The organism is Flavobacterium taihuense, assembly GCF_019351435.1.
Taxonomy (GTDB): domain Bacteria; phylum Bacteroidota; class Bacteroidia; order Flavobacteriales; family Flavobacteriaceae; genus Flavobacterium; species Flavobacterium taihuense.
In genome coordinates, this window is the sequence record NZ_JAHWYN010000002.1 from 1 (window position 1) to 115343 (window position 115343).

Genomic DNA, 115343 nt, shown 5'->3' on the forward strand with positions numbered 1-115343 from the left:
TAACGTATACTATAAATTCAGGAGTAAATCAAAGTATTGTTTTGGATGCTGCAGGAACAGCTTTATTGCCAACGGGCAATTTAACGTCTACTGCAAGTTATGATTTGGTAAGTGTGTTGAATTCGGTAACGAGTTGTTCACAAACCCAGGTGGGTAATGCTACAATAAGCATAAACCCATTGCCGATTGCTGATTTTACTGGGTCAACGGCAATTTGTTCTGGAAATAGTACTGCCATAGTATTGCTAAGTACAATTCCAGGGACTACATTTTCGTGGAATGCAGTTCAAAATAATGTAACAGGAGCAACATCCAGCAGTGGAAGTGTAATTAATCAAACGCTTATGACAACTGGGAGTAACATGGGACAAGTTGTATATAATGTAACGCCAATGGTTGGAAGTTGTATGGGATTACCAAAAATGATAACAATAAATGTAAGTCCTGTTCCCGATGTTATAGAAAACACTGCAAAGAAATCACTATGTTCTGGTGAAACAACAAGTATTGATTTAACTAGCGCAATAATGGGGACTACATTTTCTTGGACTGCTAATGCTACTGGAGTTACAGGAGCTACTGCTGGAAGTGGTAATGAAATAATACAACTGCTTTCCAATGCAGGTTTTGTGCCAGGAACGGTAGATTATGTTATAACACCTTCAGTTAATGGCTGTCTGGGTACGCCTATTACTGTTGTAATATCGGTTAATCCTCTGCCTGAAGTTTTGGGAACACCTCCAGGAACAATTTGTAGTGGGTATAGTACTAATATTACCTTGTCTCCAACTATTGCAGGAACTACTTTTGATTGGACTGTTGCTCAGGTTGGAGTTACTGGTGCAATCGATGGTACGGGTAATGTAATAAATCAAATTTTAGAAGCTACAGGGAATTCTCAAGGGAATGTAGTATATACAATAAAACCTAGTCTTAATGGATGTATTGGTAATCCTTTGGATATTATTGTAAATGTGAATCCCTCTCCAAGACCAATACTTGAAGATGGTGTGATTTGCGTTGAACAAGCGACTGGAATTGCCTATAAAACATATATATTGGATTCAGGATTAAATGCGTCTAAGTATAATTTTCAATGGTATTTCAATTCATTACCTATTAGTGGAGCATCTTCTAGCACTTTTGCAGCTGCTCAATCTGGGGATTATAAGGTGCAAGCGACTAATAATATCACTGGTTGTGATGCAACATCTGAAACAGCAAAAGTGATTGCTTCTTTTCCAGGATTGGCTATTACAACTAATCAAACAATGGCTTTTTCTGATAATGCAACAGTTGAGGTTATTGTTACCGGAGGGAATGCTGTTTTCGAATATCAATTAGATGGCGGTTCTTTTCAATCTTCGAATGTGTTTGATTATTTAAAAGCTGGTCCACATACAGTAACAGTTGGAGATGAAAATGGATGTACCAATTTAACTCAAAACTTTTTTGTAATAGGTTATCCTAAATTTTTCTCGCCAAACGGGGATGGACAGAATGATTCTTGGAATGTTGAAGGATTAGAAGGGCAGCCAAAATCAATTATTTATATTTTTGATCGATATGGTAAACTCATAAAACAAATTAGTCCAACTGGGGAAGGCTGGGATGGTACTTATATTGGACAGCCTTTGCCTGCTACCGATTATTGGTTTACAGTTGATTTTACTGAACAAACGGAAAACAAAACATTTAAGGCGCATTTTTCTTTGATACGGTAATATTGAAATTAAGGAATTTCTATAATAATTTAGATGTTCAGTTTTGATTTCAGATTGGAAATGCAATATGCAATTTGTTGTTCTGTGAAATTGTAAAAATTGGTGATTGTGTTGTATTTCGAGGTCATTTTTAAAGAAGTTTTGCAGTTATTAAAAAGAATGTTTTTTTAAAAATCTTTAATAGATCAAAGACAGTATTATAAGAAGTTTTTGAAAAATAGAGATTAGATTTATATCCATTAAGGATCAAAACTGTGATAAGTTTTGGTCCTTTTTTGTTTTAAATGAGTCTTACTATTTGTTTTTTTTAAGTAATTGATATTCATTCTATTGTTTGTTGATTTAACTATTTGTTAACAATAGTAGTTACTACAACGTTTGAGTGTTCATTAGTGTAAAAATAGCGATGAATTAAAATTAAATATTTAAAAAATTATGATTTTTATTATTAATTTCATACAATATTAACCCAAATTAAACTAAAATTAACTTTATGAAATTAAAACATTATTTTTCGATGTTATTCTTTTTTCTTTTCCATTTTATTGTTTTTTCACAAGCAAAAGCAACTGGGAAAGAGGTAATGATCCAGGGTTTTCACTGGACTACTGATGTGTCAACAACCAAATGGTATGATGTTGTCAAAAGTAACTCGTCTACTTTGCAAGCCGCTGGTTTTGATGCTATTTGGCTTCCACCACCCAGTAAATCTACTGGAGGTATGGGCTATATTCCTACTGTATGGTATGATTTGAATAATGCGCAAGGTACTCAAGCCCAATTAGTGTCTTTGATAGCTGATTTGCATTCAAAAAATATCAAAGTGATTGCGGATATTGTAATCAATCATCGTGGAGGTACACTTGGTTGGTATGATTTTTCTACACCATCCTGGAATACACCTACTGAAACTTGGTCTATCTGCAATACTTCTAATATTAGTTCATCTGGACAAAAGGGAACAGGTGCACCGGATTATGACCCTGTAGCAGCTGGTTTGAAATCTCCGGGAGAATCAGGTTCTTTTGCTGCGGCTAGAGATTTAGATCATTCCAACTCATTGGTACGAGATGGAATCAAAACATGGATGAATTGGTTGAAAAATGATATCGGTTTTGATGGTTGGCGTTATGATTTTGTGCATGGATATGATGGAAAATATATCAAAGAATACAATGATGCAACCAATCCGTATTTTTCTGTTGGAGAATTATTAGAGGGAGATAGAAGCCGAATTGTAAAATGGATGGATTATACTAAGGGCGGTACTGCAACAGCATCTTCTACTGCTTTTGATTTTGCTACCAAAAGCGCTTTGCAAAATGCATTTAAGGATAACAATTTGAGTTACCTAAAAGATGGTTCTGGTAAAGCTTCAGGACTAATAGGGGTATGGCCTTCAAATGCTGTGACTATGTTAGATAACCATGATACAGGTCCAAAACCTTATGGGCAAGATTTATGGATTTTTCCTGGAGATCAAGTATTAAAAGGATATGCTTATTTACTGACACATCCTGGTACGCCAATGGTTTGGTGGCCACATTATTTTAATTGGGGTATCAAAAACGAAATAGATGCAATGATTAAAATACGAAAAGATAATGGCTTAAGCAGTACTTCAAATTTGAATATAGTTGCTGCCACAAATAATTTGTATGCGGCCATTATTGATGATAAAGTAGCTATGAAATTGGGTTCTGATAATTGGTCACCGTCTGGAACGGGTTGGATTTTGAAATTATCAGGAACTGGTTTTGCAATCTGGGATAAAGGAACTGTGGTTGATGTTCCAAGTTTGACAATTTCTCAGCCCGGGGGCACATTTGCTACAGGAACAACCGTAAGTACAGTATTAACGGCTAATAATGCCGCATCTACAATATATTATACTTTGGATGGTACAACTCCGACTACTGCATCAGCTTCTGCTGTTGGAACAAAAACGTTTTCTATTACTACCAATACTACTTTGAAAGCATTTGTAAAAAATACTGCCAATGTAAGTTCTACAGTTTATACAGAGACTTATACATTTGCAACAATTCCAACATTTACAGTTTATTTTAAAAAACCAACAACATGGGGTTCAACAATTAATGTTTATTATTGGACTCCTACAGGAACAGCTCCAGTAGTGGCTTGGCCAGGAATTGCCATGACAAAAGATTGTGGCGATTGGTATAAATATACTTTTCCTTCTACAGTAAGTGCTAGTAATTTGTTGTTTAACGATGGAACATTAAAAACTGCTGATTTAACAGCAACTGCTGGAATTAAATATTATGATAGCGCATGGTTGAGTGGAGAACCAGCCAATAGATGTCCTGTTGTTGCGCCTGATTTAACAATTTCACCAGTAGGAGGAAACTTTACAACAGGAGCTACAGTAAGTGTGGTTTTGACTGCCAATGTAAATACTTCAACTATTTATTACACGTTGGATGGAACAACTCCTACTACATCTTCAGCATCTGCTGTTGGAACAAAGACACTTCCAATAACGACTAATACTACACTGAAAGCATTTGTAAAAAATACAGTTGGTACTTTATCTGCAGTAAAAACAGAGACCTATACTTTTACAACGCCAACAACATTTACGGTTTATTTTAAAAAGCCAACAACTTGGAATTCTGCTGTTAAAATTTATTATTGGGGAACCACAGGTACAACTCCTGTAGTGGCTTGGCCAGGAGTAGCCATGACACAAGATTGTGGAGATTGGTATAAATTTACTTTTCCATCTACAGTTAGTGCTTCTAACATAATTTTTAATGACGGTACTTTAAAAACTGCTGATTTAACTGCGACAGCCGGAACTAAATATTATGATGCCGCGTGGCTGAGTGCGGAGCCAGCGAATAGATGTCCTATAATTGCACCTAATTTGACAATATTGTCAGCAGGGGGAACATTTTCTACAGGAACAGCAGTAAATGTAGTTTTAACTGCTAATGTTAATACTTCGACGATTTATTATACTTTAAACGGTACAACTCCTACTGTTTCTTCGCCATCAGCTGTTGGAACAAAAACACTTTCAATTACTGCCAATACTACTGTAAAAGCATTTGTAAAAAACACCGCTGGAACATTATCTGCTATAAAAACAGAGGTTTATACTTTTGTTGCCATTCCTACTTTAACGGTTTATTTCAAACCACCAACTACATGGACAGTAGTGCCAAAAGTGCACTATTGGAATGCAGTTCCAGCCGGAAGTGTGGCGAATACAACTTGGCCAGGAGTGACTATGGTTGCAGATGTTAATGGTTTCTATAAGCATACTATTACAGGACCAACATCCCTTAATTTGATTTTCAATAATGGCTCTAGTGGCACAGCTAATCAAACAGCTGATTTATTGAACAAAACAAATGGATATTCTTATACTTGGGGAGCTAGTACTGCTAAATTGGGACTTAAAGAAGAGGTTACAGCTGAAATGACAACTGTTTCACTATATCCAAATCCAGTGAGTAGCTTATTGCAAATCAGTTCAAGTTCTACTGCTTTGGATTATCAAATTTTTGGAATGAACGGAAGTATTGTTCAAACTGGAAAAACAATAAACAACACTATTGATTTAAGTAATTTAAGCGATGGTATTTACTTTGTTAAGATTCATTTTGAAAATGGACTAGAACACCAACAAAAAATTATTAAGAGATAAACAATAATTTCTTATTAATGAAATGGCTCAAATCGTTTATACGGTTTGAGCTTTTTTTTAACAAATTGTGAAATCGGTAGTTTTCAATTTTAACTTAATAAAATATATTTTTCTAATGTTGATTATTAAAAAAAACCTCGGAAGCATATCCTCCCGAGGAACTTAAAACCAACATTTGTCAGCTTCTAAACTAGATATTCAACAAATAACCAAATTATATGATAGCTAGTATTTTAAATTACTTAACCGAAAATTTAAAAGTTGTTTTTGTTTTATAATTTTCTCCTGGACTTAAAACGGTCGTAGGGAAATCTTTTTGATTGGGTGAATCTGGGTAATGTTGTGTTTCCAGACAAAAACCAGTTCTATGGGCATAAGCTCCGCCGTTTCTCATTGGTAAAGTCCCGTCTAGGAAGTTACCGGAGTAGAACTGAATTCCCGGTTGATCGGTATATACTTCCAATAGTCTTCCGCTTCCTGCGTGGTAAGCTGAAGCTACTAAACGATCTCCTTTACCTTGGTTGTTCAGCACCCAGCAGTGGTCGTAACCTAGTCCTTTTTTGAGTTGATCTTCGTTAGTATTGATTTCTTTTCCAACCAATTTAGGTTTTCTAAAATCGAATGGAGTATTGGTTACATCCGTCAATTGACCTGTTGGGATAAGCGTTGCATCTACAGGAACCAATTTGTCTGCATCAATAGTGATTTCGTGATCCAAAATTGGTTTAGAGAAATCAGATGACAGATTGAAATACGAATGCTGTGTTAAGTTCACCACCGTTTTCTTATCGGTAGTAGCTTCATACAACACGTCCAATGCATTGTCTTTTTTCAAAGTGTAAGTAACATAAACCGTCAAGTTTCCAGGATAACCTTCTTCCATGTCTTTGGCTACATACTTCAATTTTAGAGAAGCTGAGTCTCCGCCTTTAGCTTCCTCGGCAGTCCAAACCACTCTGTGGAAACCTTCCGGTCCTCCGTGCAAAGCATTTGGCTCGTTGTTGATAGCCAATGAATATTGTTTTCCGTCTAAAGTAAATTTACCTTTCGCAATACGGTTTCCGTATCTTCCGATAAGGGCGCCAAAATAAGGATTGGCTTTTTGGTATTGTTCCAATGAATTAAAACCAATCACCACCTCTTCGGATTTACCCGCTTTGTTTGGCACTTTCAAAGAAGAAATAATACCGCCATAAGTAATGATATTTACTTCCATGCCTTTGTGGTTTTTCAGCGTGTATTGGTCTATTTGCACCCCTTTGTCGGTTTTTCCATATACCGATTTTGCTATAGATACTGAATCTGTAGCGTTAGCTTCTATGGCAGTTTCTTCTCCTGCCTCTGCTTTTTTCTCTCCTTTACACTGTACATTCATACTTGCTAAACTTAAAATGGAAATTCCATAAATACAACGTTTTACTAGATTCATATATTTTTATTTTTTTAATTCTATAAACAAAATTATTTTTTGGGCGTGTCCCTTCGTAAAAACTAAGGGTCGTGCTGTACGTCCCCGCTTTTTTTATTTATCAATTGCCTCGGGTTTAAACCCGAGGCAATTGATAAATAAAAAAGAACTCCACTGCCATCACTCAAGCGAAGCAATATCAACATATTTAGTTAAAGGATCTAGTGTCAAGGTTGTCTCTTTGAGTATCGGATTCTTATAAATCCTCACAGTTTGTCATTCCGAGGCACGAGGAATCACATTACGTGAGTCACAAGTGTGATTTCTCCTTCGTCGAAATGACATAGACTACTCGAAAAAACTACATCAGAGCTTTTACAAAACAAGCCAGCTTTTAGTTATTACAAACCATGCTGAAACAAATGAAAATAAGCTTCATTAGCATTGATAGTATCTTTGAAATTGCGGATGGTCGTATCTGCATCGATTACTAATAATTCTATACCAGCGATATCGGCAAAATCTTCCATAAATTCAGTAGTCACCGCTTGGCTGTAAACTGTATGGTGTGCACCGCCAGCAAGGATCCACGCAGTAGCGGCTACATCAAGATTTGGTTTGCAATCCCACAATACACGCGCCACCGGAAGTTTTGGCAATTCAGCCATTGGTTTTACCGCAGTAACTTCGTTTACGATTAATCTAAAACGAGTTCCCATATCCACAAGAGATACGTTAATGGCATCGCCAGCAGGGGAGTTAAACACCAAACGAGCAGGATCTTCTTTACCGCCAATTCCTAATGGATGTACTTCGCATGATGGTTTTCCATCAGCTATAGATGGACAAATTTCAAGCATGTGCGATCCCAAAACGTATGATTTTTGAGGTGTGAAGTGGTACGTATAATCTTCCATGAATGAAGTTCCTCCTTCAAGTCCCACATTCATTACTTTCAATGCTCTAACCATTGCGGCCGTTTTCCAATCCCCTTCACCACCAAAACCGTAACCATCGGCCATTAAGCGCTGTGTTGCAATTCCAGGCAGTTGTTTCCAAGCGCCTAAGTTTTCAAAAGTGTCTGTAAATGCTCCAAAACCTCCTTCTTCTAAGAAAGCTCTCAATCCCAATTCGATTTTTGCCGCATCCGCCAAAGATTGTCTTTGTGCTCCGCCTTCTAAAAGAGATGGAGTTAAGTTATAAGAAGCTTCGTAAATTGCCAATAAATCAGCCAGTTGTTTGTCGGTTACTTTCTCGATATGTTTAGTCACATCCGATGAATCATATCCGTTTACAGAAACTCCAAAACGAATTTGTGCTTCTACTTTGTCTCCTTCGGTAACGGCAACTTCTCGCATATTATCACCAATACGAGCTACTTTTAGATTTTGAAGTTCATTCCATCCTAGAGCCACTCTTGTCCAGTTTCCTATTTTGGTTTGAACGCGTTCGTCTTCCCAGTGTCCTACAATCACTTTGCGTTTTTTACGCATTCTGGACATGATAAAACCAAATTCTCTGTCGCCATGAGCTGATTGGTTCAAGTTCATGAAATCCATGTCGATTGAAGCCCAAGGAATTTCAGCATTGAATTGTGTGTGCAAATGGCACAATGGTTTGTTCAAAATACTTAAACCGCCAATCCACATTTTCGCTGGCGAGAACGTGTGCATCCAAGCCACGATTCCAATACAGTTTTTATTGGAATTTGCTTCCAAACATACATTCATTATTTGCGCTGGAGATTTTACCACATCTTTGTATACCAATTTCACTGGTAATTTCCAAGAGGCATCCAATCCTTTCGCTATTATTTGCGAATGTTCGGCTACTTTTCTTAGCGTTTCTTCACCGTATAATTCTTGGCTTCCTACTACAAACCAAATTTCTTTTTGAGATATATCTATCATTATAATATTTTTTTAAAATTGTTTAAAGTTTAAAATTGTTTAAAGTTTCGTTTTAGTTTAAACAACTTTAAACTAAAGAAACCTTAAACTAAAATTATTGCCCGTAATACGAATCTTTTCCATGTTTGCGTTCGTAATGCTTTTTGATTAAAGAATCTTTCAATCTAGGTGCATTAGGGTTAATTTGTAAAGTCAGATAGGCCATTTCGGCTACAACTTCAAGTACTTTACTGTTGTAAACTGCTTTGGCTGCGTTTTTGCCCCAGGTAAATGGCCCGTGATTGCCTATCAATACCATTTCGACTTCTTCGTAGGAAAGTTTTTTTTCTTTGAAACAATCCAAAATCTGAATTCCGGTGTTGTGTTCGTAGTTTCCTTCGATAAGTGAATCGGCCATTGGGGCTGCACAGGGGATGTCAGACGTTAAGTGATCGGCATGAGTGGTTCCAAAAATTGGAATGTCTTGTTGTGATTGTGCCCAAGCCACTGAATAGGTCGCGTGAGTATGTGCCACACCACCAATGTTTGGCCAGTTTTTATATAAATAAGCATGTGTTTTGGTATCCGAAGAAGGACGCATATCGCCTTCGATAATGTTGTTGTCAAAATCGACAATAACAATGTCTTCCGGTTTTAGATCTTCATAAGGAACTCCGCTCGGTTTAATGGCAAAAACTCCATTTTTGCGATCAACGGCACTGACGTTTCCAAAAGTGTAAACTACCAAATTCAATGCATTCAACTGCATATTCGCTTCGTAGCATTCTTGCTTTAAATCTTTATATATAGAGCTCATGTTGTTGTTTTTTGATGGATGGATCGGCGAAAGCACTTAATTGATCGTACGCCAAAAGCAATTTGTTGTAAGCGGCTACTTTGTCGAGTTGCGGAGCATATTCACTTTCAAAAGGGCTTCCCATTTTTTGAGCCGCTTCAATTACATTTGGATAAATTCCAGCAGCAACGGCAGCATAAATTGCGGCTCCCAATGCAGGTGCCTGATCTGACAAAGCTACTTTGATGGGTTTGTTCAATACATTAGCTAATGTTTGCATGATGAATGGCGATTTACGAGCCACACCACCAATACCGATTACGGTGTCAATGCGAACGCCTTCTTCTTCAAAGCGATCTACAATTTTTTTAGAACCAAAACAAATGGCATTTACCAATGATTTGAATACGTGCGGTGCTTTTGTTCCTAAAGATAGATTTGCAATGGCACTTTTAAGTTCTTGATTCGCATCTGGAGTTCGTCGCCCATTAATCCAGTCCAATGCTACTGGAACACTTTCTGATAAAGGAATTCTTTCTGCTTCTGAAGTTAATTGTATGATCAAATTGTCGCTGATTTCTGCTTTCAATTGTTCTTTTTGTTCGTCTGTCAAAAGGGTAGAGGTGGCCAATAAATTTTCGGTTGGCCATAATAATAATTCTTTGTACCAAGCTAACAAATCGCCAAAAGCAGATTGTCCCGCTTCTAATCCGATATAGCCTGGAATTACAGAGCCATCTACTTGACCGCAGATTCCGCGAACTGTTTTTGTTCCAATGGATTCTTTGGTATCCACAATAATATCACAAGTTGAGGTTCCCATAACGCGAACCAAAGTGTGTTCGTCTATTTTGGCTCCCACAGCTCCTGAATGTGCATCGAAAGTTCCTACTGCAATAACAGTGTTTGTTGAAAGCCCCAATCTGGTAGCCCATTCTTGGTTTAAATGACCTGCAACCAAATCAGAAGTATAAGTTTCATCGTATAATCTTCCGCGTAGCGAAGCCAAATACGGATCTAATTTTTCTAAAAATTCCTCTGGAGGCAACCCGTTCCAGTCTTCGTGCCACATCGCTTTGTGACCCGCGGCGCAACGGCTTCTTTTAAACGATTTTAAGTCTTTATTGTCAATTAACAAATAGGTCATCAAATCGCAATGTTCCATCCATGTATAGGCTGCTTTTTTTACAGCTTCGTCTTGTCTGGCAACGTGAAGAATTTTGGCCCAAAACCATTCAGATGAATAAATTCCCCCTTCATATTTAGTGAAATTTTCTCCTCCCCAGTTGGCCGCCAATTCATTGATTTCGTTGGCTTCATTTATAGCTGTGTGATCTTTCCATAAAACCATCATGGCATTGGGATTATGTTCAAAACCTTTGGTCAGTGCCAATGGAGTTCCATCTTCGGCAACCGGTACTGGTGACGATCCTGTAGTGTCGATGCAAATGCTTCGAATAAGCGAAGGGTCTACTTTACTATTTTCGACTACATATTTTATGGTAGTTTCCAACCCTTCGATATGATCCAAAGGATGTTGGCGAAACTGATTTATAGCCGCATTACAATATTCTTTATTTTTCCAGCGCTTGTAGTCACAAACGCTTGACGCTAACTCCTGTCCATTTTCAGTGTCTATCAATACTGCACGAACAGAATCTGAGCCATAATCTAATCCTATTACATAATTTTTCATCACAAATCTTTTTTAAGATGTACAAATATATAGATAATTATTTAATAAGTGTATAAAAAACACTTAATATATTTTGCATTGTAATCCTCTTCAAACCTCAGTTTTACAAGGGTTTGCGTAATAACGAATAAAATAAATGTTATTTAAACATTTATTTCGATATTTTTATTTCATTTTTAACTTCAAAACAGTCACAGAATAGGCAGGAAGGTTCAATGATGCTTTCTCGCTTTTCAAGATATATTCGCTTTCTGTTGGACTTATTTTTTTAGGCGAAGCAAATGAATTTTCGTCTTCCAGTTTTGGGCTCTTCAGTGTAATAGCTGTTCCTTTTGGTTGAAATTTGCTTCCTTTTAAATCAATTGTAATGTCTTGCGCTTTCGCAGAAGTGTTGACCACTTTCACAATAACTTCTTTGGTAGTAGCATCTTTCACCGCCGATGCGAACAAATCGTTTTGGCCAGTAACTGCTTTTCCATCTTTGGTTATCGATAATAAATCGGTTCCTTTATTGTTGGCAAATAATTTTTGCACATAATAATTTGGTGTACCAAAGGATTCTAAATTATTGAACCAAATCATATCCGGTGTCCATTGCCAACCTTCTTCGTGAGCAAATAAAGGAGCATACGAAGTAAGATGAACTACTTCAGCGTTACGTTCCATTCCAGTCATAAAAGCGGCTTCAGAAAAAGCACATTCCCAACTGTTTTTGTTGTCAGGACTTGCAATGGCTACTGTTTGTGCTGCATATTCTCCAGCGAAAATTTTTGGTCCTTTACGATCGTAATTATCGTAACGAGTTGCGTTTTCTCTAAACCATTTTGGATCTTTATAATAATGCTCATCTATGATTTCGGCATTCAATTTTTTAAGTTCCGATTGTGCATACTCAAAATAATCTCCTTCCGGAAATGGTCCGCTGCCTGAAACAATCGTGATTTCCGGGTGTTTCGATTTGATTGCTTTTTCGAATACTTTATAACGCTCGATATAATCTGTTCCCCATTGTTCGTTTCCTACTCCAATAAATTTCAGGTTAAATGGTTTTGGGTGACCCATATCGGCACGTACTTTTCCCCATGGAGTATCAATTCCACCATTGGCAAATTCAATTAAATCAATCGCGTCCTGCACATAAGGATCCAGTTGATCCATAGGTACTAATTCTCCAGTATTGAACTGACAGGCCATACCACAGCTTAAAATTGGCAGGGGAGAAGCTCCAATATCTTCGGATAATTGGAAATATTCAAAAAATCCCAGTCCGAAAGATTGAAAATAATCAGGTGCTGGTTTGTGTGCAAATTCAGTATTCCAACGGTTAACTAAGATTTCTCTATTGTCAACTTGTCCAACAGTTTTCTTCCATTGGTAACGTTCTACAAGAGTTCTTCCCTCAACTATACAACCGCCTGGGAAACGCAAGAAACCTGGTTTCATGTCATAAAGTAGTTGAACTAAATCTTTGCGAAGACCATTTTTTCTGTTATTCCAAGTGTCTTCTGGGAATAAAGAAATCATGTCCAAATCGATAGTTCCAGTTCCTTCAAAAGTAAAACGCAATTTTGCTTTCGCTTCAGTAGCTGTTGGAATAAGCTGTGCGGTATATTCTTTCCATTCCGAAGTTGTAGGAACAACACTCGTTTCGCCTAAAATTTTATCATCTTTTCCAATGAATTGAATAATGATCTTCGAAATGTTTCCAGCTTCTTTGGATGCTTTTAGAGTCAAATTGTATTTTGCTCCGCTTTTAATTCCCATTCCTCTGAAACCTTCATTGATGATTTCATAGCCTTTAGCATCTTTTACCGTAATTCGGCAATAATTATGATTGGTTCCTTTTTTCGAAAATTGAACAGGAACTGCGATTCCAGATTCGGTATTGTAATTATGTTTGTCACTTTTTGGCTGTTTCCAACCCATCAAAGGATCGTCAAATTCGAATGAACGGTTTTTTACCATTTCGGCATACAAACCACCATCGGCAGCAAAATTGATGTCTTCAAAAAAGATACCATACATTGTTGGCTGAATTTTGGTAATGGTTTTAGTGGTATTGACTTCAAGAGTTGTTTGCGCTTGGGAATATATTCCATTTAGCAAAAGGCCGCAAAGGGTTATTTTGGTGATTAAATTCGGTTTCATGTTTCCTTTTATTTTTTTATTTAGTTCAAAAACTAGACTCTCAGTAATTTAGAATCTTAGCATCTTAATTTATTTTTTTAAATCAATCCAAACTTTCATTTTTCCAATGCCTCTATTCGACCAGGAATAATATGGGATGGCTTTTAATTTATCAGTTTGGATAGTATTTACGCCTTCCAAAAGGTTATTTTCTTTGACAACTTTGAAAGTGTCATTAGCATCGATAGTGATTTTGTCAAAGTTGGTTGGATTGTCTATTTCCTCAATAGCATACACAATTGGGCCGTATTCTAATGCTACTTTCCCGATGTTGCCTTCTACTTTGGTGTTGGTTACGACTTCTTTTACTTCCATTGGGAAATTTAGGTTTAGGATATCACCTTTTTTCCATTTTCGAGTAATGCTAATGTATCCGTCATTGCTTTTGTAAATGAAAGGAATGCCGTTAACAGTTACTGAGGTCACAATTGCCGAAGCTGATTTATAACTGTATAAATCTCCCGGCAAAACTTGGTTTCTGGCCCAACTCGGAATTCTTAATTTGATAGTAAATTCATTTTCTTTTTTTGGAGAAACAGTTAATGTCACTGTACCATCCCATGGATAATTGGTTTGTTGTGTGATTTCTAATTCGGTTTTGTCCAATGTGATTTTTGCAGTATTCGAAGCGTATAAATTCACATAAAGAACGTTTTTGCTAGTAGAATAAATCAATCCCGGAATTGAAGGAATAAAACGAATCAAATTGGTTGGGCAACAGGAACAATCAAACCACGATTGACGGGTGCAAGAACCTCTGTTGTTTTTGTGTATTCCATCTGATTCAAGTGCATTTGGATAGAAAAATTGTTTTCCGTCTAATGAAATTCCGGAGATTAAACCGTTGTATAAAGAGCGTTCAATTACATCAAAATAATCTGAATTTCCGGTCATGTTGTGCAATCGATGGTTCCAATATACGTCGCCAATGGCGGCGCAAGTTTCGTTGTAAGCTGTTAGGTTGGGTAATTCATAGTTTTTTCCAAAGGCTTCTCCGTCATGTATGGCGCCAATACCGCCCGTGATGTACATTTTTTTGTTGACCATGTTTGTCCATAAATCATTCACCGCATTCAGATAGTTTTGATCGTTGTATATTGCGGCAATATCAGTCATTCCTGCATACATGTAAACGGCTCTCACGGCATGGCCAACCGCTTCTTTTTGTTGGATAACTGGAATGTCGTCTTGTGCATAAGCACCGTATAATTTATGGTTTTTTGGATTTCCTCTGTTGTCCAGAAAGTATTTGGCCAAATTCAAATAGGATTTGTTGTTGGTAATTCGATAGAGATTTACCAAACCAGTTTCTACAATTTGATGACCTGGAACGCCGTGAATCTGATCTGGATTATTTCCAAATGTACGCACTAACATATCGGCAGTTTTGATGGCGATGTCCAAGAAGTTCCTTTTTCCGGTTGCTTCATAATGTACTACTGCAGCTTCTATCATATGGCCAGGGTTGTACAGTTCATGGCTGATTTGGAGGGATTTCCAACGCTTTCCTTCAATAACAGGTACCCACGGTGCTGGTGGTTTGGCTGGATTTATGGTTCTCCAAGTGGTTAAATAACCGTCTTTTTCCTGACCAATTTTGATAATGCCAATGAGGGAGTCCAATAACTTTTCCAGTTCTGGGTTGGGTTCACTTATCAAGGTATTCGAAGCGCCTTCTATAATTTTGTATACATCAGTATCGTCAAAAGGCATTTGTCCTTTTACTTCGCCTTTCATTTTACCGCCTGCAATCAGGAAATTGTCCAGACGTCCTTCTTCTTCACATTTATGAATGGCGTATTCTATGGTTTTTTCCTGAACCTTTTTGATGATGGGTAACCAAAAGGCATCTGTTAGTTTTACATTTTTAATGTTAACGGGTGTAATGGGATATTCTGCATTTTTGGTTGCTGTATTCTGAGCATTCATTGTGCTTGAAAGTGAAAATGAAGCAATCAGAAGCAATGCGTTGGTTTTTAGATTAAAAATTTTCATAAACGGTTTTTATTAGCAATGTGCAAGATAAATAAAATAAGTGTATAAAATACATTTTAAAATAATTTTAAATGCACCAAGAATTTAAAACGCTAAATTTCTTAGACTATGTAGATAATTTTAACATGAGAATAATTTTTTTTGACTTAGTCCCGATAGCTATCGGGATAGCCACTTAGTATCTTCCTCAAAGTATTGGCCATAAATTAGCATCCCATTGTAATTGTTTTACTTGTAGTATTGGCCTTCCGTTTTGTTTGGCATCATAAGCGTGAAAAACAATATAATCTTTACCATCAAAAGTGTAGGTGCTGTTGTGTCCAGCTCCGAACCAGTTTTTGTCTCCTTGAATTAATAAGGTTCCGCCACCTTCGGTTAATAATTTTCCGTCTTTGTCAACGTAAGGGCCAGTAATTGTTTTGGATCTTCCAACGACTACTTTGTAGGTACTTTTTTCTCCTCGGCAACATAGATCCCATGACAGAAATAAGTAGTAATAGTCATTTTTCTTAAATACAAAAGGAGCTTCGAGTGCGCCATCTCCTGGATCGGCATCGGCTAGTTCGAATGTTCTTTTGCGTTTGGCAATCGTATGCCATTCCTGTGGTTGTGCGATAGATTTTAAATCAGGATTCAGTTTTACCATTTTCAAACCTTCCCAAAAAGAACCGAAAGCCAACCAAGGCGTATTGTTTTCGTCGAATGTCAAATTCGGATCGATGGCATTCCAAAGGTCTCGGTTGGGAATAGATTGGATAACAATTCCCTGATCGACCCATTTGTAAGCAGGGTCTTTTGGATCCAAAGTAGTATTGTTTGTCACCCCAATCGCCGAAGTATTTTTTGCGAAAGCGGAAACGGAATAATACAGATAGTAGGTGTTGTTGTGAAAAGAAATGTCCGGTGCCCAAATGTGATTGTCAAAATTGGGAACAACTACATCCACCCAAACTGGTTTTTCTTTGAATATTTGAGGTTCCGGATTCCAATTTTTTAAATCTTTCGAACTGAATGCACTGATGCCTTTTCCGGTACAGTATAAATAATAAGTGTCTTTTTGCTTGATCATTACGGGGTCATGAACGGTAATGTCTTGAGCAAATGAGGTTGTCCCCAATAGTACAAGTAAGAGGGAAAACAGCAGTTGTATTTGTTTGTGTAATTTCATGTTTATTTGTTTTAAACCATATAAGTCATTTAAGAAAATGTGAGTTTGGCTTTTTTTATTAATACAGTTAATGTAATTCCGATTCTGTGACGGCCTACTGAAATCTGCCTACTTAGTTATCCCCTCCGTTGTCATAATCACTCTTTTCATGCTGCCGTCCTTATTGTAATACAAGCGATCTACACAAACCGATCTTCTAAAACTGCCACCATTGGGTTGGGTTGCGCCATTGTGGTATATGAAATACGATTTTCCCTTGAAATCAATAATCGCCTGATGATTGGTGTTGGAATTTCCTGCGAGTTCGTTCAAAATGCCTTTGTATTCCCAAGGCCCGTTGATGGATTTACTCATGGCATAGGCAATTTTCTCAGGAAACTGATAGGCATACGATAAGTAATACCAATTATTGTGTTTGTGTATCCAAGGTGCTTCGGTGTAATTGGGTAAAGTGATAGTTTGAATTGGACCATCGAGTTCTGTCATGTTGGCTTTTAATTTGGCATAGTGGCAAACCGTATTACCCCAAAATAAATAAGCCTGTCCATCATCATTTATTAGTACCGTTGGATCAATATCGTCCCAGCTAATATTGGTTTGGGTTGTCATGTCATTTGTAACAAGTGCTTTTCCGAGTGCATCTTTGAAAGGTCCCGTTGGACTGTCTGAAACCGCAACACCAATGGCTTTTCCATTAATAGTTTCGTGTTCAACAGTAATATACCAGTAAAATTTTCCATTACGCTCAATAACTTGTGCTGCCCAAGCATCGGCTTTTGCCCAAGCAAAGTCAGTCACTTTCAACGGAACTGGATGCTCTTGCCAATGCACCATATCCGAGGTGGAATAGACCAACCATTCGTTCATTTTATAAAAATTAAAATCATTTGGCGCTTCATCATGCCCAGCATAGAGATAGACTTTGTCTTTGTAAACCAAAGCGGCTGGATCACCAGTGTATTTGTCTTTGATGATCGGGTTGTTGATTAGTGTTGTTGGATTCGGTTTTTTGCCTTTGGCTGAAGCCGAAACAGCATCCTGAGCCATTGTTTTGGAAGACGAAACAAGTGCCAAAAGCGATACCGTTATGATGGTGTTTTTCATTTTCTTTAAATTGAAATTTGCTTAAAATCAAAACCCTTTTTTAAACATTAAAAAAGGGTTTTGATTGTCTAAAAGATTAATTTATTTTTTTGCCCCACACTGGTACGCCGGCTCCTGTAAGTCCAGAATAGGTTAGTGTTACTTTGCGAGTGGCACTTTCCCAATCCCAAGCATCGCTTACTTTGCATTTTACTCCGTTTACGGTCAATGTTTTGTTGGTGCTGTCATACGACCAAGTCCCGGTTGCACCGCCACTTACTTTTTTGTCGGCGGTCAAATAGATAGTTGACGATTTTTGAATGACTTTGTATTGGTAATTTATGGTAATTTGTTCCCATGTTCCAATAAAAGAAGCCTCGGTAATGGTAGTAACGGGAACGCCAGCATAACGTTCGGGAGCAATTACTGGCCATCCATCTTCCGTCCATTGGATTTCGCGAACATGTCCCATCATTATAGCATTGGAAACATTGATTCCTGCAACACCTTCGGGTAAACGTGCTTGTGAAGCATAATACCATTGTTTTGTATCTGGGTTTTGGAAAACGGCACAATGCGAAATTCCAACCCAGCCCGTATGATTATTGAAACCGTAAGGATGTGTCAGCATCGGCCAGCAATCGGCTCCAGCCGTAACATTGGCTCCATTAATTCCAACGTAAGGTCCCATAATATCTTTGGAGCGACAAACTCTAGTGTTGTAGGGAACATCCAAACCATCATAGGCTAAAAATAAATAGTAATAACCAGTAACATCGTTGTAAATAATCTCTGGACCTTCTGACGCTTGCCAACGACCGGTCGCACTACGTGTAGCAATGCGGGTTCCATAATCGCTTAATGTTTTCAATTGATCTGGCTTTCCTGTAGTTGGATTTAGTTTAATAGCGGCAATTCCTGAATGCCAAGAACCATAAATTAAATACTGCTCTCCAGAAGGTGTTTCTATAAAACTCGGGTCAATAGCATTGAATTTGAAATAAGCATCTTCCCAATTTCGAGTACCTGTAAAGGAATACGGCTTTAGCCCATCAGGTTCTGAACAAACTACCATTCCTTTGTCTACCCAAACATTGGATGCTAAATCATCGGTTTCGGCCAAACCAATAAAGGCTCTTTCTGACCAAGAGTTATCAAAGCTAGTTCCAATTATCGGGTTGTCAACCACAATGCTATAATACATACGGTATTTGTTGCCTACTTTTCGAACACATGGTGCCCAATAGCCATAATTTGGACTTGTAATAGCAGGTAATATAGGGTTCATTCTGGCTCTTTTGTTGTTCAAAGAATCTTTTACCCATGCTGGTGCCGTTGTCATTGAAGAACCCATAAATTCCCAGTTAATAAGGTCTTTGGAACGTCTGTAGAAAAAATGTCCGTGTCCATCCGTCGCATTTCCGTACGAAGCATCGGTTTGATACATATAATAATAATCACCACATTTTGCTACTGACGGATCGTGTACGTTGGCCAAATTCCATTTTGAGTTACTGCCCCAAGACGAAATTGAGGAGTAGTTATCAGCATAAGTAGGCCCAGGAAAAGCAACTGGTGTAGGTGTTGGTGTAGGTGTTGGTGTCGGCGTTGGCTCCTGTGTAGGATCATCCCCTTTGGAGCAACTGCCCAACGAGACTGCCACAGTTAGTACAAGTACTAAATAGCATGCTACTCTTACAATGGAATTTGATTTTTTCATGGTGAATCGTTTATTTGCCTTCTAACATTATAACTGAGAAAGGAGGAATGTTAACTGTAAGTTTTCCTTTTTTAACATCAAAACCTTTGAAAGCAACAGGTTGAATTTTTGTTGGGTTATCAAATGAATTGAAATCTTGAAGCTTTGATGAAGTTATAGCCTGACCAGTAATGGATTTGATGCCAAGTTCATTAAGGTCAATCTCTACGGTATTTTCTTTTTTTGAATCCACATTTACTAATGAAATATGAATCAATCCTTTTTTATCTTTCGAAGCCGAAGCTGATAAGGCAGGAAGTGTTTCATCTTTATAAGCATATAGTGGTGATTTTATGGTGATAGGTAATTGTTGCGCATCTTGATGTACACTATACATTTGCATTACATAATAAGTTGGCGTCAAGATCATTTTGGCTTTATCGGTAAGGATAACCGCTTGCAAGACATTAACACATTGCGCTAAGTTAGCCATACGAACTCTGTCTGCATGATTATTGAAAATATTAAGAGTTGACCCAGCCAAAACTGCATCTCTCATTGTGTTTTGTTGATACAGGAATCCAGGATTTGTCCCTTTTTCCACTTCATACCAAGCTCCCCATTCGTCAACAATCATTGCCACTTTTTTCTCTGGATCATATTTATCCATAATTGCGGAGTGTTTGGTAACTAATTCTTCCATTTTCAATGCGGATTTCATCGTTTGAAAATATTCAAATTCTGTGTAATCCCTATCATCGCCTTTTTTTGCCCAATCGATTACTGCATAATGGTGTACTCCAACTCCTCCTAGCATATTTAGCGGAATGTCTTTCATTAAGGTTTCAGTCCAATTATAATCGGCACTATTTGATCCAGAAGCAATTCGGGTCAAACCTCCTGTGTTCTCCCAATCAGACATGAAAGTGGCAAATTTTCGATATTCTCCAACATAATAATCGGCGGTCATATTTCCTCCACATCCCCAAGCTTCATTTCCAATTCCCCAGAATTTAACTTTCCAAGGTTCAGTTCTTCCATTTTTTTTACGCAAATCACTCATCGGGCTTTTACCGCCAAAGTTGGTATATTGTACCCAGTCTGACAGTTCTTGTACAGTTCCGCTACCTACGTTTCCGGATAGATAAGGGTCAGCACCAAGTGTTTCGCACAAATTCAGAAAATCGTGTGTTCCAAAGCTATTGTCTTCGGTAGTTCCTCCCCACCATTGGTTTACAATTGTTGGTCTGTTTTCTTTTGGGCCAATACCGTCTTTCCAGTGATACGTATCTGCAAAACAACCACCAGGCCAACGAAGGTTTGGAATTTTTAATTTTTTTAAGGCATCAATAATATCGTTACGAACACCGGCTGTATTGGGTATTTTGGAAGTATCACCAACAAAAAAGCCACCATAGATGCACCTTCCTAAATGCTCTGCAAAATGGCCATAGATATTTTTGTTAATAGTTGGAGCATTTGCAGTATTTTTTATGGTAACTACTGTGGTTTCTTTTTGTGCAAAACTCGTTTGGCTGCAAAAAACAATAAGGGTTAAGTATAATAAGATTTTTTTCATAATGTTTCAATTTATAAAGGGAGGAGTTTTTTACCTCCCTCTAAATTTTATTTTTAGTATGTAATAGTTGGCCAGCCTCCTGACCATGTAAAATTAACGATTTCCAATTTAGGATTTCCGCTATCGGCACCGTCATAATAGTGAACAGAACCTTTTTGAGTGCCTACAATTCTGGAGATATGTCCAGGGCCAATATAATTTCCCATTGTTTTTAATACTGTTGTGCCTCCACCACTTTTTAGTGAAACTCCATTTTTATCCACAAATGGACCAAAAGGACTAGTAGAGCGTCCTATCACAATATAGTAAGTGCTGTTTGCCCCTTGGCAACACGCGCCACGATTGGCAAACATATAATAGTAACTACCTTCTTTAATCAAGCAAGGTGCTTCCCAACTAGCACTACTACCGCCAGCAACAATTGTTTTGTTCCCAGTTGTTTTACCAGTTAAAGGGTCAATTTTTATAACACCAATTCCTGCATGAAAAGAACCGTAGGCCATGTAAACATTGCTTCCATCTACCAAAATCGATGGGTCAATAGCGTTAACATCAGAGGATGAAGAGGAAGAGACAATAACGCCTCTATCGGTCCATTTTGTTCCTGCACTTTGCGAAATGGAAGGAGCAGTAACCAAGCCTATTGCTGAGGTAGCCGATCCAAAAGTAGAACAGGAATAATACATATTCCATCGATTATTAAACCAAGCTATATCAGGTGCCCAAAAGGTTTTGGTAAAGCCAGACACATAGCCTGTTATCCAACTTGGAGTGGAGTTAAAAACTGATGTTCCCCAAGACCAATTTATTAAATCTGTTGAATAGGTCATAGGAATATAGTCTCCAGTTGTAAAAACATAATAATTCACGCCACTTTTTACAATGGTGCTCGGATCATGGGATGGAACATTTCCTGCAACTGTTTTTGCTGTTAAATGGGATGTTTGAGTAATTTGTGTTGTAGCGACTGTTTCGGTGCCTATATCCTCTTTTTGGCAGCTTAGAAGCCATAAACTAAACAGAGCAATAATGGTTATTTTTTTAATCATAATTTTAAAAGTTAAGTGTTGTATTTTAAAAAATACTCAATGCTTTTACAATTTTATTCTAAGGTATAAAATCACGTGGTATCCTTAATCTAGGGCTACCACATGATTTTAAAAACTCAACTAACTCAAACTAAATATTATATTAATAACTTGGATTTTGTGTCATTCCAGGGTTATTGTCCATGTCTAATTGTGGTATTGGGAAATATTCTCTTCCAGGAGCAAACGAATTAAATTCTGCATCTCTAGCTTTTAACCATGCTAGTTTGGTTGGGTTTTCCAACCATCCCCAACGGCGGATATCGTTAAAGCGATGTCCTTCAAGAGCGAATTCCAAGAATCTTTCGTGTGCAATCTGATCTCTCATGGAAGCTTGGCTTAGTCCTGGTTTTGCAGTGCTTAAATTTGGCAAGCCTACACGGTCTCTCACCATTTGTATGTATGTATATGCTCCCTGAGTATCACCTGTTTCATTCAAACATTCGGCATACATTAACAATACATCAGCATAACGTAACAAACGCTCATTAATTCCCGAACGCCAGTCATATTCATTAGGATAAGCACCATCTGAATTTTCGTATTTAGCGCAGAATATGTCATTTAAATCTAAAGGACTATTAGCATATTTGGTTGCGAAATCTACCCCATACAATTGCATTCCTCCAGGTTTGTTATAGAACATAGTTGCATCCAAACGTGGATCTACAGCTCCAGCAGCTGTTTTTTCAATATGGAAATCATTAAATAATGCCCAAGTTGGCTGTACATCTACAAATCCAAAATCTCTTGCTCCATACGTAATTGCTCTTGCGGTAGTTTTTCTCCAAGTGGCATTTGGTTCTCCGCCCCAGCTTTCAGTAGTTCCGCCAGCATCTCTACTAAATTGAACCTCGAATAAGGATTCTGAATTATTTTCGTTGGTATCAGTAAAATTATCACGATAGTTTGCTGTTAATGAGTAAATACCTAAATCAATTACTTGTTTGAATGTTGTTTTAGCATTTGTAAAATCTTTGGTAAATAAATAAGCTTTTGCTAAATACCCAAGAGCAGCCCCTTTGGTAGCTCGCCCTTTTATTGTCGCTCCATTTGAATCTTTGGTGTCGATACCTTCTATTCCAGCATAAGTAGTTGGCAGCAGATCAGCAGCGGCCTTAAAATCGGCAATTACTTGAGCCCATCCTTCTGCTTGACTTTTTTGTGGATTATAAAGCGTAATTTCTGTAGGTATTGGTACATTTTTAAATAAGTTTACGGCATGAAAGAGATACAAACCTCTTAAAAAATATGCCTGGCCAAGGAGTCTGTTTTTAAGTGCAGCATCGGCCATATCAATTTTCGGAACATTTGTCAGTACTTGATTGGCTCTATAAATTCCTTGATAATACATTTCATAGGCCCAGCCATAAATTGCGGCATCAGATACATTTGAGTTGAAACGGCCTACATTGGCCATCGCACCCCACGGACTGTTGCTTCTGGAATCGTCACTTTTTGTGTCCAGCATTAAAGGAGTACTCCTCATATAAGTTCCGTCTGCTACTAAACATCCATAAACGGAATTAACACCTTCGAGAGCATCTTTTTCTGTTTTCCAAAAATTGCCTGAAGAATCAACATTTGGATCTGTTTGTAATAAATCATCATCGTTTACACAACTTGCAGTTACAGCAGCAATGCAAATGAATCCAGCTAGATATTTATATATTTTATATTTCATTTTGATTCGTTTTTAATTGTTGACTAATTTTAAAAAGTTACTTCAAGTCCTAGAGAAAGAGTTCTTGGATTTGGGAAAGAGCCTGCATCATATCCTCTAGAAATTAATCCGTCGTTACTGTTAAAATCTGGATCGTATCCTCTATATTTAGTAAGAGTTAATAAGTTTTGACCATTAATATAAACTCTTGCTTTTTGCATAAAAAAGTCTGTAGGAACCGGGATTTGATATCCGATTTCCATAGTCTGTAATTTCAAGTAGTCTCCTTTTTCAATAAAACGATTGGAATCTCTGGCATTTGCATTCGGGTCTCCAATGATAGGACGCGGAACATCAGTATTTGTATTTGTTGTTGACCAATAATTAAGCTCATCTGTATGGTGATTACCATAGTCTCCCCTCATCAAATCGCGATACATTGCATTGAATACCATATTTCCGCCAGCACCTTGCCAGAACATTGAAAATTCAAAGTTTTTGTATGATGCTCCCAAGTTTATTCCATAACTGTATTTTGGGATTGTAGTTCCTTGATACGTTCTGTCTGCATCAGTAATTTTTCCGTCACCATTTTGGTCTTTGAAACGAATATCCCCTACGCCAGCATTTGTTTGAATAGGACTTGCAGCTAATTCTGTAGGATTTTGGAAAATTCCGTCCGTTTCATAAGCGAAAATTTCACCAATTGATCTTCCTACTTCTGTTTTTGAAGCCGCTCCATAAATTGGGTTTCCGTCAATTCCAATTTGTAAAACCTCATTTTTAAGCGTTCCTAAGTTGGCTGAAATATTGTATTTAAACTCATGGTCATTATTAGCATAAGAAGCTGTAAACTCTAAGCCGCTGTTTTTAACAGCACCAGCGTTTGTTACTACGTTTGCTGGGAAAGCTCCTGCAGAGTAAGGTAGTGGTACACCAAGCAATAGATCACTTGATTCTTTAATAAAGTATTCTGCAGAGAACTGTACACTGTTATTAAGAAATCCTAACTCCAATGCAACATTGGTACTTTTGGTTTCTTCCCAGTGTACATTAGGATCAATTGCTCTTACTACTGTAGTACCAGGTGCATATTCGTTGTTAAAATCATAACCTGCAAATCTGTTTACAGTTGGTGCATAAGCATATATACCAATAGTGTTGTTTCCTAAAATACCGTAACCAGCTCTTAGCTTAACATTACTTACCCATTCTGGCAAGTGTAAGAATTCTTCATTGCTAATTTTCCAAGCACCAGAGAATGAATAGAAGTTTCCTGTATTGTTTTCTGGGCTGAAAAGTGAGGTTTTGTCTTGTCTAAAATTCCCTTGAACGAAATAACGGTCATCGTACGAATAATTGATTCTACTCAAGTAAGAGACACCTGTAATTGTGTTTTCATATTCGCCAGTATTAATCTCGTCAGCATACTGGAGTTTACTAATTTCTCCAGGAGTGTATCCTTTTCCTGTTGAGTAATGATTGTAGTTGTCAGATCTTTCTTGAACCCAACCTGCTAATACATCAAATTTATGTTTACCAATAGTTTTTTCATAAGTCAACAAATTATTCAAGAATGTTCTTGATTGACTTCCTGTAGCTACATCAAGTGAAGCTTCTGAATTTTCAGTAACATAGTACCATCCTAATTCAAATGGAGGAACGAATTTTCGATCGGTCCAATCTACCCTGTCAAAACTGGCATCAATTTTATACTTCAATCCTTTTACAATTTCGATTTCACCCCAAATATCACCAATGAAACGATTTCTCTTTCCACTGTTATCTATTAAGTTATTGAATCCTATAACATTCATAGATATAGCTCTTTGTGTAAAACTATCCGTTCCGCCATATCCTCCTAAATTATTTTCATCATAGACAGACATTGTTGGGATTGCAGTTAATAAACTTTGTATTGCAGATTCGCCTACATAACTGTTAAAGCTTTCTTTATCTGATTGAGTGTATCCGATTTTTGATCCGTATTTAAATTTTCCTTTTTTACCTGACAGATTCAAGTTAGTTGAAATTCTTTCATAATCTTGAGGAGAATTTACATAGCTGGTATTTTTGAAATAATCTATGTTCATGTTGTATGTCATAGTTTCGGCGCCACCGCTAAAAGTTAATGCTTGATTGTTGATTACTCCAGTCTGGAATGCTTCTTTTTGCCAATCAGTATTTACATTATTAATAAAGTAAGGACTTGTTGAGTCATTTCCAGGGGCAGTTGGAATTTTTCCAGCATTTGTTTCTGCAGCATTTGTGATGTTTTGATAACCTTCTCTGTCTGTTAAATCCCATTTAGTTGGTACTGTCTGAAGTCCAAGTAAAGATTTGTATTTCACTTCAAATTTTCCTTGTTTACCTTTTTTGGTAGTGATAATGATTACTCCATTGGCTCCACGAACACCATAAATTGCAGCCGAAGAGGCGTCTTTTAATACTTGCATCGATTCGATATCACCCGGGGCAAAATCGTTTGGACTATCAACAATCATTCCGTCAATTACAAAAAGAGGGTTGTTGTTGGTAAAAGAAGAAATCCCTCTAATTTTTACGTTAACGTAACCTCCTGGCTCTCCTGACGATTGTACGGTTACTCCCGCCACTTGTCCTTGCAGCATTTTGGCGGGATCATAGGTCGTAATGGTTTTGGCTTCTTTCATGTTTACCACACTTACAGATCCTGTTAAATCAGCTTTCTTTTGTGTCCCATAACCTACCACAACTACTTCATTTAGTTTGTTAAGGTCTTCTTTTAATGCAAAATTGATAAGTGTGCGGTTGGCAATAGTTACTTCTTGATTTTTATAACCTATGTATGAAAATACAAGTACATCTGTTGGTTTTGCTTGAATTGAATATTCTCCGTCAAACCCTGTAGATGTTGCTGTTGTTGTTCCTTGTACTAATACATTTACACCAGGAAGAGGCATGCCGTCTTTTTCGGAGGTAATTTTTCCTTTTATAACATTGGCTTGTTGTGCCGATGCATTATACGTAGTGAAGAGTATCACTACTAATGCTAATAGCCATTCTTTTTTAGGCAATAAAAAACTGCAATAAAAAAATAATCTGTGGTTTGTTGTCATATTGATTGCATTTTGGTTAATTATAAGTGTAGTTTTTACATTTGTAAATTTAAATAAAAAAAAAGCACAAAAACAAATTAATCTGATAAAAAAAGCTTCCAAAAAAAATGGATATCCTAAAATATGCTGTTAAACGTAGGAATTTGTGTGTTTTCAAGTCCTAAAAAACGTTTTCGTAAAATGTAACTAATTAATAATAAGCAGTTTGAATATTTTATTTGTAGTTTATTAAATGTTTTTTATTTTTGTTTGTATTCTGTTTTTTGATAAATAAAAAGAAGATTTAACTTATTAATAAGTGGAATTTCAATTGACTAATTTGATTATTTTAGTCATTTTTGAATGGTTTTTTGGATTGCAAAAGCTAAAAAAACGCCTTTAAATGTAATTTAAACACTTAATAGTGATGTTAGTTTTAATAAATAAGTTGGAATATTCGCTTTTTTGCTTTGGTTTTGTGTCGTGCTATTGATAAAATAAAATAGGTGAAATGGTGTGTAAAAGTTAAATGTCTTTGTTAGTCAGATGATTAACGGTAAATGTATGTTTTAATTTTTATTAGTGTAAAATGTACATTAAATTAATTTGGTAGTTTTAAGGAAGTTCTTATATTTACCGTAAAATATAATAGAAAATGCTAAATAGTTATAGTACAGCAGACAAAGTTCTTTTAGCGGTGGATTGTATCATCTTCGGTTTTGATGAAGAGGGATTGAAAATTCTTTTGATTAAAAGGGATTTTGAACCCGAGAAAGGAAAATGGTCTTTGATGGGGGGATTTCTTAAAAAAGAGGAAGTGTTGGATACAGCAGCCATTAGGGTATTGAATACCTATACCGGACTGCAGGATATCTATATGGAACAGCTTTATACCTATAGTGAAATTGATCGTGACCCAGTAGAAAGAACCATATCAGTAGCCTATTATGCGCTGATTAATATAGAAAATCACAATGCTGAATTGATTCAGAATTACCATGCCAAATGGTTTAGCGTTTCTGAAGTGCCAAAATTGATTTTTGACCACGACAATATGTTGTCACATGCCATAAGAAGATTGCGCTACAGAACTTCGATGCGTCCTGTTGGATTCGAACTTTTGCCAGAGAAATTTAAAATGAGTCAGTTACTCAAGTTGTACGAATCCATTTTGGATAAAGAAATCGATAAGAGAAATTTTATCAGCAAAATAAATTCGTTGGATATTTTGATAAAATTAGACGAGAAAGACATGACTTCTTCCCGAAAAGGTTCATATCTCTATACTTTTGACAAAGAAAAATACGATGCAAAACTCTTGAATCATTTTGCTTTGAATTTTTAAAAAGTAAAGCAGCTTTTATTTTAAAGTAAAAAAAAAGGAAGTTTCTATTACAGAAGCTTCCTTTTTTTGTATTTACAGTTAAGTGTTTCCCAAACCTTGTAGGTATGTTTCCATTAATTGAAATACATACGAGGTCGAATAAAAACCATGCAGGATTAAGACCTAATTATTTCTAACTATTGCCTTTTTGGTAATCGGCCAAGAAAGTTGCCAATCCGCTATCAGTAAGAGGGTGTTTTAATAAACCTTCGATTGCGCTTAATGGGCCGGTAATAACATCGGCACCAATTTTGGCACAATTCAGAATGTGCATGACGTGACGAACAGATGCTGCCAGAATTTGGGTTTCATAACCATAATTATCATAAATCAATTTGATGTCTTCAATAAGAGACAATCCATCTGTAGAAATATCATCTAATCGACCGATGAATGGGGACACGTAAGTAGCACCAGCTTTTGCGGCTAACAATGCTTGACCCGCTGAGAATACTAAAGTACAGTTGGTTCTGATTCCTTTGTTCGAAAAATATTTGATGGCTTTTATTCCGTCTTTAATCATCGGAATTTTTACCACGATTTGAGGATGCAGTGCTGCCAATTTTTCTCCTTCAACAATCATTCCTTCAAAATCAGTCGAGATTACTTCGGCACTTACGTCACCATCTACTAATTCACATATTTTTACGTAATGGGCGATGATGTTGTCGGCTCCGGTGATTCCTTCTTTTGCCATTAACGACGGATTTGTTGTCACACCGTCTAATATCCCAAGATCATTGGCTTCTTTGATGTCTTTTAAATTGGCAGTATCGATAAAAAATTTCATGTGTATGTTTTTTTTGAGAGTCTATCCTGATAGCTATCGGGGCTGAGATTCTGAGATTTTTAAATGTTTTTTGTTTTTTGTTTTTGAATTGTTAAGATTCTAAGCTTTTATTTTAGGTACTTAGCATCTTAGTAACTTAATTGCTCAATATTTGAGCACTTTCTTCAATATATTTTAGTATTTCCGCACAAACATGTTGGCTGGTAAATCCAAATTTTTCATCCAAAACACTCGCTGGTGCCGAATAACCAAAATGGTCTAATCCCACTATTTTTCCGCTGTCACCTATCAATCCTTCAAGGTTTACTGGAAGTCCAGCCGTAAGTCCAAAAACAAGTTTTCCTTTAGGAATAATGCTTTCTTGGTACGATTTGGGTTGAGATTTAAACAAGCCTTCGGAAATAATGGAAGCGATGTTAATTTTTAGATTATGTTCTTTTTCTAAAATCACTGCAGCATCAATAAGTGTCGAAACTTCCGATCCGTTTGCTATTAAAGTGATGTCTGGATTTGTGGTTTCTTTTACCAAATAGCCTCCTTTTTTGGCTCCAGACGCTTCATCATATCTTGAAGTTTGTATAGCTGGAATATCCTTTATGTTTTGTCTCGAAAGAATTAATGCCGTTGGGGTTTTGGTGTTTTTCAAAGCCATATCCCAAGCCACTGAAGTTTCGATTGCATCGGCAGGGCGCAGTGCCAAAAGACTTTGGTGTCCCGAATGGTTTTTGACTTTTTCCAACAAACGCATTTGCGCTTCTTGCTCAATAGGTTGGTGGGTTGGTCCGTCTTCACCGACTCGGAAAGAGTCGTGTGTCAAGACATATTTTACAGGAAGCTCTTGAATGGCGGCCAATCTAATGGCTGGTTTCATATAATCTGAGAATACAAAAAACGTTGCGACTACTGGAATTACACCACCATGTAAGGCAATTCCGTTGGCTATTGAGGTCATCGTTAATTCGGCAACTCCAGCTTGTAAAAAGGCACCATTAAAATCATTCTTTTGCAAAACGGATGATTTTTTCAAGAAACCATCAGTTTTGTCACTGTTGGATAAATCCGCTGAAGAGACGATGATATTTTCTACGTTTTCTGCCAAATAGGCTAGTACTGCGGACGAAGCATCTCTAGTTGCGGCATTCGATTTTTGAATAACGCTGCTCAAATCTAATTCTGGTAATTCGCCAGCCAAAAACAATTGCATTTTTTTGGCCAATGCTGGGTTTTCATTTTCCCATTTAGCTATTTGTTGTTTTTTCAAAGAAGCTTTTTCTGTTTTTTTAGCTAAAACTTGATTATAATGTGCAGCAACTTCTTCAAAAACTGCAAAAGGTTCTTTTGGATTGGCGTTGAGGTTTAATAGTGTTTTGGTGTAGTCTGCTTTAGTGTCACCTATAGGTTTTCCGTGCAATTCACATTCCCCTTCATATATGCTACCGTCTGCAGTAACACAACCTTTCCCCATAATCGTTTTTCCTATAATCAAGGTTGGTCTTTCGGTTTCTAGGTTGGCAGCGTCCAATGCTTTGCGGATTTCCAAATGATCGTGTCCGTTTATTGTAATCACATTCCATCCCCAAGCCTTGTATTTCATGGCAGTATCTTCGGAAGTCACTTCATCGGTCATAGACGAAAGTTGCACATCGTTCGAGTCATAGAACATGATGAAATTGTTCAGTCCCAAATGTCCTGCAATTCTTCCAGCTCCTTGTGAAATTTCTTCCTGAACACCACCATCAGTGATGAAACCATATATTTTATGGTCGAAAAGCCCTTTGAAACGTGCTCCCAGAAATTTGGCGGCTATAGCAGCTCCCACACCCATGGTATGTCCCTGTCCTAGGGGTCCCGATGTGTTTTCGATTCCCCTTAATACATCAACTTCCGGATGTCCTGGGGTTACTGAGCCCCATTGCCTAAATTGTTGGAGGTCTTCTTTTTTGTAATTTCCTAATAAATAGTATTGTGCATACATCAAACCCGACAAATGCCCCGCATCCATAAAGAAGCGGTCTCTAAAAGGCCAATCCATTTGGGTTGGATCAAAATCTAAATACTCAGTGTATAAAATATGCATAAAATCAGCACCTCCCATGGCACCTCCGGGGTGTCCTGAATTTGCTTTTTCTACCATAGAAATAGCCAGAGCTCTCATGTTGTCTGCGGCTAATTGGTCCATTTTGTGATTCATAATCTTTTAATTTGGTTGTAATAGTATTATTGATATTTCTGTTTTTTTTTGATTTTGGATAAACTAGTCCCAAAAGGGAACAATCATCTTTTTTCTAAATAAGATAGAAACGAGCTTTTGGATTTAAAACAGTTTAGTTTTAATTTCTTCGCTGCTTTAATCAAATAATAAAGGTTTATTATTTTGTTCAGATATCGATTTGGCTGCTTTGAATAACAGACTAAATTTGAGAGGATAAGGGAGTAAAAAATAATAAGTGTAAAAAATACATTTGCAAATATAGGTAAATTTGTTTGATAAAAACAAAAAAAGGAAATATCATTTTTAACTCTTATCTCTTAGTTTTTTTCTCAATGAAAAAATGTTTTTTTAGCGCTGATGATGAAATTTCTATTGTTGAGATAAATTGATTTTTTACAATGAGTTGCGAATAATCAAAGCACTTTTGTTTTCAATCTGTTCTTTTTTTCCCGCAAGTACCATTTGGGCGAGTAATTTTCCCATTGTGGTAAAATCGGTAGAAATAGTGGTAATTCCATTCGAAACAACTTTCTTTAAGGGAGTTTCATTATAGGAAATAATTCCAAAATCGGTTCCTAATTTTAAGTTTTGCTGTTTTGCTTTTTCGATTACACGAACCAGATCTCGGTCATTCGGGATGATGTAAACCCCTCCAATGGTTATTTCGTTGTCTGCAAATTCATTGATGATTTCATAATCAAAAGCGAATTCATTGCAAAAATCTACAAAACCGGTTTTCATTCCCAGTGGTTCTCTAAAGCCTGGGAAGATCAGGATGAGTTTGCTGTATTTGTTGAGTCTTGATTTTCCTTTGGATAAACCTTCAAAGATGTCTTTTTTGTGATTTTGGTAAATAGCGGGAAAGGATTTTAAATCTTCATTTGTTTGATCCAGGATGATAACGTCATTTACTGGTAGGGTTTTTATGATTGCAGCTACATCGATTAAGTTGGTGGGCATGATGATATATTTAGTATAATTGCCGTTACTGTCATCTATTAATTTTTTAAAAACAGGGACATTAAAATGGTGAAAGAAAATATCAACCTGTACATTTTTTCCAATGTTTTTTAAAAACGAATTGTAAATGTCTTCCTTGAAAATGTTAAGCTCGTCAAAAAGCAAAAATATCTTTTGTTTTATGGTGATTTCGACACTTTTTACATAATATCCTTTGCCGGGGATAGCATAAATTATACCTCTTTTTTTGAGATCGTCATATCCTAACAAGACGGTATCTCGGGATAATGAAAAGGCCAAACAGACTTTATTTACCGAAGGAAGCCGATCCCCTTTTGTAAGTTTTTCTTCCTCAATTGCTTTTTCAATCGATTGAATTATCTGTTTGTATTTTGGTATGCCAAGGTTGGTTTGGATTGAAATTATTTTCATAGCAAAAGTTGTTTTTTAAACAAATATATAAAAAACTGGTAGGTACTGGTATTGAAATTTAAATTTAACACATAATTTTGAATTTCATATTTCATAAAAAAACAATTGAAATAAAGTAAATATCTTATTTTAAATTGAATTATACGATAATTCTGTTTTAAAATTTATAATAAAATGGGAGATTCGTTTTTTTGTCTAATATTTCGAAGTAGTTGATATCATATAATCAATGTTGTTTTGTTCTTTTTGTAATATATATATATATGAAGACTATATTAATTTAAGATATTCTATTTGCAGATTAAAGATTAAATCGCCCAAAATAATAGTTTTATTACCCAATGCATGAATCAATACCTAACCCAAAATCAATTTAATTAAACAAAAAAGTATGAAAACAATTTACAAGAAGTTGTTATTTTTATTTCTCCTACTCCCATTTTGCGCTTTTTCGCAGAATGTAGTGAAAGGGACAGTTCTGGACAGTGGTTCCGGACAGCCCATTTCTGGAGTGAATATCAATATACAAGGTGCCTCAAATGGCGTTTCAACCGATTTTGACGGGAAATTTCAAATCCCAAATCTGAAGGCAGGCGATAGAATTGTCTTCTCCTTTGTGGGATACAAAAATGAAATTGTAACCTTCAGTAACCAAAAATCACTTACGGTAAGTCTTACCTCAGAAGCCAATCAATTAGTTGAAGTTAAAATCAATGTGGGATATGGTTCTGTGAAAAAGAAAGATGCAACTGGTGCTGTTGTGGCATTAGGTACCAAAGAATTTAACAAAGGTGCCAATGTGAGTACTGAAGATTTATTCAAAGGGAGAGTTGCAGGTTTAACCGTAAATTCTACTGGTGCTCCTGGCGCTAAATCGGAAATGCGAATTAGAGGCGGAAGTTCACTTTTTGCTAGTAACGACCCTCTTATTGTTATCGATGGATTGCCTTTAGATAATAATACAAACATTGGTTCGGCTTCATTTTTGGCATCATTGAATCCTAGTACAGTGGAGTCGATTGCGGTATTAAAAGATGCATCGGCAACTGCTATTTACGGTTCACGCGCTTCCAACGGGGTGATTATTATTACGACCAAAAAAGGAAGTAAAACTTTGGCTGTTGACTACAATGTACTATATGGTGCGGGCAAATTGGTAAATACAGTTGATGTTTTTAGTGCCGATGAATACCGTGCTGTTATTGCTGATAAAAGACCAGGCGATGTTGGTAAATTGGGTACTGCCAACACCGATTGGCAAAATGAGATTTACAGAAGTACTGGATATATAGATCAAAATTTATCGGTTAGAGGTAATCTTTTGAATGTTATTCCTGCGAGCTTGACTTTGGGAAATACCAATCAGCAAGGTTTGCGATTGACCAATACGTTCAAAAGAAATACGATTGGATTGGTGATGAATCCTGCTTTTTTTGAGAATCATTTGAAACTGAAATTAGCAGCCAATTATGCTGATGAGAAAAACAGATTCACTGATGGAGTTGAAGGTGCAGCCATAGGTTTTGACCCAACGCAACCTGTTAGGGTAGATGGCGCACCTTATGGAGGTTTCTTCGAATACACTTCTGGAATCGACAGCAATGGTAAATATCCTTTGATCTCTACTGCTGCAAGAAATCCAGTTGCTCAATTGTTGATGACTAACGATAGAGGAACAAGCAATAGAATTTTTGGAAATTTTGAAGTCGATTATAAATTTCATTTTTTACCTGAATTAAGAGCGGTTGTCAATGTTGGGTTTGACCAATCGAATGGGGAGAGAAGGAGACTTGTTGGCGAAGATGCAGCTTCGGCACCATCAAATAATAATATCCCTTATGGTACTGACGAATATACTGAAGCGACTAAAAGAAATAAATTATTAGACACTTATTTGGTCTACAATAAAATCGTAAATGAATTCAATCTTGATATTACGGGAGGGTATTCTTATCAAAGATTTGAAAGCAATAAATTTGAAACGGGAAATATTTTAAATCCCGATTTACCTTCCACTTTTCCTGAGACTACAATTGATACGGATGTCGTTTTGCTAGGTTTTTTTGGTAGAGCGAATATCAATTTCAAAGACAAATATTTGTTAACTATGTCTTACAGAAGAGACGGTTCTTCGAGATTTGAGGAAGAAAACCGTTGGGGTAATTTCCCAGCCGCAGCCTTTGCTTGGAAAATGAAAGAAGATTTTTTTAAGGATAGTGAAACTGTATCTGATTTGAAACTGCGTGTGAGTTATGGTATCACCGGGCAACAAGACATACCTGAGCCTAATGGTTATTTAGAAAAATATGAGCTTGGTGGAGGGAACTCCCAATATTATTTTGGAACAACAGCCGTTCCTGTTGCGTTGTCCAGTAAAAGAACCAAAAATTTGAAATGGGAAGAAACATCCGTTTTTAATGCAGGTCTTGATTTTGGGTTTTTTAAGAATCGTTTGTCTGCAGCTGTTGATATTTTTGCTAAAGAATCTAAAGATTTATTGGTAAATGCGGCTATTTCGGATGGTAGTAATTTCTCGAATCGGGTGTATCAAAACGTTGGTTCGTTTACTACAAGAGGAATCGAATTAAGCCTAAATGCAATTTTGTTGCAGTCAGAAAGTTTCAATTGGAATGTGAATTTCACTGCTTCAAAGTTTGAAAGAAGAATTAAAGATTTGGTGAACAATACCGATATTTTATTGGGAGACAACATTGCCGGTACTGGAACTCCTGGTCAAATTTTTAGCGAAGGCTATGCTCCGTACTCGTTTTATGTTTACAAACAATTGTACGATACTGCCGGAAAACCTATAGATGGTGCTTTTGCAGATATTAATGGAGACAATATAAAAAACAATTCGGACAAATACATTTACCATAATCCAGATCCAGATGCCACTTTTGGATTTGCTTCGACTATGAATTACAAACATATCGATTTCTCTTTCAATTTGAGAGCGAGTATTGGTAATCGAATTTTTAATGCAGTTGATGCTTCCAGAGCTCAGTGGGATTCTATGGAAAATGGCGGAATATTAAGCAACGTACCCTCTTCAATTTTAGAAACTGGTTTTCAAACGACATCAAATGTGGTATTGTCTGATATTTATATAGAAGATGCCTCTTTCTTGAAAATGGATAACATCTCTTTGGGTTACACTTTTACCAATTGGTTGAACGATAAAGCTTCGTTAAGAATATCGACTGGAGTTCAAAATGCTTTTGTGATTACAAAATACAGCGGATTGGATCCTGAAATTACAAACAACGGTGTGGATAAAACCATTTACCCAAGACAGCGTTCTATCTTGTTTGGACTTAACATCAAATTTTAAAAATCAGAAAATGAAAAAATATATATTTATTTACATTTTAGTACTCACAACAGTACTTCAATCGTGTACCGATGACTTGAATGTAGTATCCAAAGATGATGATGTTTTGTCTTCGGATGCTTTGTACACCTCACCAGATGGGTATGAAAAAGCTTTGGCCGGAGTGTATGGCAACCTTACTTTGACAGGAGTTATTGGTCCAAACAATTCTTCGCTGGAAGGTGTCGATGCTGGAACAAGCCAGTTTACAAGATGTTTATTGTATTTGCAAGATTTAACAACAGACGAACTAGTTTGGAGTTATGAAGCCGATGAAGGTACTGCCGAGTTGCAACGAAACATTTGGACTGCTTCGAATCCTATTATTTTGGGAATGTACAGTAGAACAATGGCTTCGGTGTCGTATGCCAATGAGTTTTTACGTCAAAGCACTCCCGAAAAATTGCAATCAAGAGGAATTACAGATGCTACAAAACTTGCCGATATTGCACTTTACAGAAAAGAAGTTCGTGTGTTACGCGCTTATGCCTATTACAATATGATGGATTTGTTTGGTAAAGCAGCAATGTATACCGAAAATGATCCTATCAACTATGCGGGTCCGGAATTTAGCAGAAAACAATTATTTGATTTTGTTGAATCTGAATTGCTCGCTGTTCTTCCAGACTTGAAGCCAGCTCATACCAATATTTATGGAAGATTAGATCAAGGTATGGCTAGAATGATATTGGCTAAAATTTATTTGAATGCACAAGTGTATATCCAAGCCAATCGTTATAATGATTGTGTAACTCAGTGTAAAGCAATTATCGCAAGTGGATATTCTTTGAAACCAAATTACCTGGACAATTTCAAAGCCGATAACAATACTTCTGAAGAGATGATTTTTGGGATACAATCGGATGGGGTTGTTTCTCAAAATTGGGGAGCAACTACAGTATTGACTAATGGTCAAATTGGAGCTTGGGAAAATAACGGCGCCGATTTTGGTATTGGCGGATGGAGTGGAGCTCTTCGAATCAGAAAACAATTTGTACAAAAATTTGATGGTGGAAAATTCAACCAAGATAGTCGTAAAACGATTGGTACAGGTATTCAGGGAGATCCATCAAAACAAAGAACAATTGATATTGCTGATATTGGAGTAAAAACCCAAGGATATATTTTGTCTAAGTATTCGAATAAAACGTCAACAGGTGGTAATGGTAGCAGTTCTACTTATGCCGATGCCGATTTTCCTTTATTTCGTTTGGCCGATGTCTATTTGATGTATGCCGAAGCAATCCTGAGAGGAGGTAACGGAGATGCTGCTCAAGCATTGACTTATGTAAATGATTTGAGAAAAAGAGCCAATAATGGTACAACTGTTGGAAATATCACAGCAACTGATTTGACTCTTGATTTCTTAATTGATGAAAGAGCACGTGAATTGCATTGGGAAGCACACAGAAGACAGGACTTAATCCGTTTTGGAAAATATACAGGAGGTTCCTACAACTGGGCTTGGAAAGGAAATGCCTCAACTGGAATTTCAATTCCGTCTCATATGAGTGTTTTTCCAATTCCTGTTGGGTCACTGGGAGCCAATCGTAATTTAACTCAAAACACAGGTTACTAAAAAATCCACTAACATTATAAATTAAAATAATATGAAAAATATATTCAAACATTTTATTGCATTGGCCCTTATCTTAGGTATGTGGTCTTGTGAAAACGAAGAAAATTTCTTGCTCTTAGAGCCTCAGGCTGCCGATTTTGCTATCATTACACCAGATACTGGCGCTAAAATTGAGTTAAATGATGCTACCCCAAACAATACGGCTCTAACATTAACTTGGGAAGCTGTAGATTATGGTACTCCAACCATTGTGAGTTATACAGTGCAATTTGCAGCAAGCAATACTGAATTTGCTGCCCCTGTTGATATTTCGACTTTGACTACTACCCATGCTACAATGAGTGTTTCAGAGTTAAATACTAAAGCGCTTGATTTAGGATTACTTCCTGATGTTGATGGGAATATCGATATTAGAATTAAATCAACTGTTGGTACTACAGGTTCTGAACCCAAATATTCTACTCCTATAACTATCGTAGTAAAACCTTATCAAGGAGTTTTTCCTTCAAAAGAGTTGTATTTAATTGGTCCAGGAACTTCTGCAGGATGGGATGCAAATTTGGCTGTTATGCCAATTTTCAGAGATCCAGCAGCTCCTGAAAAACAATATTATACAGGTTACTTTGCAGCTGGTGGATTTAAATTGCTTGAGCAAACTGGTTTTTGGGCTCCAATGTATGGTGCTAATGGCGACAAAGTACAATACAGAGCAACTGAAAGTGATCCAGATCCCGGACTTTTTCCAACTACAGCTGCTGGATATTATACTTTTGCTATTGATCTAAAAGCATTGACTTATACTATTGCTCCTTATACAGGACCTATGACAACTTATACTACTGTTGGTATCATTGGAGATGCAGTACCATTAGACAATTGGGGTACTAGTGTTCCTATGTCTAAGTCAACTTTTGATGCTCATATCTGGAAAATCACTTACACCTTTACATCCGCAGGGAAATTTAAATTTCTTGCCGACACTACTTGGATTGGTGATAGTGCTGGAGCTGATATTTATGTTACTGCAGGTAAATACGATATCTGGTTTAATGATATCGATCAAAGATATATTCTTATTCCTGTACTATAATTAGAATTTTTAAAAGATTTATGTTAAAACAAGGATACATTTTTAATTAGTGATTAAACCTCGGATGGTAGACATTCGAGGTTTTTTTTAAAGATTTAAAAACTGGTAGGTACTGGTATGTATGATTTAAATTTTGTTCTACATTTGAATTTCAAATTTCATAATAATATAATGGAAATAAAACGCAATTCACAAATTAAGACAGCTTCTGTAAAGGATTTGTTTGGTTTAATGCCAGATGGTACGGCAATATACTCTTACGAATTATCCAATAAAAATGGAATGAAGCTAAAGGTAATCACTTATGGAGCAACAATAACCGAATTGAAGATGCCTTTGAAAAATGGCGAAATGGTTGATGTTGTTTTGGGTTTCGATACCTTAGAATCGTATATACAGTCTTTTAATCTAGTGAGCCCGCCTTATATGGGAGCCACAGTAGGAAGGTATGCCGGTAGGATTTACAACAGTACTTTTAGTCTGAATAGACAAAAGTTCCTTTTAAATAAAAACAATAACGACAATTCTTTACATGGCGGTAATATTGGGTTTAGTCAAAAAGTTTGGACAATAAAAGATATACATTCAGGCAAAAAATCATCAATAACCTTGACGTATTCCAGCCCTGCTGGTGAAGAGAATTATCCAGGGGAATTAGTGGTTGAACTTACATATACGTTATCAAAAGAAAATGAATTGATTATTCACTACAGTGCCAAGACTACCGAAGATACCGTTGTAAATTTGACACACCACAGTTATTTTAATCTGGACGGTCATGTATCCAATGTTTCAGACCAAGAATTAATAGTAAATACCCATCGAATGCTGGAAACTACAGTTGAAAATATTCCAACTGGTAGGTTTTTAGAAATAGAAAATACCGACTTTGATTTTTTTGCACCAAAAAAATGTCCTTCGAAAATAGATAACACTTTTGTTTTGGACAGAAAGGATGAATTTGCGGCTTCCCTTTTTAATAAAAAAAATAATTTAAAAATGACAGTGTACACCGATCAGCCTGGAGTTCATATCTATGTTGGAGGAAATTGTTTTAATAAGGTAAAAGGAAAAGAAAACGCCGATTATCATCCGTTAAGTGGTATTTGTTTTGAAACCCAAAACTATCCGGACGCACCAAATAATCCAAATTTCCCAAGTGCCGTTCTTAAAAAAGGAGCTGAATACTCCCATAATACGATTTATAAATTTCAATCATTTTAAAAATATAATTATAATGAAAAAAGCCCTAACCATACTCTCACTTTTCGCTCTGTTGACTATCCAGTTTGGCTGTTCCAGTAGTGATTCTCCAGATCCTGTTGTTGAACCACCAGTTGTGGCCGATGATTTTATCCGTGCAGCGGATATTTCATTTCTTCCTGAGATAGAAAGCGCAGGTATTGTTTTGAGTAATAATGGCAAAGCCGAAGACATGCTTACCACTTTGAAAAATGCAGGTTGCAATACAATAAGAATTCGTTTATGGAAAAATCCAGCAGGCGGACATTCTGGATTGACTGAGGTAAAAGCACTTGCCGCGCGCGTTAAACAAGCAGGTTTGAAGGTTTGGCTTACTGTTCATTATTCTGATACTTGGGCAGATCCAGCAGCTCAAACTACTCCAGCCGAATGGAAAGATTTATCTTTTACCGATTTGAAAACGGCTGTTGCCACTTATACATCTACAATCATAACAGAGATTAATCCTGATATTATCCAAATCGGGAACGAAATCAACAGCGGGTTACTATGGCCTCAAGGTCATTTGATTAACCAAGAGGTACAATGTATTGCTTTATTGTCGACTGCTAGTGCTACCATTAGAAGTAAAGCGCCAAAAACAAAAATCATGATCCATTATGCAGGTATAAAAGCTTCAGATACGGATTGGTTTTTTACCAAAGTAAAAAGTGTTGATTACGATTATATCGGTCTTTCCTATTATCCGGTTTGGCATGGCAAAGATTTGACAGTAGTAAAAAGTACCATCGATGCTTTGGGAACTAAGTTCAGTAAAAAAGTAGTTATTGCCGAAACGGCTTATCCTTTTACATTGGGGTATAATGATTGGACAAATAATATCGTTGGCTTGGATTCTCAATTGGTTTCTGGTTATCCGGCAACTCCGGAAGGACAAAAAAGTTTTATGTTAGCTATTAAAAATCTTGTAAAAACGTCTCAAAGTGGAATTGGATTCTCCTATTGGGGAGGTGAATGGATTTCGTTCAAAGGTAAAGAAGCCACCAATGGATCAACCTTTGAGAATCAAGCTTTCTATGATTTTGAAAATAAATCATTGCCTGTTTTATCAGTGTTTAATCTAAATTAGAATATGATGAGAAGAGTATATAGTTCATTAGTTATTCTTTTAGTATTGGTTTTCACATATTGCACTACTAATAAAGCAATACAGCAACCCAAAGAGAATTCATTTGCCAAAGGCGCCGATGTAGGTTGGTTGCCACAAATGGAAGCAACAGGATACAAATTCTATGAAACCGATGGATCCCAAAAAGATTGTTTGCAACTGTTGAAAGACCGAGGAATGAATACCATTAGACTGCGTGTTTGGGTAAATCCTTCGAATGATAAGGCGAGTGGGCATTGCAGTAAGGAAGAAACAGTAGCCATGGCAATTCGTGCACAAAAAATGGGTATGCGTATCATGATTGACTTTCATTATAGTGATTCTTGGGCAGATCCCGGAAAACAAAATAAACCGTTGGAATGGAAAAACCACACTTTCTCAGAATTGCTGAATGATGTTTATTTCCATACCGAAGATGTTTTGAAAGCGCTTAAAGATGTTGGAATTACACCAGAATGGGTGCAAGTGGGCAACGAAATTCCGGGCGGAATGCTATGGCCGGAAGGAAGCACAGACAATTTTAATCAATTGGCACAATTACTTAATAAAGGATATGATGCGACCAAAGCTGTTGACAAAAACATCAAAGTGATTGTTCATTTAGACGAAGGAAATAATAGCAAAAAATTCCGATGGTTTTTTGATAAAGCAACGGAACAGAAAGTTAAATATGATGTGATTGGACTGTCCTATTATCCTTTTTGGATCAAAACGGATTACAAAGAAAACATTGCCGATTTGGCTAATAACTTAAACGATATGTCGGCTAGATATGGTAAAGAAGTTATGGTCGTTGAGGTAGGTGGCATTGATACGCAGGAACAAAATACATACGACATGTTAGTAGCTGTTATAAAAGCGGTAAAAGCAGTGCCAAATAACAAAGGATTAGGTGTAATTTACTGGGAACCTCAAGGAGCAAAATCATGGAGTAAATATGAATTGAGTGCCTGGAGATCAGATGGAAAACCGTCTATGGCATTGGATGCGTTTAAAGAATAGGTTCGATAGATAGTCATTCTCCCTTTTGCGGAAGCGTGAGAATTGCGATGAACATAGTTATTAAATAATTATAAAGGTTTAAAAATGAAGAAACTGATAAGTATTCTCGTTATATTTTTAGTATTTACACAAATGGCTTTGTCTCAAACACGAGAAGTCAAAGTGCTAGATACCAATTGGAAGTTTCAAAAAGGCGATTTTGCCGATGCTCCTAAAGTAAATTTTAATGATTCGAAATGGGAATCCGTAACCGTTCCGCATGACTGGGCAATTTATGGGCCTTTTGATAAAAATGTCGATATACAGAATGTGGCCATTGTTCAAAACGGAGAAAAAATAGCCACCGAAAAAACAGGTAGAACAGGTGCTTTACCTCATATTGGAACAGCGTGGTACCGCAATAAATTTACACTGCCTAAAGATTCAAAAGGAAAAAAAATACTCTTGCTTTTTGAAGGAGCAATGAGCGAACCTCAAGTGTATTTAAACGGAAAAAAAGTTGGAGAATGGGCGTATGGCTACAATTATTTTTACTTTGATGTTTCCCAATTTATACAAGAAGGGGAGAACACATTATCAGTAAAATTAACCAATAAAGAATTTGCTTCGCGCTGGTATCCTGGTGCTGGTTTATATCGAAAAGTAAGTGTTATTATAAAAAATAACGAAAGCATTGACCAATGGGGGCAGTTTGTAACGACTCCTTTTATAAGTGCAGAAGTTGCCAAAGTTAATATCAAGACAAAAGCTTCTGGAGAAAACTGCCGTTTAGTTACCACTATTTTTGATGCTGAAGGAAAGAAACTAAATTCAGAGGAATCGACTTTGCAATTCGGAAAAGAGTTCGATCAAAATATAAAAGTAGAAAAGCCAAAATTATGGAGTCCTGAAACTCCTTATTTGTATAAAGCTGTTTCTCAATTGTATGTTGGAAAAGAACTGAAAGATGCCATTTCAACACGTTTTGGAATTAGAGAAATAAAATACGAGGCCAATAAAGGCTTTAGTCTTAATGGAAAGGTAACCAAATTTAAAGGAGTTTGCCTTCACCACGATCTTGGTCCTCTTGGAGCTGCAGTAAATAAAGCTGCGTTACGAAGACAAATGGTGATATTAAAAGATCTCGGTTGTAATGCAATACGTAGTTCACACAATATGCCTTCTTTTGAGCAGCTTGAATTGGCAGATGAAATGGGGTTTCTGTTTTTGGCAGAGAGTTTTGATGAATGGGCAAAGCCAAAAGTAGAAAATGGCTATCATCGCTTTTTTGAGGAATATGCTGAAAAAGACATCGTTAATTTGGTGCAGGCAACAAGAAATCATCCTTCTATTGTGATGTGGAGTTCTGGAAATGAAGTGCCAGATCAATGGGGAGAAGTTGGTGTAAAACGTGCCAAATGGCTGCAGGAAATATTTCATAGAGAAGACCCGACACGTCCGGTAACTGTTGGGATGGATCAGGTAAAAGCAACTATGGAATCTGGTTTTGGAGCTTTGCTGGATATTCCGGGACTGAATTACCGTGTACATTTATATGATGAGGCTTTTTCAAAATTTCCGCAAGGGTTTATCTTAGGTTCAGAAACAGCTTCAACTGTTAGCTCCAGAGGGATTTATAAATTTCCTATAGTTCAAGAAAAAGACAAGCAGTATCCTGATTTTCAATCTTCCTCTTATGATTTGGAAGCCTGCAGCTGGTCTAATGTGCCTGATGAAGATTTTGTGCTTCAAGATGATAAACCTTGGGTAATAGGTGAGTTTGTTTGGACTGGTTTTGATTATTTAGGAGAACCGACGCCTTATGATGAAAGTTGGCCGTCCCGAAGTTCTTATTTTGGAATTAACGATTTAGCCGGTTTGCCTAAAGACCGTTATTATTTATACCGAAGCCGTTGGAATACAGAGAAATCAACTCTTCATATCTTACCGCATTGGAACTGGGAAGGCCGTGAAGGAGAGACAACTCCAGTTTTTGTATATACGAATTACAACAGCGCTGAGCTTTTTATAAATGGTAAAAGCATGGGAGTGCAGAAAAAAAACAAAAATACCCCCCAGAATCGCTATCGCCTGATGTGGATGGATGTGAAATATGAGCCGGGAACGATAAAAGTTGTGGCTCTTGATGACAATGGTAAAGCTGTTGCTGAAGAAGAAGTAAAGACAGCCGGCAAGCCTTATCAAATTGTTTTAGAGGCAGACAGGAAAACAATCACTGCCAATGGCGAAGATATATCCTTCGTAACAGTATCTGTAGTTGATAAAAATGGAATTCCTTGTCCTACGGCAACCAACCAGTTAAAATTTAAGGTTTCTGGGGCGGGTACTTACAGGGCAGCCTGCAATGGCGATGCTACCTCACTCGAAATGTTTCATAAAGATACCATGAAACTTTTTAGCGGAAAGTTGGTAGTGCTTGTAAAATCGACAACAACTGCTGGTGATGTACAACTTGAAGTAAATGGTGCTGGGCTTAAGAGAGGTAAATTGACATTAGAATCTAAAAAATAAACTGAAGACTTTAACAATTTCAAAATAATAGTAATTTAAAGAAAATGAACGATTTATTAATTAACAAAACGACTGCTTTTTTTCAGGAGAAGTTTGGCAACGCTCCCGAAAAAGTAGTTCTTTCTCCGGGAAGAATTAACATCATTGGAGAACACATCGATTATAATGACGGCTATGTTTTGCCTGCTGCCATCGACAAGATTATTTGTTTCGCTTTTGCAAAAAGTAATTCGAAGCAATCTAAAATTGTTGCTATCGATTTAAATGAAGAATTTGAAGTTGATTTAACGCAAGAGATTGTATTGAGCAAAGTCGTTTGGACCAATTATATTTTGGGAGTTATCAAACAATTGCAGGATAAAGGATTTTCATTCGACGGTTTTAACTGTGTATTCAGCAGTAATATTCCTGTTGGATCTGGATTGTCTTCTTCAGCGGCTTTAGAATGCGGGACGATTTTTGGAATCAAAGAACTTTACAATTTGTCAATTCCTAAAGTGGATATTGCTCTAATGGGACAAAAAGCGGAACACTGGGTTGGAATCAACTGTGGGATTATGGACCAGTTTTCGAGTGTTATGGGTTTAGAAAATAAAGTCATAAAAATTGATTGCAAAACATTGGAATACGAATACCACAACGCCGATTTCAATGATTATTCGCTTATTTTATTTGATAGTAACGTGAAGCATTCGCTGTTTTCGTCGGCTTATAATACCAGGAGAGAAGAGTGTGAAGAAGGTCTTTCGATTATAAAAAGTAACTTTCAGGAGATTTCAAGTTTCAGGGATTGTACCGAAAGCCTTGTACTGCAATTAAAAGATAAAATGACACCTAATGTATTTGTCAGATGTCATTATGTGGTTAAAGAAATTCATCGTGTAGCCCTTGCATGCGAAGCTTTGGATAAAGGAGACATCGAAGCCTTAGGGAAATTGCTTTTTGAAACTCACGAAGGTTTGTCCAAAGAGTATTTGGTAAGTTGTGATGAGTTGGATTTTATAGTGGATACTTTGAAAAAAGAGAAAGCTGTAATTGGTTCTCGATTGATGGGTGGTGGTTTTGGTGGCTGTACCATCAATTTGATTAAAAAAGGAGATGAAGAAGCCATCAAATCCAAACTTACTAAGTTGTATAAAGAGGCTTTTGATATAGAATTGAGAATTTATGATGTAAAAATCGGAAACGGTACATCATTATATAATATGAATTAAGATGAAAAATTTTGATATAAATGAAGATCCGCACAGACGTTTCAATCCATTAATTAATGAATGGGTTTTGGTGTCTCCGCACAGAGCGAAAAGACCTTGGCAAGGACAAAACGAAAAAATTCATACGGATGCACTTCCGGAATACGATGCTACCTGTTATTTGTGTCCAGGGAATGTTCGTGCCAATGGAGAAAACAATCCGAAGTATGAATCGAGTTTTGTTTTTGAGAATGACTTTGCAGCCGTAAAACAAGAACCAATTTTGTTTGAAGAGGAGTTAAAACCAACTTTCTTCAAAGCAGTTCCAGAACGTGGTATTGCCAAAGTGGTTTGTTTCTCGCCAAGACACGATTTGACTTTGCCGGAAATGGATCTTGCTTCAATTGAGACTATTATTAGAACTTGGCAGAAAGAATACACCGAATTAGGAAGTGTAGATTACATCAATCACGTTCAGATTTTCGAAAATAAGGGGAGTGTTATGGGATGTAGCAATCCGCATCCACATGGGCAAATATGGGCGCAATCTTCTTTGCCTACCCAAGTGGAGAAAACACAAAACAGCTTGAAAGCCTATTTCGATAAAAATCAAAGCAATCTTTTGCTGGATTATTTGAAAGAAGAATTAAAGCTAAACGAACGTATCGTAATTGAGAATGAACATTTTGTGGCTCTGGTTCCTTTTTGGGCAATTTGGCCATTTGAAACAATGATTATCAGTAAAAGACATATCACAAAAATAACGGAGTTCACTTCAGAAGAAGTTTCAGCTTATGCTTCTATTTTAAAGGCATTAACGATAAAATACGATAATCTTTTTGAAACCTCATTTCCGTATTCTTCGGGTATTCATCAAGCGCCAACAGATGGTGAAGAGCATCCGGAATGGCAATTTCACATGCATTTTTATCCGCCGTTGTTGCGTTCGGCTTCCGTAAAGAAATTTATGGTAGGTTACGAAATGATGGGAGAAGCACAAAGAGACATTACTCCAGAAAAAAGTGCTGCAGTATTGAAAGCACTTCCAGGGGTACATTATAAAAACAAATAAGATGAGTAAGATAGTAGTAACAGGCGGTTTGGGTTTCATAGGATCGCATACCGTTGTCGAATTGCAAAATCAAGGTTTCGAAGTGGTAGTAATAGATAATCTTTCTAATTCTTCGATTGGAGTTTTGGATGGAATTGAACGTATTACAGGTAAAAAACCGATTTTTTCAGCAATCGATTTAAGAGAAAAATTGGCTGTCCAAAGTTTCTTTATGGAACATAATGATGTTGCGGGAGTAATCCATTTTGCAGCTTCAAAAGCAGTTGGCGAAAGCGTGAAAAACCCTTTGTTGTATTATGAAAACAACTTGGGTGCTTTAGTTTATATTTTGCAGGAATTAGAGAAAAAGAAAGAAGCACATTTTATCTTCAGTTCGTCTTGCACGGTTTACGGACAAGCCGAAGTGATGCCTATTGCCGAAACAACACCTATTCAACCGGCATTGTCTCCTTACGGAAACACAAAACAGATAGGTGAGGAAATTATTTCCGATGTTGTGAAGGTGAGTGCTATTAATGCTATTTTGCTGCGTTATTTCAATCCGATCGGGGCACATCCGTCTGGTGAAATTGGGGAATTGCCTATTGGTGTACCTCAAAATTTGGTTCCATTTATCACTCAGGCAGGAATGGGATTACGTGCTGAATTATCGGTTTACGGAAATGATTATCCAACCGTTGACGGAACTTGCGTTCGCGATTATATTCACGTAGTCGATTTGGCCAAAGCACACGTAATAGCATTGCAACGATTATTGAACAAGAAGAATGATGAACCTTTGGAGATTTTTAATCTGGGAACAGGAAAGGGAAGTTCAGTGTTGGAAGTGATTGCTGCTTTTGAAAAAGTAAGTGGTCAAAAATTGCCATATAAAATTGTGGAACGAAGAGAAGGTGATGTAACTGAGGCTTACGCCAATACCGATAAAGCGAATACTGTTTTGGGTTGGAAAACCGTTTCGACTCTGGAAGAAGCCATGGCCAGCGCCTGGAAATGGGAGCAGAAGATTCGATCTACTCCTGAATTTGCATCATAATTAAACAGGATAATCGTACTGTTTTGGGTTGTTAAGCATTAAATTAAAAATAAATGTAAAAAATACATTTATAAGTATTAAAAATAAATATTTTTATTTTACATTTGGCTTTAGTAATTCATAAAAAATATCGGAATTAAAAATGCATATCCTATTTTACAGTTGATTAGATTGCCGAATCGCAATGTTTTTTCTAAAAATGAAGTATTTTAATGCCAAAAGCAATAGATTACAGATTGCAAAATATAAGTACAAAAGAATAACCACATTTTATTAATATTAATTTCTATAAAACTATTTACTCATGAGCCAGAACCTCGCTTTTGCGGATTACGCAGTATTTATTATTTATTTTGTCGTGGTATCCACTTATGGATATACGATTTATCGCAAGCGTGAAAAAAACGAACACGATGCCAAAGCCTATTTCCTTGCTGAAGGATCACTTACGTGGTGGGCTATCGGAGCTTCATTAATCGCTTCAAACATTTCGGCTGAACAATTTATTGGAATGAGTGGTGAAGGATTCTTTTTGGGAATCGCTGTTGCTGCATATGAATGGCTTGCTGCTATAGCTTTGATTATTGTTGCCGTTTGGTTTATTCCTGTTTATTTGAAAAACAAGATTTATACCATGCCTCAATTTTTGAAAACAAGATATAACGAATCAACGGCTTTGATTATGGCTGTATTTTGGTTGTTTTTGTATGTTTTTGTGAACTTGACTTCTATATTATATTTAGGAGCGGTTGCTATTAATGGATTGGCAGGTGGTCAATATCTGCATGTTATTATGGTAGGTTTGGCTTTCTTCGCTTTATTAATCTCTCTAGGAGGGATGAAAGTAGTGGCGTACACTGATGTAATTCAGGTTGCGGTTTTGATTATTGGAGGTTTGGTTACATCTTATATTGCTTTGACTACTGTGGGACACTATTTTGGTTTTGGCCAAGATGCGATCGCTGGTTTCAAAGTTCTGATGGAAAAAGCACCAGAGCATTTCAAAATGATTATTCCAAGACCAACAGCTACTTCTTCTCAATTGGAGATCAATAAGTATCTTACTTTCCCAGGTTTAATGTCATATTTGGCAGGTATTTGGATTATCAATCTTAACTATTGGGGTTGTAATCAATACATCACTCAAAGAGCTTTGGGGGCTGATTTACAAACTGCCCGTACTGGTATTTTGTTTGCAGGGATGTTGAAATTAGTAATGCCTCTTATTGTAATGTTACCAGGTATTGCCGCTTATGTTTTATATGAAAATGGACATTTGCCACAATTAGTTGGTGGAAAAGACGGAGCATATTCTGCGATGTTAACTTTCCTTCCTACAGGTTTAAAAGGATTGTCCGTTGCAGCTTTGACTGCTGCAATCGTAGCTTCATTGGCAGGTAAAGTAAACAGTATCTCGACTATTTATACTTTGGACGTACACAAGAAATACATTCAAAAAGGAGCGTCAGATAGAACTCAGGTAAATATCGGAAGATATGCCGTTTTTGCAGCGATGCTTCTTGCGGTTATGTTTACTTGGAATGACTTGTTAGGAATTGGTGGTGTGGGTGGTTTCACTTACATTCAAAAATATACTGGATTTATTAGCCCGGGAGTATTTGCAATGTTCTTCCTTGGTATGTTCTGGAAAAGAACGACTGGTACAGCAGCAATTGTTGGTGTGATTTCAGGTTTCTTATTGTCGGTTTTCTTCAACGAATTTGCACCTGCATTATTAGGAAATGAAACTTTATTGTATACGGCTTGGCCAAATGGAAAAGGTGGTTTCGAAATCCCATTCCATATCTGTATGGGATTGTCATTCTTATTTACGATGCTTTTAATGATTGGTATCAGTTTTGCTGGTCCAAAAGTGAATCCAAAAGCATTCGAGTTGGATACTGAAATGTTTAAAGTTAAACCGCAAACAATGGTATTGATTGTAATTACATTATTGATTATTTGTGCTTTGTACGTGAAGTTCTGGTAATAAAGGTTGTTAGTTATTTAAAAAGGGTGAAGCTAAATTCGTTTGGTTTCACACTTTTTTTATGAAAGTATTATGGATAAAAATTAAACAAAGCTCTTTTTTAGATTAATTAACATTAAATGAAAGTACTGATAGATGGTGGTTTATTTTGCTTAATTAATTTTCATTTGTATAACGTAACTCATAGCTGTTTTTGTGTGTGGTTCTGAATTTAATTTCATTCAAACTGTCCTCCTTTAATTCTCGTATTCCATTTTCGAATGATTAATAATCATACTGTCGAAGTTATTCACAGGAATTTACTTTTCAGAATCTTAAGGGTAAATGGTTTTTTGTTGTTTTAGGATTGAGTAATCAGCAAATTGCAAATTCGGATTTGTGAATAATCTTTTAAAGACAGATAGCTATCATTTTTTAGGTATTATATAGTGGTAATTTAAAAATAATAACTACCTTGTTGTCAAATTAACCATAAGATGATTTTTATTTGAAAGCACATATTTTGTTATAAAAAGGAGTTTTGATTAGTTATTAGTACTTCAGACCCGAAAGTGTGATTAGCTTTCGGGTCTTTTTTTGTGGTTTTTTGCAATTTTCTACTGTAAACAAATGACCTAGCCCCGATAAAAGTGAAAATCATTATGGGCTGGGGTTCAGCCCATAATATTGTAACGGATAGCGGGATTAGCTCCTACTAACTAAAGTATGGATAAAGAGTTGAAATACTATAAAACGTATTAGAACTCAAAATTAAACCCTTTTTGTGTCAACTTTTCGTAAATTTCAGGATCAAATTTATACAATTGTGCTGCCCTGTGGGAAACATCTTGTTGTTTTTCATCCAGTGGAACCAGTAATTTCATGTGTAGAATCTTTCTGCGGAAATTGGATTTATCCATTTCGATGCCTAAGATTTCTTCGTAAAGTTGCATGAGTTGTAATAAAGTAAATTTTTCTGGCAACAAATTAAAACCGAGTGGTGCTTGACGTACCCTATTGCGAAGGTTTTTTATACTATAAGCCAGAATTTCGTTATGATCATAAATTAAATTTGGAATGTCATTTATTTTATACCATTTGGCATCCGAAGCTGTAAAACCTGCTTTAATATTATAGTCTTCTCTTTTTACCAATGCATAATAGCCAATGGTGATTACCCTTCTCAAAGGGAAACGGTCTGGTTCTCCAAAGGCTTTGAGCTGTTCGAGGTAAATATTATCCATTCCGGTGAGTTCGGCCAGCAAACGATGCGCCGCATCGTCTGTACTTTCTTTCTTCTTGATCCAGCCCCCTGGTAATCCCCATCTTCCTTTACTGATACCTTCGGCGTGTTGTACCAAAAGAACTTCAAGAATTCCGTTATCAAAACCAAATATCACGCAGTCAATAGTAATGGCATTCATGGCAGATTGCTCTTGAATTTGTATTAAATCCCTATCGATAATTTTTCCCCCCATAGCCTTTTGTAGTTTGTACCAAAATTAATATTTTTTTAAAGAGTTGTATCCTGAAGACGAATTATATTTTGTAAAACAATTGTGATTAAAGCTGCTTTTTGATTCTAAACCTCAAATGTTTCCTATTGTCAAATTAAATAAAATTTAAATCACTGTAAATCAATGCTTTAATTTTGTAAAAAACATTAAAAGGTCTAAAAAAACCTTCTTTTTAGATAGGATACCAATAAAAATAAAAACCTTTTTTTATTAATTACAAATATTTAATCTCAATTTTTTGTTAATATGAAAAATTCGTTATATACTTGTAGTCAAATTAACCATAACGTTGTGGTTTGTTTGACCAAAAGTACAAAAAACAATAGTAAGTCAATCATATAATAATAAGAATATGTATTTTTTAGGAATCGATTTAGGGAGCTCGTCTATAAAATTATCAGTATTTGATGCTGACAAAGGAATTACTGTTGCTTCGGTAACCGCTCCTGAATTTGAGATGAATATTATTGCTCCTAAATTTGGCTGGGCAGAACAAGAACCAAATAAATGGTGGGAATATGTAAAAAACGGAATTCAATCTCTTGGAACTAAACAGCATGTCGATTTAAAAAAGATTGCAGGAATTGGGATTGCGTATCAAATGCACGGTTTGGTATTGACTGATGAAAATATCAATCCAGTTCGCTCTTCTATCATTTGGTGTGACAGTAGAGCTGCCAGCATAGGGAATGAAGCTTATGATAGAATGGGACACGAATCCTTTCAGCAGCAAATACTTGGAAGCCCAGGAAATTTTACGGCTTCCAAATTAAAATGGGTTCAAACTAATGAACCAGAGATTTTTCAAAAAGCGGTTTACATGATGCTTCCGGGCGATTTTATAGCTGCAAGACTATCCGGAAAAGCACAAATAGGTACTTCGGGCTTATCGGAAGCCGCTTTGTGGAATTTCTCAAAAGGAACTTTAGCCATCGAAGTCTTGCAGGCTATGGGACTTCCCGAAGATAAGATTCCTGAAATTGTGCCCAACTTTGGGTATCAAGCAACGGTGCACCCCAATGTTGCGTCCCAATTAGGATTAAGTCCTGATGTAAAAATCACTTACCGAGGTGGCGACCAGCCTAATAATGCTATGTCATTGAATGTGTTAAAACAGGGAGAGATTGCAACAACAGCTGGTACTTCGGCAGTGATTTATGCCGTAAGTAACCAAGATGTTTATGACAAAGAAAATCGTATCAATACCTTTTTGCATGTCAATAATACCGAAGCTCAAAAAAATAATGGCGTAATGCTTTGCATCAATGGTTCTGGAATTTTGTACCAATGGCTGCGCAAAATTATGTCAACAGACAGAAATGGTTTAATCGCTTATGAAGCACTAAATACAGAAGCGGCCAAAGTAGCGGTTGGCAGTAATGGTTTGCGTTTTTATCCTTTTGGAAATGGGGTAGAACGCATTTTTAATAATAAAAAGGTTGATGCCGGAATTCAAAATCTAAACTTTAATATCCATCAATCGGGACATTTGATTCGTTCTGCATGTGAAGGAATTGTTTTTGCGATGAATTATGGTTTTGATGTAATGAAATCGGTAGGAGCATCTGGAGAAATTGTTCGAGCAGGAAATGCCAATCTTTTTTTGAGTCCCGTTTTTAGAGAAATCTTTACCAATACGACTCAAACTACATTAGAATTATACAACACCTCCGGATCTGAAGGGGCTGCTCGTGGAGCCGCTTATGGTTTTGGTTATTATGCTTCTTTGGATCAGGCTTTTGAAGGGTTAAAATGCATAGATAGAATAGAACCAAATCCTATTTTGACTTCACAGTATCAGGAAATATACCAAGAATGGAAAAATCATATTAAACTAGAATCATGATAATGACTACAACAAAACAATCGTATTTTAAAAACATCGATACCATAAAATTTGAGGGTAGAGAAAGTACAAATCCACTAGCTTTCAAATGGTACGATGAGAATCGTATAGTAGCCGGTAAAACGCTAAAAGAGCATTTGCGTTTTTCTATGGCGTACTGGCATACCTTATGCAACAAAGGGGGAGATCCTTTTGGACCAGGTACTGAAACATTTGAATGGGATAAACATGAGAATGTTATTCAACGTGCAAAAGACAAAATGGATGCCGCTTTTGAATTTATGAGCAAACTGGGCATACCTTATTATTGTTTTCATGACGTCGATATGGTAGACGATGCGCCTACTTTGGAAGAATTTGAAAAGCGTGTAAAAGCTTTGGTGGCTTACGCTAAAATCAAACAAGAAGAAACGGGAATTAAATTGTTATGGGGAACTTCAAACTTATTTAGCAATCCTCGCTATATGAATGGAGCTTCTACCAATCCAAATTTTGATGTAGTGGCGTATGCAGCAGCTCAAGCTAAGATTGCTATTGATGCAACGATTGCTTTGGGAGGCGAAAATTATGTGTTCTGGGGTGGAAGAGAAGGATATATGAGCCTTTTGAACACCGATATGAAAAGAGAATTAGAACATATGGGCCGATTTTTGACCATTTGCAGAGACTATGCCCGCAAACAAGGGTTTAAAGGAACTTTCCTTATTGAGCCAAAACCAATGGAACCGATGAAACATCAATATGATTTTGATGCAGCTACCACTTTAGGATTTCTACACAAACACGGACTCCAAGATGATTTCAAACTGAATTTGGAAGTAAATCATGCAACTCTTGCAGGACATTCTTTCGAACATGAATTACAAGTGGCTGTAGATGCCGGAATGTTAGGAAGTATTGATGCGAATCGTGGAGATTATCAAAACGGATGGGATACGGATCAATTTCCTGTAAATGTTTTTGAAATTACCCAATCTATGTTGGTGATTTTAGAAGGAGGAGGAATTCAAGGTGGCGGAATCAACTTCGACGCAAAGGTGAGAAGAAATTCAATCGATATAGAAGATAAATTCATTGCTCATATTGCGGGAATGGATGTTTTTGCCAGAGGACTTATCTGTGCAGATGAAATTTTAAGAAATACCAATTATAAAGATTTACGTCAACAACGTTACGGATCATTTGACGGGGATAACGGAGCTAAGTATGAAAAAGGGGAACTCTCCCTTGAAGATCTTAGTGTTATTGCCCGTGCAAAAGGAGAACCTCAGCCAATAAGCGGGAAACAAGAACTATTTGAACAAATTATAGCCAATGCTTTTTAGAACCAACACAATCATTACTAACTTAAATTAACCAATTCTTAAATTATTATGAAAAGAAAATATTGTACATCGACAATGCTTCCCTTTTGTATGTCACTCCTGTTCAGTGTATTTATGCTACAGTCAGGTTTTGCACAACAGAAAACTCTTTCTGTAACGGGGAAAGTAACCTCTACAAGTGATGGCCTAGGTATTCCTGGAGCCAATATTACTGTAGAAGGAGGAGGAGCAAGTACATCGACAGACTTTGACGGAACTTATAAAATTAATGTCAAATCAGATGATGTATTAAAAATTACTGTTTTAGGGTATAGATCCCAAAAAATTTCGGTAAACAACCAATCAACGATTAATGTTGGTTTGCAAACAGAAACTTCTGACCTTAAGGAAGTTGTAGTTATTGGGTATGGTACTCAGAAAAAGAAAGTTTCTACAGCTGCAACTTCAGTAGTATCGGCAAAGGACATTCAAGCAGTAGCTGTTGGTGATGTTGTAAATGCCTTGCAAGGACAAAGTTCGGGTGTTAATGTTACTTCTACTTCTGGACAACCTGGAGCTGGTATGGTAATCAACATTCGTGGGGTAGGAACCGCAGGAAACAATTCGCCTTTATATGTTGTAGATGGTGTGGTGGTAGATAATGGTATTGGATATTTGGATCCATCTTCTATTGAAAGAGTTGATATTCTTAAAGATGCTGCAGCGGCTTCAATTTATGGAGCTAGAGCGGCCAATGGTGTTGTATTGGTAACAACCAAAAAGGGGAAAGATGGTAAAATGAATGTATCGTTAAGTACATATACCGGTTTCCAACAAGTGGCTAAAAAATTAGACTTGTTGAATACGCAAGAGTACACTACCATTGTAAATGAAGGGCGAGTGAATTCAGGTCTTTCTCCTTTGTATACTCCGGCGCAAATTGCATCTTTCCCAGATCACGATTGGCAAGATGATTTGTTTAATGAAGGTGCAATGAAACAAAATCACTCTTTATTAATTACAGGGGGTGATAAAAAATCGACTATTGCAACGGGATTGTCTTATTATGGACAAGACGGACTTATTGGTAGTCAAACCAATCAATCTAAATATGGTCGTACAACATTTAATGTGAATTCAACTTCAGAGGTTATCGAAAATCATTTGAAAATAGGAGAAAATTTCTCTTACGCCAATATCAAAAGTAGTGGTGTTTCTGATCAAGGGATTTACAGTAACAGTATTAGAGGATTCATAAATGCAGCTCCAATTGATGCCGCTTATGATGATAATGGTGATTTTGCACATTCTGTAATTTCTTCAGACATCAGTAATCCACTTGGGTCATTGTACTATAATAACTTCAATGAAAACAAAATTGACCGTTATGTAGGTAACATTTTTGCGGAAGCAAAATTTTTGAAAAACTTTACATTTAGAACTAGTTTTGGTGTTGATATTACCGATAGCGCTTACCGCTCTTATGTTCCGGTATATTCACTTTCTTCAAATACGAACAATACTGTATCCAGTGTTACCCAGAGTTCTAATAAAGGATTGGGTTGGTTATTTGAAAATACCTTGCAATACAAAGCTTCTTTAAATGAGGTTCACCATTTTGATGTATTAGTGGGGACATCTGCTAAAGAAAACACTTCGGAATACATAAGTGCTACGGGTAAAAATTTAAATTTTGATGATTTTGCACATGCTTATTTGAGTAATGCTACAGATAAAACTTCTAATACCGTTTCAGGTGGTCGTTATGATTATTCTATGCAATCTTATTTTGGACGTTTATTGTATGATTATGACAATAAATATTTGTTCTCGGCTACTGTACGTAGAGATGGATCGTCCAATTTTGGACCAAACAACAAGTATGCTATATTTCCTGCGTTTTCTGCAGGTTGGAATGTGGACAAAGAAAGTTTTTTTCCAGAAAACAAAGTGGTTACAAATCTTAAAATTAGAGGTAGCTGGGGGCAAAACGGGAATGATCAATTCGCTAAACAATTTGCTTATATGTCAACAATAAGTTCTTATGATAAAAACTACCATTTTGGGACTACGGATGAAACATTACAAGTGGGATCTAGTCCAGATGCACTTTCTAATCCAGATTTAAAATGGGAAACTTCAGAACAATTGGATTTAGGTTTTGACCTTACTTTGTTTTCTTCGTTGACTTTTACTTTTGATTATTATGACAAAAAAACCAAAGATTGGCTAGTGCAGGCTTCTGTGCCAGATATTGCTGGAGCTACAGCGCCTTACATCAATGGAGGTGACATTAGCAATAAAGGTTTGGAATTTGCTTTAGGGTATAGAACAAATTTTGGAAAAGATTGGACTTTTGCGGTAAATGGTAATGCTTCATTCAACCAAAATGAAGTTCTTCGAATTGCAAACGCTGAAGGAATCATTCACGGAGATACAAACTTGTTGTTTCAAGGGATAGATGAGATAAACAGAGTTGAAGTTGGACAACCAATAGGCTATTTCTACGGTTTAAAAACGGACGGAATTTTTCAAAATGCATCTGAACTTACTTCGGTTCAACCTAATGCACAACCTGGAGATGTTCGTTTTGTTGATTTAAACGGTGATGGAAAAATTGATGCCAACGACAAAACTAAAATTGGCAATCCAAATCCTGATTTTACGTATGGTTTGAGTATGGATGTATCTTATAAAGCGTTTGATTTTTCTATTTACACTTATGGTGTGGCAGGAAGCCAAAATGTTTTTGGAGTTCATGATTATACTCGTGCTTATAACAATTACACTACAAGTATCTTAGACAGATGGACTACCGAAGGTACTTCGAACAGTATACCAAGAGTTACTAACGGTACAGATGCTAATGGGAATTATACGAAATTCTCTGATTTGTATATTCAAAATGCTGATTTCTTCAGAATTAAATCGGCTACTTTGGGTTGTGACTTGACAAAATTGACAGACAATCTTAACTTCTTTAGCAAATTTAGACTTTATGTAGCGGCAAACAACTTGTTTACGTTTACTAAATACCAAGGAATGGATCCAGAAATTGGATTTGGAAACACTAACCAATCATGGGCCAGAGGTATTGACATAGGATATTATCCACAGCCTAGAACTTACATGTTGGGTCTTAATGTTAACTTTTAAAAAATGATACCGATGAAAAACTATATAAAATTATTTGCAGTTTCGAGCCTTTTCGTATTAGGGGCATGTTCCAATGATTTTTTGGAGAACGAACCTTATACCGAAAAAGTTACCGAAAATTTTTATAAAACGCCGAAAGATGCGTATGAAGGTGTTGTAGCAATCTATGACATATTGCAACGCGAAGCGTATGGAGGACCTTTATTGATAAGCGAGCAAGCATCTGATGATTGTTTTGGAGGATATGGAATAGCAGATGCTCAAGCAGATTTAGAATGGGATCGTTTTTTATACGTTTCTGATAAAGACATGAATAAAGACACCTGGAAAACACTTTACCAAGGAATCTATAGATCTAATATTTTATTAGAAAACTTAGATAAAATTGATTGGGGAACTGATGCAGCACTTAAAACAAAATACGAAGCAGAAGCTCGTTTCTTGAGAGCTCATTTCCATTTTCAATTGGCCAAAATGTTCGGGGATATAGTAGCACTAGATCACACTCTTGATGCAAGCGAATTGTATTCTCCAAGAGTAGCTCCGGAAGTAACTTATGCTCTAATTGCCGGTGATTTGAAATTTGCTGCGGATAATTTGGGTAGCGATAACTACTCTCAACCAGGAAATCCTAATTATGGACATGTAACTAAATGGGCTGCTGAATCCTATCTTGCAAGAACATTTTTGTTCTATACTGATTATTATAAAAAAGCGGATTTAGCGGGCGTTGTTTCCAAAACACAAGCGGTAGCTTACATAAACGATGCTGTTAATAATAGTGGACACGCACTAGTTGCTGATTTCTCTCATTTATGGCTTGCCGCTTCGCTTGAAAATTTTGCAGGGGAAGACAATACCGAAATGGTTTGGGCAGTTCGTTTCAATGGATCAGGTAAAGGGGATTGGAATCTTCATGAAGGAAACCGTTTTCAAGTGCTTATTGCTCCTCGTGGTGGTGCGATAGGACGTTATGCTACAGGATGGGGCGGTGCGACTGTTAACCCAAAATTGTACAAGGCTTACGGATTAGGGGATACTCGTAGAGATGCTACTATTATTAATTTCGCAGGTGAAGGCTTGAATTTTGATGCGCAAGCTAGAGAGCAACGTCAATACACGGGGTATGCATGGAAAAAATATTGCCCAATTACAGACGCAGCAGGAAAAGCAATTGTAGAGGTCAATGGAGGAAATTTCCAAATTGATAACTATCAAGATTTAGCTGTAATTCGTTTCGCAGATGTACTCTTGATGGCAGCTGAACTTAATTTGGGAACCAATGATGGATTCGCTCAAACATGTCTAGACAGAGTACGTGACCGTGCTTATAAAGATCAAGCACACCATCTTGCTGTTACTAAAAAAGTAATTATGGAGGAACGTCGTTTAGAGTTGGCTCTTGAAGGGCAGCGTTATTTTGATTTGATTAGACAAGGCACAACAGTGGCTAAAGCAGCTATTGATAATGCTGATACAGACCCTCAGTTTAATGTAACATTTAGACCAGAAACATTGGGTTGGTTCCCTCTTCCTCAATCTCAAATCATACTTTCAAACGGAACGATGTCACAAAACGCTGGTTGGTAATTTTAACTAATAAAAAAAGAAACTATGAAATCGCCTCTCACATCAAGTTTGCGCAAGCAAACATCAATAAATAAAAGGGCGATACCATATATGACCACTAACAAATAAATTTAACATATATGAAACGTAAACTATATACACTTATAGCAGTAATAGCTCTAGGGACACTTTTTTCCTGTGAACCGGTAGAAGACAGAAATAGTCTTCCCGCAATAACCTATACAGAAGCGGCTCTTAATCATACGGAAGTTGTAACGGCCAATACTTTGGTTATGACAAATAATGATAAAGACGTTACTCCTTATTGGTCGATTACTGACGCAACTGGGGCAGAGATAGGACATTTTAATACTAATTCGTCATCTGTAATAATCCCTTTTAAAGGAACCTATGCTGTGACTTATACAGCTTACACAAGAGGAGGGGCATTGTACACTCAGCCAAAAACGATAACTATTGCTAAAACGGATTTGTCGTCTATTACAACAGATCCAAAATGGGCAATGTTAACCAATGGAGCTGCTGGAAAAACATGGGTATTAAATATGGCCAATCCTGTAGGATGGGCAGGATTAGAATATCCAGGTGCATCTGGAGATAACTGGAATTGGTTTCCTGATTATGCAAGTAACAGTTGGGTAATGGAAAACAAGGATTGGGGTGAAATGCACTTTGATCTTAATGAAGCTTATAATGTTTCCGTAAAACAAACCGCAATTGTTGGTACTTCTCAGACAAACAAGTCAGGAACTTTTGTGTTTGATATTCCAAATAATAAATTAGTTTTTAACGGAGGAGTAGAGATGCTTTATGGTGGGGATTATTATGCCGATGTTAGTAATTGGACCTCTGTGCACGTTATAAAACTTACAGAAACTGAACTTGAACTTGGAGTGGTTCGCGACCAAAGTAGAAAAGGTGAAGGAAAGTGTCAAATCGTTTTCCGTTACAAACCAAAACCATAATGCAATAATTAGTAGGTTAGTGCAGTTTTTTGGGTTTTGAAACGGGTATGCAATATCAAGAGTTAGGATTCATACACTAACTCTTGATTGCAATCCCAAAATAATAGAGATTTGTTTCAAAAGGAAAAGAAAAAGTACTACTAAAAAGTTATAATATAACGTATCGATAATTGGTGTAATTTGAACACATATCGATACATTTATACTACTTTAAAACTATTAGTAATTTAATAAAAATGAACATTAGCTTAAATTGGACACAAGAACCAATGAAGATATGTGACTTGAGCCATAGCGAAAAGGCCAAGCAATTCCATACTCCAATAAAAACAAATAGTATCTAACATGAAAAATTTGAACCTTTTAAAAACACTGGCCATTTTTGGATTTATTGTAATTTTTGGTTGCCATAAAGATAATAGTGACCCTTTTTCTTCCAGAAAAATTTCTTTTAATTCCGATTGGGGTTTTCATTTAAATGACAGTATTATTGATAAAGATACTATTGGAACTAATACAAAATGGAGAACACTAAATGTCCCTCACGATTGGACTGTTGAAGGAAAGTTTGATGAAAAAAGCCCTGCAGGATATGGAGGTGGAGCACTTACTGGTGGTTTAGGTTGGTACAAAAAAACATTTAAAGTTGCAGATGAAGACAGCACAAAAGTAACTTCAATAATTTTTGATGGTGTTTATAAAAATAGTGAAGTTTGGGTAAACGGACATTATTTAGGAAAACGCCCAAATGGTTATATTAGTTTTCAGTATGAAATTTCTCCATATTTGAATTATGGAGATAAAAACAACGAAATTATTGTTAAGGTTGACAATTCAAAACAACCCAACTCACGTTGGTATTCTGGTTCAGGAATATTCAGAAACGTATGGTTAGAAACTACAGATAAATTGCATGTTGGTCAATGGGGAACGTATGTTACCACACCTAAAGTTACAACCGAAAAAGCTACAGTTAAATTTGAAACTACGATTCAAAATCAAAATTCAACTTCCAAAAAAGCTACTGTAACTACTACTATTTTTAAAAAGAATACTAAAGTAACATCGGTTACTCAAAATATATCAATTGGTGCCAAAGCCAATCAAACAGTTAAACAAGAAGCTCAAGTCGAAACGCCAATTTTATGGTCTGTTGAAGCTCCCGAATTGTACACAGCTGTTACCGAAATTTCGGTAGACGATAAAATTGTAGATCAATACAAAACCAATTTCGGAATCAGAAGTTTTAAATTCGATGTTGACAAAGGATTTATTTTAAACGGAAAGCAGGTTAAAATTAAAGGTGTTTGTATGCACCACGATTTAGGTCCATTGGGATCGGCGATTAATACCAGAGCCATTGAACGCCAATTGCAAATCATGAAAGACATGGGAGTAAATGGTATAAGAACCTCTCACAATCCTCCAGCCCCGGAGCTTTTAGATCTTTGCGATAAAATGGGTTTCATTGTCATGGACGAAGCTTTTGATATGTGGAAAAAAGCAAAAACCAAATACGATTACAGTCTTGACTGGGATCAATGGCATGCCAAAGATTTACAGGATCAGATCCTTAGAGATCGCAATCATCCCAGCATATTTATGTGGAGTATCGGAAACGAAATTCCAGAACAATGGAGTGATGAAGGTGTAGTAATTGCCAAAGAATTATCAGGAATCGTAAAAAAACTGGATGCCACACGTTTGGTTACTGCTGCAATGAATCCTGCCGTTAATATGAATATTGACGAGGTAACTTTGCAATTTGAAAAGTCTAAAACTGGTTTCAATAAATTAGCTACTTCGGGAGCTTTGGATATTATTGGCTACAATTATGCCCATCAAACTTTTGAATACCATCAAAAAAACTTTCCGAATGTGCCTTTCATTGCCACCGAAACTACTTCGGCTTTAGAAACACGCGGCTATTACGATGCCGTTTCGGATGTCGTTAAGAAATGGCCGGTAAGATGGGATCTTAAATTTACGGATGGAAATCTAGGCAATACAGTATCTGCTTATGACCAGGTTCAGGCGCCTTGGGGTTCTACGCACGAAGCCACTTGGAAAGTGATGAAAAAGCACGATTTCCTTGCAGGAATGTACATCTGGACCGGTTTCGATTATATTGGTGAACCAACACCTTATGAATGGCCATCTATCAGTTCGTATTTTGGAATTGTGGATTTAGCCGGTTTCCCAAAAGACGTTTATTATATGTACCAAAGTGAATGGACAAACAAAACGGTTCTGCATCTTTTTCCACATTGGAACTGGGCAGCAGGTCAAAACGTAGATGTTTGGGCATACTATAACAATGCCGATGAGGTGGAACTTTTTCTTAACGGAAAATCAGTTGGCGTTCGCAGCAAAAAAGGAGACGATTTGCACGTAATGTGGAGAATTCCTTTTCAAGCAGGTACATTGAAAGCTATTTCCCGTAAAAACGGAAAAACAGTTTTAGAAACCGAAATCAAAACAGCCGGAACAGCAACAAATTTAAAATTGTTTGCAGACAGACCAACGATTAAAGCTGATGGAAACGATTTATCTTTCGTAACCGTTGATATTACAGATGCGAATGGCGTGCTTTCGCCAAATGCCAATAACGAAATCCAATTTTCTTTGAAAGGAAACGGAAAAATTGTAGGTGTTTGTAGTGGAGATCCGGTAAGTCATGAATCCTACAAAGGCGACAGACACACAGCCCTTAACGGAAAATGTCTCGTTGTAATTCAGGCAGGAGAAAAAGTTGAAAAACTGGAATTGACTGCCAGTGCCAGTGGTTTGAAAAGCAGCACAACAATAATTACGGTTAAATAAAGAAATGCTCAAACCGATAGATTTTAGAAATCTGTCGGGTTTGACAAATCGACTAAAAATAAAAACTAACAACAATGAAAAAAAGACAACTAATACCACTTTCCATATTTATGGTATTTGGACTTTTTGTAACTCCAAAAGGATTTGCTCAAATTCAAAATGCCGATGTTTTGAACGCGCCAATAGACATCAGCAAAGATTTTCAAAATTATCTAAATACTTTTTATTTTGCTGATGAGTTAACCAATTTTGACCCGGCAACAGGAAAAGGAACTATAAAATATTTACGTTACAATTATCAAACACGTCAGGCTTTCAATAATATGATGATGAAGCCAGGTATTGTTCCTTCAAATGAATTTCCAACAACGGAGTATGCAGTTTCTCCTGAATTGCCTTTTCAAATTCAGTTTGTGTCGGATCGTTCAATTCGTATAAAAACTACTTCTGGACCGCAATTTCGTCCTGAAAAAGAGTCATTGATGCTTGTTGACGGAGTAGCTCCAAATCATCCGGAATTATGGAAATCTTCTAAAATCGAAGGAGGTTATAAATACACGAGCAAACATGGTTCTGTTGAGATTTTGTCAAAACCTTGGCACGTAAAAATTTATGACGAAAAAGGAAAGCTACTAACGAGCACGCTTCATGATTCTGATTTTAAAAATACCTACACACCAACACTTTCGTTTTCTTTTGTTCGTAGAAACAGCGATTATTCAAGAAGTATGGGAGCGGCTTTCAGCTTAGAACCAGACGAAAAGTTATTTGGATGTGGTGAATCTTTCACTCAATTCAACAAACGCGGACAAAAAGTGGTTTTATGGACTGATGATGCCAATGGAATTCAAAACGAAACGATGTACAAACCGGTTCCGTTTTATATGAGTAGCCGTGGGTATGGAGTTTTCATGCACCATTCGACTCCAATGACAGTTGATTTTGGAAAATACTTTGGTAGTGCCAATGAAATGTACATTGGTGATGACGAAGCCGATTTGTTTTTCTTCATCGGAGAACCAAAAGAAATATTGGATGAGTATACCAATCTTACCGGAAAAGCAGCAATGCCGCCGCTTTGGTCATTTGGTTTCTGGATGAGCCGTATCACTTATTTCTCTGAAAAAGAAGGACGTCAAGTTGCGAAAGATTTACGTGCCTATAAAATTCCGACTGATGTAATTCACTTTGATACGGGTTGGTTTGATGTAGATTGGAGAAACAATTACGAATTTTCTAAAGATCGTTTTCCGGATGCAGTGAAAATGATGTCGGATATGAAAGATGATGGTTTCCACGTATGTTTATGGCAATTGCCTTATTTCTCGCCAAAAAACACCTTGTTCAATGAAATAATGGACAAAGGTCTTGCCGTAAGAGACCGCAAAGGAAACTTGCCTTATGAAGATGCGGTTTTGGACTTTTCGAACCCAGCAACCGTGACTTGGTACCAAGCCAAATTAAAACATTTATTTGACCAAGGAGTTTCTGTTTTCAAAGTGGATTTTGGAGAAGCTGCACCGCCAGACGGAATTTACCATTCTGGACGTACCGGTTTCTACGAGCACAATTTATACCCTTTGCGTTACAACAAAGCCGTTGCCGAAATCACTCAAAAAGAAAAAGGCTATACTTTAATCTGGGCTAGAAGTACTTGGGCAGGAAGTCAACGTTACCCATTACACTGGGGAGGTGATGCAGAAACAAGTAATGGAGCAATGTCTGCCGAATTAAGAGGAGGTCTTTCATTAGGATTAAGTGGATTCAGTTTCTGGAGTCATGACGTAGGAGGTTTTGCAACCAAATCACCTGAGAATTTATACAGAAGATGGGCACCATTTGGAATGCTTACTTCACACGTGAGAAGTCATGGTGAGCCTCCAAGAGAACCTTGGTTGTACAGCAAAGACTTCTTGGAAGGATTTAGAAACGCCGATAATATGCGTTACGAATTAATGCCTTATATCTATGCACAGGCCAAAGAAAGTTCTCAAAAAGGATTGCCGATGATGCGTGCTTTATTTCTTGAATATCCAAATGACGCAGGAGCTTGGTTGGTAGACAATGAATACTTATTTGGATCCAGTATGTTAGTGGCTCCTTTATTCGAAGAGGTAACAGAAAGAGATGTCTATCTCCCAGAAGGAACTTGGATTGATTATCAAACCAAAAAGGTATACCAAGGCGGATGGCATAAAATCAAGGCAGGCGCTATTCCAATTATAGTTTTGGTTAGAGATGGTTCTGCGATTCCTCATATTGGATTAGCACAATCGACAAAAGACATGGATTGGAGCAAATTAACCTTAAAAGTATATGCTACTGATGCTACCAATACAGCAACTGCTAAAGTATTCTTGCCAGGAACTGACGCGGTACAAACGATTACAGTTTCAAAAAAAGGAAGCAATTTTGAACCTACATCAAATCCATTAACTGGAAAAACCACTTTCAAAACCGAGTGGATAAAATAAATAAGTTGAGTTAGTTTAGTTTTTTAATCGGGGTTTTTGAAATGTCTTAACCCCGATTAATTAAAATGAAGCAAGCCATAAAATAAAATACAATGATAAAGAAACTATTACTTCCCGTTCTATTACTATCCATAAGTTTAGGTAATGCTCAAGGCAAAAAGGCAAAATCCTATGAATTGGCTTCTCCTGGAGGGAAGAACAAAATTCAATTTCAGTTGGTTGACAGCGCGCCAAAATACGCAGTTACCCACGGAAAAACTCAGGTGATTACCCCATCTGACATGGGTTTTATGCTAAAAAATAATGACGATTTAAGCAAAAACTTTGAAATCGTAAAAGTAGAGAATTCCACTTTCGACGAAACTTGGGAACAGGTTTGGGGAGAAAAGAAAAAAATCAGAAACCACTACAACCAGATGGTGGTGCAATTGCAACAAAAAAACAACGAAAAGCGCAAATTGGAAATCCAATTCCGTGCGTTTGATGACGGTGTTGCTTTTAGATATGTATATCCAAAACAAGGAACAAAAGACAGTATTTTCATTATGGATGAAAAAACAACTTTTAACTTGAAGGATGAAGGAAAAGCATGGTGGATTCCTGCTTACAAAGAAAATCGTTACGAATATTTGTATCAACAATCAAGCATAAACGCTATTGACACAGTTCATACACCTTTAACAATTGAAAGTAAAAGCGGATTGAAACTAAGTTTTCACGAAGCAAATCTAATTGATTATGCCAGTACAACATTGGTAAACAGCACAGGAACTCAATTAAAAACCGACTTAGTGCCTTGGGCTGATGGCGTGAAAGTAAGAGTAAAAGACGCCTTCACTTCTTCTTGGAGAACTATTCAAATAGCTGAAAAGTCAGGAGACTTAATAGACTCTTATTTGATTCTAAATCTGAACGAGCCTAACAAAATGGGTAATCCTTCGTATGTAAAACCATATAAATACTTCGGAATTTGGTGGGCAATGCACATCGGAAAATACACTTTTTGGGAAGGAGATAAACAAGGAGCAACTACTGCTCATGCAAAAGAGTATATTGATTTTACCGCCAAAGAAGGTTTACACCACTTATTGATCGAAGGCTGGAACAAAGGCTGGACGCAACAATGGTATGAAAATCATATGCACATGTTCAGCTTCACGCAATGTGCTGATAATTTCGACATTGAAAAAGTGGTTGAATATGGAAAAGAAAAAGGTGTAGAGCTTATTGGATATCATGAAACAGGTTCGAATTTGATTAACTACATGAAACAAATCGATGCTGGTTTTGCTTTGTACAAAAAATTAGGAATCCACACCGTAAAAATCGGTCACGTGGGTTCCAAATTAAACATGAAAGAATGGCATCATGGACAATTTGGAGTAAATTATTTCAGATACGTTTTGCAAAAAGCAGCCGAATATGATTTAGCCGTTTTCTATCACGAACCAATCAAAGACACTGGAGAACGCAGAACTTATCCAAATATGTTGGCTAGAGAAGCTGCACGTGGACAAGAGTACAATGCTTGGAGCGAAGGAAATCCGCCAAATCACGTTGTTATCTTGCCATTTACAAGAATGCTGTCTGGACCAATGGAATATACCCCTGGAGTTTTGGATGTTGAAATCAAACAAGGTTATCCTGGAAAAAGAATTCACGGGACAACGGCGCAGCAATTAGCAATGTATGTAACGTTTTATTCGCCAATTCAAATGTTAGCCGACCTCCCTGAAAATTATGCAGTGCCAGGGTATCAATTCCTAAAAGACGTTCCAACAGATTGGGCAGACACGAAAGTATTGAATGCCGAAATAGGAGAATACCTTACAACCGTTCGTAAAGATCAAAATAGTGAAGATTGGTATTTGGGAAGTATGACCAATGAGAAAAGCAGAGATTTAGATGTTTCATTGTCCTTTTTAGATCCAAAAGCAACTTACGAAGCACAGATTTATGCGGATGCTGAAGGTACAGACGAAACACACAATCCATCAGCAGTTGCTATTTCCAAAAAAACAGTAAAAGCATCAGATGTATTGAAATTGCATTTAGGAGGCGCTGGAGGAACAGCCATCCGATTTAAAAAATTATAAAAATAGTTTGGGCGTGCCCCAAGGGTCGGGCTATCCGTTGCAATCTCCCGAAGAAAAATCGGGAGGATTTCCACTGCTATCCCTCACGCAAATTCTTTATTAATTAAGATATTTTGTGCTTTTCATTCGTTAGCCTAAGTATTTTAAAATTAGTATACCTAACAGGTTAAAAGAAACCTGTTAGGAAACGTAATCCTAACAGGTTTCTTTTAACCTGTTTGGTGTTATTTTGAGAATAGATTGAAACGGTTTTTAACCAATAATTAAAATGAAAAAGTATATCCTATATTTTATTCTTCTATTGTCGATTGTACCAGTTTTGGCACAAAAAAAGCAACAGTACCCTTTTCAAAATTCAAATTTGGATTCTGAAAAGCGCATTGAAAATCTATTGTCATTAATGACTTTGGAAGAAAAAGTGGCGGTATTAAGCACCAATCCTTCCGTTCCAAGATTGGGAGTTGTGGGTACAGGCCATGTCGAAGGATTACACGGATTGGCATTAGGCGGACCAGGCGAATGGGGAGGAAAAGATAAAAAACCAGTTACCACTACCACTTTCCCACAAGCCTATGGTTTAGGAGAAACCTGGGATGTTGATTTGATTCAGAAAGTAGCTCAGGTTGAAGGATATGAAGCACGTTACGCATTTCAAAAATATCAAAGAGGAGGATTAGTAGTTCGGGCGCCAAATGCGGATATCGCCAGAGACCCACGCTGGGGGCGCACCGAAGAAAGTTATGGAGAAGACGCTTTTTTTAATGGAACGATGACTGTAGCTTTTGTAAAAGGGCTTCAAGGAAATCATTCTAAATATTGGCAATCGGCTTCATTAATGAAACACTTTTTGGCCAACAGCAACGAAGACGGAAGAACCTATACTTCATCAGATTTTGATGAACGACTTTGGAGAGAATATTATTCTGTTCCTTTCAGAATGGGTATTGTCGAGGGAGGTTCGCGTGCTTATATGGCTTCTTATAATAAAGTGAATGGAATCCCGGCAATGGTACACCCGATGCTGAAAGACATCACTCAGAAAGAATGGGGACAAAACGGAATTATCTGTACCGATGGCGGTGCTTTCAAGTTGTTACTTTCGGATCATAAATATTATGCCGATTCATATCTCGGAGCAGCCGCAGCCGTAAAAGCAGGAATCAACCAGTTTTTGGATGATTATAAAGAAGGCGTTGACGGTGCAATTGCAAAAGGCTATCTCAATGAAAAAGATATAGACGAAGTCATTAGAGGAGATTTTCGTGTAATGATAAAATTGGGAATGCTAGACGGTGCTGATGCCAATCCGTATGCAAAAATTGGAACAGACAAAGACACAATAGATCCTTGGAAATCCGAAGCTCACAAGAAATTGGCATTGGAAGCAACATTAAAATCAATTGTTTTATTAAAGAATGATCCTGCCAAACAGTTGTTGCCTTTGCAAAAAGAAAAACTAAATACCATTGCCGTAATCGGTCTTCGTGCCGATGAGGTGCTTTTGGACTGGTACAGCGGAACACCTCCTTATGTGGTAACACCTTTGCAGGGAATTAAGAATAAGTTAGGAGACAAAGTAGAAATTTTATACGCCAAGAACAATGCTGACGGGAAAGCAGCCACTATAGCCAAAAAAGCAGATGTTGTCATTGTTATCGTCGGGAATCATCCGGTTTGTAATGCCGGTTGGGCTGATTGCCCAGTTCCGAGCGAAGGAAAAGAATCCGTAGATCGTCAGTCTTTGACATTGGAGCAGGAAGATTTAGTCAAGATTGCATATCAAGCCAATCCGAATATAGTGGTGGCGCTCATCAGCAGTTTTCCGTATGCCATTAATTGGACACAAGAACATATTCCAGCGATTGTGCATATGACACAAAATAGTCAGGAATTGGGAACAGCTTTGGCCGATGTTTTATTTGGAGATTATAATCCTGCAGGAAGATTGACTCAAACTTGGGTAAAAGACATTACGGATTTACCCGATTTATTGGATTACAACATCCGCAACGGAAGAACCTACATGTATTTTCAAGGAAAACCTTTGTATGCTTTCGGTCACGGATTGAGCTACACTAGTTTTGCATATAATTCGATAGCCACAAACAAGGAAACTTTAGAAAAAAATAAAGAAATAACAGTTTCGGTTTCGGTTACCAATTCTGGAAAAAGAGACGGAGAGGAAGTTGTGCAATTGTATGTGAAATCTATAGAGTCGGCAATTCAGCAACCCATAAAAGCATTAAAATCTTTTCAAAGAATACTTTTGAAAGCAGGAGAGACCAAAACAGTTGCTCTGACTTTAAAAGCTAAAAATTTAGAATATTGGAATACAACCAAACAACAATTTGAACTCGAAAAAGGACAAATTGAAATACAAGTTGGAAACGCCTCAGATAAAATTCTTTTGACCAAAAAAATAATCGTGAAATAAATTACAATGAAAAAATATTTATTAGTACCAATTATTCTGTTATCACTAAGCAACGTCTCATTGTTTGGACAAGATACGAATGGGAAAAAATCAGTTGCAGCAGATCGAATTATAAAAGTCGATTATAATAAATCAGCAGGAAAATTGAATACAATGTTCAAAGAATGTATTGGAGCAGGCAGAGCCAATGAAGGATTACGTGCTGATTGGCAACAACAATTGGCTTTGGCAAAAAAAGAATGCGATTTCAAGTACATTAGGATGCACGGTTTATTGACCGATGATATGGCCGTTTACAAAGAAGATAGTAAAGGAAATCCTGAATACAATTACCAATATATTGATGCCTTGTATGATTTTCTTTTGAGCATCAAGATAAAACCTTTTGTTGAATTAGGGTTCATGCCTTCGGCTTTGGCCAGTGGCAACGAAACCATTTTTTGGTGGAAAGGTAACGTAACTCCTCCAAAAGATTATAAAAAATGGGAAGACTTAATTCGCAACTTAACACAACATTTTACCGAACGTTATGGTGCAGATGAAGTGAAGACTTGGTATTTCGAGGTTTGGAACGAACCCAACTTATCACCAGGTTTTTGGACAGGAACCCAAGAGGAATATTTCAAATTATATGACTATACAGCTAGAGCTATCAAAAGCGTAAACCCAGCTTATAAAGTGGGAGGTCCTGCAACTGCCGGAGCGGCTTGGGTGCCTGAAACAATTGAATTTGCTACTAAAAACAATGTCCCTTTAGATTTTATCTCTACACACGCTTATGGAGTGGGTCAAGGTTTTTTAGATGAATTTGGAGGTTCTGGAACGGTTTTGAGTAAAGATGCGTCGAGTGTGAGTGGAGAAGTAATTAATTCGCGCAAGCAAATTTCAAGTTCGACTAAACCAAATTTGGAATTGCATTATACGGAATGGAGTTCATCATACACTCCTGCAGATCCAATTCACGATAGTTATCATTCGGCTGCCTATATTCTTCAAAAATTGAAACAAGTGGGTAATGCTGCAAACTCTATGTCTTATTGGGTTTTTACCGATATTTTTGAAGAACCAGGCCCAAGATTCACTCCTTTTCACGGAGGTTTCGGACTGTTGAATACACAAGGAATTAAAAAGCCAGCCTATTTCTCTTACTCTTTTTTAAACAAATTGGGAGAAACAGAGCTTCAAAATGCTGATACATCTTCTTGGGCGACTAAAAATGCAAAAGGTAATGTACAAGTTTTGTTTTGGGACTTTACCTATACTTTGCAGGATGCTACAAATAATCAACAATATTACATTAAGGATTTACCATCAAAATCAAAAGGAGCTGTAAAAATTGAAGTGGCAGGACTGCAAAAAGGAAAGTATACTTTAGAAATTTATAAAGTAGGTTACAAAGCGAATGATGTGTTCACCGATTATTTAGGAATGAATAAACCGAATCAGCTTAACCTTCAACAAGTAAGTACTTTGAAACAACGAAATAATGGTTCACCGATTGTGACAGAAAATATAACTATCGATTCAAAAGGAATGTATAGCAAAGAATTTAACATAAATGAAAATGATGTGCTGTTGCTGAATTTTGTAAAGCAATAGTTGAAAAAATAAGACAAAAAACAATTAGTTATGAAAAATAAAATAATCAAATTATCCTTTTTTTCAATGTTATTGGTTACAGGATACAATGCGAATTCACAAACTGTTAAAAGTACAAAAGTCAAAGAATCTATTGTGGCAAAATCTTTAACTTCAAAAAACGATGCCGAAATCGACAAGCTGATTTCAAAAATGACGCTGGAAGAAAAAATAGGAATGTTGCATGGTAACAGTATGTTTGCTAATGGAGGAGTAAAACGTTTAGGCATTCCAGAATTAAAAATGGCCGATGGACCATTAGGGGTTCGTGAAGAAATTTCTCGTGATAGTTGGGCTCCTGCGGGATTAACTAATGATTTTGCGACTTATTACCCGGCAGATGGAGCTTTGGCTGCTACTTGGAATCCTTCGTTGGGGTACACCTTTGGTAACAGTGTAGGGCAGGAATTGAGAGCCAGAGATAAAGATATGTTGCTTTCGCCGGCAATTAATATCGTGAGAACTCCTCTTGGAGGAAGAACGTATGAATATATGACCGAAGATCCATTTTTAAATAAAAAAATGGCTGTACCCGTGGTTATTGGTTTACAGGATAACGATGTAATGGCTTGCGTAAAACACTTTGCCGCCAATAATCAGGAAACAAATCGTGATTTTGTTGATGTTCAAATGGACGAGCGTACGCTTCGTGAAATTTATTTGCCAGCATTCGAAGCTGCTGTAAAAGAAGGGAAAGCCTATAGCATAATGGGGGCTTATAACAAGTTTAGAGGTGAATATTTATGCGAAAACGATTATATGTTAAATAAAGTATTGCGTGACGAATGGGGTTTCAAAGGTGTTGTTGTTTCCGATTGGGCTGCGGTACATTCCACAGTAAAATCCTTAAACAGCGGTTTGGATATCGAAATGGGAACGCCTACAACAAAGTTCAACGAATTTTTCTTGGCCGATAGATTAATTGCAGCTGTCAAAGCTGGAGAAATTTCAGAAACCGAAATTAATAAACACGTAAAAAGAATATTAGGAGTCTTATTTCAAGTAAAAGCAATGGGCGGTAAAGACCGCGTTAAGGGAAGCATTGCAACCGAAGCTCATTACCAAGATGCCTATAAAATTGCAACAGAATCAGTGGTTTTGTTGAAAAACGATAACAACGCTTTGCCTTTGAAACTGGATGGTGTGAAATCCATTGCAGTAATTGGAAATAATGCAACGAAGAAAAACGCTTTGGGCGGATTTGGCGCAGGAGTTAAAACAAAAAGAGAGGTTACACCTTTGGACGGATTGAAAAGCAAATTGCCAAGCTCAATCAAAATCAACTATGCCGAGGGATATTTAGAGCGTTATGAAGAAAAAAAGGTTGGTAAATTAGGGGATATTACAATGAATGGTCCTGTAACCATTGACCAATTGGATCCTGCTAAATTGCAGGAAGCTATTGAAGCTGCTAAAAATTCAGATGTTGCAATTGTTTTTGCAGGTTCCAACCGTGATTATGAAACAGAAGCCTCTGACCGTAGAAGTCTAAAGTTGCCATTTGGACAAGAGGAATTGATTCAAAAAGTATTGGCTGTAAACCCAAGAACCATTGTGGTTATGGTTGCAGGAGCGCCTTTTGATATTGATGAAATAGGTAAAAAAACGGATGCTTTAGTTTGGAGCTGGTTCAATGGTTCTGAAGGAGGAAATGCCTTAGTAGATGTATTATTAGGAAAAGTAAATCCGTCGGGTAAATTGCCTTGGACAATGCCTAAAAACATTATGGATTCACCGGCACACGCTACAAACAGCTTCCCTGGAGGGAAAACTGTTGACTATGCGGAAGGAATTTTAGTTGGATACCGTTGGTTTGACACCAAAAAAATTGAACCTCTTTATCCTTTTGGATACGGATTGTCATACACCTCTTTTGCTTTCGATAATGCTAAAACAGATAAAAAAGAATACACAGCCGATGAAACAATTGCAGTTTCAGTAACGGTTAAAAACACAGGGAAAGTAGACGGAAAAGAAGTTGTTCAATTGTACGCTTCAAAATCGGATTCACAAATTACCCGTGCTGCCCAAGAATTGAAAGGATTCCAAAAAGTATTGGTTAAAACTGGAAATTCTGCAACAGTAACAATCAAAGTTCCGGTAAAAGAGTTGGCTTATTACAATGTGGAAACTAAAAAATGGACAGTAGAGCCTGGAAATTATACTTTGAAATTGGGAAGTTCTTCTCGTGATAGTAAGAAAGAAGTAATCGTAACCATTAAGTAGCATTCACATCCTTTATAATTTGAAACCAGAATCTGCATTTTTTTTTGTGGATTCTGGATTAACTAACCATAAAACCAATAATTGCGAAAATGAAAAACACAGTAAACAATCGATTATTTAGAATCCTTTTATGTATCCCTTTTTTAGGTCTTTGTGCTTGTAGTTCCGATTCAGGGACAGATAAAAAGCCAGAAGCAATAACGCTTTCAGCAGATACTAACAAAATTGATTTTCAAACTAAAGGGAATGCAGCTGCTGTCAAAGTAACCACCAATGCAACAGCTTGGACAGTGACTACTTCAGATGCTTCTTGGATACAGTTGAGTCTGCTTACAGGGGGAACAGGTACAACAACATTTAATATAACAGCGTCTGAGAATACTGCTACAGCAACAAGAACCGCTATAATTACTATCAGTTCCAATCAAGCTGTATCTGTACAAATTTCGGTTTCTCAACTTGGCGCAGCTCCAGTTGTAATCACGATTCCAAGTTACAATACCAGTCCGCTTCCGGCTGATGCAACAGGAATGACGAGTAATGCCGTAGAACTTGCCGCTAAAATCAAATTAGGATGGAATATTGGGAACACACTTGAAGCTACAGGAGGAGAAACTGCTTGGGGAAATCCAAAAGTTACTAAAGCATTGATTGATTTGGTTAAAGCAAATGGTTTTAATGCGATTCGAATTCCGTGTTCTTGGAATCAAAACATGACTAATTCCACCACTGCAGAAATAAGTACAGCATGGTTGAATCGAGTAAAAGAAGTAGTTCAGTATTGTATTGACAATGATATGTATGTCATCGTTAATATTCACTGGGACGGCGGATGGCTTGAAAATAATGTTACCGAAGCTAAAAAAGTAGAAAATAATGCAAAGCAAAAAGCGTTTTGGGAACAAATAGCAACACAGTTACGTGGTTTTGATGAACATTTACTTTTTGCAAGTGCCAATGAACCTAACGTTGACAATGCAACTCAAATGGCTGTTTTAACATCGTATCACCAGACGTTTATTGATGCAGTGCGTTCTACAGGAGGTAAAAATGCAAACCGTGTGTTAATTGTTCAAGGACCATCTACAGATATTGAAAAAACAAACAAATTAATGTTGACTTTGCCTACTGATAAAGTGACTAGTCGTATGATGGTTGAAGTACACTATTATACACCTTATCAATTTTGTCTAATGGACAAAGATGCTGATTGGGGTAAAATGTTCTACTATTGGGGAGCCAATTATCATTCTGCAACTGATCTAACACGCAATCCAACTTGGGGAGAAGAAGCCGATTTGGATAAATTTTTCCTTTCTATGAAAACGCAATTTGTAAGTAAAGGTATTCCGGTAATCTTAGGAGAGTTTGGAGCTATTAGACGTGATTTAACTGGCGATGCACTGACTTTGCACCTCAATTCAAGAGCTTATTACTTAAAATATGTTGTAAAACAAGCTAAAGCTAATGGTCTAATTCCGTTTTATTGGGATGCAGGAAATATGGGAGTAAATACAATGTCTTTATTTAATAGAACAAATAATACGGTTTATGATCAGCAAGCATTAACTGCTTTGCAGGACGGATTGAAGTAATTTCAGAGTTGCTATGTTGTTGAGATTCTATGATTCTAAGTTTTGTTAAGACTAAGTATCATTGAATACCAGTAGCTTAGAGCCTTTTTAAAGATAAAAAAAATGAAAAAAAGTATAGTATTTCTTTTTCTGATTTCTTGCATAATGGCAAGTGCCAATGTTCGAATGCCTTTGTTGTTTTCTGACGGAATGGTTTTGCAGCGCAACAAAGTGATTCCGGTTTGGGGTTGGGCCGACGCCAATGAAAAAGTGGAAGTTCACTTTAATAAGCAAACCAAAACCATTACTGCCGACGCAACCGGAAAATGGATGGTAAAATTAGATTCGGAAAAAGCAGGAGGACCTTTTGAATTAACCGTTAATGGGAAAAACAAAATTGTCATCAGCAATGTTTTGGTTGGCGAAGTCTGGATTTGCTCGGGACAATCCAACATGGAGTTTCAGGTGTATAAAACAATGAATTCTCAAGCAGAAATCAGCGATTCAAATTACCCGATGATTCGTCATTTTGGAGTAGCCCAAGATTTAAGTGGTACTCCAAAAGAAGATTTAAAAGCAGGAAAATGGGAAGTGAGTAACAAAGAAACCGTTGGGAATTTCACGGCTATTGGCTATTATTTTGCTAAAAAATTATATGCAGAATTAAAGATTCCAATCGGGATTATTAATACCTCTTGGGGAGGAACCAATGTAGAAACCTGGACAAGCCATGAAGCTTTTCAAAAAAGCGATGAATTCAAGGATATGATTGCCAATGTGCCTTGGGTTAATATGGATGCGATTTTTGAAACTTACAAAAAATCACTTTTAGACAATATTCAAAAAATTCAAGGTTTTGAAGTAACTGATGTCAATCAGGATCAATTTAAAAATTCAGATTTTAAAGATGCCAACTGGCCAGAAATAAAAGTTCCTTCTCTTTGGGAAAATCAACAAATCGGAAATATTGATGGCGTTGTCTGGATGCGAAAAACTATTATTTTATCTGCAGAGCAAGCCAAAAAAGAAGCCGTTTTGTATTTGTCTAAAGTTGATGATGAAGACCAAACCTTTGTTAATGGTGTACAAGTGGGAACCAACAATATTTGGGAAGTAAAAAGGGTTTATAAAATTCCTGTTGGTGTTTTAAAAGAAGGATCAAACGTAATTGCTGTTAAAATAACTGATTATACTGGAGGCGGAGGTATCTACGGAGATCCAGCTGATTTGAAAATTGATTTCAAAGATGCAGCTGTTGCGCTTGATGGATTATGGAAATTCAATGTGGTAAATGTAAAAATTTCCGTTTCACCAAACAGTTATCCTTCGTTATTGTATAATGCGATGGTCAACCCATTAATTCCTTATGCTTTTGAAGGGGTTTTATGGTACCAGGGCGAAGCGAATGTTTGGAGAGCCAATCAATACAAAAAAGCATTTCCTCTAATGATTACCGATTGGAGAACCAAATGGAATCAAGGAAACTTTCCTTTCTATTTTGTGCAATTGTCAACTTTTGATGAGTTTGGCGGAAACAGTACAAAAGGAAGCCGTTGGGCAGAACTTCGCGAAGCACAAACCGAAACCTTGAAAGTACAAAACACAGGGATGGCAGTAACTACTGATATTGGAAATGCAAAAGATATTCACCCGACAAACAAGCAAGATGTTGCAAAACGTTTAGCATCTATTGCCTTGAATGATATTTATGGTAAAAAACAAGTTTGCAGCGGACCAATGTACAAATCAATGGAAATCAAACAAAACCAAATTATCCTAACTTTTGATAAAATCGGTAGTGGATTATTAAGTTCGGATAATTCACAAAACGTAAAAGGTTTTGAAATTGCAGGTGCCGACAAAGTTTTTTATTCCGCGAAAGCGATTATCAAAAACAATAAAATAATAGTTTCCAGTGAAAATGTAAAAAATCCTGTGGCAGTTCATTACGGATGGGCTGACGATGACACGGAAATAAACCTTTTCAATAAAGAAAAATTCCCTGCATCCCCTTTCAGAACCGATGATTGGGAAATGATTACGGCCAATGAAAAATATAGTATTAGTAAGTAATTATAAGGGCGTGACCCCATTTACAAAAGGCGCTGTTCAGTAAACTGCTTATTGTGCGCCTTTCGTAAATGCGGTCGGGCTATCCGCACTACTTCGGTAGTTTGCTGTTATCCCTCACGCATCTGAAGTGCAAATAAGATCTTTCATATAAATAAATAATACATGAAATCAAATCTTTTAAAAAAACTGTTTCTAGTATTCATCTGTTCGTCTTTTGGCGGAAAAGTTGTTGCACAATCCAATCATATTCTATGGTACAACCAACCGGCCGATTATTTTGAAGAAAGCTTAGTTTTGGGAAATGGAAAAATGGGAGCGACGGTTTTTGGAGGTGTCAATACGGAAAAAATTTATTTGAACGACATCACGCTTTGGTCGGGAGAGCCCGTAAATGCCAATATGAATCCTGAAGCTTACAAAAATATTCCCGCCATTCGCGAAGCATTAAAAAACGAGGATTATAAGTTGGCCGACGAATTAAACAAAAAGATTCAAGGAAAGAATTCCGAATCGTATGCGCCATTGGGAACTATGGAGATTAATAATTTTCAGGAAGGAAAAGTTTCCAATTATTACAGGGAACTGGATATTTCCAATGCAACTTCCAAAGTCAGTTATGAAATTGATGGCGTAAGATATACGCGCGAATATTTTGTTTCGGCTCCAGACCAAATTATGATCATCAAATTGACAAGCAGTAAAAAGGGAGCTTTGAATTTTGATATCCATTCGAGTAGCTTGCTAAAATCGAACGCCGAAGTAAAAGACAATATTCTTTCAATGAACGGTTTTGGACCAATTCATGAAAACCCGGGATATGCTGTTCCGCTTTCCTTTATTTTGGAAAAGGAAAGAGGAACGCGATTTACAAGTTTGATAAAAATTAAAAATACAGACGGCACAGTTGTAAGCACTGCCAGTAGTTTGGGACTAAAAGACGGAACTGAAGCTATAATTTATGTTTCAATATCAACCAGTTTTAATGGTTTTGACAAAAATCCATATACTGAAGGATTAAATAGCAAAGCAAATGCTTCATCCAATTTAAACAAGGCATTTACAAAATCGTTCGATAAATTAAGGCAAGCTCACATTTCTGATTATCAAAAATTCTTCGATAGGGTAAGTTTAAGTTTAGGAAAAACCGCCGCACCGAATTTACCGACTGACGAACGTTTGTTGCGCTACTCAGATGGGAAAGAAGATAAAAATCTGGAAATCTTATATTTTCAGTATGGGCGCTATTTGCTGATAAGTTGTTCCAGAACCAAAGGTGTTCCTGCTAATTTGCAAGGACTTTGGAACCCACACTTAAATGCGCCTTGGAGCAGTAATTACACCATGAATATCAATTTGGAAGAGAATTATTGGCTTGCCGAAAATACCAATCTTTCCGAAATGCATACACCTCTTTTGAGTTTCATAAAAAATCTTTCAGTAACGGGTAAAGTGACCGCCAAGACTTTCTATGGAATAAATGAAGGTTGGGCTGCTGCCCATAATTCAGATATTTGGGCTATGACAAATCCAGTTGGAGTTTTTGGAAACGAAGATCCTGTGTGGGCTTGTTGGAATACAGCAGGAGCATGGTTAAGCACGCATATTTGGGAGCACTATATTTTTAGCCAAGACAAAAATTATCTAAAAAACGAAGGGTATCCGATTATGAAAGGGGCTTCTGAGTTTTTTTTGCAATGGATGGTTACGGACAAAAACGGAAGCTTAATCACTTCGCCATCAACTTCTCCAGAAAACAAATACAAGACCCCAGATGGTTTTATAGGCGCAACATTGTACGGAGGAATGGCAGATTTGGCTATGATACGCGAATGTTTTGATAAAACCATTAAAGCGTCCAAAGTTTTAAATGTGGATGCTGAATTTAGTGCAAAACTAGAGACGGCGCTTTCCAAATTCTATCCTTATCAAATTGGTAAAAAAGGAAACCTTCAGGAATGGTATTTTGATTGGAATGATGAAGATCCTAAACACCGTCATCAGTCGCATTTGTTTGGTCTTTTTCCTGGAGACCACATTACACCATTAAAAACGCCTGAATTGGCCAAGGCTTCGAGAGCTACTTTGGAAATAAAAGGTGATGAAACGACGGGTTGGTCAAAAGGATGGCGTATTAATCTTTGGGCAAGACTTTGGGACGGTAACCGTGCTTACAAAATGTATCGCGAACTGCTTCGATACGTAGATCCAGATGGAAAGAAAACGGAGAATCCAAGAAGAGGAGGAGGAACGTACCCCAATTTGTTCGATGCTCATCCTCCGTTTCAAATTGACGGGAATTTTGGTGGAGCTGCAGCCGTTGCCGAAATGCTGGTCCAGTCAAATGAAAATGAAATCCAATTACTTCCAGCCTTACCAGACGCTTGGGATAGTGGAAGTGTGAAAGGAATTTGTGCCAGAGGAGGTTTTGAAATTTCGATGGAATGGAGTGCAAAAATGCTAAAGAAAGTTTCGGTATTCTCTAAAAACGGTGGAAAAACAACGCTGATATGTGGGAATAAAAAACAAGACATTACTTTAAAAAAAGGTCAGAAGACAGAAATAGTTTGGTAAAAAAAAACAGAGGTACTCATTTAGTAGCACCTCTGTTTTTCTTTTGATGTAGAATCGGTTCCCTATTATTTGATCCATAACCCAACTGGTATGTGTTGCTGTAACTCCACTGGATGGATGTTTAGAATTTCCTAAAAGATGTTCCCGCATTTGTTCTACATGATACAATTGAATGTTTTCAGGATGCTCTATTTGGTGACTTGATTCACCTTTTTCCGTATTAAGAATTAATGGGGTATTTTCAAAAACTGAAAATGTGATTTTACCTTTACTGCCATAAATTTCAACTACATCTTCCCGTTCAAAAGCGCCGAAATTCCAACTACCGCTACCTGTTATTCCAGATTCGTGAAGCCAGTAGGCGGATGCAGCATCTTTGGAAGTGTACAACCCTTGTTGATTGAGACTAATTCCATGAACTTCTTTTATGGTTCCAAAATAATGAATAAACAAGTCCAATCCGTGACTGGCCAAATCATCGAAATAGCCACCAGTGGCGATTGTTTTGTCGGTTCTCCAGTTGTATTCGCCTGAGCGATCTTGATCTGTTGTTGGTTTGCTCAAATGCCAGCGGATGTGTCTCACATCTCCAATAGTTTTCGAATCAATCCATTTCTTTATTTGCTCAAATCTTGGTAGTGTTCGTCTGTAATAGGCAACGAATAAAGGAATGTTTTTCGCTTCAAAAGCTTCGGTGAGACTCAAACAATCGTGGAAATTGGGTGCCAAAGGTTTTTCGATACAGCATGGTTTTCCAGCCTCAGCTACTTTTAATCCATATAATTTATGGGTATCAGGTGGAGTAGCAATATATATGGCGTCAACTTCAGGATCATTGATCAGTTCGTCCGCATTTGTGTAATATTTGTTTATTCCATGTCTTTTGGCATAATCCGCCGCTTTTTCTGCATCTCTGCGCATTATTGCTTTTATGGTAAAACCGGCTGTTTTTTGATAGGCTGGACCACTTTTTAATTCCGTGACATTGCCACAACCAATAATTCCCCAACGTATTGTTTTGGTGATTTTACTCATATTTATTGTATTATTCACAACCGTCAATTCCGCAACTGTTTTGGTCAGTGGTATTTTGAAGTTTTAATTTGGTATTAAAATTTCCTTCTTCCCAGGTTTTTTCCAATGTTTTCAAAAACACCTCCGTTGCTTGTGCTCCAGATACAGCATATTTATTGTCAAATACAAAGAAGGGAACACCAGTTACACCAATAGCCTGTGCTTCTTCTTGGTCTTGTCGAACCTCTTTGGCATAAATGTCTGAATGTAATACGTTTTCAATCGCTTCTTTTTCTAATCCGACTTCGAAACCCAACGATTCTAAAGTGTTCAAATCATTTACATCTTTACCATCAGTTAAATAAGCTTTGAATAAAAGTTCTTCTAATTCGTTCGATAAATTATATTTTTTGGCCAAATGCAACAATCGATGAGCATTTAATGAATTGGCCAAAAGGGCTTTCTCAAAATGAAAATCCAATCCCGATCTTTTCGCATTTTCAGTCATATTGTCTATCATCGTTTGTGCCCAATCGGTATCTTTTCTATATTTTTCTGCCAAATGATCAATGATGCTTTCATTTGGTGTTGCCACAAAACTCGGATCCAATTGAAAACTTTTCCATTCAATAGCAACAGAATCTTTATTTTTGAATTGAGTCAATGCTTCCTCTATTTTTCTTTTTCCTATATAACAAAACGGACACATTACATCCGACCAGATTTGTATTTTTAATTGATTTTTCATATTTAATTTTTTCTGCCTAGGCAAAGGCTTTAAAATGCAAAATTATGAAATTGGATATTGAAGCTTTTGCATTTAGGATTTTATTGTGAATTAACTAAGTGTGATGTTAATCTGTTTTGTTTTTTTTATTTGGGAATTGATAGTTGTATTGTTTTAAATTCAATTTTTTTTCATTTTTCATTTTAGCGCCAGATGTTGGAACTACTGTTTTTTCTTCATTGGAGATTACTCTGTTGGATAGGTAATTGGTCAAATATTTTTTAAGTATTTGTATTTTGTCAACTTCAATAGAATAAATGGTTTTCTTTCCTTCGTTTTTTACATTTAATAGGTTGGCTTTTTTTAATTCTAATAAGTGCTTCGATATTGTTGATTGTGCCAAAGGGATCAGAGATACGATTTCGCCACAAGTTCTATTGTTTTTTTTCCACAAAAGAGACATAATTTGTATGCGCGTTGGATGACCAAGTGCTTTACAAATTTCAGCTATGGCATTTGTTTCGCTGTCGAAATCGAAGTGTTTGGTAGTTCCCATAATTCTCTTTTTAAATCTTATCGTAATTTAGCGATTATATTTGATTCAATGGGCAATATTGTATATTTCTTCGGATAATTTATTGATCCTTTTCTAAGAAAAATGATATTTGGTAAATAATTTTCAAGTAAAATTTTTAGTTTATAAATATTTAAATCTACTATTTGGGATTTAAATATATTCCTCGGTAAATTTACTAATTACACTTTTGTTTTTTCTGTTTACCTTATCATTTTTAAATTTAGCTGGACTTTCTTGTTAAATTCAGGTATAAATACGTGTAAGTTTGAATTTTATATTAAATAGCTTTGAAAAGATTAAACAAGATATAAAATTTAATTTTTGGAATTTTTTATCTTTTAAGATTTTGTAGTTCTATTCAAAGTAAAAAAGTCTAACAGGAAAAGATTTTATCTACTTGTTTAATAGAAATGTCTTTTCGGAATATGCTTTTTTGTTAATTATTAATTTAAACCTACAATTTATGAAAAGTATTATAAAACACCTCTTTAGCCTCCTGTTGTTTTTACCTACAGTTTACGGACAAAAAAACCAAATTAAACAAGCTCAAAAAGAATTAAAAGCTGGTAATTCAGAACAAGTATTAGCTGTTTTGTCTCCAGTAGAGTACTTAATAAGCAATGCTCCTGATGAAGATAAAATCTATTTCTACTACACAAAAGGATCTGCTTTATTAGATTTAGCTAATAAAGGCAAAAATACTTATAAAAACCTTTCTCAAGCTGCCTTGGCATTTGGAGATTTAATTCAAGAGGAGCAGCAAGCTAATAATGAGAAATTTACTCCAATAGCAAAGGAATATCTTCTTAAAATAAAAACTGATCTTGTTAATAGCGCCAATGAAGATCTGATAATTGAAAATTTTGCGGAATCATCTAACAAATTTTTTCAAGCTTATTTAATTGATAAAAAAGACACATTGCAACTATATAATGCAGCGCTATCCTATAAGAATGGTGATGAAATTGATTTGGCTTTAAAATGTTTTGAGGAATTAAAAGCAATCAATTATGTTGGAAATGTGCCTGTTTACATTGCGTTCAGCAAAAAATTATTAAAAGACGAATATTTTTCTACAAGTGAAGAAAGGAATACTAAAGTTCAAAGTGGAACTCATCTAAGACCAAGAGAGGAATTTCATTCTAAAAAAGGTGATATTTATAAAAGTATCGCTATGATATATGTTCAGAAAGGATTTAAAGAAAAGGCGATTAAAGCAATTGCTCTTGCTAGAACATTAAATATTGAAGATCAGTCATTAGCCATTGTTGAAGCCAATTTATATTTGGAAACAAAAGATTACGATTATTTTGATAATCTAGTAGCCGTTATTATCGAAACAAATCCTAATGAAGCAGAATTAGTTTTCAATTTTGGAATGAATTGTCAAAAAGAGCAGTATACTGACGGTGCCGAATATTACTATAGAAAAGCCATTTCAATCGATCCACTATATGCTGCTGCTTACATCAACTTGTCAGCTCTATTCGCGGATAAAACTGTTGATATCACATCTACGATGAATAATTTAGGGAGTTCATTAGCCGAGAAAAAAAGATATGAGGAATTGAAAGTACAAAAGGAACAAATAGTACAAATGGTAATCCCATATCTTCAAAAAGTGGTCAGTATTGATCCGTTTAACGCCAGTGTTAATCAGTTAGTGAACATTATCAATAAGTCAAGTAATATTCAATCAGGATCTTTTGCTGCCAATGAATAGTTTTTTATTGGAAATAGGAATTGAAATTAAGTTTTGAGTTGAATTAGATTAGGGTAAAAAACCGTCAATTATTGCAATTGATGGTTTTTTTTATGGAAATAAAAAAGTCACTAAAAAATATCTAGTGACTTATAATTTATGTTTTTAGGACTTTTATTAAGCTAATAAATCTAAAACCAGTGAAGGAAACAATCCAATAGCAATGTTCAAAAGTATTGCAACAACAGCAACTGCATAAATCAAGAATGGTTTTCCTGTTCTTGCTTCGTTCGGTTCTTTGGTATACATTGCTAGAATCAATTTAAAGTAGTAGCCAACGCTTATAATCGAATTGATAACCGCAAATATCACAACAACTAAATAACCCGCTTGAATCGTTTGACTGAACAAAACCAATTTGGCAAAGAAACCAGCAAAAATTGGAATACCCGCCATAGAAAGTAGTGATGCAGTCAAAACAGCAGCCAACAACGGATTTGTTTTCCCTAAACCGTGGAAGTTTACAATATCTTCATTCTCTCTGTTTTTGCATACGTATAAAATAACACTGAAAGCAGCAATACCGGCTAAAGAATAAGCTGTAGTGTAATACAGTAAGCTTCCTGCGGAAGTTGATAAACTCAATAAAGTCATCAACATAAAACCAGCATGCGAAATTCCTGAGAATGCTAGCATACGTTTTACATTCGTTTGACGTAAGGCCATAATATTTCCAACAGTCATAGAGGCGATTGATATAATGACCACTACAATTTGGAAGGAGTAATTTATGTCGGCATGCATGCTTGACAATAATTTATACAGTGTGGCTATTGCAACAACTTTTGCCAAAGTGCTCATTAATGCAGTAGTTAAAGCTGGAGAACCTTCGTATACATCTGGTGCCCAAAAATGAAATGGAACTGCAGCGATTTTAAATAACATTCCTATAGTAACCAAAACAATTCCAATTGGGAACCAAATCGGTAACTCTGCAGATTGAGACATATCACTAATTTCAACAATATCAAATGAACCCATGGCGCCATAAATCATGCAGATACCAAATAATATAATTCCAGAGGCAAATGAACCCATCAAGAAGTATTTCATACCTGCTTCATTACTTTTAATATTCATTCTGTTACTGGCGGCCAGTACATAAAGTGAAATCGATAAAATTTCTATACCTAGAAAGAACATGGCAAGATTTCCAAAAGAAACCATAGAAACGGCTCCTGCCAAAAGAAATATTTTTATGGCAATATAATCAGAAAGTTTACTTTGGTGATTGTCATAAAAATTATGGCTCAAGGCTACCAAAAATATAGTCAATACGATGAATAAACTAGAAAAACAAACCGAGAACTTATCCACAACAATCATATTGTTATGGTAACTTGCAGGAGAATTAAATTCAGAAACGGTAAGTCCTAGAATGGCTAGTAATCCAATAATTGTTATCGGAATAATTGCTTTTCTAAAATCGAAGATTTCAAATATAAGGCATAAAACACCTAATCCTATTATAGCTATTAATGTTGTCATTTATATTATGCTTTTTACTTAATTGTATTTATTAATAGTGTTTAAAATAGTCTCTAGACTTGGTGTTATCAAATCGTTGATTGGTTTTGGATACATTCCGAAGAAGAATAAAACTGCAATGATAAAGACCATTGTCACTCCTTCAGAGAAAGTGACATCGGCAAATAGTTTCGTATTCGTTTCTCCTAGCATTACGTGTTGAAACATTTTCAACATATAATAAGCTCCCAAAATAATGGTTGTTCCACCTAAAATAGCAAACCAAATATTAATTTGTGAAAGACTGTACAATACAGTGAATTCTCCAATAAAGTTAAAAGTAGTGGGCAAAGCCACAGAGGCCAATACCAAAATTAAAAACATAGAAGTGAATTTTGGAGATTGAGAACGAATCCCGCCCATTTCTGAAATTAGTCTCGTTTCATATCTTCTAAAAATGATTTCAGCGGCAAAAAACAAACCAACTACCACAAAACCGTGAGCAATCATTTGCAGTACTGCACCTCTAAAACCATCAAGGGTCAATGTATACGTTCCTGCAGCAATTAACCCTACGTGGGCAAGGGAAGAATAAGCTAATAATTTTTTCAGGTCTTTTTGTCTCAATGCAACTATTGAGCCATAAATAACTCCTGCAATACCAACACCGATGAATATAAACATGTATTCTTTGGCTGCTAAAGGAGTCAGGGGCAATTGCCAACGGATAAGACTGTACAATCCCATTTTTAGCATAATCCCGGATAAAAGCATAGTTCCAAGAGTTGGTGCTTTTTGGTACACATTGGCCTGCCAGGTATGAAAAGGAATTAATGGAATCTTAATAGCATACGCCAGGAAGAAAGCCGTAAAAATCCATTTTTGCTCGTTAATTGTTAAGTCTAATTTGTATAAATCCTCGATTAGGAAGCTTCCCGCTTTTTGATACATATAAACAAAAGCAACAAGCATGAATAAAGAACCCGCAAGAGTATAAATAAAGAATTTAACCACTGCTTTTTTGCGTTCTTCAGCGTCACCATTACCCCAAATTAAAGCGATAAAGTAAATAGGAATCAAAGATAATTCCCAAAAGATGTAATATAAAAGTCCGTCGCTAGCCAAGAAAGTTCCTGTCATAGCAAATGACATAAATAAAATTAGAGCATAAATTGATTTTGCATTTTTGAATTCATTGCCAAACGAGGATAAGATAATTATCGCTGTCAATACTGTTGTCAATAAAACCATAGCCAATGACAATCCATCCGCTTGTAGTGCAAATGAAACTTTTGGCAATGTAATCCATTGGCTGTTGCAGCTAATGTTTTCGCCTAAATTAAAATGGTTTAACAAAACTATAGAGCAACCTGCAGCCGCTAACCCGAAAAATAATGCCACTTTTGAAGCGAGCTTGTCACCAGCTAAATAAGTTGCAAATGCGCCAACTAAAAGGATGATTAATATTAGAGATACATTCATAGTATATAATTATTGAGCTAGAAATAAAAATGAAACAATGGCACACATGCCTAAAACAAAAGCAAATAGGTATAGTCCAACACTTCCATTCTGCAATTTTTTACCTTGAAAACTAAGTTCGCTGGTTATTTTTCCTAATCCGAAAACTAGAGAAGAAATTCCTGTTTCTAAATAGTCTCTAAAGAATTTTGACAAACTGTTTGTTGTGTTTACAAATAGTGCATCATACACTTCATCAACATAATATTTATTGTATAATACTTTTGAAACTCCCATTATTTCAGCATCTTCACTCGGAATTGTATTTTGTTTGATGTATTTAGCGTAAGCAATCGCTATTCCTACTAATCCGCCCACAACAGCAATTGCCATTAGTATGTATTCCGTAGTTCCTAATCCATGTTCTTCTGATGTTGCTTTCGCAAAAAGTGGCGCTAAATATTCGTTCAGCCAACTATTACCAGGCAAACTAATTGCACCTCCAACAGTTGCCAAAATAGCTAAGACAATTAAAGGGAAAGTAATTAAAACCGGACTTTCGTGTAAATGATGTTTTTGTTCTTCAGTTCCTCTAAAATCATTAAAGAAAGTTAAGAACATTAATCTAAACATATAGAAAGCAGTCATAATAGAAGCAACAGAAGCAATAACCCATAATGGAATGTTATGATGGAAAGCCACCATCAAAATTTCATCTTTTGAGAAAAACCCAGAAAATAATGGCACTCCTGAAATTGCTAAAGAAGCAATAAGCATGGTCCAAAAAGTAATTGGCATCGCTTTTTTCAATCCACCCATTTTGCGCATATCTTGTTCTCCATGTAAACCGTGAATCACAGATCCAGAACCCAAGAACAAACAAGCTTTGAAGAAAGCGTGAGTGATAACGTGAAATACAGCTACTTCATAAGCTCCTAATCCCAAAGCTAAAAACATTAATCCCAATTGAGAAACAGTAGAGTAGGCGAGTACTTTTTTAATATCGTTTTGAACCAAACCAATCGTTGCAGCAACCAAGGCCGTTAAAGCACCAATTACAGCAATTATGGTTTGAACGTATGGAGTTAAATCAAAAACGAAATTCAATCGAGTTACCATAAAGATACCTGCAGTTACCATCGTAGCCGCGTGAATCAATGCCGAAACCGGTGTAGGTCCAGCCATCGCATCAGGCAACCAAGTATATAAAGGAATTTGTGCTGATTTTCCACAAGCTCCAATGAACAAAGCAAAAGCAGCTATGCTCAACCAAAACGTATCAAGATTTGTAGCTCCAGCAATTGCAGTTTTTAATGTTGCAAAATCCAAAGTGGAGAATATATGTCCAAGGATGAAAATCCCGATTAACAGTCCTAAATCTCCAATTCTATTCATTATAAAGGCTTTTTTTGCAGCATCATTAAAATCTTGGTTTTTATACCAAAATCCAATTAATAAGTACGAACAAAGTCCAACACCTTCCCAGCCAATGAACATTACCAATAAGTTGCTTCCAACTACCAGCGTAATCATAAAGAAGATAAACAAGTTCAAATAGGCGAAGAAAGAATGGATTTTCTCATCATCATGCATATAGCTGATAGAGTATAAATGAATAAGTGAACCAATTCCGGTTACAAACAATAACCATAAAATAGATAATTGATCCAGTAAAAAACCAAAACTTACATGAAAGTTGCTAATCTGAATCCAATCAAATAATTGAATGTTAATAGCTTGTTTGGTTTGATTGATTTGTAGAAAAAAGGAAACTGTAACGATAAAGGAAATCACTACCGAAAGGGTTCCGATGATTCCAGAAACAGATTTTCCTAAACTTTTCCCGAAGAAAACATTAATTAAAAATCCTAAAAAAGGAGTTAATAGTAAGACTAAAGCTAAATTGGTATCCATTGCCATTTATCCTTTTAAGTTTTTTAAATTATCGATGCTAATTGATCCAATATTTCTAAATATCGAAACTAATATGGCCAGTCCTACAGCAACTTCTGCAGCCGCTACAGCCATGGAGAAAAATACGAATACTTGTCCTTGTGTGTCTTGGTGATACGTTGAGAAAGCCACAAACAATAAGTTAACAGCATTCAACATGATTTCAATAGACATGAATACAATGATTGCATTTCGTCTGTATAAAACCCCAAAAATCCCAATACAAAAAAGTGTTACACACAGGAAGATATAGTTCTCTATACCAATTTGAGTTAAAATATTGTTCATTATTTTTCTAATTTTTCTTTTTTAGACAATAACACCGTTCCAATCATTGCGACTAATAACAAAACAGAAGCAAATTCAAAAGGCACCATATATTCATTCAATAATGCTTTTCCGAGTACTTTTATCGATTGGTAATCCTCACCCGTATAATCATATTCCACAATAGGTTTAGAGTTGATAAAGATTTTGATCAAAACCAAACAAACCAAACAAAAGGAAACAATAGCTCCCAATCTGGTGAATCTCGGTTTATGAACTTCATCAGCTTCATTAAGATTCATCAACATAATCGTAAACAGTAGCAAAATCATGATAGCTCCAGAATAGACAATGATATGTACAATCGCTAAGAATTGAGCGTTCAATAATAAATAATGTCCTGCTATAGAGAAAAAACAAATCACTAAGTAAATAGCGCTATGTATCGGATTTCTGCTAAAAATAGTTAAAAATGCTGTTAGCAATGTGATTGCAGACAATACGCAAAATAGAATAAGTACTGTTGACATTAGTTAGCGTTTTTAAGTTGAGTGTTTTTCATAGCCATTTCTAGTGGCATAACTAGTTTGTCTTTTCCAAAAATGAAATCTTCTCTGTCATAGCTAGAAGGAACCAATTCTTTAGAGATAGTCAAGTAAATAGCATCTTTTGGACAGGCTTCTTCACAAAGTCCGCAAAAAATACATCTCAACATATTGATTTCGTAGATCTCAGCATATTTTTCCTCTCTGTACAAATGCATTTCGTCTGGTTTGCGCTCACCCGCTTTCATTGTAATGGCCTCAGCAGGGCACGACAAAGCACATAACCCGCAGGCTGTGCAGTTTTCTCTACCTTGTTCGTCGCGTTTCAGCATGTGCTGTCCACGATATACAGGACTCATTACACGAACTTGCTCAGGATATTGTACTGTTACTTTTTTTCTGAATAAATGCTTCAGCGTAATGATCAAACCTTTTACAATCGCAACCAGATACATGCGTTCCAAAAAAGTCATCTCCTTGTTGGAGACCATTTTTTTTCTTCCTGATAAGGATATAGTTTCTATTGACATTTTATATTTTTTATTTGTAGCTAATCCTGCTATCCGCTGTATTCCCGATTAATAAAAACTACGGCTAAAAAAGCCTTGTTTTTTTAAATCGGGAGATGCCGCTTCTATCAGGGCTAGGCCCGTTAACTAAGGGATTTGGTTTTATTAAAATCCGAAATAAACAGCGATTTCACTTCTCAAAAGCACAACTCCAGTTATCATAATATTGATAATAGCAAGCGGAATCAAAATTCTCCATCCCAAATGCATCAATTGATCGTATCTAAATCTTGGTATGGTCCAACGAACCCACATAATAAAGAAAATGAAACCACATAGTTTAGTAAACAATACAGCCATTCCTATTACGTTGGCAACATTAACACCCCAGTTTTCCAATACCCATCCCATTCCAGGATAATTGTATCCACCAAAGAATAATACAGCCAAAATGGTTGAGGATATAAACATATTGGCATATTCAGCAAATAGATAGAATCCCATTTTCATAGAAGAATATTCGGTATGATATCCACCAATCAACTCCGATTCACATTCCGCTAAATCGAAAGGCGTTCTGTTTAACTCAGCAAACGAACAAATCAAGAAAATCAAAAAGGTTAACGGCTGATACAGCACATTCCAATGCCATTCTGATTGTTGTAATGAAATCTCTTTTAAGCTTAAGGTTCCTGTCATCATAATCAAAGCGATTATAGCCAATCCCATTGCTACCTCATACGAAACCATTTGGGAAGCAGCTCTAATAGAACTCATCAATGAGAATTTGTTGTTAGAAGCCCAACCTCCAATCATAATTCCATAAACTCCTAGAGATACAACTCCAAAAATGTACAATATGGCAATATTAATATCAGTAGCTTGCAACAATATATCTCTTCCAAACAAATGGAGTTTGTCTCCCCAAGGAATAACGGCGCTGGTCATCAAAGCCGTACTCATCGCTATGGCAGGTCCTACCACGAATAAAAATCTATTGGGTGTGTTTGGAAAAAATTCTTCTTTCGAGAATAATTTTAAACCATCGGCAAGTGGTTGGAATAAGCCTAATGGTCCTGCTCTGTTTGGTCCAATCCTGTCCTGCAACCAAGCGGCAACTTTACGTTCTGCCCATGTAGAATACATAGCCATCAACATAGTAAGGGCAAAAACCACTACTATAACTACACTTTTTTCTATAACAAATGTACTATTCATTCTTTAAGATTTTTTAGTGTTAGTATCCAATGGATTGGCAGCCATACTTATTTTTTTTCGGTCTTGGTCTCTACCCAAAAGGATGTTTTTCTCAGTAGCAATTTCTACTTTTTCCAATTTTTGAGTGTAATTATTTTGATTGATAACCGAATCTTTTTCAAATTCACGCGGTCCTTCAATTACCCAGTCAGTCACTTCTTTTTTGTCAAAACGACAAGTGTTACAAATGAATTCTTCTACTTCATGAAACTCATCTTTACGACCAGTTACCCTTTGTATTTCATTTCCAAACATCCAAACGGTTGTTTTTCCGCAACATCCTGGAGTTGTACATTCTCTATGCGCATTATACGGTTTATTAAACCAAACTCTGGATTTGAATCTAAACGTTTTGTCAGTCAAAGCGCCAACCGGGCATACGTCAATCATGTTTCCGGAAAACTCATTGTCTATCGCTTTCGAGATGTAAGTTGAGATATTAGCATGATCGCCACGATCTAGAACTCCATGAACGCGATCATCTGTCAATTGATCGGCAACTTGTACACATCTTTGACATAGAATACAACGATTCATGTGCAGTTGAATGTGTGGACCGATATCTTCAGGTTCAAAAGTTCTTTTCTCCTCAATAAATCGAGATTCTGATTTTCCGTGTTCGAAGCTTAAGTTTTGTAAATCGCATTCTCCAGCTTGATCGCAGATTGGACAATCTAAAGGGTGATTTATTAACAAAAATTCTGTGACTGCTTTTCTTGCTTCTTGAACTCGTGGAGATGCTTTGCTGGCAATTTCCATTCCGTCTTGACAACCTGTTACACAAGATGCCATTAATTTTGGCATAGGTCTTGGGTCAGCATCACTACCTTTGGTTACATCCACTAAGCAACAACGGCATTTACCACCGCTCCCTTTTAATTTAGAATAATAGCACATCGCTGGCGGAACAACTTCCCCACCAATCATACGCGCTGCTTGCAAGATCGTTGTTCCTGCTTCTACTTCAATTTCTTGACCGTCTATGGTTACTTTCATTGTCTGAAATTCTTTCTTTATACGATTACTTTAGAAACCAAGTGCTTCACTTTTTCAAAAGGCTCTGCAACAAAATGATCTCTATTTTTTATTTTTTCCGGAAAACGAATATGGTATTCAAACTCCTCTCTAAAATGACGAATCGCTGCTGCTACTGGCCAAGCTGCTGCATCGCCAAGAGGACAAATCGTGTTTCCTTCTATTTTGCTTTGGATGCTTAATAATAGTTCGATATCTTCTTCACGTCCGTGTCCGTTTTCGATTCTATGCAATACTTTTTCCATCCAACCAGTACCTTCTCTACATGGAGTACATTGGCCACAACTTTCATGGTGATAAAAACGAGAGAAATTCCAAGTATTACGAACAATACAAGAGGTATCGTTATATACGATAAAACCTCCTGAACCTAACATAGATCCAGTGGCAAAACCACCGTCACTTAAAGATTCATAAGACATCAAACGGTCTTCACCTGCTGCTGTTTTATAGATTAAATGTGCCGGTAAAACAGGAACAGAACTTCCTCCAGGCACAAAAGCTTTTAGTGGACGGTCAGAACTCATTCCGCCAAGATATTCATCAGAGTTCATGAATTCATAAACACTTAATCCCAATTCAATTTCATAAACCCCGGGATTTTTGATGTGACCTGAAGCAGATATTAATTTGGTTCCTGTAGATCTTCCGATACCGATTTTGGCATAATCAGCTCCTGAATTGTTTACAATCCATGGCACAGCTGCGATGGTTTCTACGTTATTTACCACAGTAGGATTTGCCCAAAGTCCTGAAACGGCTGGGAATGGTGGTTTTATACGAGGATTTCCTCTTTTTCCTTCCAATGATTCAATCAAGGCAGTCTCTTCACCACAAATGTAAGCTCCGGCTCCACAATGAACATGTAATTCTAAATCAAATCCAGAACCCAATATATTTTTACCTAAAAACCCAGCAGCTTTTGCTTCAGCAATGGCTCTTTCTAATATTTTGAAAACCCACATGTATTCTCCACGAATGTAGATATACGAAAGGTTCGCGCCCAATGCATAACTGGAAGTAATCATTCCTTCAATCAGTAAGTGAGGAATGAATTCCATCAAATAACGATCTTTGAATGTTCCTGGTTCAGATTCATCGGCATTGCAAACCAAATGTCTTGGTTTTCCTGATTTTTTATCAATAAAACTCCATTTCATTCCGGCAGGGAAACCAGCACCACCACGACCACGTAATCCAGAAGTTTTTACTTCTTCTACAACTTCGTCAGGAGTTAAGGTTTTTAAAGCTTTTTCTACCGAAGCATAACCACCATTTTGGCGATAGACTTCATAGGTTTTAATCCCAGGAATATTGATTTTATCTAATAATATTTTTTGTGACATCTTATTTATCGTGTAATATTATTTTATCGTCTTTACAATCGGCAATTAGCTGGTCGATTTTTGCTGCCGTTAGATGTTCTTTGTAAAAATCTCCCAATTGCATCATCGGAGCATATCCACAAGCACCCAAACATTCAACGCCTCTTACTTCAAAAAGACCGTCAGCTGTAGGTTCTCCCACTTGAACGCCTAATTTTTCACAGGTGTAATCCATCAAATCTTCTACACCGTTCAAGCAACAAGGTGATGTTTGACAAAATTCGAACATGTATTTACCAATAGGCCTTTGATTGTACATGGTGTAAAAAGTAACCACTTCATACACTTCAATAGGTTTGATTTGCAAAATTTCGGCAACTTTGTCTTGTAGCTCAGTGCTTAACCAATTGTCATGAGCATCTTGAACTTCGTGTAAAACGGGAAGTAAAGCTGATTTTCTTTTATCTTCTGGATAATTACTAATTAGCTCATTGATGCGGGACATCAAGGCGCTGGTCATGTTTATTTCTTGTTTGTAATGTGTGTGTACCATAATTTATGCGTCTAATTCTCCAGCAATAACATTTAAACTTGATAAAATAACAATGGCATCAGATAACATTGAACCTTTAATCATATCAGGATAGGCTTGATAGTAAATAAAGCAAGGTCTTCTGAAATGCAATCGATAAGGAGTTCTGCTTCCGTCTGTCACTAAATAAAACCCTAATTCTCCATTTCCACCTTCTACGGCATGATAAATTTCGGCAACTGGAACAGGAACTTCACCCATTACAATTTTGAAATGGTATATTAAAGATTCCATATTGTGATAAACATCTTCTTTTGGAGGAAGGTAATATTCCGGAACTTCGGCGTGGTATTCATTTCCTTCCGGCATTTTGTCCAATGCTTGACGGATAATACTTAAACTTTCCCAAACTTCAGCATTTCTAACACAAAAACGGTCGTAAGTATCACCCGATTTTCCAACAGGAACAATGAAATCAAAGTCTTCGTAGGAACTGTACGGTTGTGCTACGCGAACATCATAATCAACACCTGCTGCACGTAAATTTGGACCTGTAAATCCATAAGCCATTGCTTTTTCCGCAGATATTGCTCCTACATTTACGGTACGGTCAATAAAGATTCTATTTCTTTCGAATAGGTTTTCAAATTCTTTCCATGCAACTGGAAAATCTTTTAAAAAGATATCTAATTTTCTAAAAGCTTCTGGTGACCAATCTCTTTCAAAACCGCCAATTCTTCCCATATTGGTAGTCAAACGCGCTCCGCAAATTTCTTCGTAGATTTCGTATACTTTTTCTCTAAACTGAAAGACATAAAGGAAACCGGTATAAGCTCCAGTATCCACTCCCAAAATTGAATTACAAATCAAGTGATCGGTAATACGAGCCAATTCCATTACAATAACTCTTAAATAATCTACCCTTTTCGGAACTTTGATGTCCAGAAGTTTTTCAAGAGTCATCCACCATCCCATATTATTGATAGGCGAAGAACAATAGTTCATTCTGTCAGTAAGTGGGGTGATTTGGTAAAAAGGACGATTTTCGGCGATTTTTTCAAAAGCTCTATGGATGTAACCAATGGTTGGTTCTGCTTCCAAGATTTTTTCACCATCCATCAACAAGATATTTTGAAAAATACCATGCGTAGCAGGATGTGTAGGACCTAAATTCAGAATTGAAAGCTCGCTTCCATCTTCATTGTGTCTCTCTTTGATTATTTTAGCATAGCGATGCTCTGGTGGTAATAATAGTTCTGACATTTATCTAATGTGAAAAATTATATTTATTTTTTAGCTATTGGTTGATTGTTGTTCTTCCAAAATACCTATCGTCTTTATCGGTTCTTCCACTGTCTTCCATTGGAAATTCTTTGCGCATAGGGAAAGAAATCATCTCATCCATATTCAAAATACGTTTCAACTGTGGATGTCCAATGAAATTGATTCCAAAAAAATCATAGGTTTCTCTTTCCATCCAATTTGAACACAAAAAGATATTTGAAATAGTTTTGATTTCTGGTTTTGATCCGTTTATGAAAGATTTGATTCGGATTCGTTTGTTTTCGTACCAATTATGCAAATGATACACCACAGCAAATTGTTTGTTTTCTTCATTATCTGGGTAATGTACACCACATAAATCAGTCAAAAAATGAAAACGCAAAGTAGGGTCATTTTTTAAAAAAAGGATGACAGCTGTAATGATGTCTGAATCCGCTTCAAATGAAAAAATGTCTCTATCCTGATTGAATGCTAAAACCTTTGAGCCAAAAGTTTCTACTAACTTCTCTTGAATTTCTGTTGTTTCTAAAGCCATTTTTCTTATTGAATGTTATAAGATGCCAATAATTCTTGATACTCAGGTGAACTTCTTCTTCTTACAGATTCGCTACGTACTAGTTCTTGTAGTTTCATAACACCATCTACGATTTGTTCTGGACGCGGAGGACAACCTGGGACATATACATCAACTGGTATTACTTTGTCAATTCCTTGTAAAACGGAGTAAGTGTCAAAAATTCCTCCTGAAGAAGCACAAGCACCAACGGCAATTACCCATCTAGGTTCTGCCATTTGTTCGTATACTTGACGTAAAATTGGAGCCATTTTTTTTGAAATAGTTCCCATTACCAATAGCATGTCTGCTTGACGAGGCGAAAAACTCACTCTTTCAGACCCAAAACGGGCCAAATCATAATGCGAAGCCATTGTTGCCATAAATTCGATTCCGCAACAAGAGGTCGCAAAAGGTAAAGGCCAAAGCGAATTGGCGCGCGCTAATCCAACAACGTCATTCAGTTTTGTAGCAAAGAATCCTTCACCTACAACACCTTCCGGAGGGGCTACCATATTTATTTTTGAATCGCTCATTTTGTTTTTTTATTTTGAATGTTGAATTTTAAATTCATAATTCAACATTTATAATTTAAAATATTTTATTCCCACTCTAAAGCTTTCTTTTTGATGATGTAGAAAAAACCAACCAAAAGAAGCATCATAAAGATAATCATTTTTATCATCCCTTCAATGCCTAACTCTTTGAAATTCACTGCCCAAGGGTATAGGAATATTACTTCGACATCAAAAAGAACAAATAAAATGGCTACTAAGAAATATTTTACTGAAAACGGAATTCTAGCATTTCCCACAGATTCAATACCACACTCGAAATTTTTGTCTTTATTTTCCGATGATCTTTTTGGTCCTAGTTTACCTGATATTATGATCATACTTACAACAAATCCTACAGCTAAAATAAGCTGCATAAAGACAGGAATATAGTTTATTTGTTCGGATTGCATAATTATATTTATTTTGCTTTGAAATGAGGCACAAAGATAGCTTTCGTGTTATTAAAACACAAGCATTAAATATAATTAAGTTGAATGATGAGCGAGATTAAATTCTAATTTTTATTGATTATAAATAAGAATTACTTAAGATCAATTTTTTTAGCAGTAAACAAAAAAAAACGTTCCGAAATAAATCGAAACGTTCTTTAAGACGTTTTTTTGCAAAAAAAACAGTTACCTATTTTTTATGCTTAAAGAACTGCAACTTTAGCAGCAACTTTACCTTTTCTTCCTTCTTCTTCTTCATAGCTTACTCTGTCACCCTCGCGTAATTCTTCCGCGTTGATTCCTGATGCATGAACAAAAATGTCTTTTCCTGTTTCTTCGTCTGTAATGAATCCGTAACCTTTAGATTCATTGAAAAATTTAACTGTACCTGTACGCATTGTAATAGTAATAATAATTTATAATGTGGCAAATGTAATCTTTAATATAATACGAAAATCATTCTGTCATTATTTTTTTTCTAAAATTCTTGATATTCAACGTTTTCAATTAATTTGTTACATTTAATTTAATATGTAATTCCTTTAATTGCGATTCATCAATAATTGATGGTGCATCAATCATAACGTCTCTGCCTGAGTTATTTTTGGGGAAAGCAATGAAATCGCGAATGGTTTCCTGTCCTCCTAAAATAGCCACTAAACGGTCCAATCCAAAGGCCAAACCGCCGTGAGGAGGTGCTCCAAACTGGAAAGCATCCATTAGGAAGCCAAATTGTGCTTTTGCTTCTTCTTCTGTAAATCCTAAATATTTAAACATTAATTGTTGTGTCGCCTTGTCGTGAATACGAATTGAACCTCCTCCAATTTCATTTCCGTTTAAAACCATATCATAGGCATTGGCACGAACTTTTCCAGGGTTTGTTTCTAATAAGTGCATGTCTTCTGGTTTTGGAGAAGTAAATGGATGGTGCATCGCATGGTAGCGTCCGCTTTCTTCATCAAATTCCAATAACGGAAAATCTACAACCCAAAGTGGTGCAAATTCGGCTGGATTTCTCAATCCAAGACGAGTTGCTAATTCCATACGTAAAGCACTCAACTGTGTTCTTGTTTTATCTGCTGGTCCTGAAAGCACAAAAATCATATCACCAGGTTTTGCTCCTGTAGTTTTTGCCCAATTGGTCAAGTCTTCCTGATCGTAGAATTTATCTACCGATGACTTAAAAGTTCCATCCTCATTGCATTTTGCATACACCATCCCGCTGGCTCCTACTTGAGGGCGTTTTACCCAGTCAATTAAAGCGTCAATTTCTTTTCGGGTGTAATTTCCAGCTCCAGGAACCGCTATTCCGACAACCAATTCGGCTGCATTGAATACCGGGAAATCTTTATGTTGTGCAAATTCGTTCAATTCACCAAATTCCATTCCGAAACGGATGTCCGGTTTGTCATTTCCGTAGGTTTTCATCGCGTAGTCGTAAGTGATTCTTGGGAATTTATCTACTTCTATGCCTTTTATTTCTTTTAGTAAATGTCTGGTCAAACCTTCAAATACATTCAAAATATCTTCTTGCTCCACAAAAGCCATTTCGCAATCGATTTGTGTAAACTCCGGTTGTCTGTCTGCACGCAAATCTTCGTCACGGAAGCATTTTACAATTTGGAAATATTTATCCATACCGCCCACCATCAATAATTGTTTGAAAGTTTGTGGAGATTGTGGCAAAGCATAGAATTGTCCTTCGTTCATACGGGAAGGCACCACAAAATCTCTGGCACCTTCTGGAGTTGATTTGATTAAGTAAGGTGTTTCCACTTCACAGAAATCCAAGTCCGAAAGGTATTTACGCACTTCCATTGCCACTTTGTGACGGAAAAGCAAGCTGTTTTTTACTGGATTTCTTCGAATGTCCAAGTAACGGTATTTCATTCGGATGTCTTCACCACCATCAGTTTCATCTTCGATGGTAAACGGAGGAGTCAAAGCGGCATTTAATATATTTAGTTCGGTTACTAAAATTTCGATTTCTCCTGTTGGAATGTTTTTGTTTTTGGCTTCACGCTCAATAACGGTTCCTTTTACTTGGATCACATATTCACGACCAAGAGTTTTAGCAGCTTCAAAAACTTCTTTTATAGAACGACTTTCGTCAAAAATCAATTGTGTAATTCCATAACGGTCGCGTAAATCTACCCAATTCATAAATCCTTTATCTCTAGATTTTTGAACCCAACCGGCAAGTGTAACTTCTGTATTGATATGTGAGGCGTTCAATTCGCCACAATTATGACTTCTGTACATGATATAAATTTTAGTTTTTGCTCTTTTTAGCGCGAGTGCAAATTTAGGATTAACTTATGAATTTTAGATTGCGAAAGTCGATTTTTTGCATTTTATCTTTTTTGGAGATAATCATAAAAATGAAAAATGCCAATTTTTAGCCCCGATAGAAGCGAAAATCCTTGTGAGCCGGAGTTCGGCTCATAAGATTGAAGTGAATAGCGGGACTGATGTCGACTGAAAAGGCCAAATCTTTCTGCTCCAAATTAATAATTGAACTCTGTTGGTTTTAGATTCGGTGTTCTTAAATTTTATAAAAATTGGTTTTTTGCTTAAAACAATTGCTTTTTTGGAAAGAAATTTCCTTGTTTTTAATTTCCAATGTTAAGCTTTTGTATGTGTTACCAAATTGTTAAGCAAATGTTTTTTTAATGTAAATATTGTTTTTACATTTGACCTATAAGTTGTAAACAATTAAAAACTAACGATATGAAAAAGCTTGTAATTTTGGTAGCGGTATTATTCTCAGGAGTGATTTTTGCTCAAGATGCGAAACCCGTTTTGGAGCCATTTGGAAAAAAAATAAAAGCCACCTATTTTTATGATAATGGGCAAGTACAACAGGAAGGCTATTTTGAAAACGGAAAATTGGAAGGAATCTGGGTTTCTTATAATGAATCCGGTGATAAAATTGCTTCAGGAGAATATGTGGCTGGAATAAAAACTGGAAAATGGTTTTTTTGGTCTATTGATGCACAAAAAAGTAGTCTTTGTGAAGTTGATTTCTCCAATAATCAAATTGCAAAAGTGAAAAACTGGAGACAAGATGCTTTCGCAACTTCAAACGAGTAGTAATTTATAGTTAATTTTGAAAAAAGGGAGAAAGTCTTTATTGATTTTCTCCCTTTTTTGTTGTTTGATTTTCAATGTTATAACTTTGTTAAGATTAGATTTGTTTAGATGTATTTGTTGTAACTTTAAAATCGGAAAACGGCGCATGGTTTAAGGCAAAATAGAGAATCAGTTGGTTTAAAATATCTATTTGTCAGTGCTTTAGATTATAAAGTTTGCGTCTGTGAAGGAATCGGCTTTTACAGGTCACTGTATGAGCCGATTTTGATTGTTTTAGTGCTTTTTGAGTTTAATTGAATATAAAAAGCAATTGTATGTACTGCCCCTTTCTGTATCAATCTCTATTCGTTTTCTTCGATTAATTTTAAAAAAGGAACCTAAAAGAGATTTTCTGTAATTATTTATTTCTAATTTTTAATTCGATTAGTATGCCTAAGTATGTTATTGAAAGGGAAATTCCTAACGTAGGGAATTTAACACCAGAACAATTAAAGGATGTTGCGAATAAGTCTTGTGATGTCTTAAGAAAAATGGGGCCGGAAATACAATGGAAACACAGTTATGTTACTGATAACAAAATTTATTGTGTTTATATTGCTCCGAATGAAGAAATGATTCGGGAACATGCCGATAAGGGTGGGTTTCCAGCCAATAAAATAAGTGTGGTTTCTGAGATAATTGACCCAGTTACTGCGGAGTAACAATTAATCGCTTATTTTAGAAAAGGAGAAAATCAAAATGACTTTCTCCTTTTTTGTTTTTCACGGAATATCATTAAATGGTATTTTTGATTAGTGCTTTTTATAAAGGTTATCAGTATTTAAAAAAAAGATTTTATGGTTTTACTCGTAGCTTTAAAAAAAAAATAGTTCAATTTCATAATGCAGTTACTTTTTATGAGCTATTCTTAAATACTTTAGCAAAGAGGGTTTTAAATAAAAGCATTTAGAAGTTAATTCAGAGGAGCGAGAAATATAGATTTCTTCTTGTTTAGGTTATCTAATCTTTTTGTTTAATCTCCAACTTTTGCACCTGATCCCTGATTCTTGAGAAGTATGAAAAGATATTAAAAAACAAAAAACCCACTCGGTTGAGTGGGTTTTGTGGTACCTCCAGGGATCGAACCAGGGACACATGGATTTTCAGTCCATTGCTCTACCATCTGAGCTAAGGTACCGTGCTTAATGCGGGTGCAAATATAGAACCTTTTTTAAATTAAACAATACATTTTTTAAAAAAAATCTATTCGTACCTTAGCATTTTTTAAAGGAGATACTATGATTTTAGCGATTGATATAGGGAATACAAGAATTAAAGGTGCTGTTTTTGAGGGGTATAACACTATTGATAGTTTTGTTTTTTCTAAAGATGAGATTCAAGAAAAAATTGCAACTATTTTAAAAAAATATAATAAAATCACACATTTGGCGGTCGCTTCCGTCGGAAATATTGAAAAAGAATTGTTTTTGTATTTCGAAAATGTGCTTGATGTTTGGTTTGTTAGTCATGATGATCTGTTTCCTTTTAAGAATAATTATTCCACTCCCAAAACCTTGGGGATAGACAGGATGGTCTTGGCAGCCGGGGCTACACTTCAATTTCAAGGTCAAAATCGTTTGATTATTGATGCAGGGACTTGTGTAACCTATGATTTTGTAGATCAAAATGATATTTATCTTGGAGGCGCGATTTCTCCAGGTTTGCGTTTAAGATATGAGTCTCTCCATAATTTTACTGCAAAACTACCTTTGTTGGCAGTTGAAAGTCCGAAACATTTTTTAGGAGATTCGACGGTTGGAGCTATTCATTCTGGAGTTGTAAATGGACTGGTCTATGAAATTAATGGTTTTGTCGATGAATATCGAGCACAATACTCAAATTTTATAATAATTTTAACGGGTGGAGACACAGAATTTTTGGCTAAACGATTAAAAAATACCATATTTGCCAATTCAAATTTTCTATTGGAGAGTTTGAATCAAATTTTTCAATATAAAATAAAAAATGATTAAGAAAATTATTGTTATTGCATGTTTCTTTTTTTCACTAATGTCTTTTGCTCAAAGTGGATCTGCATCTCCTTATTCTTTTTTTGGAATTGGTGAGTCTAGATTTAAAGGGAATCTTGAAAATCGTTCCATGAGTGGATTAAATATAGAACAAGATAGTTTACATATTAATATTTTGAATCCTGCCAGTTTTGCCAGTTTAAAGTTTACCACTTTTACTATTGGTGGAAACTATACTTCTACAAAATTAAAAACAGATTCTAAAAGTGAAAAGGCTCAAAGAACAACTCTGGATTATTTGGCTGTTGCTTTGCCTTTAGGGAAAATAGGAGTTGGTTTTGGATTAATACCTTATACTTCAGTTGGTTACAATATTGAGTCTACTAGTTCAGAGCCAAACGGAGTTAATAAACATTTAACGGGTACTGGTGGCTTGAATAAAGCATTCTTTTCTTTGGGTTATACTGTAATGCCAAACTTAGTTGTTGGTGCTGATATACAATATAATTTTGGAAGAATAAATAATACAAGTTTAGTGTTTCTTTCCGATGTTTATTTAGGAACTCAGATGGAAAATAAAGCAGATTTGAATGGTTTTACTGCTAATTTTGGTGTAATGTATAAAAGGAAGATTTATAAAAAAATAAATTTTTACAGTGGTTTTACATACACGCCTCAAAGTATATTGGCTTCAACTAATACTCAGACAATTTCCACTGTGCTTTATAATGCCGACTATAATGTCACATTAGTAGATCCTTTGCCTAGTAAGGAAATTAGAACGGACTTGAAAATTCCCGAAAAAATATCTTTTGGTTTTGGTGTTGGTAAAAGCCGAAATTGGATGGTTGGTACTCAAATGATTTTTCAGAATGCAGGGAATTTAACGGATGATTTTAATACAGTAGAAAATGTCTCTTATGGAAAATATTCTAGTTACAGTTTAGGAGGGTATTATGTTCCTAGTTACAATGTTTTTTCCAAGTACTACCAAAAAGTGACTTATCGAGCAGGTTTGAAGTATATTAAAACAGGTACCGTTATTGGTTCAGAAGAAATTGATGATAAAGGGGTGACTCTAGGATTTGGATTACCAGTTCCAGGGAGTATCTCTAATGTAAATGTGGGTTTAGAGTATGGAAAAAGAGGGACAACGGCAAAAGGATTAATTCAAGAAAATTATTTCACTTTTGCTTTGAGTTTTTCACTTAATGACAAATGGTTTGGACAAAGAAAAATTGACTAATTAGTAGGTCGAATAGTTTTGTTTTTTAATGCATTGTATTATGACTTTCTACAAAAAAAATATCCTGTTTCTTTTGCTGCTAATTATTATTGTTAGCATGGCTTTTGGCTGTGAAAGTAATTTTAAAGAAGTTCGTAAAAATGAATATTCAGAATTTGTCCCAAGTGGTGATGCTGATAATGTGAATTTGAAATATACCGATTCCGGGAAAATAAAATCCATATTGGTGAGCCCAAAAATGTTTGACTACGCCAATATTGATTTTGCATTTACGGAATTTCCCAATGGAGTGGATGTTACTATTTATGATAATAAAGGAAAAAAAACATTTATCAGATCGAATTATGCCATTTCCTATAAACAAACGAATATTATAGATTTACAAGGTAAAGTAAAAATCACTTCAGAAGCTGGGCAAATGCTCGAAACAGAACAGTTGTATTTTGATCAAAAAAATCAATGGTTTTATACCGAAAAAAAGTTTAAGCTTACTGATGCTAAAGGAGGTTCTACCGGGCAAGGAATTGATTTTAGCAAAGACTTCAAGGTTGTAAATTCACAACGAATAGAAGGGGAAGTTGAATCCTCAGAATAATAAATACATAAAAACAATATGAATTTCTTAAAATATACCTCATATCTTTACTTAGCTTTTGGAATCTATTTTTTATACGATGGATATACAAAATGGAATACTAATGAAACTCCTTTGTTAAGTTTTATCATTGCTGGTCTGGCCATTTTTATGTTCTTCTTTAGGAGGAAGTTTGCCAAAAAATTTGAAGATAGAAATAAGCAATCTTAAATTATGGAAATTAGTATCATAATATTGTGTTTAATACTATGTGCTTTTTTTTCAGGAATGGAGATAGCATTTATCTCTTCGAATAAGCTATATTTGGAGTTAGAGAAAAAACAGGATAATTTTCTTTCCAGAACCCTTACTAAGCTTACCGAGAAACCTTCAAAATTCATTGCCGCAATGCTTATTGGAAATAATATAGCAATGGTGGTCTATGGTTTTTTTATGGGGGAGTTGTTGATGAGGTGGTTGTTGGTTTTTAATTTTCATTTTTCAGATTTTTCCAGTCTTTTATTGCAAACGATAATCTCAACAATTATTGTTTTAATAACGGCCGAATTTCTTCCTAAGGTTTTTTTTCAGATTTACGCCAATTCACTGATTAAGTTTTTTGCTATTCCGGCCTATGTCTTTTATAGATTGTTCTATTTTATTTCTACTTTTTTGATTTGGATTTCTGATTTTGTTTTGAAAAAATTTTTTAAAACTGAAGGGGATCAGGTACAGCTTTATTTTAGTAAAGTAGAACTGGGAAATTACATCACAGAACAAATGAGCACGGTTGAAGATCACGAAGATGTAGATTCTGAAATACAAATTTTTCGAAATGCTTTGGATTTTTCGGGCGTAAAAGCAAGGGATGTAATGACACCGAGAACCGAAATTTCTGCCTTAGACGTAATGGAATCTTTGGAAAATCTTAAAGAGTTGTTTATTGAAACAGGCTATTCGAAAATGGTAATTTATCAAAATTCACTGGATGATATCATTGGTTATGTCCATTCTTTTGATTTGTTTAAAAAACCGACAAACATCAAAGAGATCGTTATTCCGGTTGAATTTATTCCTGAAGCAATTTTTGTAAAAGACGCCATGAGTTTGTTGACCAAAAAAAGGAAAAGCGTGGCTGTCGTTTTGGATGAATATGGTGGAACCTCTGGTATTTTGACTATTGAGGATATTGTAGAAGAATTATTCGGTGAAATCGAAGACGAGCATGATTCAGATGAAGAATTGGTAGAAAAAGAACTAGAGGGTAATGTTTTTTTATTCTCGGCGCGTTTTGATGTGGAGTATTTGAATCAAGCATATAAACTTGCTATTCCTGAAAGTGAATCCTATGGTACACTTGCAGGATTTATTGTAAATTTTACTAAGGAAATTCCTCAAAAAGGAGACGAGATTACTATCGAGAACTATCATTTTACCATAGAAGAAGCCACAAATAAGAAGATTGAATTGGTTAAAATGACTATCAAAGACTGATATTCTTTTTTTAATTTAAAAAAAAACAAAAAAAAAACAGTAGTTCTATAATTATTAATTAGATAATTGTATTTTCGCAAACAAAATTTTAAAATAAACAATAAAATACAATGGCAGTTTTATCAAAAATTAGACAACATTCCGCTATAATGATTGGAGTTATTGCTCTAGCATTATTTTCATTTATAATACAAGATCTTTTTACCAAAGGAAATTTTGGTAAAAGCTCTAAGGATGTTGGAAGCATCAATGGAAAGGACATCGCATTTGAAGACTTTAGAGTAAAAGTAAGCAATGTTGAAAAAAGTGGGCAAGGAATCACTTCTACAGAAGCGTCTAGACAAGTGTGGGATCAAGAAGTGACTATCGCTTTGCTTTCTGCAGAATTTGATAAATTAGGGTTAAGAGTAGGTGAGAAGCATATTTTGGATATCCTTAAAGCAGATCAAAATATTGGTAAAAATCCAATGTTTTTAAATGCTGCTGGTATGTTTGATGTCGTGAAATTCAAGGAATATTTCAAGTCAAATCCAGAGCAAGCACAATATTTAAAAGACAGAGAAAAAAGCGCTGAATTGAATGCTAAATTTCAAATCTATAATACCTTAGTTAAAGCAGGTATTTATACTACTGAAAGTGAAGGAAAGTTCAATTACGAAATGGGAGCTAACAAAGTAAACTTTGCTTATGTTGCCGGTTTGTTTTCTACGATAAAAGATAGTGAAGTAAAAGTTACTGATGCTGATATTTTGGAGTATATGAAAGCGAGTCCAAAAAAATTCAAATCTGAAGAAACTCGTAAAGTAGAATATGTTCTAATTGAAGATAAAGCATCTCCAGCAGATGTAAATGAAGTTAAAACTAAAGTTAATTCATTATTGACAGGAAGTGTAGTTTACAATCAAGCAACTGGTAAAAATGATACTTTAGCAGGTTTTAAAAATACTAAGAATGTGATTGAATTTGTAAATTCAAATTCTGATGTACCTTATGATTCTTCTTATGTTGCTAAAAAAGATTTGCCTGCAGTTGATGCTGATAAATTGTACAACTTAGCTCCAGGAGAAGTTTACGGGCCTTATGTTTTTGGAAAATACTACTGTATTTCTAAGTCTTTAGGTAGAAAAGCTGGTGTAAATGCAAAAGCAAGTCATATCCTTATCAGTTATGAAGGAACTCAAGTGCCTAATAAAAGAGAGAAAAGAACTAAAGAGGAAGCTAAAGCTAAAGCTGAAGAAATTTTAGCTCAAGTGACAGCAAACCCAGATAGTTTCTTGATGTTGGCTTTCACTAGTTCTGATGATTCTTCTGCACAGCAAGGTGGGGATTTAGGGTATTTTGGCCCAAATCAAATGGTAAAACCTTTCAATGATTTCGTTTTCAATAATGGTATTGGAAAAGTAGGTTTGGTAGAAACTCCATTTGGTTATCATATCATTAAAATCACTGACAAACAAGACGGAATTCGTTTGGCAACTGTCGCTCAAAAAATTGAGGCTTCGGAAGCTACTTCTGATAAAGTATTTACGCAAGCAACTAAATTTGAAATGGATGTTGCGGATAAAGATTTTAATAAAGTAGCTAAAGAAATGGCTCTTACAGTAGCTCCAGCGGTTTCAGTGAAAGCAATGGATGAAAATTTTGGTCCTTTAGGAAATCAAAGAACTATTGTAAGATGGGCTTTCGAGAAAGATTCTAAAGAAGGAGCTGTGAAAAGATTTGAAGTGGCTAATTTGGGTCACGTAATTGCAAAAGTGAAATCTATTGATAATTCAGGATTAGTTCCTGTTGATCAAGCAAGACCTTATGTAGAGCAAATTCTTAAAAACAAGAAAAAAGCAGAATTGCTAAAAGCTAAAATGAGTGGAAGTTCATTGGAGGCGATTGCAAAAGCTACAGGTACGACTGTACAACAAGCTACTAATGTTACTTTGGAAAATCCAGTTTTAACAGGTGGTGTTGGTCAAGAACCAAAAGTGGTAGGAAATGCATTTGCATTGGCTGCTAATAAAGTATCTGCTCCAATCGAAGGTGTTACTGGAGTTTATGTAGTGAAAAACATTAGTACTGTTAAAGCACCAGCTTTAAAAAGTTATGCTGATAATGTGACTAAATTAAAAGCTCAAAGTACTTCTGAAGTAAACAGAGTATTGCCCGCTTTAAAAGAAGGTGCTGATATTAAAGACAATAGAAAAGATTTCAATTACTAAGCAGTAATTATTCAAACATAAAAAAACCCGATACTTATAAAACTGCAAGTATCGGGTTTTTTGTATTTAAGATTTTGTGTACGTTATAATATCATTTCATGATAAGGAATAATGGTTTGAAATCCTTTGGATATAAAATAAGGTCTAGGATTTTCTTTAGAAATAACCAAAACAAAATCGCCTCCCCACGCTCCAAGACTTTTTACGGTTCCATCAAAATCGGGAAATAAGGATTCTTTTACAGTTTTTGTTTCAAGAATTAAACTCAGCTCTTTTTCGTGATTTTCTAACGCTTGAGCAAAAGTGTTTTCGTCTTTTGTATTCAAAACGGTTTCTGTAAGTTGAGTTATGATTTCTTTTGTGACTTCTAAATTGTTTTTTTTCTCTTTATAGGAAGCAATGGCATTTTTGCTGTTTTGCTTTTGGTTGAGATAAACAAAGTATAGATTTTTGCTAAATGTTGGATTGAACTTTACTTTTTCAACAAATGGTCGTCCTTGCTCAAGATGATATAAAATAGGACAGTCATTTTGTGCACAGGCAATGTCATACCCGCTGCCGCCAAAGCTGTTTTTAAGCAGTTCAAAGGCATTAATATTGAACCATTGGGCAATATTGTTTATTAATGTCGAAGAGGTTCCTAATCCCCATTTTTTAGGAAAACTTAATTGTGTCGAAACTATATATCCTTCAGAATTTATTATAGCATTCGGACTCAATAAATAGGCTTCACGTAAAATGGTAATTAGTGTGTTTTTTACCGATTCCTTTTTAAAAGGGGTTGTGGAAATAATTTCAGAAAATGGAATTGTATCTTCAAACCAAATACTTCCGTCGGCATCATAACTTTTCCATTTTATTTCTTTATTACTGCTTTTCTCAGCAATCAGGTTTTGCCCAAATTTTGTGGGCAGAGCTAGAGCTTTAGCACCATCAAGAACCAGATATTCTCCTGTTATTAAAAGTTTACCGTTGCTGTAAAATGTGTTTTTCATTACTTATTATCTCAAACATTAGCTCAAATATCTTTCTCAAAGTTTAAAACTTTGGGAGAGTTTAAGGCTAATTATTTTCTTAAATTATCAATATAATCAGCTACTGCACTATGGGAAACAACATGATGTTTGAAGTGCTTTTTGATCAAAATGCGTTCTTCATCATTAGCTTCAAATTGATTAAGGATATTGTTCAAATGCATTTTCATGTGTCCGTCTTGAATTCCTGTTGTTGTCAGGGAGCGCAAAGCGGCAAAGTTTTGAGCCAATCCAGCAACTGCAACAATTTGCATTAATTCTTTGGCTGAAGGTTTTTCAAGCATTTCTAATGATAATTTAACCAATGGATGAAGCGAAGTCAATCCGCCAACAGTACCTAATGCCAAGGGAATTTCCAACCAGAAACTAAAAATGCCATCTTCTATTTTGGCATGCGATAAACTGGAATAGTGTCCTTTTCTAGTGGCGTAGGCGTGAGCTCCCGCTTCAACAGCCCTAAAATCATTTCCTGTTGCGAGAACAACAGCGTCAATTCCGTTCATGATTCCTTTGTTGTGAGTCACCGCACGAAAAGGTTCCACTTCGGCAATTTGAACGGCTTGAATAAATTTTGCTGCAAATTCCTGTGGATTTTCAATGTGTTTTTCGGTTAAATCTTCAATAGGACAAGAAACTTCAGCACGAACGATGCAATCCGGGACATAGTTGGAAAGAATACTCATCACCACTTGTATGTTTTTTTCTTCTTCCGAAAACAACTCGAAAGCGAGTGCTTCTTCTTTTAATGTTTTGGCAAATACCTCCAAACAAGAGTTGATAAAATTGGCTCCCATACTGTCCTTAGTTTCAAAAGTAGCATGAAGTTGGTGGTAATTGGGTAATAAATCAGTTTTATCTTTTAGGATGATATCCAAAATACCACCACCACGTTTTTGCATATTTTTGGTAATGCTTTCGGTTGTTTCAAACAATTTGAACTTTAACTGCGCAAAAAACAAAGTCAGTTTGGATTGGTCTCCTTTATATATAAAATGCACCTGACCAATTTTTTCAGTACTAACGACGGTTGCTTTGAATCCACCTCGTGTTGACCAGAATTTCGCTGCTTTGGAAGCGGCAGCAACTACCGAACTTTCCTCAATAGCCATTGGAATCGTTCTGTATTTTCCGTTAATCAGGAAATTTGGAGCCACACCCAGGGGTATGTAAAAATTTGAAATTGTATTTTCTATGAATTCATCGTGTAATTTTTGAATTTTTTCATCAGAATTCCAATAGTTTTTAAGTAGTGCTATGGCTTCATGTGGAGTTGAAAAATAGTGATTGGCAATCCAGTTTATTTTTTCTTCTTTGGATAATTTAGAAAATCCAGCAACTGCGTTGTTCATAAGTTATAAATTATAGCTTTATAGTGGCAAAGATACACATTACATTTTATTGGTTTTTTTTAAATGAATTAGTATTTTGAGTTGTGTTTTTTAAATTTTGGGAGCCGACTTCGGGGAATTTAACAAAAAAGTAGCGGCAAAACAAGATGTTCTCTTTTCGTCATAAAATTTTATATATAACATATTTAATAGGAACAATGATTGGTATTTATTTAATTGTTGTAAAACATTTGCATGGACTGTTAAAATTATCTTTTTTTAACATTTAACACATCAAAAGTGTTTTATTTGTAAAATTTTCACTAAAATTGTGACATTTATAACTTAATCTATACTATGAATTCGAATAAGATTACTGTGTTACTTCTCTTTTTGTGTATTACTGTATTTGGGCAACAAAAAATCACCGTTGATGAGATTTTTACCGGTGCTTTTCGTGCCAAAGGGATGGACGAATTACAGTCAATGAAAAACACCAATCAATACACGGTGTTAAATTTTGATAAAGCAACAAAAAATATGCAAATCGACCTTTATGATTTTGCAACGTTAAAAAAAGTATCTAACCTAATCGATACTAAAAATTTTAAAGAGTTAGCAGACGGCATAGATAGTTACAGTTTCGATGATTCGGAGAAAAAAATATTAATAGCTTGTCATTCGAACAAAATTTTCCGCCACTCTTTTACAGCAGATTATTTTTTATATGATATTGCTGCCAAAACCCTAACAAAACTTTTTGATTTTCAGGCGCAAGAACCTACTTTTTCGCCAGATGGGACCAAAATAGCTTATGCCAATCAAAACAATCTATATGTTTATGATGTAGCTTCAAAAAAATCAACGGCAGTTACCACTGATGGAAAAAAGAATGCTATAATTAACGGAATTACGGATTGGGTTTATGAAGAAGAATTCGCTTTTGTTCGTGCTTTTGATTGGAGTAAAGACAGTAAAAAACTTGCTTATATTCGTTTTGACGAAAGCCAAGTTCCAGAATTTTCAATGTCGATTTTTCAAAAGAGTTTATATCCAACAATTGAGACTTTCAAGTATCCTAAAGCTGGAGAAAAAAACTCTCTTATTTCGTTGCACTTGTTTGATATAGATGCTAAATCCGTAAAAAATGTGGATTTAGGAAAATATAATGATTTTTATATTCCAAGGATAGAATGGACAAATGATGCCAATGTTTTATGCGCCAAAATATTGAATCGTCATCAAGATAATTTAGATTTGTTATTTGTTGATGCAACAACAGCAGCTATCAAAGTTGTTTTGAACGAAACAGAAAAAGGGTATATTGACTTTATCGATACAGATAACTTGACTTTCTTAAAAGACAATAGCTTTATTTGGACAAGTGAAAAAGATGGTTTCAATCATATTTATGTTTATGATAAAACCGGAAAACTAATAAATCAAGTTACTAAAGGAAACTGGGAAGTTACTTCGTATTACGGTTTTGACGAAAAAACTAAAACTATTTTTTATCAGTCTACAGAAAATGGTTCTATCAACAGAGATGTTTATCGCATAGGATTAGACGGAAAAAATAAAGTTCGTTTGACTAAAAACACAGGAACAAATTCAGCGACTTTTAGTCCTAATTTCCAATTCTTCATTAATACTTTTTCAAGCGCTTCTCAACCTACGACTTATACTCTTAATGAGTCAAAAACAGGAAAAGAAATTCAGGTTATCGAAAACAATCAAAGTCTTGCAGCAAAATTAGGAGGTTATAATTTGCCCTCTAAAGAGTTTTTTGTTTTAAAAACTGCTAAAGGAAACGAATTGAATGCTTGGATGATTAAGCCAAAAGATTTTGATGCTTCAAAAAAATATCCTGTTTTTATGTATCAATATTCAGGACCAGGGTCACAACAAGTAAATAACGAATGGAACTCTGCAGATGATTATTGGTTTATGATGTTAGCGCAACACGGCTGCATTGTAGCTTGTATTGATGGAAGAGGAACTGGTTTTAAAGGTGCAGAATTCAAGAAAGTAACGCAAAAAGAATTAGGGAAATACGAAGTTGAAGATCAAATCGATGCTGCAAAAGTAATCGGGGCTTATCCTTATGTAGATGCTTCAAGAATTGGTATTTTTGGTTGGTCTTATGGAGGTTTTATGGCATCCAACTGTATTTTTCAAGGAGCCGATGTTTTTAAAATGGCAATTGCAGTAGCACCAGTAACCAATTGGCGTTTTTATGATAGCATTTACACAGAACGGTACATGCAAACGCCACAAGAGAATGCAAGCGGTTATGATACTAATTCACCAATAAATCATGTAGATAAATTAAAAGGGAAATTTCTTTTGATTCATGGATCTGGTGATGATAATGTGCATGTACAGAATTCTATGCAAATGATGGAAGCTTTAATTCAAGCCAACAAACAATTCGATTCTCAAATTTATCCAGATAAAAATCACGGAATATATGGTGGAAAAACTAGAATTCAATTGTACACTAAAATGACTAACTTTATCAAAGAGAATTTATAACTCAAATCAAATACCAAATCAAAATTAAAACCAAAAAATGACAGAAACTCAATCGAAAACAGCACATCCAAAAGGACTTTGGGTATTATTTGGAACCGAAATGTGGGAACGTTTCAACTTCTACGGAATGCGAACCCTGTTAACCCTATTTTTAGTAAATTCTCTATTAATGAAAGAGGAAGATGCTTCTTTAATTTATGGAGGTTTTTTAGGGTTATGTTATTTGACTCCAATGTTGGGTGGTTTTATTGCAGATCGATTTTTTGGAAATAGAAATTGCATTATGCTTGGTGGATTATTGATGGCCATTGGACAATTGTTATTATTTACCAGTGCCAGCGTTTTTGGAGATAATTTAGGTTTAGCAACTGCTATAATGTATTCTGGATTAGGTGTAATCATTTTTGGGAATGGTTTCTTCAAACCAAACATTTCAAGTATGGTGGGTAGTTTGTATCCAAAACAGGAAAAAAGCAAACTTGATACGGCCTTTACTATTTTCTATATGGGAATTAATATAGGAGCTTTTTTAGGTCAGTTCATTTGCCCATTGGTAGGAGATGTAAAAACCGAAGGAATCAGAGATATTCATGCTTTCAAATGGGGATTCCTTGCTGCAGCGATTGCAATGCTTATAGGAACATTGTTGTTTTATTTCTTGAAAAACAAATATGTTGTTACCCCAGAAGGTAAGCCATTAGGAGGATTGCCATCTAAAAATGAATCTTCTGATTACGAAGAAGGAGAGGCACAAAGTGCTGTTTTTTCGACAATAGCGTTACTAATTTCCGTACTGGTTTTTATTGGAATGTTCTTGTTGTTCCATTTTTCGGTAGATGGCGACAATGTTGTTAAAACCATTATTTACCCAATCATTTTTTCTAGTGGAATTGCACTGGCGGTATTAATATTGTTAGAAAAAAACCTTACAAAAATTGAAATCCACAGAATTTTGGTAATTTATATTATTTCATTCTTTATTATATTCTTTTGGGCTGCATTCGAACAAGCAGGTTCTTCATTAACTTTTATTGCTGATAATCAAACTGACAGAAACTTTTTTGGTTGGCAAATGCCAGCATCAATGGTTCAAATTTTTAATGGATTGTTTGTTGTTGCATTAGCAGTTCCATTCAGCATGTTATGGGATAAATTAAGAGCTAATGACAAAGAACCAATTTCTCCGGTAAAATTGGCTTTCGGATTATTAATAATTGCTATAAGTTTCTTCATGATTGCCAATCAGGTAAAAGATTTAGGAACTTCAGGGTTGTTAGCTGTTAAATGGTTAATATTATTATATTTATTGAATACTTGTGCTGAGCTATGTTTGTCTCCAATTGGTTTATCATTGGTAGGGAAATTATCGCCAAAGCGTTTTTCTTCTTTATTGTATGGAGTGTTTTTCTTGTCGAATGCATCAGGATATGCGTTGGCGGGAACTCTAGGGTCGATATTACCAGCTACTGGAGATAAATTTACTAAAGCAAAAGAATTAGGAATTGATTTGCAAGCGGTATTAGACAAAAAAATTATACCAACCGCGGAGCAATTGCAATTATTAGATAAACATCAAATTATGGATCATAATCCTATTTTTGCAGGTTTCGAAATTCACAATTTATTTGAATTTTTTATGGTTTTTGTTAGTTTGACTGGTCTTGCAGCCATATTATTGTTTGCATTAACTCCATTGTTGAAAAAAATGATGCATGGTGTTAGATAATATAATGAAATAAAAATTTACTTAAAACATCATCTTTTTGATTCAATCAAAAGGATGATGTTTTTTATTTATCACAATTAAAATAATTATAATGGAACAAAATTTAAGTCTGGAACAAATACAAAATTTTAAAGGAAAGTATCCTAAGCAGTTGTGGTATTTGTTTTTTAGTGAGATGTGGGAGCGTTTTTGTTTCTATGGAATGCGTGGAATGTTGGTCGTATTTATGGTTGGTCAGTTAGGGATGAACGATAGAGTTGCCAATTTGCAATACGGTGCTACCCAAGCTTGGGTGTATGCGTTTACTTTTATTGGGGGGTTATTTGCAGACAAAATTCTAGGTCTTCGGAAATCTTTATTTTGGGGTGGAATATTAATGATCATTGGAAGTGTCATTCTTTCGATTGATCCCAAAAATTTCTTTTTTATTGGAATTGGATTTACTATCGTGGGAACTGGATTTTTCAAACCCAATATTTCATCGATGGTTGGACAATTGTATCAAGATGGTGATCCTAGGAGGGATGCTGGTTTTTCATTCTTTTATATGGGTGTAAATCTTGGAGCATTAATTGGAGGATACATTTGTATTGCAGTTGCCGAGGGGTCTATGTGGCAATCAATGGTGCCGGAACATCTTCGTTGGAATGTAGGTTTTGGTTTTGCTGCAATTGTTATGATTATTAGTCTTTTAACATTTACTCAAACTCAAAAGAAGCTTGGGACCATTGGAATTTCACCATTATTGGACATCGAAACTTCAAAAAGGAAAAGACTAGAAATACTTACTTATGTTGGTTCATTGTTGATTATTCCAGTAATTATTATCAT

Annotated in this window: 77 protein-coding genes and 1 tRNA gene (1 of these 78 running past the window's edge); 39 read left to right on the forward strand and 39 right to left on the reverse strand. The window is 36.0% G+C overall.

Features of this window, described 5'->3' with window-relative positions; genetic code table 11:
* Together KZH69_RS01795 and KZH69_RS01800 are read left to right on the forward strand one after the other, a co-directional pair.
* Positions 1-1724: PKD-like domain-containing protein (locus KZH69_RS01795; protein ID WP_219315751.1), on the forward strand; the 1724-nt coding region annotated here is incomplete at its 5' end.
* A 493-nt stretch (positions 1725-2217) separates the two neighbouring features.
* Positions 2218-5400, forward strand: a complete 3183-nt coding sequence (locus tag KZH69_RS01800) for a starch-binding protein (RefSeq protein ID WP_219315752.1) — start codon at positions 2218-2220, stop codon at positions 5398-5400.
* Positions 5401-5638: 238 nt separating this feature from the next.
* On the opposite strand, the gene KZH69_RS01805 is transcribed toward KZH69_RS01800, so the two are convergent.
* The 13 genes from KZH69_RS01805 to KZH69_RS01865 form a co-directional block, all read right to left on the reverse strand.
* Positions 5639-6829 (reverse strand): aldose epimerase family protein, encoded by a 1191-nt coding sequence (locus tag KZH69_RS01805; protein ID WP_219315753.1) that lies wholly within the window; start codon positions 6827-6829, stop codon positions 5639-5641.
* Positions 6830-7209: 380 nt separating this feature from the next.
* Positions 7210-8718 (reverse strand): L-arabinose isomerase, encoded by a 1509-nt coding sequence (gene araA / locus KZH69_RS01810; RefSeq protein WP_219315754.1) that lies wholly within the window; start codon positions 8716-8718, stop codon positions 7210-7212.
* Between the two features lie 94 nt (positions 8719-8812).
* Positions 8813-9514 (reverse strand): L-ribulose-5-phosphate 4-epimerase, encoded by a 702-nt coding sequence (locus KZH69_RS01815; protein ID WP_219315755.1) that lies wholly within the window; start codon positions 9512-9514, stop codon positions 8813-8815.
* Positions 9498-11189, reverse strand: a complete 1692-nt coding sequence (locus KZH69_RS01820) for a ribulokinase (RefSeq protein ID WP_219315756.1) — start codon at positions 11187-11189, stop codon at positions 9498-9500. The genes KZH69_RS01815 and KZH69_RS01820 overlap by 17 nt, the downstream gene beginning before the upstream one ends.
* A gap of 165 nt (positions 11190-11354) precedes the next feature.
* The gene (locus KZH69_RS01825) at positions 11355-13337 is read right to left on the reverse strand and encodes an alpha-L-arabinofuranosidase family protein (protein ID WP_219315757.1); all 1983 of its coding nucleotides are present in this window, start codon (positions 13335-13337) and stop codon (positions 11355-11357) included.
* A gap of 69 nt (positions 13338-13406) precedes the next feature.
* On the reverse strand, positions 13407-15371 hold the full coding sequence (locus tag KZH69_RS01830) for a glycoside hydrolase family 127 protein (protein ID WP_219315758.1): 1965 nt from the start codon (positions 15369-15371) through the stop codon (positions 13407-13409).
* A 187-nt stretch (positions 15372-15558) separates the two neighbouring features.
* Positions 15559-16539: an arabinan endo-1,5-alpha-L-arabinosidase gene (locus tag KZH69_RS01835; RefSeq protein ID WP_219315759.1), complete on the reverse strand. Its 981-nt coding sequence runs from the start codon at positions 16537-16539 to the stop codon at positions 15559-15561.
* A gap of 108 nt (positions 16540-16647) precedes the next feature.
* On the reverse strand, positions 16648-17643 hold the full coding sequence (locus KZH69_RS01840; protein ID WP_219315760.1) for a glycoside hydrolase family 43 protein: 996 nt from the start codon (positions 17641-17643) through the stop codon (positions 16648-16650).
* A gap of 76 nt (positions 17644-17719) precedes the next feature.
* Entirely contained in the window at positions 17720-19342 is a 1623-nt protein-coding gene (locus KZH69_RS01845) for an arabinan endo-1,5-alpha-L-arabinosidase (protein ID WP_219315761.1), read from the reverse strand.
* Between the two features lie 10 nt (positions 19343-19352).
* The gene (locus KZH69_RS01850; RefSeq protein ID WP_219315762.1) at positions 19353-20900 is read right to left on the reverse strand and encodes an alpha-N-arabinofuranosidase; all 1548 of its coding nucleotides are present in this window, start codon (positions 20898-20900) and stop codon (positions 19353-19355) included.
* 53 nt (positions 20901-20953) lie between these two features.
* The gene (locus KZH69_RS01855; protein WP_219315763.1) at positions 20954-21949 is read right to left on the reverse strand and encodes an arabinan endo-1,5-alpha-L-arabinosidase; all 996 of its coding nucleotides are present in this window, start codon (positions 21947-21949) and stop codon (positions 20954-20956) included.
* A gap of 142 nt (positions 21950-22091) precedes the next feature.
* A complete protein-coding gene (locus KZH69_RS01860) occupies positions 22092-23672 on the reverse strand; it encodes a RagB/SusD family nutrient uptake outer membrane protein (protein ID WP_219315764.1) in 1581 nt (526 codons plus the stop codon).
* A 29-nt stretch (positions 23673-23701) separates the two neighbouring features.
* Positions 23702-26749 carry a SusC/RagA family TonB-linked outer membrane protein gene (locus tag KZH69_RS01865; RefSeq protein ID WP_219315765.1) on the reverse strand — a complete coding sequence of 1016 codons (3048 nt, stop codon included), beginning with the start codon at positions 26747-26749 and terminating at the stop codon, positions 23702-23704.
* Positions 26750-27383: 634 nt separating this feature from the next.
* On the opposite strand from KZH69_RS01865, the gene KZH69_RS01870 reads away from it, so the two are divergent.
* The gene (locus tag KZH69_RS01870; protein ID WP_219315766.1) at positions 27384-28073 is read left to right on the forward strand and encodes an NUDIX hydrolase; all 690 of its coding nucleotides are present in this window, start codon (positions 27384-27386) and stop codon (positions 28071-28073) included.
* A 172-nt stretch (positions 28074-28245) separates the two neighbouring features.
* Here the strand turns inward: KZH69_RS01870 and fsa are convergent, their stop codons facing one another.
* The 3 genes from fsa to KZH69_RS01885 all read right to left on the reverse strand — a co-directional run bounded on the left by fsa (position 28246) and on the right by KZH69_RS01885 (position 32506).
* Positions 28246-28902 carry a fructose-6-phosphate aldolase gene (gene fsa / locus KZH69_RS01875; protein WP_219315767.1) on the reverse strand — a complete coding sequence of 219 codons (657 nt, stop codon included), beginning with the start codon at positions 28900-28902 and terminating at the stop codon, positions 28246-28248.
* Between the two features lie 136 nt (positions 28903-29038).
* Positions 29039-31093: a transketolase family protein gene (locus tag KZH69_RS01880; RefSeq protein ID WP_219315768.1), complete on the reverse strand. Its 2055-nt coding sequence runs from the start codon at positions 31091-31093 to the stop codon at positions 29039-29041.
* A gap of 414 nt (positions 31094-31507) precedes the next feature.
* Positions 31508-32506 carry a GntR family transcriptional regulator gene (locus tag KZH69_RS01885; RefSeq protein WP_219315769.1) on the reverse strand — a complete coding sequence of 333 codons (999 nt, stop codon included), beginning with the start codon at positions 32504-32506 and terminating at the stop codon, positions 31508-31510.
* Between the two features lie 391 nt (positions 32507-32897).
* Here KZH69_RS01885 and KZH69_RS01890 point away from each other — a divergent pair, with 391 nt between their 5' ends.
* From KZH69_RS01890 to KZH69_RS01940, 11 genes are all read left to right on the forward strand, one after another.
* Positions 32898-35840: a SusC/RagA family TonB-linked outer membrane protein gene (locus KZH69_RS01890; RefSeq protein ID WP_219315770.1), complete on the forward strand. Its 2943-nt coding sequence runs from the start codon at positions 32898-32900 to the stop codon at positions 35838-35840.
* Positions 35841-35850: 10 nt separating this feature from the next.
* Positions 35851-37458: a RagB/SusD family nutrient uptake outer membrane protein gene (locus KZH69_RS01895; protein ID WP_219315771.1), complete on the forward strand. Its 1608-nt coding sequence runs from the start codon at positions 35851-35853 to the stop codon at positions 37456-37458.
* A 31-nt stretch (positions 37459-37489) separates the two neighbouring features.
* The gene (locus KZH69_RS01900) at positions 37490-38548 is read left to right on the forward strand and encodes a SusE domain-containing protein (RefSeq protein ID WP_219315772.1); all 1059 of its coding nucleotides are present in this window, start codon (positions 37490-37492) and stop codon (positions 38546-38548) included.
* A gap of 171 nt (positions 38549-38719) precedes the next feature.
* On the forward strand, positions 38720-39772 hold the full coding sequence (locus tag KZH69_RS01905) for an aldose epimerase family protein (protein WP_219315773.1): 1053 nt from the start codon (positions 38720-38722) through the stop codon (positions 39770-39772).
* 13 nt (positions 39773-39785) lie between these two features.
* The gene (locus tag KZH69_RS01910) at positions 39786-40880 is read left to right on the forward strand and encodes a glycoside hydrolase family 53 protein (protein ID WP_219315774.1); all 1095 of its coding nucleotides are present in this window, start codon (positions 39786-39788) and stop codon (positions 40878-40880) included.
* Positions 40881-40886: 6 nt separating this feature from the next.
* Positions 40887-41921: a glycoside hydrolase family 53 protein gene (locus KZH69_RS01915; RefSeq protein ID WP_255557620.1), complete on the forward strand. Its 1035-nt coding sequence runs from the start codon at positions 40887-40889 to the stop codon at positions 41919-41921.
* Positions 41922-42005: 84 nt separating this feature from the next.
* Positions 42006-44432, forward strand: a complete 2427-nt coding sequence (locus KZH69_RS01920; RefSeq protein ID WP_219315775.1) for a DUF4982 domain-containing protein — start codon at positions 42006-42008, stop codon at positions 44430-44432.
* Between the two features lie 44 nt (positions 44433-44476).
* Positions 44477-45646, forward strand: coding sequence for a galactokinase (gene galK, locus KZH69_RS01925; protein ID WP_219315776.1), 1170 nt, complete (start codon positions 44477-44479; stop codon positions 45644-45646).
* Between the two features lies 1 nt (position 45647).
* A complete protein-coding gene (locus KZH69_RS01930; RefSeq protein ID WP_219315777.1) occupies positions 45648-46697 on the forward strand; it encodes a UDP-glucose--hexose-1-phosphate uridylyltransferase in 1050 nt (349 codons plus the stop codon).
* A 1-nt stretch (position 46698) separates the two neighbouring features.
* Complete coding sequence (gene galE, locus KZH69_RS01935; protein WP_219315778.1) at positions 46699-47733, forward strand: UDP-glucose 4-epimerase GalE; 1035 nt, start codon at positions 46699-46701, stop codon at positions 47731-47733.
* 304 nt (positions 47734-48037) lie between these two features.
* Positions 48038-49723 (forward strand): sodium/sugar symporter, encoded by a 1686-nt coding sequence (locus tag KZH69_RS01940; RefSeq protein WP_219315779.1) that lies wholly within the window; start codon positions 48038-48040, stop codon positions 49721-49723.
* Between the two features lie 737 nt (positions 49724-50460).
* On the opposite strand, the gene KZH69_RS01945 is transcribed toward KZH69_RS01940, so the two are convergent.
* Positions 50461-51180 carry an NUDIX hydrolase gene (locus tag KZH69_RS01945; RefSeq protein WP_219315780.1) on the reverse strand — a complete coding sequence of 240 codons (720 nt, stop codon included), beginning with the start codon at positions 51178-51180 and terminating at the stop codon, positions 50461-50463.
* A 391-nt stretch (positions 51181-51571) separates the two neighbouring features.
* Between KZH69_RS01945 and KZH69_RS01950 the strand changes: the two genes are divergently transcribed.
* The 14 genes from KZH69_RS01950 (at position 51572) to KZH69_RS02015 (ending at position 79989) form a co-directional block, all read left to right on the forward strand.
* On the forward strand, positions 51572-53065 hold the full coding sequence (locus KZH69_RS01950; RefSeq protein WP_219315781.1) for a xylulokinase: 1494 nt from the start codon (positions 51572-51574) through the stop codon (positions 53063-53065).
* 2 nt (positions 53066-53067) lie between these two features.
* Positions 53068-54390: a xylose isomerase gene (xylA, locus tag KZH69_RS01955; protein WP_219315782.1), complete on the forward strand. Its 1323-nt coding sequence runs from the start codon at positions 53068-53070 to the stop codon at positions 54388-54390.
* Positions 54391-54438: 48 nt separating this feature from the next.
* On the forward strand, positions 54439-57525 hold the full coding sequence (locus KZH69_RS01960; protein ID WP_219315783.1) for a SusC/RagA family TonB-linked outer membrane protein: 3087 nt from the start codon (positions 54439-54441) through the stop codon (positions 57523-57525).
* 12 nt (positions 57526-57537) lie between these two features.
* Entirely contained in the window at positions 57538-59115 is a 1578-nt protein-coding gene (locus KZH69_RS01965) for a RagB/SusD family nutrient uptake outer membrane protein (protein ID WP_219315784.1), read from the forward strand.
* Positions 59116-59234: 119 nt separating this feature from the next.
* Positions 59235-60080: a hypothetical protein gene (locus KZH69_RS01970; RefSeq protein ID WP_219315785.1), complete on the forward strand. Its 846-nt coding sequence runs from the start codon at positions 59235-59237 to the stop codon at positions 60078-60080.
* A gap of 345 nt (positions 60081-60425) precedes the next feature.
* The gene (locus KZH69_RS01975) at positions 60426-62903 is read left to right on the forward strand and encodes a glycoside hydrolase family 2 TIM barrel-domain containing protein (RefSeq protein ID WP_219315786.1); all 2478 of its coding nucleotides are present in this window, start codon (positions 60426-60428) and stop codon (positions 62901-62903) included.
* A 74-nt stretch (positions 62904-62977) separates the two neighbouring features.
* Positions 62978-65377, forward strand: coding sequence for a glycoside hydrolase family 31 protein (locus KZH69_RS01980; RefSeq protein WP_219315787.1), 2400 nt, complete (start codon positions 62978-62980; stop codon positions 65375-65377).
* Positions 65378-65469: 92 nt separating this feature from the next.
* The gene (locus KZH69_RS01985) at positions 65470-67473 is read left to right on the forward strand and encodes a glycoside hydrolase family 97 protein (RefSeq protein WP_219315788.1); all 2004 of its coding nucleotides are present in this window, start codon (positions 65470-65472) and stop codon (positions 67471-67473) included.
* Between the two features lie 268 nt (positions 67474-67741).
* On the forward strand, positions 67742-69907 hold the full coding sequence (locus KZH69_RS01990) for a glycoside hydrolase family 3 C-terminal domain-containing protein (protein ID WP_255557621.1): 2166 nt from the start codon (positions 67742-67744) through the stop codon (positions 69905-69907).
* Between the two features lie 6 nt (positions 69908-69913).
* The gene (locus tag KZH69_RS01995; RefSeq protein ID WP_219315789.1) at positions 69914-71506 is read left to right on the forward strand and encodes a GH39 family glycosyl hydrolase; all 1593 of its coding nucleotides are present in this window, start codon (positions 69914-69916) and stop codon (positions 71504-71506) included.
* 30 nt (positions 71507-71536) lie between these two features.
* Positions 71537-73771, forward strand: coding sequence for a glycoside hydrolase family 3 C-terminal domain-containing protein (locus KZH69_RS02000; protein ID WP_219315790.1), 2235 nt, complete (start codon positions 71537-71539; stop codon positions 73769-73771).
* Between the two features lie 89 nt (positions 73772-73860).
* Positions 73861-75366, forward strand: coding sequence for a cellulase family glycosylhydrolase (locus tag KZH69_RS02005; RefSeq protein WP_219315791.1), 1506 nt, complete (start codon positions 73861-73863; stop codon positions 75364-75366).
* Positions 75367-75468: 102 nt separating this feature from the next.
* Positions 75469-77418, forward strand: coding sequence for a sialate O-acetylesterase (locus KZH69_RS02010; RefSeq protein ID WP_219315792.1), 1950 nt, complete (start codon positions 75469-75471; stop codon positions 77416-77418).
* 162 nt (positions 77419-77580) lie between these two features.
* A complete protein-coding gene (locus KZH69_RS02015) occupies positions 77581-79989 on the forward strand; it encodes a glycoside hydrolase family 95 protein (RefSeq protein WP_219315793.1) in 2409 nt (802 codons plus the stop codon).
* Here the strand turns inward: KZH69_RS02015 and KZH69_RS02020 are convergent.
* The 3 genes from KZH69_RS02020 to KZH69_RS02030 all read right to left on the reverse strand — a co-directional run bounded on the left by KZH69_RS02020 (position 79954) and on the right by KZH69_RS02030 (position 82286).
* Complete coding sequence (locus KZH69_RS02020; protein WP_219315794.1) at positions 79954-81024, reverse strand: Gfo/Idh/MocA family protein; 1071 nt, start codon at positions 81022-81024, stop codon at positions 79954-79956. The two genes, KZH69_RS02015 and KZH69_RS02020, sit on opposite strands and share 36 nt — an antisense overlap.
* A gap of 10 nt (positions 81025-81034) precedes the next feature.
* Entirely contained in the window at positions 81035-81751 is a 717-nt protein-coding gene (locus tag KZH69_RS02025; protein WP_219315795.1) for a DsbA family oxidoreductase, read from the reverse strand.
* A gap of 106 nt (positions 81752-81857) precedes the next feature.
* Positions 81858-82286 (reverse strand): ArsR/SmtB family transcription factor, encoded by a 429-nt coding sequence (locus KZH69_RS02030; RefSeq protein ID WP_219315796.1) that lies wholly within the window; start codon positions 82284-82286, stop codon positions 81858-81860.
* Between the two features lie 484 nt (positions 82287-82770).
* On the opposite strand from KZH69_RS02030, the gene KZH69_RS02035 reads away from it, so the two are divergent.
* Complete coding sequence (locus KZH69_RS02035) at positions 82771-84030, forward strand: tetratricopeptide repeat protein (RefSeq protein WP_219315797.1); 1260 nt, start codon at positions 82771-82773, stop codon at positions 84028-84030.
* A gap of 156 nt (positions 84031-84186) precedes the next feature.
* Here the strand turns inward: KZH69_RS02035 and KZH69_RS02040 are convergent, their stop codons facing one another.
* The 16 genes from KZH69_RS02040 to aspS all read right to left on the reverse strand — a co-directional run bounded on the left by KZH69_RS02040 (position 84187) and on the right by aspS (position 99525).
* A complete protein-coding gene (locus KZH69_RS02040) occupies positions 84187-85557 on the reverse strand; it encodes an NADH-quinone oxidoreductase subunit N (RefSeq protein WP_219315798.1) in 1371 nt (456 codons plus the stop codon).
* Between the two features lie 18 nt (positions 85558-85575).
* Positions 85576-87018: a complex I subunit 4 family protein gene (locus KZH69_RS02045; RefSeq protein WP_219315799.1), complete on the reverse strand. Its 1443-nt coding sequence runs from the start codon at positions 87016-87018 to the stop codon at positions 85576-85578.
* A gap of 9 nt (positions 87019-87027) precedes the next feature.
* Positions 87028-88911 carry an NADH-quinone oxidoreductase subunit L gene (gene nuoL / locus KZH69_RS02050; RefSeq protein WP_219315800.1) on the reverse strand — a complete coding sequence of 628 codons (1884 nt, stop codon included), beginning with the start codon at positions 88909-88911 and terminating at the stop codon, positions 87028-87030.
* 6 nt (positions 88912-88917) lie between these two features.
* Positions 88918-89238, reverse strand: coding sequence for an NADH-quinone oxidoreductase subunit NuoK (gene nuoK / locus KZH69_RS02055; RefSeq protein ID WP_100432422.1), 321 nt, complete (start codon positions 89236-89238; stop codon positions 88918-88920).
* Positions 89238-89747, reverse strand: coding sequence for an NADH-quinone oxidoreductase subunit J family protein (locus KZH69_RS02060; RefSeq protein ID WP_219315801.1), 510 nt, complete (start codon positions 89745-89747; stop codon positions 89238-89240). Before KZH69_RS02060 ends, nuoK begins: the two co-directional genes overlap by 1 nt.
* Entirely contained in the window at positions 89747-90292 is a 546-nt protein-coding gene (locus KZH69_RS02065; protein ID WP_219315802.1) for a NuoI/complex I 23 kDa subunit family protein, read from the reverse strand. Before KZH69_RS02065 ends, KZH69_RS02060 begins: the two co-directional genes overlap by 1 nt.
* Positions 90293-90436: 144 nt before the next feature.
* Positions 90437-91489, reverse strand: a complete 1053-nt coding sequence (nuoH, locus tag KZH69_RS02070; RefSeq protein WP_219315803.1) for an NADH-quinone oxidoreductase subunit NuoH — start codon at positions 91487-91489, stop codon at positions 90437-90439.
* 3 nt (positions 91490-91492) lie between these two features.
* A complete protein-coding gene (locus tag KZH69_RS02075; protein ID WP_219315804.1) occupies positions 91493-92524 on the reverse strand; it encodes an NADH-quinone oxidoreductase subunit G in 1032 nt (343 codons plus the stop codon).
* 17 nt (positions 92525-92541) lie between these two features.
* A complete protein-coding gene (gene nuoF / locus KZH69_RS02080; protein ID WP_219315805.1) occupies positions 92542-93909 on the reverse strand; it encodes an NADH-quinone oxidoreductase subunit NuoF in 1368 nt (455 codons plus the stop codon).
* Between the two features lies 1 nt (position 93910).
* Positions 93911-94441, reverse strand: a complete 531-nt coding sequence (locus KZH69_RS02085) for a complex I 24 kDa subunit family protein (protein ID WP_219315806.1) — start codon at positions 94439-94441, stop codon at positions 93911-93913.
* 3 nt (positions 94442-94444) lie between these two features.
* A complete protein-coding gene (locus tag KZH69_RS02090; protein ID WP_219315807.1) occupies positions 94445-95683 on the reverse strand; it encodes an NADH-quinone oxidoreductase subunit D in 1239 nt (412 codons plus the stop codon).
* Between the two features lie 34 nt (positions 95684-95717).
* Positions 95718-96239 (reverse strand): NADH-quinone oxidoreductase subunit C, encoded by a 522-nt coding sequence (locus KZH69_RS02095; protein WP_219315808.1) that lies wholly within the window; start codon positions 96237-96239, stop codon positions 95718-95720.
* 5 nt (positions 96240-96244) lie between these two features.
* Positions 96245-96793 (reverse strand): NADH-quinone oxidoreductase subunit B, encoded by a 549-nt coding sequence (locus KZH69_RS02100; RefSeq protein ID WP_219315809.1) that lies wholly within the window; start codon positions 96791-96793, stop codon positions 96245-96247.
* A gap of 65 nt (positions 96794-96858) precedes the next feature.
* Positions 96859-97224: an NADH-quinone oxidoreductase subunit A gene (locus tag KZH69_RS02105; RefSeq protein ID WP_219315810.1), complete on the reverse strand. Its 366-nt coding sequence runs from the start codon at positions 97222-97224 to the stop codon at positions 96859-96861.
* Between the two features lie 242 nt (positions 97225-97466).
* Positions 97467-97661, reverse strand: coding sequence for a cold-shock protein (locus KZH69_RS02110; protein WP_077378011.1), 195 nt, complete (start codon positions 97659-97661; stop codon positions 97467-97469).
* Between the two features lie 109 nt (positions 97662-97770).
* Positions 97771-99525 carry an aspartate--tRNA ligase gene (aspS, locus tag KZH69_RS02115; RefSeq protein ID WP_219315811.1) on the reverse strand — a complete coding sequence of 585 codons (1755 nt, stop codon included), beginning with the start codon at positions 99523-99525 and terminating at the stop codon, positions 97771-97773.
* Between the two features lie 468 nt (positions 99526-99993).
* On the opposite strand from aspS, the gene KZH69_RS02120 reads away from it, so the two are divergent.
* Both KZH69_RS02120 and KZH69_RS02125 read left to right on the forward strand, forming a co-directional pair.
* Positions 99994-100356 carry a toxin-antitoxin system YwqK family antitoxin gene (locus KZH69_RS02120; protein WP_219315812.1) on the forward strand — a complete coding sequence of 121 codons (363 nt, stop codon included), beginning with the start codon at positions 99994-99996 and terminating at the stop codon, positions 100354-100356.
* A gap of 428 nt (positions 100357-100784) precedes the next feature.
* Complete coding sequence (locus KZH69_RS02125) at positions 100785-101057, forward strand: DUF4242 domain-containing protein (protein ID WP_219315813.1); 273 nt, start codon at positions 100785-100787, stop codon at positions 101055-101057.
* 403 nt (positions 101058-101460) lie between these two features.
* Here the strand turns inward: KZH69_RS02125 and KZH69_RS02130 are convergent.
* Positions 101461-101533 (reverse strand) — tRNA-Phe (locus KZH69_RS02130).
* A gap of 100 nt (positions 101534-101633) precedes the next feature.
* Here KZH69_RS02130 and KZH69_RS02135 point away from each other — a divergent pair.
* From KZH69_RS02135 to KZH69_RS02155, 5 genes are all read left to right on the forward strand, one after another.
* Positions 101634-102368 carry a type III pantothenate kinase gene (locus tag KZH69_RS02135; RefSeq protein WP_219315814.1) on the forward strand — a complete coding sequence of 245 codons (735 nt, stop codon included), beginning with the start codon at positions 101634-101636 and terminating at the stop codon, positions 102366-102368.
* On the forward strand, positions 102361-103611 hold the full coding sequence (gene bamG, locus KZH69_RS02140) for a BamG family beta-barrel-assembly machinery protein (protein WP_219315815.1): 1251 nt from the start codon (positions 102361-102363) through the stop codon (positions 103609-103611). The genes KZH69_RS02135 and bamG overlap by 8 nt, the downstream gene beginning before the upstream one ends.
* Before the next feature lie 40 nt (positions 103612-103651).
* Positions 103652-104206: an LPS export ABC transporter periplasmic protein LptC gene (lptC, locus tag KZH69_RS02145; protein ID WP_219315816.1), complete on the forward strand. Its 555-nt coding sequence runs from the start codon at positions 103652-103654 to the stop codon at positions 104204-104206.
* Between the two features lie 213 nt (positions 104207-104419).
* A complete protein-coding gene (locus KZH69_RS02150; protein ID WP_219315817.1) occupies positions 104420-105679 on the forward strand; it encodes a hemolysin family protein in 1260 nt (419 codons plus the stop codon).
* 110 nt (positions 105680-105789) lie between these two features.
* Complete coding sequence (locus tag KZH69_RS02155; RefSeq protein ID WP_219315818.1) at positions 105790-107889, forward strand: peptidylprolyl isomerase; 2100 nt, start codon at positions 105790-105792, stop codon at positions 107887-107889.
* Between the two features lie 83 nt (positions 107890-107972).
* On the opposite strand, the gene KZH69_RS02160 is transcribed toward KZH69_RS02155, so the two are convergent.
* Positions 107973-108884 (reverse strand): GYDIA family GHMP kinase, encoded by a 912-nt coding sequence (locus tag KZH69_RS02160; protein ID WP_219315819.1) that lies wholly within the window; start codon positions 108882-108884, stop codon positions 107973-107975.
* Between the two features lie 71 nt (positions 108885-108955).
* Complete coding sequence (locus tag KZH69_RS02165; protein WP_219315820.1) at positions 108956-110272, reverse strand: hydroxymethylglutaryl-CoA reductase, degradative; 1317 nt, start codon at positions 110270-110272, stop codon at positions 108956-108958.
* Positions 110273-110608: 336 nt separating this feature from the next.
* Between KZH69_RS02165 and KZH69_RS02170 the strand changes: the two genes are divergently transcribed.
* The 3 genes from KZH69_RS02170 to KZH69_RS02180 form a co-directional block, all read left to right on the forward strand.
* Positions 110609-112786: a S9 family peptidase gene (locus KZH69_RS02170; RefSeq protein ID WP_219315821.1), complete on the forward strand. Its 2178-nt coding sequence runs from the start codon at positions 110609-110611 to the stop codon at positions 112784-112786.
* A 37-nt stretch (positions 112787-112823) separates the two neighbouring features.
* Positions 112824-114512, forward strand: a complete 1689-nt coding sequence (locus KZH69_RS02175) for a peptide MFS transporter (RefSeq protein ID WP_219315822.1) — start codon at positions 112824-112826, stop codon at positions 114510-114512.
* Between the two features lie 91 nt (positions 114513-114603).
* Positions 114604-115343 carry the 5' end (the start) of a peptide MFS transporter gene (locus tag KZH69_RS02180; protein ID WP_219315823.1) on the forward strand. The gene runs 772 nt beyond the window's last position, so 740 of the gene's 1512 nt are visible here — the first part of the coding sequence; it begins with the start codon at positions 114604-114606; its stop codon lies beyond the right edge, outside the window.

Coding starts and splice junctions, on each gene's coding strand:
- KZH69_RS01800 (WP_219315752.1), top strand. CDS start 2,218: ATGAAATTAAAACATTATTTTTCGATGTTATTCTTTTTTCTTTTCCAT.
- KZH69_RS01805 (WP_219315753.1), bottom strand. CDS start 6,829: ATGAATCTAGTAAAACGTTGTATTTATGGAATTTCCATTTTAAGTTTA.
- araA (WP_219315754.1), bottom strand. CDS start 8,718: ATGATAGATATATCTCAAAAAGAAATTTGGTTTGTAGTAGGAAGCCAA.
- KZH69_RS01815 (WP_219315755.1), bottom strand. CDS start 9,514: ATGAGCTCTATATATAAAGATTTAAAGCAAGAATGCTACGAAGCGAAT.
- KZH69_RS01820 (WP_219315756.1), bottom strand. CDS start 11,189: ATGAAAAATTATGTAATAGGATTAGATTATGGCTCAGATTCTGTTCGT.
- KZH69_RS01825 (WP_219315757.1), bottom strand. CDS start 13,337: ATGAAACCGAATTTAATCACCAAAATAACCCTTTGCGGCCTTTTGCTA.
- KZH69_RS01830 (WP_219315758.1), bottom strand. CDS start 15,371: ATGAAAATTTTTAATCTAAAAACCAACGCATTGCTTCTGATTGCTTCA.
- KZH69_RS01835 (WP_219315759.1), bottom strand. CDS start 16,539: ATGAAATTACACAAACAAATACAACTGCTGTTTTCCCTCTTACTTGTA.
- KZH69_RS01840 (WP_219315760.1), bottom strand. CDS start 17,643: ATGAAAAACACCATCATAACGGTATCGCTTTTGGCACTTGTTTCGTCT.
- KZH69_RS01845 (WP_219315761.1), bottom strand. CDS start 19,342: ATGAAAAAATCAAATTCCATTGTAAGAGTAGCATGCTATTTAGTACTT.
- KZH69_RS01850 (WP_219315762.1), bottom strand. CDS start 20,900: ATGAAAAAAATCTTATTATACTTAACCCTTATTGTTTTTTGCAGCCAA.
- KZH69_RS01855 (WP_219315763.1), bottom strand. CDS start 21,949: ATGATTAAAAAAATAACCATTATTGCTCTGTTTAGTTTATGGCTTCTA.
- KZH69_RS01860 (WP_219315764.1), bottom strand. CDS start 23,672: ATGAAATATAAAATATATAAATATCTAGCTGGATTCATTTGCATTGCT.
- KZH69_RS01865 (WP_219315765.1), bottom strand. CDS start 26,749: ATGACAACAAACCACAGATTATTTTTTTATTGCAGTTTTTTATTGCCT.
- KZH69_RS01870 (WP_219315766.1), top strand. CDS start 27,384: ATGCTAAATAGTTATAGTACAGCAGACAAAGTTCTTTTAGCGGTGGAT.
- fsa (WP_219315767.1), bottom strand. CDS start 28,902: ATGAAATTTTTTATCGATACTGCCAATTTAAAAGACATCAAAGAAGCC.
- KZH69_RS01880 (WP_219315768.1), bottom strand. CDS start 31,093: ATGAATCACAAAATGGACCAATTAGCCGCAGACAACATGAGAGCTCTG.
- KZH69_RS01885 (WP_219315769.1), bottom strand. CDS start 32,506: ATGAAAATAATTTCAATCCAAACCAACCTTGGCATACCAAAATACAAA.
- KZH69_RS01890 (WP_219315770.1), top strand. CDS start 32,898: ATGAAAACAATTTACAAGAAGTTGTTATTTTTATTTCTCCTACTCCCA.
- KZH69_RS01895 (WP_219315771.1), top strand. CDS start 35,851: ATGAAAAAATATATATTTATTTACATTTTAGTACTCACAACAGTACTT.
- KZH69_RS01900 (WP_219315772.1), top strand. CDS start 37,490: ATGAAAAATATATTCAAACATTTTATTGCATTGGCCCTTATCTTAGGT.
- KZH69_RS01905 (WP_219315773.1), top strand. CDS start 38,720: ATGGAAATAAAACGCAATTCACAAATTAAGACAGCTTCTGTAAAGGAT.
- KZH69_RS01910 (WP_219315774.1), top strand. CDS start 39,786: ATGAAAAAAGCCCTAACCATACTCTCACTTTTCGCTCTGTTGACTATC.
- KZH69_RS01915 (WP_255557620.1), top strand. CDS start 40,887: ATGAGAAGAGTATATAGTTCATTAGTTATTCTTTTAGTATTGGTTTTC.
- KZH69_RS01920 (WP_219315775.1), top strand. CDS start 42,006: ATGAAGAAACTGATAAGTATTCTCGTTATATTTTTAGTATTTACACAA.
- galK (WP_219315776.1), top strand. CDS start 44,477: ATGAACGATTTATTAATTAACAAAACGACTGCTTTTTTTCAGGAGAAG.
- KZH69_RS01930 (WP_219315777.1), top strand. CDS start 45,648: ATGAAAAATTTTGATATAAATGAAGATCCGCACAGACGTTTCAATCCA.
- galE (WP_219315778.1), top strand. CDS start 46,699: ATGAGTAAGATAGTAGTAACAGGCGGTTTGGGTTTCATAGGATCGCAT.
- KZH69_RS01940 (WP_219315779.1), top strand. CDS start 48,038: ATGAGCCAGAACCTCGCTTTTGCGGATTACGCAGTATTTATTATTTAT.
- KZH69_RS01945 (WP_219315780.1), bottom strand. CDS start 51,180: ATGGGGGGAAAAATTATCGATAGGGATTTAATACAAATTCAAGAGCAA.
- KZH69_RS01950 (WP_219315781.1), top strand. CDS start 51,572: ATGTATTTTTTAGGAATCGATTTAGGGAGCTCGTCTATAAAATTATCA.
- xylA (WP_219315782.1), top strand. CDS start 53,068: ATGACTACAACAAAACAATCGTATTTTAAAAACATCGATACCATAAAA.
- KZH69_RS01960 (WP_219315783.1), top strand. CDS start 54,439: ATGAAAAGAAAATATTGTACATCGACAATGCTTCCCTTTTGTATGTCA.
- KZH69_RS01965 (WP_219315784.1), top strand. CDS start 57,538: ATGAAAAACTATATAAAATTATTTGCAGTTTCGAGCCTTTTCGTATTA.
- KZH69_RS01970 (WP_219315785.1), top strand. CDS start 59,235: ATGAAACGTAAACTATATACACTTATAGCAGTAATAGCTCTAGGGACA.
- KZH69_RS01975 (WP_219315786.1), top strand. CDS start 60,426: ATGAAAAATTTGAACCTTTTAAAAACACTGGCCATTTTTGGATTTATT.
- KZH69_RS01980 (WP_219315787.1), top strand. CDS start 62,978: ATGAAAAAAAGACAACTAATACCACTTTCCATATTTATGGTATTTGGA.
- KZH69_RS01985 (WP_219315788.1), top strand. CDS start 65,470: ATGATAAAGAAACTATTACTTCCCGTTCTATTACTATCCATAAGTTTA.
- KZH69_RS01990 (WP_255557621.1), top strand. CDS start 67,742: ATGAAAAAGTATATCCTATATTTTATTCTTCTATTGTCGATTGTACCA.
- KZH69_RS01995 (WP_219315789.1), top strand. CDS start 69,914: ATGAAAAAATATTTATTAGTACCAATTATTCTGTTATCACTAAGCAAC.
- KZH69_RS02000 (WP_219315790.1), top strand. CDS start 71,537: ATGAAAAATAAAATAATCAAATTATCCTTTTTTTCAATGTTATTGGTT.
- KZH69_RS02005 (WP_219315791.1), top strand. CDS start 73,861: ATGAAAAACACAGTAAACAATCGATTATTTAGAATCCTTTTATGTATC.
- KZH69_RS02010 (WP_219315792.1), top strand. CDS start 75,469: ATGAAAAAAAGTATAGTATTTCTTTTTCTGATTTCTTGCATAATGGCA.
- KZH69_RS02015 (WP_219315793.1), top strand. CDS start 77,581: ATGAAATCAAATCTTTTAAAAAAACTGTTTCTAGTATTCATCTGTTCG.
- KZH69_RS02020 (WP_219315794.1), bottom strand. CDS start 81,024: ATGAGTAAAATCACCAAAACAATACGTTGGGGAATTATTGGTTGTGGC.
- KZH69_RS02025 (WP_219315795.1), bottom strand. CDS start 81,751: ATGAAAAATCAATTAAAAATACAAATCTGGTCGGATGTAATGTGTCCG.
- KZH69_RS02030 (WP_219315796.1), bottom strand. CDS start 82,286: ATGGGAACTACCAAACACTTCGATTTCGACAGCGAAACAAATGCCATA.
- KZH69_RS02035 (WP_219315797.1), top strand. CDS start 82,771: ATGAAAAGTATTATAAAACACCTCTTTAGCCTCCTGTTGTTTTTACCT.
- KZH69_RS02040 (WP_219315798.1), bottom strand. CDS start 85,557: ATGACAACATTAATAGCTATAATAGGATTAGGTGTTTTATGCCTTATA.
- KZH69_RS02045 (WP_219315799.1), bottom strand. CDS start 87,018: ATGAATGTATCTCTAATATTAATCATCCTTTTAGTTGGCGCATTTGCA.
- nuoL (WP_219315800.1), bottom strand. CDS start 88,911: ATGGATACCAATTTAGCTTTAGTCTTACTATTAACTCCTTTTTTAGGA.
- nuoK (WP_100432422.1), bottom strand. CDS start 89,238: ATGAACAATATTTTAACTCAAATTGGTATAGAGAACTATATCTTCCTG.
- KZH69_RS02060 (WP_219315801.1), bottom strand. CDS start 89,747: ATGTCAACAGTACTTATTCTATTTTGCGTATTGTCTGCAATCACATTG.
- KZH69_RS02065 (WP_219315802.1), bottom strand. CDS start 90,292: ATGTCAATAGAAACTATATCCTTATCAGGAAGAAAAAAAATGGTCTCC.
- nuoH (WP_219315803.1), bottom strand. CDS start 91,489: ATGAATAGTACATTTGTTATAGAAAAAAGTGTAGTTATAGTAGTGGTT.
- KZH69_RS02075 (WP_219315804.1), bottom strand. CDS start 92,524: ATGAAAGTAACCATAGACGGTCAAGAAATTGAAGTAGAAGCAGGAACA.
- nuoF (WP_219315805.1), bottom strand. CDS start 93,909: ATGTCACAAAAAATATTATTAGATAAAATCAATATTCCTGGGATTAAA.
- KZH69_RS02085 (WP_219315806.1), bottom strand. CDS start 94,441: ATGGTACACACACATTACAAACAAGAAATAAACATGACCAGCGCCTTG.
- KZH69_RS02090 (WP_219315807.1), bottom strand. CDS start 95,683: ATGTCAGAACTATTATTACCACCAGAGCATCGCTATGCTAAAATAATC.
- KZH69_RS02095 (WP_219315808.1), bottom strand. CDS start 96,239: ATGGCTTTAGAAACAACAGAAATTCAAGAGAAGTTAGTAGAAACTTTT.
- KZH69_RS02100 (WP_219315809.1), bottom strand. CDS start 96,793: ATGAGCGATTCAAAAATAAATATGGTAGCCCCTCCGGAAGGTGTTGTA.
- KZH69_RS02105 (WP_219315810.1), bottom strand. CDS start 97,224: ATGCAATCCGAACAAATAAACTATATTCCTGTCTTTATGCAGCTTATT.
- KZH69_RS02110 (WP_077378011.1), bottom strand. CDS start 97,661: ATGCGTACAGGTACAGTTAAATTTTTCAATGAATCTAAAGGTTACGGA.
- aspS (WP_219315811.1), bottom strand. CDS start 99,525: ATGTACAGAAGTCATAATTGTGGCGAATTGAACGCCTCACATATCAAT.
- KZH69_RS02120 (WP_219315812.1), top strand. CDS start 99,994: ATGAAAAAGCTTGTAATTTTGGTAGCGGTATTATTCTCAGGAGTGATT.
- KZH69_RS02125 (WP_219315813.1), top strand. CDS start 100,785: ATGCCTAAGTATGTTATTGAAAGGGAAATTCCTAACGTAGGGAATTTA.
- KZH69_RS02135 (WP_219315814.1), top strand. CDS start 101,634: ATGATTTTAGCGATTGATATAGGGAATACAAGAATTAAAGGTGCTGTT.
- bamG (WP_219315815.1), top strand. CDS start 102,361: ATGATTAAGAAAATTATTGTTATTGCATGTTTCTTTTTTTCACTAATG.
- lptC (WP_219315816.1), top strand. CDS start 103,652: ATGACTTTCTACAAAAAAAATATCCTGTTTCTTTTGCTGCTAATTATT.
- KZH69_RS02150 (WP_219315817.1), top strand. CDS start 104,420: ATGGAAATTAGTATCATAATATTGTGTTTAATACTATGTGCTTTTTTT.
- KZH69_RS02155 (WP_219315818.1), top strand. CDS start 105,790: ATGGCAGTTTTATCAAAAATTAGACAACATTCCGCTATAATGATTGGA.
- KZH69_RS02160 (WP_219315819.1), bottom strand. CDS start 108,884: ATGAAAAACACATTTTACAGCAACGGTAAACTTTTAATAACAGGAGAA.
- KZH69_RS02165 (WP_219315820.1), bottom strand. CDS start 110,272: ATGAACAACGCAGTTGCTGGATTTTCTAAATTATCCAAAGAAGAAAAA.
- KZH69_RS02170 (WP_219315821.1), top strand. CDS start 110,609: ATGAATTCGAATAAGATTACTGTGTTACTTCTCTTTTTGTGTATTACT.
- KZH69_RS02175 (WP_219315822.1), top strand. CDS start 112,824: ATGACAGAAACTCAATCGAAAACAGCACATCCAAAAGGACTTTGGGTA.